Annotated in this window: 114 protein-coding genes, 2 tRNA genes, 1 pseudogene and 1 other annotated feature; of the genes and pseudogenes, 72 read left to right on the top strand and 45 right to left on the bottom strand. The window is 51.9% G+C overall.

What is annotated here, in order from left to right; all coding sequences use genetic code 11:
• Positions 1 to 106: 106 nt before the first annotated feature.
• Positions 107 to 733, bottom strand: coding sequence for an aldose epimerase family protein (locus KNP06_RS11265; protein ID WP_353048613.1), 627 nt, complete (start codon positions 731 to 733; stop codon positions 107 to 109).
• The gene (locus KNP06_RS15425; RefSeq protein ID WP_285801371.1) at positions 734 to 856 is read right to left on the bottom strand and encodes a hypothetical protein; all 123 of its coding nucleotides are present in this window, start codon (positions 854 to 856) and stop codon (positions 734 to 736) included.
• Between the two features lie 171 nt (positions 857 to 1,027).
• On the opposite strand from KNP06_RS15425, the gene KNP06_RS11270 reads away from it, so the two are divergent.
• Positions 1,028 to 1,579, top strand: a complete 552-nt coding sequence (locus KNP06_RS11270) for a TlpA family protein disulfide reductase (RefSeq protein WP_138859961.1) — start codon at positions 1,028 to 1,030, stop codon at positions 1,577 to 1,579.
• A 45-nt stretch (positions 1,580 to 1,624) separates the two neighbouring features.
• Here the strand turns inward: KNP06_RS11270 and KNP06_RS11275 are convergent, their stop codons facing one another.
• The 4 genes from KNP06_RS11275 to KNP06_RS11290 all read right to left on the bottom strand — a co-directional run bounded on the left by KNP06_RS11275 (position 1,625) and on the right by KNP06_RS11290 (position 3,372).
• Complete coding sequence (locus KNP06_RS11275) at positions 1,625 to 1,831, bottom strand: DUF3006 domain-containing protein (protein WP_016508383.1); 207 nt, start codon at positions 1,829 to 1,831, stop codon at positions 1,625 to 1,627.
• Between the two features lie 395 nt (positions 1,832 to 2,226).
• Positions 2,227 to 3,027, bottom strand: coding sequence for an MBL fold metallo-hydrolase (locus KNP06_RS11280; RefSeq protein ID WP_214789087.1), 801 nt, complete (start codon positions 3,025 to 3,027; stop codon positions 2,227 to 2,229).
• Positions 3,028 to 3,208: 181 nt separating this feature from the next.
• A tRNA-Gly gene (locus KNP06_RS11285) sits at positions 3,209 to 3,282 on the bottom strand.
• A gap of 16 nt (positions 3,283 to 3,298) precedes the next feature.
• Positions 3,299 to 3,372, bottom strand: a tRNA-Gly gene (locus KNP06_RS11290).
• Between the two features lie 128 nt (positions 3,373 to 3,500).
• On the opposite strand from KNP06_RS11290, the gene KNP06_RS11295 reads away from it, so the two are divergent.
• The 3 genes from KNP06_RS11295 to KNP06_RS11305 are packed head-to-tail and all read left to right on the top strand — an operon-like array spanning position 3,501 to position 4,827.
• Positions 3,501 to 3,860: a hypothetical protein gene (locus tag KNP06_RS11295; RefSeq protein ID WP_214789089.1), complete on the top strand. Its 360-nt coding sequence runs from the start codon at positions 3,501 to 3,503 to the stop codon at positions 3,858 to 3,860.
• A gap of 2 nt (positions 3,861 to 3,862) precedes the next feature.
• Positions 3,863 to 4,417, top strand: coding sequence for a hypothetical protein (locus KNP06_RS11300; RefSeq protein WP_214789091.1), 555 nt, complete (start codon positions 3,863 to 3,865; stop codon positions 4,415 to 4,417).
• Positions 4,414 to 4,827, top strand: a complete 414-nt coding sequence (locus KNP06_RS11305) for a hypothetical protein (RefSeq protein WP_214789094.1) — start codon at positions 4,414 to 4,416, stop codon at positions 4,825 to 4,827. The genes KNP06_RS11300 and KNP06_RS11305 overlap by 4 nt, the downstream gene beginning before the upstream one ends.
• Before the next feature lie 42 nt (positions 4,828 to 4,869).
• On the opposite strand, the gene KNP06_RS11310 is transcribed toward KNP06_RS11305, so the two are convergent.
• From KNP06_RS11310 to KNP06_RS11320, 4 genes and pseudogenes are all read right to left on the bottom strand, one after another.
• Positions 4,870 to 7,017: an SH3 domain-containing protein gene (locus KNP06_RS11310; RefSeq protein ID WP_251131587.1), complete on the bottom strand. Its 2,148-nt coding sequence runs from the start codon at positions 7,015 to 7,017 to the stop codon at positions 4,870 to 4,872.
• Positions 7,018 to 7,107: 90 nt separating this feature from the next.
• Positions 7,108 to 7,698 (bottom strand): annotated as a pseudogene (locus KNP06_RS15490) (SH3 domain-containing protein); the annotation flags it as partial.
• A 272-nt stretch (positions 7,699 to 7,970) separates the two neighbouring features.
• A complete protein-coding gene (locus KNP06_RS11315) occupies positions 7,971 to 8,897 on the bottom strand; it encodes an alpha/beta fold hydrolase (RefSeq protein WP_214789100.1) in 927 nt (308 codons plus the stop codon).
• Between the two features lie 19 nt (positions 8,898 to 8,916).
• The gene (locus KNP06_RS11320) at positions 8,917 to 10,602 is read right to left on the bottom strand and encodes a formate--tetrahydrofolate ligase (RefSeq protein WP_214789103.1); all 1,686 of its coding nucleotides are present in this window, start codon (positions 10,600 to 10,602) and stop codon (positions 8,917 to 8,919) included.
• 242 nt (positions 10,603 to 10,844) lie between these two features.
• Here KNP06_RS11320 and KNP06_RS11325 point away from each other — a divergent pair, with 242 nt between their 5' ends.
• From KNP06_RS11325 to KNP06_RS11445, 25 genes are all read left to right on the top strand, one after another.
• Positions 10,845 to 11,750 (top strand): carbohydrate ABC transporter permease, encoded by a 906-nt coding sequence (locus KNP06_RS11325; RefSeq protein WP_034781156.1) that lies wholly within the window; start codon positions 10,845 to 10,847, stop codon positions 11,748 to 11,750.
• Positions 11,747 to 12,652 (top strand): carbohydrate ABC transporter permease, encoded by a 906-nt coding sequence (locus tag KNP06_RS11330; RefSeq protein ID WP_084592978.1) that lies wholly within the window; start codon positions 11,747 to 11,749, stop codon positions 12,650 to 12,652. The genes KNP06_RS11325 and KNP06_RS11330 overlap by 4 nt, the downstream gene beginning before the upstream one ends.
• 106 nt (positions 12,653 to 12,758) lie before the next feature.
• Positions 12,759 to 13,000: a binding site (T-box leader), on the top strand.
• Positions 13,001 to 13,066: 66 nt separating this feature from the next.
• The gene (gene asnA / locus KNP06_RS11335; RefSeq protein ID WP_214789105.1) at positions 13,067 to 14,050 is read left to right on the top strand and encodes an aspartate--ammonia ligase; all 984 of its coding nucleotides are present in this window, start codon (positions 13,067 to 13,069) and stop codon (positions 14,048 to 14,050) included.
• A gap of 182 nt (positions 14,051 to 14,232) precedes the next feature.
• Entirely contained in the window at positions 14,233 to 15,528 is a 1,296-nt protein-coding gene (locus tag KNP06_RS11340) for an ABC transporter substrate-binding protein (protein WP_034781154.1), read from the top strand.
• 147 nt (positions 15,529 to 15,675) lie between these two features.
• Complete coding sequence (locus tag KNP06_RS11345; RefSeq protein WP_214712862.1) at positions 15,676 to 16,863, top strand: right-handed parallel beta-helix repeat-containing protein; 1,188 nt, start codon at positions 15,676 to 15,678, stop codon at positions 16,861 to 16,863.
• On the top strand, positions 16,850 to 17,395 hold the full coding sequence (locus tag KNP06_RS11350; RefSeq protein ID WP_214712860.1) for a nitrous oxide reductase accessory protein NosL: 546 nt from the start codon (positions 16,850 to 16,852) through the stop codon (positions 17,393 to 17,395). Before KNP06_RS11345 ends, KNP06_RS11350 begins: the two co-directional genes overlap by 14 nt.
• Entirely contained in the window at positions 17,396 to 18,199 is an 804-nt protein-coding gene (locus KNP06_RS11355) for an ABC transporter permease (RefSeq protein ID WP_251131588.1), read from the top strand.
• The gene (locus KNP06_RS11360; protein WP_214712855.1) at positions 18,186 to 18,905 is read left to right on the top strand and encodes an ABC transporter ATP-binding protein; all 720 of its coding nucleotides are present in this window, start codon (positions 18,186 to 18,188) and stop codon (positions 18,903 to 18,905) included. Before KNP06_RS11355 ends, KNP06_RS11360 begins: the two co-directional genes overlap by 14 nt.
• A 63-nt stretch (positions 18,906 to 18,968) precedes the next feature.
• Positions 18,969 to 20,429 carry an MDR family MFS transporter gene (locus KNP06_RS11365; protein WP_214712853.1) on the top strand — a complete coding sequence of 487 codons (1,461 nt, stop codon included), beginning with the start codon at positions 18,969 to 18,971 and terminating at the stop codon, positions 20,427 to 20,429.
• 35 nt (positions 20,430 to 20,464) lie between these two features.
• Positions 20,465 to 21,571 carry a PQQ-dependent sugar dehydrogenase gene (locus KNP06_RS11370; protein WP_251129780.1) on the top strand — a complete coding sequence of 369 codons (1,107 nt, stop codon included), beginning with the start codon at positions 20,465 to 20,467 and terminating at the stop codon, positions 21,569 to 21,571.
• 93 nt (positions 21,572 to 21,664) lie between these two features.
• Complete coding sequence (locus KNP06_RS11375; protein WP_214712851.1) at positions 21,665 to 22,864, top strand: M48 family metallopeptidase; 1,200 nt, start codon at positions 21,665 to 21,667, stop codon at positions 22,862 to 22,864.
• 107 nt (positions 22,865 to 22,971) lie between these two features.
• Complete coding sequence (locus KNP06_RS11380; protein WP_214789108.1) at positions 22,972 to 24,720, top strand: sensor histidine kinase; 1,749 nt, start codon at positions 22,972 to 22,974, stop codon at positions 24,718 to 24,720.
• Positions 24,717 to 25,424, top strand: a complete 708-nt coding sequence (locus KNP06_RS11385) for a response regulator transcription factor (protein WP_214789111.1) — start codon at positions 24,717 to 24,719, stop codon at positions 25,422 to 25,424. Before KNP06_RS11380 ends, KNP06_RS11385 begins: the two co-directional genes overlap by 4 nt.
• Before the next feature lie 15 nt (positions 25,425 to 25,439).
• The gene (gene deoD, locus KNP06_RS11390; RefSeq protein ID WP_114166460.1) at positions 25,440 to 26,153 is read left to right on the top strand and encodes a purine-nucleoside phosphorylase; all 714 of its coding nucleotides are present in this window, start codon (positions 25,440 to 25,442) and stop codon (positions 26,151 to 26,153) included.
• Positions 26,154 to 26,294: 141 nt separating this feature from the next.
• Positions 26,295 to 27,452, top strand: coding sequence for an MFS transporter (locus KNP06_RS11395; RefSeq protein WP_214789114.1), 1,158 nt, complete (start codon positions 26,295 to 26,297; stop codon positions 27,450 to 27,452).
• Positions 27,453 to 27,551: 99 nt separating this feature from the next.
• On the top strand, positions 27,552 to 28,937 hold the full coding sequence (locus KNP06_RS11400; protein ID WP_214789117.1) for an aldehyde dehydrogenase: 1,386 nt from the start codon (positions 27,552 to 27,554) through the stop codon (positions 28,935 to 28,937).
• Positions 28,938 to 29,109: 172 nt separating this feature from the next.
• Positions 29,110 to 29,820: a Crp/Fnr family transcriptional regulator gene (locus KNP06_RS11405; RefSeq protein WP_214789120.1), complete on the top strand. Its 711-nt coding sequence runs from the start codon at positions 29,110 to 29,112 to the stop codon at positions 29,818 to 29,820.
• Positions 29,821 to 30,064: 244 nt separating this feature from the next.
• Positions 30,065 to 30,184 (top strand): cytochrome c oxidase subunit 2A, encoded by a 120-nt coding sequence (locus KNP06_RS11410; RefSeq protein WP_232819585.1) that lies wholly within the window; start codon positions 30,065 to 30,067, stop codon positions 30,182 to 30,184.
• Between the two features lie 22 nt (positions 30,185 to 30,206).
• Positions 30,207 to 30,677, top strand: coding sequence for a cytochrome c oxidase subunit II (locus KNP06_RS11415; protein ID WP_034781134.1), 471 nt, complete (start codon positions 30,207 to 30,209; stop codon positions 30,675 to 30,677).
• Positions 30,678 to 32,363: a b(o/a)3-type cytochrome-c oxidase subunit 1 gene (locus tag KNP06_RS11420; protein ID WP_251131589.1), complete on the top strand. Its 1,686-nt coding sequence runs from the start codon at positions 30,678 to 30,680 to the stop codon at positions 32,361 to 32,363.
• A 55-nt stretch (positions 32,364 to 32,418) separates the two neighbouring features.
• The gene (locus tag KNP06_RS11425) at positions 32,419 to 33,024 is read left to right on the top strand and encodes a kinase (RefSeq protein WP_214789123.1); all 606 of its coding nucleotides are present in this window, start codon (positions 32,419 to 32,421) and stop codon (positions 33,022 to 33,024) included.
• Positions 33,025 to 33,148: 124 nt separating this feature from the next.
• Positions 33,149 to 33,541: a GntR family transcriptional regulator gene (locus tag KNP06_RS11430; RefSeq protein WP_214708735.1), complete on the top strand. Its 393-nt coding sequence runs from the start codon at positions 33,149 to 33,151 to the stop codon at positions 33,539 to 33,541.
• On the top strand, positions 33,519 to 34,199 hold the full coding sequence (locus KNP06_RS11435; RefSeq protein ID WP_214789126.1) for an ABC transporter ATP-binding protein: 681 nt from the start codon (positions 33,519 to 33,521) through the stop codon (positions 34,197 to 34,199). The genes KNP06_RS11430 and KNP06_RS11435 overlap by 23 nt, the downstream gene beginning before the upstream one ends.
• Positions 34,196 to 35,002 carry a hypothetical protein gene (locus KNP06_RS11440; protein WP_214789129.1) on the top strand — a complete coding sequence of 269 codons (807 nt, stop codon included), beginning with the start codon at positions 34,196 to 34,198 and terminating at the stop codon, positions 35,000 to 35,002. Before KNP06_RS11435 ends, KNP06_RS11440 begins: the two co-directional genes overlap by 4 nt.
• A gap of 9 nt (positions 35,003 to 35,011) precedes the next feature.
• Positions 35,012 to 36,115, top strand: coding sequence for a hypothetical protein (locus tag KNP06_RS11445; RefSeq protein WP_214789132.1), 1,104 nt, complete (start codon positions 35,012 to 35,014; stop codon positions 36,113 to 36,115).
• 29 nt (positions 36,116 to 36,144) lie between these two features.
• Here the strand turns inward: KNP06_RS11445 and KNP06_RS11450 are convergent, their stop codons facing one another.
• From KNP06_RS11450 to KNP06_RS11460, 3 genes are read right to left on the bottom strand one after another with little or no spacing between them, the layout of a single operon-like run.
• Positions 36,145 to 36,786 (bottom strand): hypothetical protein, encoded by a 642-nt coding sequence (locus KNP06_RS11450; RefSeq protein ID WP_138859941.1) that lies wholly within the window; start codon positions 36,784 to 36,786, stop codon positions 36,145 to 36,147.
• Positions 36,783 to 37,949 carry a DEAD/DEAH box helicase gene (locus KNP06_RS11455; protein ID WP_034781120.1) on the bottom strand — a complete coding sequence of 389 codons (1,167 nt, stop codon included), beginning with the start codon at positions 37,947 to 37,949 and terminating at the stop codon, positions 36,783 to 36,785. Before KNP06_RS11455 ends, KNP06_RS11450 begins: the two co-directional genes overlap by 4 nt.
• Positions 37,950 to 38,003: 54 nt before the next feature.
• Positions 38,004 to 38,426 carry a hypothetical protein gene (locus KNP06_RS11460; RefSeq protein ID WP_034781118.1) on the bottom strand — a complete coding sequence of 141 codons (423 nt, stop codon included), beginning with the start codon at positions 38,424 to 38,426 and terminating at the stop codon, positions 38,004 to 38,006.
• A 360-nt stretch (positions 38,427 to 38,786) separates the two neighbouring features.
• On the opposite strand from KNP06_RS11460, the gene pflB reads away from it, so the two are divergent.
• Positions 38,787 to 41,033, top strand: a complete 2,247-nt coding sequence (gene pflB, locus KNP06_RS11465; RefSeq protein WP_214789135.1) for a formate C-acetyltransferase — start codon at positions 38,787 to 38,789, stop codon at positions 41,031 to 41,033.
• Between the two features lie 59 nt (positions 41,034 to 41,092).
• Positions 41,093 to 41,809 carry a pyruvate formate-lyase-activating protein gene (gene pflA, locus KNP06_RS11470; protein WP_021067805.1) on the top strand — a complete coding sequence of 239 codons (717 nt, stop codon included), beginning with the start codon at positions 41,093 to 41,095 and terminating at the stop codon, positions 41,807 to 41,809.
• Positions 41,810 to 41,848: 39 nt separating this feature from the next.
• On the opposite strand, the gene KNP06_RS11475 is transcribed toward pflA, so the two are convergent.
• Positions 41,849 to 43,075, bottom strand: coding sequence for an NAD(P)-dependent malic enzyme (locus KNP06_RS11475; RefSeq protein ID WP_214789138.1), 1,227 nt, complete (start codon positions 43,073 to 43,075; stop codon positions 41,849 to 41,851).
• A 209-nt stretch (positions 43,076 to 43,284) separates the two neighbouring features.
• On the bottom strand, positions 43,285 to 44,256 hold the full coding sequence (rsgA, locus tag KNP06_RS11480) for a ribosome small subunit-dependent GTPase A (RefSeq protein WP_214789141.1): 972 nt from the start codon (positions 44,254 to 44,256) through the stop codon (positions 43,285 to 43,287).
• Between the two features lie 245 nt (positions 44,257 to 44,501).
• Here rsgA and KNP06_RS11485 point away from each other — a divergent pair, with 245 nt between their 5' ends.
• From KNP06_RS11485 to KNP06_RS11505, 5 genes are all read left to right on the top strand, one after another.
• Positions 44,502 to 44,885, top strand: coding sequence for a lmo0954 family membrane protein (locus KNP06_RS11485; protein ID WP_034781108.1), 384 nt, complete (start codon positions 44,502 to 44,504; stop codon positions 44,883 to 44,885).
• Positions 44,886 to 44,907: 22 nt separating this feature from the next.
• Complete coding sequence (locus tag KNP06_RS11490; RefSeq protein WP_214789144.1) at positions 44,908 to 45,579, top strand: PspA/IM30 family protein; 672 nt, start codon at positions 44,908 to 44,910, stop codon at positions 45,577 to 45,579.
• Positions 45,580 to 45,665: 86 nt separating this feature from the next.
• Positions 45,666 to 46,358 carry a cell wall-active antibiotics response protein LiaF gene (gene liaF / locus KNP06_RS11495; RefSeq protein WP_034781097.1) on the top strand — a complete coding sequence of 231 codons (693 nt, stop codon included), beginning with the start codon at positions 45,666 to 45,668 and terminating at the stop codon, positions 46,356 to 46,358.
• Complete coding sequence (locus tag KNP06_RS11500; protein WP_214789147.1) at positions 46,355 to 47,383, top strand: sensor histidine kinase; 1,029 nt, start codon at positions 46,355 to 46,357, stop codon at positions 47,381 to 47,383. The genes liaF and KNP06_RS11500 overlap by 4 nt, the downstream gene beginning before the upstream one ends.
• On the top strand, positions 47,380 to 48,015 hold the full coding sequence (locus KNP06_RS11505) for a response regulator (RefSeq protein WP_034781089.1): 636 nt from the start codon (positions 47,380 to 47,382) through the stop codon (positions 48,013 to 48,015). The genes KNP06_RS11500 and KNP06_RS11505 overlap by 4 nt, the downstream gene beginning before the upstream one ends.
• Before the next feature lie 86 nt (positions 48,016 to 48,101).
• Here KNP06_RS11505 and KNP06_RS11510 read toward each other — a convergent pair whose 3' ends face one another.
• The 5 genes from KNP06_RS11510 to KNP06_RS11530 all read right to left on the bottom strand — a co-directional run bounded on the left by KNP06_RS11510 (position 48,102) and on the right by KNP06_RS11530 (position 51,653).
• Positions 48,102 to 49,994, bottom strand: coding sequence for an ABC-F family ATP-binding cassette domain-containing protein (locus KNP06_RS11510; protein ID WP_034781087.1), 1,893 nt, complete (start codon positions 49,992 to 49,994; stop codon positions 48,102 to 48,104).
• Positions 49,991 to 50,692 (bottom strand): lysophospholipid acyltransferase family protein, encoded by a 702-nt coding sequence (locus tag KNP06_RS11515; RefSeq protein ID WP_214789150.1) that lies wholly within the window; start codon positions 50,690 to 50,692, stop codon positions 49,991 to 49,993. Before KNP06_RS11515 ends, KNP06_RS11510 begins: the two co-directional genes overlap by 4 nt.
• A 94-nt stretch (positions 50,693 to 50,786) precedes the next feature.
• A complete protein-coding gene (locus tag KNP06_RS11520) occupies positions 50,787 to 51,047 on the bottom strand; it encodes a hypothetical protein (RefSeq protein ID WP_034781079.1) in 261 nt (86 codons plus the stop codon).
• An 85-nt stretch (positions 51,048 to 51,132) separates the two neighbouring features.
• A complete protein-coding gene (locus tag KNP06_RS11525; RefSeq protein WP_214789153.1) occupies positions 51,133 to 51,375 on the bottom strand; it encodes a hypothetical protein in 243 nt (80 codons plus the stop codon).
• Positions 51,376 to 51,503: 128 nt separating this feature from the next.
• Entirely contained in the window at positions 51,504 to 51,653 is a 150-nt protein-coding gene (locus tag KNP06_RS11530; protein WP_021067792.1) for a hypothetical protein, read from the bottom strand.
• Positions 51,654 to 51,941: 288 nt separating this feature from the next.
• On the opposite strand from KNP06_RS11530, the gene KNP06_RS11535 reads away from it, so the two are divergent.
• From KNP06_RS11535 to map, 5 genes are all read left to right on the top strand, one after another.
• Positions 51,942 to 52,793 (top strand): CvfB family protein, encoded by an 852-nt coding sequence (locus tag KNP06_RS11535; RefSeq protein WP_214708749.1) that lies wholly within the window; start codon positions 51,942 to 51,944, stop codon positions 52,791 to 52,793.
• A 163-nt stretch (positions 52,794 to 52,956) separates the two neighbouring features.
• Positions 52,957 to 54,459 (top strand): degradosome RNA helicase CshA, encoded by a 1,503-nt coding sequence (gene cshA / locus KNP06_RS11540; protein ID WP_214789156.1) that lies wholly within the window; start codon positions 52,957 to 52,959, stop codon positions 54,457 to 54,459.
• A gap of 101 nt (positions 54,460 to 54,560) precedes the next feature.
• Positions 54,561 to 54,812: a hypothetical protein gene (locus KNP06_RS11545; RefSeq protein WP_021067789.1), complete on the top strand. Its 252-nt coding sequence runs from the start codon at positions 54,561 to 54,563 to the stop codon at positions 54,810 to 54,812.
• Between the two features lie 44 nt (positions 54,813 to 54,856).
• The gene (locus KNP06_RS11550; protein WP_034781059.1) at positions 54,857 to 56,041 is read left to right on the top strand and encodes an EAL-associated domain-containing protein; all 1,185 of its coding nucleotides are present in this window, start codon (positions 54,857 to 54,859) and stop codon (positions 56,039 to 56,041) included.
• A gap of 12 nt (positions 56,042 to 56,053) precedes the next feature.
• Entirely contained in the window at positions 56,054 to 56,803 is a 750-nt protein-coding gene (gene map / locus KNP06_RS11555) for a type I methionyl aminopeptidase (RefSeq protein WP_214712413.1), read from the top strand.
• Between the two features lie 49 nt (positions 56,804 to 56,852).
• Here map and menC read toward each other — a convergent pair whose 3' ends face one another.
• From menC to KNP06_RS11585, 6 genes are read right to left on the bottom strand one after another with little or no spacing between them, the layout of a single operon-like run.
• Positions 56,853 to 57,920, bottom strand: coding sequence for an o-succinylbenzoate synthase (gene menC, locus KNP06_RS11560; RefSeq protein WP_214789159.1), 1,068 nt, complete (start codon positions 57,918 to 57,920; stop codon positions 56,853 to 56,855).
• Positions 57,904 to 59,274 (bottom strand): o-succinylbenzoate--CoA ligase, encoded by a 1,371-nt coding sequence (gene menE, locus KNP06_RS11565; RefSeq protein WP_214708760.1) that lies wholly within the window; start codon positions 59,272 to 59,274, stop codon positions 57,904 to 57,906. The genes menC and menE overlap by 17 nt, the downstream gene beginning before the upstream one ends.
• Positions 59,275 to 59,323: 49 nt before the next feature.
• A complete protein-coding gene (gene menB, locus KNP06_RS11570) occupies positions 59,324 to 60,148 on the bottom strand; it encodes a 1,4-dihydroxy-2-naphthoyl-CoA synthase (RefSeq protein WP_021067784.1) in 825 nt (274 codons plus the stop codon).
• Entirely contained in the window at positions 60,149 to 60,925 is a 777-nt protein-coding gene (locus KNP06_RS11575; RefSeq protein ID WP_214712443.1) for an alpha/beta fold hydrolase, read from the bottom strand.
• A complete protein-coding gene (gene menD / locus KNP06_RS11580; RefSeq protein ID WP_214712399.1) occupies positions 60,925 to 62,574 on the bottom strand; it encodes a 2-succinyl-5-enolpyruvyl-6-hydroxy-3-cyclohexene-1-carboxylic-acid synthase in 1,650 nt (549 codons plus the stop codon). Before menD ends, KNP06_RS11575 begins: the two co-directional genes overlap by 1 nt.
• Complete coding sequence (locus KNP06_RS11585) at positions 62,571 to 63,956, bottom strand: isochorismate synthase (RefSeq protein ID WP_214789163.1); 1,386 nt, start codon at positions 63,954 to 63,956, stop codon at positions 62,571 to 62,573. Before KNP06_RS11585 ends, menD begins: the two co-directional genes overlap by 4 nt.
• Before the next feature lie 166 nt (positions 63,957 to 64,122).
• Here KNP06_RS11585 and KNP06_RS11590 point away from each other — a divergent pair, with 166 nt between their 5' ends.
• Positions 64,123 to 65,022 (top strand): 1,4-dihydroxy-2-naphthoate polyprenyltransferase, encoded by a 900-nt coding sequence (locus KNP06_RS11590; protein WP_214789166.1) that lies wholly within the window; start codon positions 64,123 to 64,125, stop codon positions 65,020 to 65,022.
• A 19-nt stretch (positions 65,023 to 65,041) separates the two neighbouring features.
• Positions 65,042 to 65,593, top strand: coding sequence for a beta-class carbonic anhydrase (locus KNP06_RS11595; RefSeq protein ID WP_034781037.1), 552 nt, complete (start codon positions 65,042 to 65,044; stop codon positions 65,591 to 65,593).
• 41 nt (positions 65,594 to 65,634) lie between these two features.
• Here KNP06_RS11595 and KNP06_RS11600 read toward each other — a convergent pair whose 3' ends face one another.
• The 4 genes from KNP06_RS11600 to KNP06_RS11615 form a co-directional block, all read right to left on the bottom strand.
• Positions 65,635 to 66,582 carry a YihY/virulence factor BrkB family protein gene (locus tag KNP06_RS11600; RefSeq protein ID WP_214789169.1) on the bottom strand — a complete coding sequence of 316 codons (948 nt, stop codon included), beginning with the start codon at positions 66,580 to 66,582 and terminating at the stop codon, positions 65,635 to 65,637.
• Between the two features lie 68 nt (positions 66,583 to 66,650).
• On the bottom strand, positions 66,651 to 67,088 hold the full coding sequence (locus KNP06_RS11605; RefSeq protein ID WP_034781346.1) for an NUDIX domain-containing protein: 438 nt from the start codon (positions 67,086 to 67,088) through the stop codon (positions 66,651 to 66,653).
• 66 nt (positions 67,089 to 67,154) lie between these two features.
• The gene (locus KNP06_RS11610) at positions 67,155 to 68,081 is read right to left on the bottom strand and encodes a carbohydrate kinase family protein (protein WP_214789172.1); all 927 of its coding nucleotides are present in this window, start codon (positions 68,079 to 68,081) and stop codon (positions 67,155 to 67,157) included.
• A gap of 119 nt (positions 68,082 to 68,200) precedes the next feature.
• A complete protein-coding gene (locus KNP06_RS11615) occupies positions 68,201 to 70,108 on the bottom strand; it encodes a heavy metal translocating P-type ATPase (RefSeq protein ID WP_214708770.1) in 1,908 nt (635 codons plus the stop codon).
• Between the two features lie 199 nt (positions 70,109 to 70,307).
• Between KNP06_RS11615 and KNP06_RS11620 the strand changes: the two genes are divergently transcribed.
• Both KNP06_RS11620 and KNP06_RS11625 read left to right on the top strand, forming a co-directional pair.
• Entirely contained in the window at positions 70,308 to 71,243 is a 936-nt protein-coding gene (locus tag KNP06_RS11620) for a DMT family transporter (protein ID WP_214789175.1), read from the top strand.
• A 138-nt stretch (positions 71,244 to 71,381) separates the two neighbouring features.
• Positions 71,382 to 71,684, top strand: coding sequence for a hypothetical protein (locus tag KNP06_RS11625; RefSeq protein ID WP_128123764.1), 303 nt, complete (start codon positions 71,382 to 71,384; stop codon positions 71,682 to 71,684).
• Between the two features lie 41 nt (positions 71,685 to 71,725).
• On the opposite strand, the gene KNP06_RS11630 is transcribed toward KNP06_RS11625, so the two are convergent.
• The 3 genes from KNP06_RS11630 to yfkAB are packed head-to-tail and all read right to left on the bottom strand — an operon-like array spanning position 71,726 to position 74,264.
• Positions 71,726 to 72,868 (bottom strand): MFS transporter, encoded by a 1,143-nt coding sequence (locus KNP06_RS11630; protein WP_138859923.1) that lies wholly within the window; start codon positions 72,866 to 72,868, stop codon positions 71,726 to 71,728.
• A 41-nt stretch (positions 72,869 to 72,909) separates the two neighbouring features.
• Entirely contained in the window at positions 72,910 to 73,104 is a 195-nt protein-coding gene (locus tag KNP06_RS11635) for a hypothetical protein (protein ID WP_021067771.1), read from the bottom strand.
• Positions 73,105 to 73,157: 53 nt separating this feature from the next.
• Positions 73,158 to 74,264, bottom strand: a complete 1,107-nt coding sequence (yfkAB, locus tag KNP06_RS11640) for a radical SAM/CxCxxxxC motif protein YfkAB (RefSeq protein ID WP_214789178.1) — start codon at positions 74,262 to 74,264, stop codon at positions 73,158 to 73,160.
• A gap of 85 nt (positions 74,265 to 74,349) precedes the next feature.
• Here yfkAB and KNP06_RS11645 point away from each other — a divergent pair, with 85 nt between their 5' ends.
• From KNP06_RS11645 to KNP06_RS11655, 3 genes are all read left to right on the top strand, one after another.
• The gene (locus tag KNP06_RS11645; RefSeq protein ID WP_016510454.1) at positions 74,350 to 74,559 is read left to right on the top strand and encodes a hypothetical protein; all 210 of its coding nucleotides are present in this window, start codon (positions 74,350 to 74,352) and stop codon (positions 74,557 to 74,559) included.
• The gene (gene rlmD / locus KNP06_RS11650) at positions 74,556 to 75,932 is read left to right on the top strand and encodes a 23S rRNA (uracil(1939)-C(5))-methyltransferase RlmD (RefSeq protein ID WP_214789181.1); all 1,377 of its coding nucleotides are present in this window, start codon (positions 74,556 to 74,558) and stop codon (positions 75,930 to 75,932) included. Before KNP06_RS11645 ends, rlmD begins: the two co-directional genes overlap by 4 nt.
• Before the next feature lie 95 nt (positions 75,933 to 76,027).
• Positions 76,028 to 76,435: a cytidine deaminase gene (locus tag KNP06_RS11655; RefSeq protein ID WP_034781016.1), complete on the top strand. Its 408-nt coding sequence runs from the start codon at positions 76,028 to 76,030 to the stop codon at positions 76,433 to 76,435.
• Positions 76,436 to 76,462: 27 nt separating this feature from the next.
• Here the strand turns inward: KNP06_RS11655 and KNP06_RS11660 are convergent, their stop codons facing one another.
• Positions 76,463 to 76,672 (bottom strand): hypothetical protein, encoded by a 210-nt coding sequence (locus KNP06_RS11660; protein WP_034781015.1) that lies wholly within the window; start codon positions 76,670 to 76,672, stop codon positions 76,463 to 76,465.
• Between the two features lie 127 nt (positions 76,673 to 76,799).
• Between KNP06_RS11660 and KNP06_RS11665 the strand changes: the two genes are divergently transcribed.
• Complete coding sequence (locus tag KNP06_RS11665) at positions 76,800 to 77,087, top strand: hypothetical protein (RefSeq protein ID WP_034781013.1); 288 nt, start codon at positions 76,800 to 76,802, stop codon at positions 77,085 to 77,087.
• A gap of 24 nt (positions 77,088 to 77,111) precedes the next feature.
• On the opposite strand, the gene KNP06_RS11670 is transcribed toward KNP06_RS11665, so the two are convergent.
• The 5 genes from KNP06_RS11670 to KNP06_RS11690 all read right to left on the bottom strand — a co-directional run bounded on the left by KNP06_RS11670 (position 77,112) and on the right by KNP06_RS11690 (position 82,194).
• Positions 77,112 to 78,497: a sensor histidine kinase gene (locus KNP06_RS11670; protein WP_214789184.1), complete on the bottom strand. Its 1,386-nt coding sequence runs from the start codon at positions 78,495 to 78,497 to the stop codon at positions 77,112 to 77,114.
• Positions 78,494 to 79,183 carry a response regulator transcription factor gene (locus KNP06_RS11675; RefSeq protein ID WP_021067764.1) on the bottom strand — a complete coding sequence of 230 codons (690 nt, stop codon included), beginning with the start codon at positions 79,181 to 79,183 and terminating at the stop codon, positions 78,494 to 78,496. Before KNP06_RS11675 ends, KNP06_RS11670 begins: the two co-directional genes overlap by 4 nt.
• Positions 79,184 to 79,352: 169 nt before the next feature.
• Positions 79,353 to 79,919 (bottom strand): GNAT family N-acetyltransferase, encoded by a 567-nt coding sequence (locus tag KNP06_RS11680; protein ID WP_021067763.1) that lies wholly within the window; start codon positions 79,917 to 79,919, stop codon positions 79,353 to 79,355.
• 201 nt (positions 79,920 to 80,120) lie between these two features.
• Complete coding sequence (locus KNP06_RS11685) at positions 80,121 to 81,272, bottom strand: amidohydrolase (RefSeq protein WP_214712381.1); 1,152 nt, start codon at positions 81,270 to 81,272, stop codon at positions 80,121 to 80,123.
• 13 nt (positions 81,273 to 81,285) lie between these two features.
• A complete protein-coding gene (locus KNP06_RS11690) occupies positions 81,286 to 82,194 on the bottom strand; it encodes a TIGR01777 family oxidoreductase (protein WP_214789187.1) in 909 nt (302 codons plus the stop codon).
• A 156-nt stretch (positions 82,195 to 82,350) separates the two neighbouring features.
• Between KNP06_RS11690 and recX the strand changes: the two genes are divergently transcribed.
• From recX to KNP06_RS11750, 12 genes are all read left to right on the top strand, one after another.
• Entirely contained in the window at positions 82,351 to 83,163 is an 813-nt protein-coding gene (gene recX, locus KNP06_RS11695; RefSeq protein WP_114166538.1) for a recombination regulator RecX, read from the top strand.
• Positions 83,164 to 83,212: 49 nt separating this feature from the next.
• Entirely contained in the window at positions 83,213 to 84,850 is a 1,638-nt protein-coding gene (locus tag KNP06_RS11700) for an L-lactate permease (protein ID WP_114166540.1), read from the top strand.
• 316 nt (positions 84,851 to 85,166) lie between these two features.
• Positions 85,167 to 86,891 carry an ABC transporter ATP-binding protein gene (locus tag KNP06_RS11705; RefSeq protein ID WP_214789190.1) on the top strand — a complete coding sequence of 575 codons (1,725 nt, stop codon included), beginning with the start codon at positions 85,167 to 85,169 and terminating at the stop codon, positions 86,889 to 86,891.
• 22 nt (positions 86,892 to 86,913) lie between these two features.
• The gene (locus KNP06_RS11710; protein ID WP_214789193.1) at positions 86,914 to 88,959 is read left to right on the top strand and encodes an ABC transporter ATP-binding protein; all 2,046 of its coding nucleotides are present in this window, start codon (positions 86,914 to 86,916) and stop codon (positions 88,957 to 88,959) included.
• Positions 88,960 to 88,968: 9 nt separating this feature from the next.
• Positions 88,969 to 90,072 carry an RtcB family protein gene (locus KNP06_RS11715; RefSeq protein WP_214789196.1) on the top strand — a complete coding sequence of 368 codons (1,104 nt, stop codon included), beginning with the start codon at positions 88,969 to 88,971 and terminating at the stop codon, positions 90,070 to 90,072.
• Between the two features lie 70 nt (positions 90,073 to 90,142).
• Positions 90,143 to 90,457: a YfhH family protein gene (locus tag KNP06_RS11720; RefSeq protein WP_114166548.1), complete on the top strand. Its 315-nt coding sequence runs from the start codon at positions 90,143 to 90,145 to the stop codon at positions 90,455 to 90,457.
• Positions 90,454 to 90,723: a YfhJ family protein gene (locus tag KNP06_RS11725; protein WP_114166550.1), complete on the top strand. Its 270-nt coding sequence runs from the start codon at positions 90,454 to 90,456 to the stop codon at positions 90,721 to 90,723. The genes KNP06_RS11720 and KNP06_RS11725 overlap by 4 nt, the downstream gene beginning before the upstream one ends.
• Positions 90,724 to 90,885: 162 nt before the next feature.
• On the top strand, positions 90,886 to 91,425 hold the full coding sequence (locus KNP06_RS11730) for a helix-turn-helix domain-containing protein (protein ID WP_114166552.1): 540 nt from the start codon (positions 90,886 to 90,888) through the stop codon (positions 91,423 to 91,425).
• Between the two features lie 13 nt (positions 91,426 to 91,438).
• Positions 91,439 to 92,545, top strand: coding sequence for an ABC transporter ATP-binding protein (locus KNP06_RS11735; protein ID WP_214789199.1), 1,107 nt, complete (start codon positions 91,439 to 91,441; stop codon positions 92,543 to 92,545).
• A complete protein-coding gene (locus KNP06_RS11740; protein ID WP_034780994.1) occupies positions 92,532 to 93,353 on the top strand; it encodes an ABC transporter permease in 822 nt (273 codons plus the stop codon). The genes KNP06_RS11735 and KNP06_RS11740 overlap by 14 nt, the downstream gene beginning before the upstream one ends.
• The gene (locus tag KNP06_RS11745; RefSeq protein WP_214789202.1) at positions 93,350 to 94,150 is read left to right on the top strand and encodes an ABC transporter permease; all 801 of its coding nucleotides are present in this window, start codon (positions 93,350 to 93,352) and stop codon (positions 94,148 to 94,150) included. Before KNP06_RS11740 ends, KNP06_RS11745 begins: the two co-directional genes overlap by 4 nt.
• Positions 94,147 to 95,217: an ABC transporter substrate-binding protein gene (locus KNP06_RS11750; RefSeq protein ID WP_214789204.1), complete on the top strand. Its 1,071-nt coding sequence runs from the start codon at positions 94,147 to 94,149 to the stop codon at positions 95,215 to 95,217. Before KNP06_RS11745 ends, KNP06_RS11750 begins: the two co-directional genes overlap by 4 nt.
• A gap of 54 nt (positions 95,218 to 95,271) precedes the next feature.
• Here KNP06_RS11750 and KNP06_RS11755 read toward each other — a convergent pair whose 3' ends face one another.
• Entirely contained in the window at positions 95,272 to 95,598 is a 327-nt protein-coding gene (locus tag KNP06_RS11755) for a hypothetical protein (RefSeq protein ID WP_214789208.1), read from the bottom strand.
• 186 nt (positions 95,599 to 95,784) lie between these two features.
• On the opposite strand from KNP06_RS11755, the gene KNP06_RS11760 reads away from it, so the two are divergent.
• Positions 95,785 to 96,921, top strand: a complete 1,137-nt coding sequence (locus tag KNP06_RS11760) for an RNA-guided endonuclease TnpB family protein (RefSeq protein WP_214789210.1) — start codon at positions 95,785 to 95,787, stop codon at positions 96,919 to 96,921.
• Positions 96,922 to 97,262: 341 nt separating this feature from the next.
• A complete protein-coding gene (locus tag KNP06_RS11765) occupies positions 97,263 to 97,796 on the top strand; it encodes a YceI family protein (protein WP_034780985.1) in 534 nt (177 codons plus the stop codon).
• Between the two features lie 26 nt (positions 97,797 to 97,822).
• Here KNP06_RS11765 and KNP06_RS11770 read toward each other — a convergent pair whose 3' ends face one another.
• Positions 97,823 to 98,806, bottom strand: a complete 984-nt coding sequence (locus KNP06_RS11770; protein WP_214789213.1) for a metal-dependent hydrolase — start codon at positions 98,804 to 98,806, stop codon at positions 97,823 to 97,825.
• Positions 98,807 to 98,892: 86 nt separating this feature from the next.
• On the opposite strand from KNP06_RS11770, the gene mutY reads away from it, so the two are divergent.
• The 5 genes from mutY (at position 98,893) to KNP06_RS11795 (ending at position 103,995) form a co-directional block, all read left to right on the top strand.
• Positions 98,893 to 99,915 carry an A/G-specific adenine glycosylase gene (mutY, locus tag KNP06_RS11775; protein WP_214789216.1) on the top strand — a complete coding sequence of 341 codons (1,023 nt, stop codon included), beginning with the start codon at positions 98,893 to 98,895 and terminating at the stop codon, positions 99,913 to 99,915.
• Entirely contained in the window at positions 99,912 to 100,343 is a 432-nt protein-coding gene (locus KNP06_RS11780; RefSeq protein WP_214789219.1) for an SRPBCC family protein, read from the top strand. The genes mutY and KNP06_RS11780 overlap by 4 nt, the downstream gene beginning before the upstream one ends.
• 83 nt (positions 100,344 to 100,426) lie before the next feature.
• A complete protein-coding gene (gene ntdP / locus KNP06_RS11785; RefSeq protein WP_021067741.1) occupies positions 100,427 to 100,969 on the top strand; it encodes a nucleoside tri-diphosphate phosphatase in 543 nt (180 codons plus the stop codon).
• Between the two features lie 37 nt (positions 100,970 to 101,006).
• Positions 101,007 to 102,755, top strand: a complete 1,749-nt coding sequence (locus tag KNP06_RS11790) for an ABC transporter ATP-binding protein (protein ID WP_114167432.1) — start codon at positions 101,007 to 101,009, stop codon at positions 102,753 to 102,755.
• A 91-nt stretch (positions 102,756 to 102,846) separates the two neighbouring features.
• Positions 102,847 to 103,995: a DUF3238 domain-containing protein gene (locus KNP06_RS11795; RefSeq protein ID WP_214712345.1), complete on the top strand. Its 1,149-nt coding sequence runs from the start codon at positions 102,847 to 102,849 to the stop codon at positions 103,993 to 103,995.
• Positions 103,996 to 104,011: 16 nt separating this feature from the next.
• Here the strand turns inward: KNP06_RS11795 and KNP06_RS11800 are convergent, their stop codons facing one another.
• Positions 104,012 to 104,428, bottom strand: coding sequence for a thiol-disulfide oxidoreductase DCC family protein (locus tag KNP06_RS11800; protein WP_214710252.1), 417 nt, complete (start codon positions 104,426 to 104,428; stop codon positions 104,012 to 104,014).
• Positions 104,429 to 104,481: 53 nt separating this feature from the next.
• On the bottom strand, positions 104,482 to 105,714 hold the full coding sequence (locus tag KNP06_RS11805; protein WP_214712344.1) for an MFS transporter: 1,233 nt from the start codon (positions 105,712 to 105,714) through the stop codon (positions 104,482 to 104,484).
• A 92-nt stretch (positions 105,715 to 105,806) separates the two neighbouring features.
• Between KNP06_RS11805 and KNP06_RS11810 the strand changes: the two genes are divergently transcribed.
• Positions 105,807 to 107,444, top strand: a complete 1,638-nt coding sequence (locus tag KNP06_RS11810) for an ABC transporter substrate-binding protein (RefSeq protein ID WP_214712343.1) — start codon at positions 105,807 to 105,809, stop codon at positions 107,442 to 107,444.
• Between the two features lie 33 nt (positions 107,445 to 107,477).
• Here KNP06_RS11810 and KNP06_RS11815 read toward each other — a convergent pair whose 3' ends face one another.
• A complete protein-coding gene (locus tag KNP06_RS11815; RefSeq protein WP_214712341.1) occupies positions 107,478 to 108,776 on the bottom strand; it encodes a glutamate-1-semialdehyde 2,1-aminomutase in 1,299 nt (432 codons plus the stop codon).
• A 191-nt stretch (positions 108,777 to 108,967) separates the two neighbouring features.
• Here KNP06_RS11815 and perR point away from each other — a divergent pair, with 191 nt between their 5' ends.
• Complete coding sequence (gene perR / locus KNP06_RS11820; RefSeq protein WP_029596002.1) at positions 108,968 to 109,399, top strand: peroxide-responsive transcriptional repressor PerR; 432 nt, start codon at positions 108,968 to 108,970, stop codon at positions 109,397 to 109,399.
• Between the two features lie 28 nt (positions 109,400 to 109,427).
• Here the strand turns inward: perR and KNP06_RS11825 are convergent, their stop codons facing one another.
• The gene (locus tag KNP06_RS11825; RefSeq protein ID WP_214712340.1) at positions 109,428 to 109,787 is read right to left on the bottom strand and encodes a YgzB family protein; all 360 of its coding nucleotides are present in this window, start codon (positions 109,785 to 109,787) and stop codon (positions 109,428 to 109,430) included.
• 168 nt (positions 109,788 to 109,955) lie between these two features.
• Between KNP06_RS11825 and KNP06_RS11830 the strand changes: the two genes are divergently transcribed.
• Complete coding sequence (locus tag KNP06_RS11830; protein WP_214712442.1) at positions 109,956 to 110,822, top strand: nucleotidyltransferase-like protein; 867 nt, start codon at positions 109,956 to 109,958, stop codon at positions 110,820 to 110,822.
• A gap of 117 nt (positions 110,823 to 110,939) precedes the next feature.
• Entirely contained in the window at positions 110,940 to 112,040 is a 1,101-nt protein-coding gene (locus KNP06_RS11835) for a PstS family phosphate ABC transporter substrate-binding protein (protein ID WP_251129740.1), read from the top strand.
• Positions 112,041 to 112,360 lie beyond the last annotated feature (320 nt).

Genomic DNA, 112,360 nt, shown 5'->3' on the forward strand with positions numbered 1-112,360 from the left:
AAAAGATGACTCCCGTACAGTACAGGAATCATCTCCTTGAATCAGCATAAGTTTTTTTATTAATGTCCTTTACAAGGGGTACAGATTACATCGGTCAGCTCGTTTTTTATTCGGTATAGAGCGTGTAAGTCGCCTCGAACGACTCACCAGGGTCAAGCAATTGCATATCTTCTTTATGGCGGATGTCCTTCCGATGACCTTTGTAGTCAGCGTGTCCGAACCAAGGTTCGAGACAGACGAACGGGGCGTCGGAGTGTGGAGGCGACCAGATGCCGAAATGGGTGAAGTGAGGGGATTCCATGACGATGGCCCGACCGCTCGGTTGATGTCGAAGCGCTGCGTACTCGATTTGTTCAAAGATGAGGGCATCTTGGTCGAACAAGTGATGAGTCAGCGGGATGTAACGGCGTTCCCCGAGAGGTTGATAGGCACCCGTCAAGTAAGGTCCTTCGAGCAATAGACGGTCGAGTGTTCGCGTCTCCCCAAAGTCAATCGTATAGTCTTCAAACGTCCCCTCGGCAAATGGGATATTAAAGGCCGGGTGCCCGACGATGCTGAACGGGAGGACGGTATCATCTCGGTTGACGACACGATACGTCACGCTCAACTCTTCGCCGATGAGACGATAGATGACATTCAGTTCGAATGAAAATGGATAGTGTTTGCGCGTCTCGACAGAATCGCGCAGGATAAAGCGGACGTGTGTGTCTGTTGCCTCGGCGACCTCGAACAGTTAGTCGCGCGCAAATCCGTGTTGGCTCATCGTGTACGTCATTCCGTCATATAAGTAACGGTCGTCGAGCAGGCGTCCGACGAACGGAAAAAGGGTCGGGGCGGCCCCAATACGTTGGGTCACCTTGCCAGAGGAGCTCCGTCCCGTCGACGTTCCAACTGGTCATTTCGGCACCGTGTGCTTTTAGTGTGACGCTAACTTTCTCGTTGTAAAGTTGCAAGATAGTTACTCTCCTTTGAATGATATGATAAGTTAAGTTTAGGAGTGAACAGTACACAGGACAAGGGGTAAATCATGCGATTTCATAAACTAGCGATTGGATTGATCATGGCTGGCCTCGTGGCCGGTTTAGGCTATAAAGGATATGACGAGTTTAATAGTCAGGCGAAGGAACCGGCGGTCAGCATCGCCACGGACGATAGCGTACTTGGCGGTCTCGAGGTCGGTCAACGCGCGCCGGCCCTTGAACTGGAGACGGTCGAAGGGGAACGCCTATCGCTCGCCGATTACAATGGACAGCCGGTTGTAGTGAACTTCTGGGCGACGTGGTGTCCTCCGTGCCGTGAAGAACTACCTGAACTGATTAAATTTAGCGATGAGACGGGCGTCCCTGTGCTAGGCGTGAACATCACGAATAATGAACGTCGCGGCCGACGAGATGTCGATGCATTTTTAGAAGAAGTGCCGCTCAGTTTCCCGGTCCTGTTAGACGAAGACGGCGAGGCTGTAAAAACGTATCGCATTGTGGCCATGCCGACGACCTATGTCATCGGATCAGACGGTGTGATCACCGCCAAACAAGTCGGACCGGTCGATTTCGATTGGTTGCGAGACAAAACAAAGTAAATGAACGGACAAAGACAGACTGGGAGTGAACCGGTCTGTCTTTGTCTACTTTTTATAATGTTGTTTGATGAGCGCATCAAAATTCGGTGTCATGTCTTCCTCGAGATAATAGTGATGATTGTCTCGAATGATTGTATCGCCAACACGTGCTTCTGATGGCAAGAATCGTCTTGGGATGAAACTCGAGCCGTTGTTCCAACGTAACACGGCATACTTCCCTTCGACCCGCACCAATGTGCCGTACTTAATCATGCCTCTTCCTCCTCAACGAACAGCTTTCTGTCTCTTTATTCTTATAGAGTGTATTCCCACATTCCATAAAAGCTACACATATTTGCGCAAGGCTGGACAAGCAAATGGGAACTCAAAGAGGTGATAAAATTGTGAAGAAAGTTAGAAGAAAACGCTTTCTTTTTTGTTTGTTTTCTTCTATAATGAAGGCACGGGGTGATTTTGACGAATTTGTGAACAATGGGGGTATGGTCAATGTTTTCATCAGCTATGATTGGATTGCTCGCCTTAACCGGCGTGACCATTTATGGGATTGACCGTATGTTCACGGTCCGTTCAGAGCGCATCACAAAAAAATAGGTCTACATAATAGGGGGGATCGCAACGTCTTGGGGAGACGTTGCGATTTTTTTGTGTCAATAATCTTGCTGCCGTGACTCGCGATCTTTCGCTTTTTGTTCGACGTGCTTACGGTTCCGTTCATGGACGCGTTGGAAAAAGGCGTGCTCGGGCCAATGGGGAGACCAAACGCGTTCTTCTGGCAAGGCGAGGATATATTCTTCGGCGGCGCTCAGTCGCTCCATCATTTTGCTACGGTCGTCACACAAGTCACCGTGGCCAGGAATGAGCCACCGAATCTCATACTCGTAAATGGCAGCTTGAAGTTTCTGCAACGACGTCAAATACGCCTCGGCATCGTGTTCGATGAACGGGGGCTCGATATTGGAGGCATAATCGCCACATACGAGCAGACGTAACGGCTCGACGATTAAAGACATGTGGGTCGACTCGTGTCCTGGCGTCAATAAAAACGTGATGGGGGTAGAGCCGAGTGCGAGCGTCCCGTCCTCGGAGATCATGATGTCGACGGCCGGTTTGACGATGGGGCGATCGATATAATACTGCTCATAAAACGACTGGATCTCGTCTAACTGCGAGCGCGCATCCGTCTCGACGAACGCCTGAGATGCGATGACGGTCGCATCGGGAAACGCATAGGCACCGATAATATGGTCGTAATGCTGGTGCGTATAGATGACATACAGCTTTTTGCCTTGTCGACGCAGTTCGACGTCTCGGCGGGTGGTGGCAATCTCTTCAGGCAGCCAGTTCGGATCGATGACGATTAAGCTCTCATTCGTCTCAATCAACGTCGAAGTCGTTCGCATGAGTGCACTTTCGTAAACAGTGAACGGGTAAAGACGTACTTGAATCACGGGAATCCCTCCTTCTTGTCTTCCATCCTTTTCCCGAATCGTCATCATTTAAGCGTCGCCGGTATGACTGCTATTATCGTAAAAAACAAAAAAAAGCAGAACGTCGAATGACGTCCTGCTTCATGCACGGTGTACCGTGCGGTTATGTGTGCGAGCAAATTCTCGCGTATATGTCGGTAATTGGAGCGGGTGAAGAGAATCGAACTCTCGTCATCAGCTTGGAAGGCTGAGGTTTTACCATTAAACTACACCCGCATATGAAATTTTAAAATGGAGCGGGTGAAGAGAATCGAACTCTCGTCATCAGCTTGGAAGGCTGAGGTTTTACCATTAAACTACACCCGCGAAACGCTTAACGTTACGGTAATATAATAGCACAAGATTTTAGCTTTGCAAACCCTTTTTTGAAAAAACATTGGTTGTTGCGGCTAGGTCGTCTTGCTAAGATAATAGGAGAGAGGAGTGGATGGGGCATGAGTGAGCGTAAATCCTATTTACAGATGATGAGCGAGGGCTTTCGGATGATGAAAGAAGTCAAACAAATTAATCATGAGACGAAGCTGCGCCAATGGACATTCTCAATCAGCCGTGAGGCGAATTGGCATGTGATTCTCCGGACAGAGCGCTTGAAATGGGTCAGTCCGGCGACCGATCAGTTCATCATTGAACCGTTATTCGTCCAAATCGGGACGTTACAGCTCACGCGTCATCTCGAAACGAACGAAGTACGTTTGACTATCGATGAAGAATGGGGAATTGAAAGTAAGGTCGTCTGTGACGACCAGGAGTGGGAACGATTCGTCGCGTCGCTCAAACAATTGAAGGGGGAGTAGTCGTGAGTCGAGAAAGGCTATATCGGATTGAAGCGGAAGCTCGGGGCAGTGCCTGGCGAGCCCGTGTATTGACCGGCATCCAACGATTCCGCTTTTTTAAAGGGGAATTGCTCGCACCGACTGAACGTCCTTACGTCGTCTTGAGTATCTTTCAAGACAAGCAGGCGCTTCCCGATTTGATTGAGACGGATATGGGCGTTTTGCTCATCCACGAACGGATTAGCCCGATTTTTATGAACTTATGCCCATACGATATTCAACTCGTTCGCGTCGAGTTACACACGAGCACCGGGAAAACGGATCAATACTGTGCACTCAATGTGTTACGCCGCTTTGAGATTGAACATCTCGAGGACTCTGGTGAGTATCGTCCACTAGACCCGGACCGGCTCTACTTTTTATCACGACAAACCGTGAGATTGAATTTATTCGGGCATATGATTGCCCAAGATCGAAACAGCCAACGCCTTTACGTGACGGAGCGTCTCAAATATGCGCTTCAAGCAAAAATGGTGACTGGACTAGCATTCAAGAAGACGAAGGAGCAAACAGCATGAAGGAATACGAGATTGACGGATGGATCCGTCTATCCTACCCAGAACACTTTGAATATAACGAAGAAGAAGACCACGTCAGTTTTTACTCGGTCGAGGCAGACGCACAAGGGACGCTTCAAATGTCCATCTATGAAGCGGAGGAAGCGCAAGCCCCGAGTGACGCCGCGCTTCAAGAGTTGAACACGTTCTTAGGCGAGTTCCCGATCGACGTCAAAGTCGCCCCAAGCGTCACGTCGGAGGCCGGTGGTATGACGACGGCCTATGCGAGCGGAATTGAAGACGGCATGCATCTCGACGTCTGGTCACTCACAGACGGGAAACGACTTTTATTTTTGACGTACGTCGCCGATGAAGTGACGAATGAAAAAGTAGAGATTGAAGCAATCGTCGACTCAATCGAATGGACATAACAAGAGACACGCGCCATCGTCGGCTGCGTGTCTCTTTGTGTCTCACTGGAATTTTGGAACGTCGAAGTAAAGTGTGTAGGATTCGAGATCTTGATACATGTTGTAGATGTTAGTGGTCTGCTTAGTCGCCCAAGCGATATCTGAGGCGTATTGATTCGTTCCTGGATTGCTTGGGTTGAACCGCATCTTATAGAGCGTGTTTTGTTTGAGATCCAGGTCGTTGATATATTTATCTCCGATAAATTTAGCGCCGCCGATGATGGCGGATTCCGGTGTGAACCAACCTTCTTTATAAGCGCGTTCAGCACCTTTGACATGGGCGTTCCCATCAATCGCACCGATGCCGTACATGTTGTAGACGGTTTTCGGTGTGACGGCCTTGCCGTCGACGCTTGAGACGAGTATCCCGGTGGCGAGGGCGGACGTCCCGTGCCCGGTTTCAAGCAATGCGTGCGACAACAGGTAAATCTCGTTGACGTTGTGCGTGCGAGAGGCGTCGATGAACGCTTGACCGCGTCCTTCTAAAATCCCTTTACCGACGAGTGACTTGTTCAAGACAGGCGCCGTCAAATCGGCTCCCTTCGACAAATCGAGGAACTGGAAATATTCCCGTGATGTCGTGGCGAACGAAGATGGTGACACGTGACGTGTGATCTCTTCGTTTGTCGCCCGGCGCCAAGAGCGATCATACACACGAATATCATAACCGCTTGGGCGATAATAAGTGATTGTGTAGTACTGGTCCGTCTCCCCTGTGATGGCGACTTCTTCACCCGGATTGATGACTCCGAATGAATGGGAAGTCATCGAGGCGTCCTTCAAGACGTTGGTGCTTCCAACGGCATAGATGGCGTTCATATAACCGGTATATACGCCGTATTTTACTTTATACCAAGTTTTCGAGCCGACCTTTTGTGTCCCCAAGTACTCAAGTTTGGTGTTGGTTGATACGCTCGTCACGTTTGTAGACGTTGACGATGCGGTCGCCTTCAAATATTGGAATCGAGTCGCGAACAGTTCGGTTGCTGAGACTTTTCCCGCCGGTGCGGTCGCGGTCGCCAAGACATAACCAGTAAGCGAACCATACTTAACTTTATACCATGTTACGGTCCCGACCTGCTGAGCACCGAGGTATGCGAGTTTCGCATGGTTTGGTAACGTGGCAAGCGTCGCGGCAGATGACGAAGCTGTCGATTTCAAGTATTGAAGTTTCGTCGTGAACAGTTCGCCCGTCTTACTCTTTGTAATCAATGATTTATGCACATATGCGTTCGTGTCCCGATAAGCATCCGATTGAGAGAATACATTGCGTTGCTTTGTCACCATCGATGCGAGCGTATATGGGTAGGCCGTCTCGGTGATGACCATTTCTTTACTGCCGGCGACAGGCGGTGTGTACGGTTTCGTATACGTGAGAGAGATATATCCTTTTACGAGCGAACCGTTAAGGAGGTACGAGATGAGTCCCCAGTCGCTGCCGACGATTGGTTTCACTTTGACGACTGTCCCGTTAGTTAGATGACCGATGACAGTTCCGTCTAATGGCTTGTTACGAACTCTTAATGTGTCATTGTTCGCGACTACGACTTGGACTTCCCGCTCGGTTCCGTATTGTTCTGTTACAGGAGGCGTTAACGCAAAGTTGCGAGATGCGACATAGCCTGTCTGATTCGCATAGCGAACTTTATACCACGACTTGTTTGTTCCATAGGTCTCAAGATGTTCGACTTTTGCCCCTGATGGAATTGTTTGAATCACTTTACTCGATGTCCATCTTGATGTATACATCAAGGCCTCTTGTTGAGCAAAATACGGAGTGATTGTTGCCACGACTTTTGTCTCAGCGAGATCTCGTTTCGGAATGTATCCGGTAATTGATCCTACAGACACTTTAATCCATGATCCCAAATCAGATAGTTGTTTAACCTCTGTATTCAGTGGGAGTTGTTTTAAGACAGTGCCAGCCGTCCATTTGGTTTTATAGACCGCAGTGTTGCGTTGTGTGTAAAGTGAAATCGTATTTTGCTTCTCAATCGACTGCAAGCTACGGTTTGGAATATATCCTGTCAACTTGTTATACGTGATTTTTGCCCAAGATCCAGTCGCTCCATGTAAGGAAATTAATGTGACGTGTGCCCCTGAAGGAATGCTTGTAAGTGTCTTTGCACTGCTGTATGTTCCTTGCTTCAAGCTAACAGCCTCTTTTGTCGTATGAGTTGATGACGAAGAAGGCGTAGAAGGAGTAGAACCGGAAGAAACTTTAGTGAAGTATGTCGCTGCGACATACCCGGTTTTTCCATTGTATTTAATCTTCATCCATGATCCTGACGCACCATGTGAAGAAATATAACTGACAATGCTTCCTTTTGGCACACTCCCAATAATCGAAGCTGTTGTCGAAGTACCTGAACGTAAATTAACCGTTGCTGTTGCTGCATAATTCACAGAGGTCGATTGCTGAACGACAGTAGAGGAATCTTTAATTGTAAAGTAACGTGCCGCTACATATCCGGTTTTTCCCTTGTAAGACACTTTTAACCATGAACCAGTAGCACCGTAGGATGCCAAATAAGTGACGGTTGACCCTTTAGGAATGGTCGTGATGATAGATGATGAAGTCGTCCGAGAAACTCTTACATTCACGTTTTCTTGAGCAATATATTCTTTAGATGGTTGAGCCGTCTCTTGATTAGAAGCCGATTTTAAAGACAGATAACTGGCAGAGACGTATCGCTTTTGGCCATTGAAGTCAATTTGAGCCCAATTATTGCTTGTTGAGTAGACAGTGACGACACTGCCCTTTGTAAGTTTTCCTACAATCGGTGAGGCTGTAGATGTTGAGGAGCGAACATTCAAAATTGACGTATTCACTGTTCCTTCGTACGTTGCTGCGTATGATTGAGTCGGCGCTTGTGTAATAAATAATGTACTAGAAAGCAGTACGGCTGTACTCAATCTTGTGATCGTTGGTTTCAATGTCTTACCCCTTTCGGTGAATACAAACTTGTGAATTAGTATTCGTATATGGCTTTGCGGTCTAAGTATATCTTATTTGAAAATTGGAAAGAAGGAGTGGAATTACAAAAAAGGTAAATGAATTAGAATGGATATGTATTATTTTGTAAATTAAAAAGAACCTCCATTTAATAGGAGGTTCTTTTTGTGATTTGTACGGTTTGACCCATCCAATCGCCGATATCGGTCCACACGTCTTGTCGTTGTCGTTCACGCAAAATCTCATGTCTGGCATTGTCATAGGTGAGAACGGTCAACTCGATATCGGCAACTTGGTGTTTATGAACGATTCCCGTGAGTCCTTCACCGTCATGGACGACTGGATCGTCGGCCCCGACAACGAACAACATCGGTAACGTTTTCGGATGTTCGTGGATTCGAGCGGTAGACGTCACATCGAGCGATGCGCGCGCTACTTCGTGCAAGTAACCGAGCGTCGGAATTCCGCCGCAATTCGGGTCATTTAAATAGGCGGATACTTCTTCAGGAACACTTGAAATCCAATCGCTCTCGGTCGTGGCCGGTAAGAATTTCAAGTTATACCGTCCAAATAGTAAGCGTTCGAAAAAGCGAGAGTTATAGTTGCTCCCTTTGAACCGGATGGCAAAATCGATCGCATACAGTCCGATCCGCCCGATCCATCCCGAATGTGGAGGCGGAGACACGGCGATGACGCCAGCCAGGCGATGACCTAACCGTTGCCCGAGGCGACGGGCGAGCAGTGAGCCGAAACTATGGCCGAGGACGACGGTCGGCAACTCGTCTTGATAGTGATCGAGGAGTGAGATAGCGTCATCAACCATTTGATCAAATCCTTCATGTGGAGACAAGTGGGCGTAAGTGGACTGATCCCGTGCCAAAGAACCGGCACCGCGGAGATCGCATAGGAATACGTTAAAACCAATTTCTGACAAAAAATCAGCGAATTCGACATATCGTCGGTGATGCTCGAGCATACCGTGAAAGATGAAGCAATTTCCAATTGGTTGTGAGGTGGGAATGTGTAGCACATGCGTCCGATACCCGTCCGCATACGTATGTTCCGTGACGTCCATCTGTATCCCTCCGTGTCGTTTAAAATAATCCGATCGCTTTACCGGTCTCGTCGATTCCCATATTCAAGGCGGCCGGTTGCTTGGGCAGACCCGGCATCGTCAAGACGTTTCCGGTCAAGGCGACGAGAAAGCCAGCGCCGACCGACGGTTTCAACTCTCTTACGGTCACAGTGAACCCGTGCTGGTAACCGAGTTTCGTCGGGTCGTCTGACAGCGAGACCGGTGTCTTTGCCATACAAATCGGTAAGTGTTGCCAGCCGTTCGCTTCGATTTGAGCCATTTGTTTTTTTGCGGTCGCGGTGAACGTGACGTCGGCCGCCCCATACACTTCACGGGCGATCGTCAAGATTTTTTGTTCGATTGAATCGGTCAACGCATAGAGCGGGGTGAATGCACTCTCATTCGACTCAATCGTCTCGATGACGGCCTCGGCGAGCGCGCGTCCGCCTTGGCCTCCGTTTGACCACACTTCACTGAGCGCGACACGTATGTGGTTCGCTTCACACCAGTCGAGGACGGCCGCCAACTCTTCGGTCGTGTCTGAATTGAATCGGTTGAGGGCGACGACGGTCGGCAAGCCAAGTTTCCCCATCGTCTCGACATGTTTGGCGAGAAGTTTTAATCCGTTCCCGACGGCTCCGACGTTCTCGACGTGGAGTTGGTCTTTGGCGACGCCGCCATGCATTTTCAAGGCACGGACTGTCGCCACGAGGACGACAGCGTCCGGATTTAATTTACCGATGCGTGACTTGATGTGACAGAACTTCTCGGCACCGAGGTCGGCTCCGAATCCCGCTTCGGTGACGACGTATTCACCGAGCTTGAGCGCAGTTTTTGTCGCAATCAACGAGTTGCAGCCGTGAGCGATGTTGGCGAACGGACCACCATGAACAAGCGCGGGCGTCTGTTCGAGTGTTTGCACCAAGTTCGGCTTGAACGCTTCTTTCAACAACAGTGTCGCGGCACCAGCCGCCCCGATTTGTTCGGCCGTGATCGGTTCGTTGTCTTGATCGTAGGCGACGACGATACGCTTGATGCGTGCCTCGAGGTCGGTCAACGAATCGGCGAGGCAGAGGATGGCCATGATTTCAGACGCCACGGTGATGTCAAATCCGTCTTCACGCGGTACCCCGTGGGCACTGCCGCCGAGTCCGATCGTCACGTGACGAAGTGCACGGTCATTCAAGTCGAGGACACGTTTCCAGACGATTTTACGGACGTCGATCCCGAGGTCATTCCCTTGATGAAGATGATTATCGAGCATGGCGCTGATCGTGTTATGAGCTGCGGTGATCGCATGCATGTCACCTGTGAAGTGAAGGTTGATGTCTTCCATCGGCAACACTTGGCTGAAACCGCCGCCGGCCGCACCGCCTTTTAAGCCCATCGTCGGACCGAGTGATGGTTCACGTAGACAAACGATTGCTTGTTTATCGAGTTGATTCAACGCCTGTCCAAGTCCGACGGTCACGGTCGACTTTCCTTCGCCGGCTGGAGTCGGATTGATCGCCGTGACGAGGATGAGTTTCCCGTCTTCTCGAGTCGCCATCCGATCGATGACATCGAATGATAACTTGGCTTTATATTTCCCGTATAGATCGAGGTCATCTTCTTGTAAACCGAGTTTTTCCGCAATCTCTTTGACAGGTAGCATCTCGGCTTGTTGGGCAATTGTTAGGTCGGATAACGGTTTAATCGTCGTCATGTATAAAATCCCTCCGCTTTCGAACATTATAACCTATTTAGTACATTTCATTCGTGAATCGACCCGGAATCAAGGTTTAATCTTTCGTTAGGGAAGACTCGTTCGTGTTGTCATTGAGTTTATCATAACCCATCGCTTCGTAGAATTCACCCATTGAGTGCAATATATTCCACCCTTTCCGTCAAATGTATCCGTTTTCATTTTTGGTCCAGGAAGGTAAGTTGATAGTGGAGGCGATGAACATGACAGAAACACCGAAACGAATCAAACGGAGACGAAATTGGAAGAAGCCGGCGAGTTTTATCGCATTCGTTGGTCCGGCCTTTTTGGCATTTGTGGCAATCGTGCTTATTCCATTTTTCAACGGGATTTATTACAGTTTCACAGATTGGAACGGTGTGACGGGGCAATTGAATATGGTCGGACTGGACAACTACCATCGGATTTTATTTGAAGATGAACAGTTCCGCGCTTCGTTCTGGATTACGACGAAATATACGCTCGTGGCCGTGGTGCTGACGAATATCGTCGGCTTCCTATTGGCTTTACTATTGACGATGAATATTAAGACGCGCAATATTCTGCGCACCGTCTTTTTCATGCCAAACTTGATTGGCGGGCTTATTCTCGGGTTCATTTGGCAGTTTATCTATGTGAAGGGCTTTGAATCAATTGGTGCATTGACCGGGTGGAGTCTGTTCGAACTGCCGTGGCTAGGTGACGCTCAGACGGCGTTCTGGGGCATCGTCATCGTCGCCATTTGGCAAGGTGGGGGCTATGTCATGGTCATTTACATTGCGGCGCTTCAAAATGTGCCGACAGATTTACTTGAAGCGGCTAAAATCGACGGGGCAAACCGGTTGAAGATGCTTCGTCATATCACCCTCCCCATGATCATGCCGTCGATCACGATTTGTCTGTTCTTGACCATCTCATGGTCGTTCAAAGTATTCGATACGAACTTATCACTGACGAACGGCGGGCCGTTCAAATCGACGGAGATGCTCGCTTTGAACATCTATACCGAATCGTTTGTGAATAATAACTACGGACTCGGCTCGGCGAAAGCAGTCATCTTCTTCCTCGTCGTCGCGGCGATTACCGTCACGCAAGTGTACTTGACGAAAAAGCGGGAGGTGGAGGCATGACGACGGAAAAAATTGAACGCATCGAAGCGAATATCGATCAGGCACCACGACAATTGTTGCCGCAAAAGCCGTTGCGGACGGGCGGATATACGGCGGGGCTCGGTCTCGTCGAGTTGGTGGCGATTTTACTCGGGCTCTTGTACCTCGTCCCGTTCTATTACGTCATCGTCAACTCGTTCAAATCAATCGCCGAGATTTACACGAATACGTCTGCCTTGCCGAACGTTTGGCTCGCCTCGAACTATTCAGAGGCATGGGAGGCGATGAACTACGGACGCGTCTTCTTGAACTCGCTCCTCATCACGGCCGGCGCGAACCTACTGATCGTGTTGTTCACATCGATGGCGGCCTGGAAGCTCGTCCGGACGAAACATTGGATTTCGACGGTCATCTTCTTCTTGTTCGTCGCGGCGATGGTCATCCCGTTCCAGTCAATCATGATTCCGCTCGTGAAAGTATCGAGCGTACTCGGGCTGTTAAATAGCCATTGGGGACTGATGGTCATGTATCTCGGGTTTGGGTCAGGCATCTCCGTGTTCTTATATCACGGGTTTATGAAGTCGATTCCGGAAGAAATCGAAGAAGCAGCCATCATTGACGGTTGCTCGACGTGGGGCGTCTTTTGGCGCATCGTGTTCCCGCTTTTAAAACCGATCACGGTGACAATCGTCATCTTGAACAGCCTTTGGATTTGGAACGACTTTCTGTTACCTTCACTTGTCCTCCGAGACATCGAACTGCGGACGATTCCGCTCGCGACGTTCTATTTCTTCGGACAATATACAAAACAATGGGATTTGGCACTCGCAGGTTTAGTCCTTGGGATCGTTCCGCTCCTCGTCTTTTTCTTCGGTATGCAAAAGCATATTATCAAAGGGATTACGAGCGGCTCGATCAAATAACCCTTCCCAAGGGATCTCCCCCGTCCGCTACACGGGGGAGAATTTTTTTTGAAAAAAGCTGTTGACATTTGTCGGAATATTTATAATAATTGGGTCAATTCAATTGTGAACGACATTGAAAGGACGAGTACACAGAAGACGTAAGCAAAGCGAGCCGGGGAAGGTGAGAGCCCGGACTGAAATCTCTGTCGAAGAACCTCCTGGAGTCGCTACCCGAACGCTTTGCAAGTAGACGTAGCCGGACTGTTCCCCGTTATCGGAACTACGAGATGTTCGTCTCGAAAAAGTGAGTAGATTCGTCTACTAATTTGGGTGGCACCGCGGAGCTTGAAGCCTTCCGTCCCATAGTCCATGGGATTGGAGGGCTTTTTTCTATTGCTCCATCCCGAAATCCCACAATTGGAGGAAGAAAACATGACAACAACAGCAATGAGCAAGATGAAAGCGAAACAACAGGCGATTACAGTAGTGAAGGCGACATTCGAAGACAAGTTCAGCACGGCGCTCGGACTCACACAAGTTCAGGCCCCACTGTTCGTCACATCGGCGAGCGGTGTCAACGACCACTTGAACGGTGTCGAACGCATCATCCAGTTCGATACGCAGTATCCGGGACACGAACTCGAAATCGTTCAGTCGCTCGCGAAGTGGAAACGTGAAGCGCTCGGCCGTTATGGATTCGAAGTCGGTGAAGGGTTGTACACACAGATGCGCGCCATCCGTCGGGATGAAGAACTCGACGCGACACACTCACTCCACGTCGATCAATGGGACTGGGAACGTGTCATCGCTCGGGAACACCGGACGACGGAGTACTTGAAGGCGACGGTCGAAACGATTTACGCGGCACTCCGCGAGACGGAACAGACGGTCGAAACGATGTACGGGATTGAGGCGATCTTGCCAGAGTCGATTCATTTCTTGACGAGCCAAGAGCTCGAAGACCTTTACCCGACGCTCACGCCAAAAGAACGTGAGCACGCGATTTGTAAAGCGTACGGTGCGGTCTTCCTCTCGCAAATCGGCGGCGCACTCGCCTCGGGCGATAAGCATGACGGTCGTGCGGCCGACTATGATGACTGGTCACTCAACGGCGACATCCTCGTCTGGCACCCGGAACTCGAATCGGCGTTCGAATTGTCGTCGATGGGGATCCGTGTCGACGAGACGGTACTCGCTGAGCAGTTGGCTACAGCCGGTGCCGAAGAGAAACGGAAGTACCCGTTCCACCAAGCCGTCCTCGAAGGACGCCTCCCGCTTACCATCGGAGGGGGCATCGGGCAATCCCGTGTCGCCATGTACTTGCTTCGTGCCCGCCATATCGGCGAAGTCCAATCTTCGGTTTGGCCGAGTGAGATGATCACCGCGTGTGAAGAAACCGGAATCAGCCTGTTGTAATTATATAGAAGAAACTAAAACCAGGACTTTCTTTTTCAATAAGAAAGTCCTGGTTTTCTGTGCAACATTTTCCACCCTACACGTCAATTTTGACACCTACATAATGGAAGCGTTTTCATCTAAAGTTAGGGTGTACCGATTGGAATCATGATTGTCGACTCTATACTTAGGGAGGAAGCGAAATGAAACGTAAATGGAGATTATCGACCGCCGTGATGACGGCTGGGATGGTATTGACTCTTGCGGCCTGTGGCGGCGGGTCGCTTACGGAAGATGAAGGATCGAACGATGCGAACGCGGATAGCGGGGACAAACAAGACGTCACGTTGAACGTCTTCCAGTTCAAGGCGGAAATCGCCAAAGACCTCGAGGCGATGGCGAAAGAATACGAAGAAGAGACGGGCGTCAAAGTGACCGTCCAAACGGTCGGAGGCGGAGCTGACTATGGGGCAGCGCTCAAGTCCCAGTTCGCGTCAGGCAATGAACCGGACATCTTCAATAACGGCGGGTTCACCGAAGCACAAACGTGGAAAGACAAGTTGGAAGACTTGTCGGACGAGAAATGGGTCGGTGACTTGACCGAAGTGGCCAAAGAACCGATGACGATGGATGACAAACTGTACGGGATGCCGATGAACTTGGAAGGCTATGGTTTCATCTATAATAAAGAGCTGTTCGATAAGGCGGGCATCAGCGAACTGCCGAAGACGTTGTCTGAGTTGACGGATGCGGCTGAGAAGTTGGATAAAGCAGGCATCACGCCGTTCTCGGTCGGTTATGCCGAATTCTGGATTCTCGGTATCCATTTGCTCAACATTCCGATGGCGCAGCAAGACGATCCGGATGCGTTTATCCAGGCGCTGAACGAGAATAAAGGAAAATTCGAGGACAACGAGCAATTCCAACAGTTCTTGAAACTGTTCGACCTCACGATCAAATATGGAAATAAAAATCCACTTACGACGGACTATAACACGCAAGTCACTCAGTTCGCTCAAGGTGAGACGGCGATGCTTCAACAAGGGAACTGGGCGCAACAGATGATTCTTGACGTGAACCCGGACATCGAGATGGGCTTCGTGCCAATTCCGATCAATGATGACAAAGAGAAGATGGACCGCCTCCCGGTCGGTGTCCCGAACAACTGGGTCGTCAACAAAAACTCCGAGTATAAGGAAGAAGCGAAGGATTTCCTCGAATGGATGGCGACGTCTGATACGGGTAAAGATTACATGGTCAACAAGTTCAAATTTATCCCAGCGTTCAAATCGATTGAAGCGAACGACCTTGGACCACTTGCAGACGATATCTTGGCCTATTCAAACGAAGGCAAGACGATCTCGTGGAACTGGTTCAAGTATCCGGATGGTGCGGTCAACGAGTATGGCGCACTGATGCAAGCATACGTTGGCGGTCAAAAGACAGGCGACGAGATGCTTCAAGACTTCACGAAAGTATGGGCCGATAAGGCGAAATGATAGCAACACAAGCGGCGAAATGACCCCTTCGCCACTTGTGTTTTTTTTATGAAAAAACTGTCACATGAATCCCATAAAAATGACACACATACCCCCCTGGGTTTTCGTACAATATGTTCTGTAAGCGATTGATCAAGAGGAGGGGTTATGAAACGACTAAGCGGGTTACTCGCGTTATGGTTCTTCTCACCGATCACTGTTCAAGCGAACGAGGAACCGGTGTCGCTCGAAGAACCGATTGTGATTCAATCGAACGAAACGTTTAACGGTGAAGGAAAGCGATTCAGTAGTTGTGAACATCCTGCGTTTCAACTCGAAGGGACCGGGGCCGTGCTCGAGAACGTCGAGATCGAACAGTGCGAACGGACGACCGTACCCGCGGTGCTCGTCGTGGGACTCGGCCATCAAGTCATCGACGTTACGATTGAGGCGACCGGGACCGGGATCGCCGTCGAGAACAGTTACGGGGTCAGGTTGATTCGACCGAACGTGACAGGGAAGGGTGAGGAGGAAGGAATCTCGATCGAGGATAGCGAGGCGACAGTCATCAAAGGAGCCATCGTCGACCACGTCCGTGACGGCATTTATATTGAAAACGGGACCGGACACGAGTTGACCCGGCCGCTCGTCACGAACTCACGATACGGCGTTCATCTTATGTTCCCGACGGACGTCTCGATTGTGTCCCCGAATCTGCACAACAATGAAACTGGCGCGATGGTGATGGGGACCGAGCGCGTCCGTATCGAGAATGGACAAATCTATGATCAAGTCGGTGCGACAGGAATGGGACTCATGCTGTTCGAAGCGGTTGAAACGAGCGTCCGTGCCAATGCGATTTATGGGAACCGCGTCGGCATTTATACCGAAAAATCGGAATGGACGACAATCCATGATAACGGTGTGAACGGAAATGATATCGGCCTAAGGATGAAACGGGCCAACGGGATGACGTTGACCGGGAACGATGTGACGAACAATCGCTATCCCGTCGTATCATTTGAAGCGGCCGATAACGTGATTGTCGGTAACGAATGGGGCGGGCAGACACTCGATTTGACCCAGGACGGGCAGAGCGAGATCCCGTATCGGGCCGACCCGTATTTGTTTTTGCTCGCTGATTCGTATGAAGCGTTTGAATTGCTGTACGGGGCTCCAGGGTTGACCGTACTCGAGCGTATCCTCAGGAGCCCCGATGAGGTCACGCTCACCGATGTTTCGCCGCGGGCGACGACGTTCGAGTTAAAGTGGCAGGGAACGGTTGGGGCAACCGTGTTAAGTGGATTATTGATTTTATTATGGCGATTTGGGAGGAAACAAGATGATTACTTATAAGAAGATGGCAGGATTACTTACCGTATCAGGATTGACGCTCGCATTGGGTGCGTGTTCAAGCGCGGCGGCGGAACCGTTTGACATCGAATGGGGCGAGACCGAATGCGAGGTATGTAACATGAAAATCATGGACGAACAGTTCGCTGCCGAGGCGATCATGGACAACGGAAAAGGCTATGCGTTCGATGACATCGGTTGTTTGATGCGGGACTGGTATCCGGAACAGACAGAAGAAGACATCGCAGCTATGTACGTCAAAGACTACAACACGAAAGAATGGGTCGACCTTGAAGAAGGAACATTCGTCTACGATAAGACGTCGAAGACACCGATGGCTTACAATATTGTCTCGTTTGCGAAGGAAGCGGATGCTGAGGCATACGTGGACGAGAACGGCGGCATGGTCATGGACCTCGACGACTTGAAAGACCATTCATGGGAGCGCGGGGAAATGAAACAGCATAAAAAGATGAACGCAGATGATGACAGCAAGATGAGTGAGAATGATTCCTCAGAAGGCCACGGACAGTAAATGATGTTGTGGCGGATCGAGTGGTCGCGCACGTTACGTCAAAAAGAGAGTTACGTCTTCCTGTTCACCTGGATGGTGACGCTCGTGCTGCTTGGCGGTCTCGGACAAGCGCTACCGGTGGCGACCGCCTACACGAACGTCAACGCGACATTACTCACCATCATCGGACTCGTCTTACCGTTTTTCGTCATGTTGACGACGGCGCTCCAGTGGGGAGGGGAGCGGGAATCGAAACGTTTGCGCCTCTTGACGACGTACCCGCTATCGATGTTTCGCCTCGTCTGGATGCGTTACACCGCATTTCTCGCGACGCAGGCTTTAATTGTCACGCTCGCTTATGCGCTCTCGTCATTCTTCGTATCGATGCCTCTCAAGACGTGGGTCGTCCTTTGGGCATATTCGCTCGGGCTCATCGCGTATGGGGCGGCGTTCGGGACATTCGTTGGCGTCATCGGTCGAAATCGGCTTCAAGCCGTCCTCATGTCTTTCCTCGTTTGGACGGTCTTGATTTTGTTATGGCCGACGGTGCTCGTCAGTGTCATTGCATGGATACCATACGGTGTTCAGGCGGAAGCGATGGTCGGCGCCTTGTTTTTGAACGGATTTGAGTTGTTGCGCGTCTGGGTGAGCGCAGTATTGGCGGCCCCCGATTTGTTCGGGGCCATCTATGAGACGTTTATTGGGTGGCTCGACGGCCCGGTCGGTACGGCTGTCGTCGGTGCGACGATCATCGGGGTCATTCTCAGTATGTTGGGCGCGGCGGCGTGGTGGTTACGACGGGAGGGTCGACATGATTCAACTTAATCAAGTGGGAAAACGATACGGCGAGTCATGGGCGCTCCATCCGCTTGACGGTGGGATTGACTCAGGCCAGGTCGTCGCTTTATGCGGCAGTAACGGGGCTGGGAAGTCGACGCTGTTGAATCTTATGAACGGCACGATTCCCCCAAGCGTCGGGAGCGTGTCCTTGAACGGTCGAACGATCGATGACGGGAAGGCGTACCATCGGACGTTTGGATACATGCCAGACGACTTTGCGTTCGATCCGTCTTGGACCGTCGGTGAGACGTACGCCTATTACACATTATGGCAAGGCGTGAAACCAGATTTAGCGCTGTTGGAGCGCGTCGGTCTCGATGGATTGAGAAACCGAGCCGTCGGGAAGTTGTCGAAAGGGATGCGTCAACGTCTCCTACTGGCGCAGGCGCTCGTGACGAAACCTGACATCTTGCTCCTCGATGAACCGACGAACGGACTCGATCCGACTTGGATGCGTCTGCTCGGTGGCTTGTTGCGGGAAGAAGCTGAGCGTGGTGCGACGATCGTCTGCTCGACACACCAGCTTGATGTGGCAGCGATGCTCGCTGATGAAGTATGGATGCTCAAGGACGGTCGGCTTGCAGGTCGCGTCCTCGTCACGGACGAAGCGGCGGCTTATGCTGAAATCAAACGTTTCTTTTTCGAATCGGAAGTTGAGGCTTGTCAAACCGGCGCGGCTCGCACAAAATAATAGACAGTTGAAGTGGTGCTCGGAACCTTCCGGCACCACTATTTTATTGGGGAGATGAAACAAATGAGAAAGAATGTTACGGTCGCGCTGTTGTTGGCGACTTTTTTAGCGGCGATTGAAGGGACGGTCGTCTCCGTCGCAACGCCGGTCATCGCGAGCGAATTGAATGGGGCTGCCCTCGTGAGCTGGGTGTTTGCCGCCTTCTTGCTGTTCACGGCGGTATCGACACCAATCTATGGGAAGGTGGCCGATTTGTTCGGCCGAAAGCGTGTCCTGTTATTTGGAATCGGGCTGTTCACGCTCGCCTCACTTCTTTGCGGACTTGCCACATCGATGGAACAACTGATTGTCTTCCGGGCGCTTCAAGGGCTCGGCGCCGGTGCGGTATTACCGATCTCGATGACGATTATCGGCGATTTGTATAAATACGAAGAGCGCGGCAAGATTCAAGGGATTTTGAGCGCGGTGTGGGGCGTATCGGGCGTTCTCGGTCCGGTCATCGGCGGGTTCTTGGTCGAGACGTTGTCTTGGCGTTACGTCTTCTTATTGAACGTACCGTTCGCACTTTTATCGTTCATCATGATCGTCACGTTCTATAAAGAGACCGTGACCGAGACGACGGAACGGATTGACGTCAAAGGAGCGTTGTTGTTCGCGTTCGGTACGACGGCGTTCTTGTATGGGCTGATCACGTTCAGCGAGACGAACGTCTGGACGGCCTCGGTCGTCGCCAGTGCCGTCTTCAGCGTCATCTTGCTCACCAGTTTCTTCTTATCGGAACGACGGGCGAAGACACCGTTGTTGCCACTCGAATTATTGAAACAACCAATCATCGCGTCGATCAATGGGGCCGTCTTCTTCGCGGCGTGGGTCCTCGTGTCAATGTCGGCCTATATCCCGATTTGGGCACAGGCCGTCCTTGGGAAATCAGCGACCGAAGCCGGATTCATGCTCATGCCACTCTCGGTCGCTTGGACATTCACGTCGATTATCGGCGGCCGGACGCTTGGGGCGGCGTCACCACGCCGCCGAGCCGTCACGGGAATGAGCCTGCTCTTGATTGGGACGATCATTTTGACGCTCATGAACCCGGCGAGCGCGGACGCGTGGGTCTATCTCGCTGTTGCCATCATCGGCGTCGGGTTCGGATTGTCGCAACCGATGTTCATCGTCGTCTTGCAGACCGTCGTATCTTACCGGCAACGCGGGACCGCGACGGCCGCGAACTCATTTTTGAGTACCGTCGGTCAGACGCTCGGTGTTGCCGTGTTCGGTGCAGTATTCAACTTTATCGTGCTCAGCGGCTTCCGTGACGAGGCGGGCTTGAGCGACGTATCACTCGAATCGTTCTTTAATCGAAGCGTCACCGAGACGTTAAATACGACGGTCCGGCTCCAAGGCGAGCAACTCATCGCCACGGGATTGAACACGGTCTTCATCGGTGCGGCACTTGCCGCATTCATCGCACTGTTGATTGCGCTGCGTTTACCGGTTAGCCCACCCGAATCTTCACGCGATAACTAACGACACGGTATGATGGTGAAAAGGAGGCGATCATGTTGAGACGATGGATGTTCATTTTGTCGCTCGTATTTGTTGCCGGTTGTGCCTCGGAATCGACCGAGGCGCCGGAACCTGAAAAGGCACCAGTCGAAGAGTCGACCGAAGAAGCACCGTCTGACACGGCACCTGATCCGGAACCAACTGAGCCAGAAGACGACGTGTCGACTGGTGCGACGGAATCGATTGTTGAACAGTTAGAGGCACCGTGGTCAATCGCAGAAACCGATGACGGATGGCTCATCTCGGAACGCGGCGGCACGATTGCCGTCATCGATGCGGACGGGAATCTCGACCGACAACCGGTCGTCCTCGAAGAAGATGTGCTCGAAATCGGTGAGGGCGGTTTACTCGGCCTGGCCTTGACGACAGATTTCACGACATCCCGACAAGTGTACGCCTATCATACGTACGGGACACCTGGGGACGTACGAAACCGGGTCGTCGAATTGACGTGGGACGGGGAGCGCTTTGAAGAGACGGCTGTCGTGCTCGATGAGATCCCAGGCGCCCAGTTCCACAACGGCGGACGGTTGTTGCTCGATGGTGACGTGCTTTGGGTCACGACCGGAGATGCGCTCGTGCCGGAACTGGCTCAAGACGAGACATCGATTGCCGGAAAAGTGTTACGGGTGCCATTATCCGGAGCGGGCAATCCGACCGATTGGATTTATTCGTCCGGACACCGCAATCCTCAAGGTTTGACGAAAATCGAGGATACGTTCTATGCGAGTGAACATGGGGCGTCCGGTCACGATGAAGTGAATATCATCGAAGAGGGTAACAACTACGGCTGGCCGCTCATCGAGGCAGACCAAGAACGAGATGGGCTCGAGACACCATGGTTCGAGGTCGGGGAGACGTCGTGGGCACCGTCGGGCATTGTTGCCGACGACCGTTACGTGTATATGGCGACGCTGCGCGGGAATCGCCTCGTTGCCATCGACCGGGAATCACGTGAGGTCATCCCGCTCGTCGAGGATAAAGGTCGCATCCGTGACGTCTGGTTGGAAGACGACGGACTTTACTACATCACAAACAATACGGACGGACGTGGCAACCCTGGAAGTGGGGACGACCAGCTGTATCGCCTCACGATCGAATAGAAACTGACATACGTGTCAGTTTCTATTTTTTGTTGAATACATCCATTTATCCGGTATAATGGACTTCATATGGAAAATGAAGGGGATTTTTACATGAAACAATCGCAATTGGTACATAAGAACGAAACATTGTATTTTGGACTGCTCGTCGCCGCCAGCGTGTTGACGGTGGTGCTAGGAATCGTCTTCACGATTGCCTCGCTCGGCATCTTTTTATGGGTGATCGGATCAATTTTAGCACTGTCTCTATTCACACACTGGCTCCAAATCGGATATATTCGCACGAACGGCGTCAAAGTCACGGAGCGTCAATTCGCCGACCTGTATCAGACGTATCAGCGTGTCGGGCAGGAAATGGGTATTCGCTTACTCCCAGACGTGTACATTCTTCAAGCCGGAGGCGTCTTGAACGCTTTTGCGACTCGTTTCTTCCAAAAGAACATGGTCATTCTGTATTCGGATGTCGTCGAGTTGTCACGTGACGGATATACGAAAGAAGTCGAATTTGTCATTGCCCATGAGTTGGCACATATTCGCCGAAATCATGTCCAAAAACAATGGGCGATGATGCTCGGCGGTTGGATTCCGTTTTTAGGGTCGGCTTATTCGCGTGCTTGTGAGTTTACGTGTGACCGTATGGCCGCCCATCATATTCAAGATCAGGCGGCATCGAAACGTGCCCTCACGATTCTTGCCATCGGTGGCAAATTGGCAAAAGAAGTGAGCGAGTTTGACTACTTATTTGAAGCGAGTCGTGAGAACGGATTTATCGCCAAGTTGAGCGAGTTGTTATCGACACATCCGCCACTCCCGAAACGAATTGCGGCCATCGCGACGAACGCCGGTGAGACGAACGTTCCGGTCTTCAAGACGGCAGGGTATGTCAAAGGGTCGATTATCGGGACGATTGTATTGAGTGTCATTGTCAATGTGGCCATTGTCGCCTGGTTGTTCACGAGCGACGGATTGACTGGCTTCTCAGAAGGGTTCGGCTCTCTTGATGCCATGGCAGAAGAGCCGATTCAAGAACTTGCCTACAACGCCGCAACGTACGAAGAGTTTGAGGCCTTACTGGCAGACGGGGCTGACGTCAACACGCAAGACTTGTACGGCGACACGCCGCTTCATAACTTGCTCTATAATGAAGGCGTGGACATCGATACGGTTGGGTTGTTGCTTGAGAACGGCGCCGACGTCTCGCTTGAGAACGAGGACGGGATGACCCCGGCTGAACTCGCTGCCGACTCCGGTCAACCAACAGGAATCATCGAATTGATTCAATCGTACGAGTGAACAGAGAGGTTTATGGCCATGCATGTGGCCATAAACCTTTTTAACAACAGCTGTTGCAAACGCTTGCATAAGCCGTGATATAATGACAGCGAGGAGGCGATACGTGGATGAGCATTCGGACGAAGCTGACGGGAATGATTGCCTTGACGATTATCTTTCCCGTCATTTTGGCGACGATCATTTCCTTTTGGTACGTCAAAGACCGGGAGCGGGAACGGGGGCTTCAGCTCACGGAATGGTCGCTTGAGCGAGGCACACTACAGATGGAACGGTATGTCTCGGACTTGAGCCGCTTGCCGACCAGTCTGTATGCGAATCGGGATGTGCTCGATATTCTCGAGTACGGCCCGGGACTGTCGCTCGAACAGACTGAACTCGAGGTACGACGGGCGCTGCTCGGGATGTACTTATCCCGTGAGGATGTGGCCCAGATTCAACTGCTCATGCTTGAGGATATGGATTCGTTCGCCGCCTATAAGATGAAAGTGTCCCCGCGCTCGAAACGGCAGCCAAGTGAGATTCAGCAACAACTATTGAAATATGAGGAGAGCCGCGTCCTGCTTGAGGCCTCGCATCCGCTCGTGCCCTATCATGATTTCGGGCCGCTCGTCTCGGAAGAGCAGGTCGTTACACTCCATTTCCGACTCGACAAAATCGAGACGGATCAGCCACTCGCGATATTGTCGATTGATATTCCGGAGGACATTTTCATCGGCCAACTCGCCTCACTACAGAACAATCCGAGCGAGAGCCTCTGGTTCGTCGGGGGAGGCAATCAAGTGTTCGCACAACTCGGTGACGGTGAAATCCCGCAAAATGTATCGACGAACTCGCTGTCGAGCGATGGAAAGCATCACCGTATCGTCAAAGCGTTCGAGTTTGAGAACCAGACGTTCTACGTCGGAAAATCGATACCGGATCGATTGTTGACCGAGCCGGCGTCGCGGACGTCGTTCATCATCTTTGTCGTCGGGATGGTGTCGCTCGTATTGGCATTGATTGGGGCGACCTATGCCTCGATGCGTTTGACGACTCCAATCAAGACGCTCACGTCGAACATTTGGCGAATCGAACAAGGGGACATGACGGTCTCATTCGATTCCCTCGGAAATGATGAGTTCGGTGTGCTCGGACGGCAATTCAAACGGATGATCGAACGCATTGACGATTTGATTCAACGAGAATATCGTCTAGCGCTCGAAAATCGGACGAATGAACTGAGAGCGCTCCAAGCCCAGACGAACCCACATTTTTTATTCAACGCCTTGCAGTCGATTGGGACGCTCGCGTTGAAAGGGGACGGTAAGACGGTGTACCGTCTGATTACCCAACTCTCGTCGATGATGCGTTACACGATGCATCCGGACGAATCGATGGTGACGCTTAGGCGAGAAGTCGACCACCTCACGTCTTACATTCGGCTGCAGCAAGTCCGTTTCCCGGATCAATTTGAGATTGAGGTCGATGTGCCGGAGCCGCTCCTCGATTTGATTGTGCCGAAGATGATTTTGCAGCCGCTCGCCGAGAACTTTTTCAAACACGGATTTGAGCGGGACGGGTCAACGGAGGCGAACCGATTCTCCCTGCACGTTCAGCAATCCGGGACAGACCTCGTCATCCGTTGCGAGAACAGTGGTCGGCCCATCCCCGTTCGAGAGCTCGATGCCCTACAAGAGCGAATCGACTTATCGACAGCGCCGGTTCATGGGGCAGAAGGTACCGGTTTAAAGAACATTCGCGATCGACTCATGTTAAACTATAATCGGGAGGCTCAGTTTATGTTGGCTACACCAGAGACAGGCGGATTTCGTATCGTCATGCGTTTCCCGGCCGTGAAGGAGGCGGATGCGTCATGACGAAAGTATTGATCGTCGACGATGAGTCGCCGGTACGGGAAGCAGTGAAACTGCTCGGGGAGTGGGAACGGCTCGGGGTCACGAAAGTGATTGAGGCACAGGACGGGGAAGAAGCGAAACGAATCATCGCCAAGGAACGGCCGGCGTTGATTTTATCGGACCTGCAGATGCCTCGCTGTAACGGCATCGAGTTGATGGAATGGGTTCATACGGAGGCGGAAGCTTCCAAACTCATCGTCTTGACGGGCTATGACGAATATTCGTACATGCGGCGCGCGATTCAGCTCGGTAGTTTCGACTATTTGTTGAAACCGATCGACCCGGACGTCTTGAACGAGACGCTGGCACGCGCCCTCGCGGATGTCACTCCTGCCGAAGAAGATTCGATTCTACAGATCGGTGCGTTCATCGAGCGCCATTATGCGGAAGAACTCAGCTTACAAGGGATGAGCGAACGCTTTTACTTGAGCCGCGAATACATATCGCGTCGTTTCAAACAGCAGTACGGCGTCAACTTATCCGAATACTTGCTGTCGATCCGGATGCTCGAGGCGAAACGTCTCCTTGAGACGAGTAGACAACGTATATATGAAGTCGCCCAAGCGGTCGGCTTTTCGGATGATAAATATTTCCGAAAAGTCTTCAAAAAACAGGTTGGCATCACCCCGAACGAATATCGGGAACAGTGTCAACGATTATCTTGAAGGAGGAATTTAATCATGAGTGTACACATTGGGGCAGAAGCAGGACAAATCGCAGAAACGGTATTATTGCCAGGAGATCCGCTTCGCGCGAAATATATCGCGGAAACTTTCCTCGAAGACGTCGAGTTATACAACGAAGTCCGTGGGATGTATGGCTTCACTGGAACGTATAAAGGGAAACGCATTTCCGTTCAAGGGACAGGGATGGGTGTTCCGTCGATGTCGATTTACGTGAACGAATTGATCATGTCATACGGCGCCAAAAACTTGATTCGTGTTGGTACGGCCGGCGGGATTCAAGAAGATGTCAAAGTACGTGACGTCGTCATCGCGATGAGCGCATCGAGTGAAATGGGCCAAAACCGGGTCCGCTTCGACGGCATGGACTATGCACCAACAGCGACGTTCGACCTCCTACATCGCGCCTATATGAATGCTGAAAAGGCTGGCATCCCGGTCAAGGTCGGTCAAATCTTCACAGCCGACCAGTTCTACCAAGATGATTTCCACCATTTCAAGAAGTGGGCCGACTTCGGTTGCCTCGCAATTGAGATGGAAGCGGCAGGTCTTTACACACTCGCTGCAAAACATAAAGTGAACGCATTGACGATCCTCACGATCTCGGACCACTTGTTGACAGGTGAAGAAACGACGTCGGAAGAGCGTCAATCGACGTTTGACGAGATGATCCGTGTCGCACTCGACACAGCGGTCGAAGTCACAAATTAATGAGCGCGCCTTACAGACAAGTGGTTTGTAAGGCGTTTTTGTGTCCGCGCGCCTTCCCGTGTATACAAAGTGAAACCGGCAAGCTAGACTGAAGCTGAAACGAACAGTTCGAAAATTGGGCTGTACGAAGGAGTTGTGTCCATGAATAGAGCATCCGCTTTTGTCATTTATAGTATCGTCTTTTTTGCTTTCTTTGATCTTTTTGCCCAACTTCCGGTCATGAGCACGTTCGCGACATCGGTCGGCGCGACACCGTTCATCGCCGGCCTCGTCATCGCCATCTATTCGTTGTCGAACACGTTCGGCAATATATTGTCCGGCATCTGGACCGACCGCATCGGTCCGATCGTCATCTTGCTCGTCGGTCTCGCGCTGTCGAGCCTCAGTCTCTTGTCGTACCACCTCGTCGACACATCGACGACGCTTCTCATCGTCCGCATCGTGCACGGGTTCGTCGCCGGCTTGATCGTACCGGCCGCATTCACGTTGTCTGCCAATCTGACCGCAGCGAACCGTCAAGGGAAGAAAGTGGCATTGACCGGCAGTTTTGTCGGGTTGGCGGCCATTATCGGGCCAGCGTTTAGTGGGATCATGGCGAGTCGAACGACTGTCCCCGTCGTTTTCACGTACGTCGCGTTTTATGGGATGATGGTCGCATTACTCGCGCTCATCTTTTTACGTCCGTCGAAACTGTCGCTCGGAACATCGAGCCGTCAAGAGGAAGGGAAATCACGGCTTGAACGTGACGTCGTGAAGGCGTATATCGGTGCCTTCCTTTTAATGTTCTCGCAAGGTGCGATCGCGTTTTTGCTACCACTTTATGTACAGTCGCTCGGCTATGACTCCCGCTTAAGCGGGACACTGCTTAGTACGTTCGGAATCATGGCGGTGCTCGTATTTGTGTTACCAACGAACCGTTTGTTCGATCAAATCGAACCAGCGAAACTTGCGGCACTCGGTGTCGGCATTCTTGGTGTGAGCCAACTGTTGATCGGCCGTGCCGAGACATCTAGTCTCTTATACGGGGTGCTCGCCTTGTATGGTGTCGGTTTCGCGATCTTATTCCCAGCCATCAACACGATGTTGATCAAAGCCACCAACCATGCCAACCGTGGCAAATCCTACGGATATTTTTATGCCTTCTTCTCGCTTGGGACGGTAACGGGCTCGGCTTTTTTAGGCTGGCTTTCCATCACGTTGACGCAAAAATTCACGGTGACCGGAGGCATCTTGCTCGCCGCCGGGTTGGTTCTCGTCATGATGCAACAAGCGAAAAAGCGGAACGTGCCCGTGAGATAAGGCAGACCGAGAGTGTGCGGAGCGAAGGTTCAAAATGGTCGATGGCCAAGAGAAAATGATAAGATGAAGCTAGCGCTATCATCTAAGGGAGGCAGATTTATGCTCGCACCAATCGAACAGTTGACCATCGAAGAGCTCATCCGTAAACAACGTCGCTTCTATCGGACACAAGCGACCAAATCGCTCGCATTCCGTCTCAGTATGCTGACGTTTTTAAAAGAATCGATCAAACATCATGAGGCCGAAATTCTCCAAGCGTTGGAGCAGGATTTGAACAAATCGGAACTCGACGCGTTCACGACGGAAATTGGTTTCGTCTACGATGAGATTACACGGACGACTCGTGAGTTGAAACGTTGGATGCGCCCGAAGCGAGTCCGCGGTGCTTCGATTCATCTCGGGACGAAAAGTGAGGTCATGTATGAACCTTATGGCACGGTACTGATTATCGCTCCATGGAACTACCCGTTTCAATTGGCAATGGCACCGCTCATCGGAGCGATTGCCGCAGGGAACACGGCCGTCGTGAAGCCTTCGGAATTGACACCGAACGTCGCCCAAATAATCACAAAAGTGCTCGAACGGGCGTTCACTGACCGCTACGTCGTCAGCGTTGAAGGAGATAAAGACGTGGCGACGGAACTGCTCGCAAAGAAGTGGGACCATATCTTCTTCACTGGGTCGACACCGGTCGGAAAAATTGTCATGGAGGCGGCGGCGAAACATTTGACGCCGGTCACGCTTGAGCTCGGCGGGAAATCGCCGGCCATCGTCCATGACGATGCCAATATCGAGATTGCGGCGAAACGGATCGCTTGGGGCAAATGGATGAACGCCGGGCAAACGTGCGTCGCTCCAGACTATGTCCTCGTCCATGAATCGAAACGAGGGGTATTCCTCGAAGCCATTAAACGTGAAGCGTTCACGATGTTCGGGAATGGCGTCGGGACGAAGCGGTTCACACGAATCGTCAATGAGACACATTTCGACCGTTTGACCGGATATTTGACGGAAGGCGACGTATTTTTCGGAGGTCAGACCGACCGAGATCAATTGAAGATCGCTCCGACTGTATTGACGGACATCGAAGAAGACGCAAACGTTATGAAGGATGAGATTTTTGGGCCGATTCTACCGGTACTCACGTATCGTCAACTCGATGAAGTGATTGATTTCGTTGCAGCGCGCCCACACCCGCTCGCGCTTTATTTGTTCACTGAGACGAAAGAGGTGGAGCAGAAGGTGATGAAGCATCTCACGTTTGGCGGAGGTTGTGTCAATGATGTCCTTATGCATTTGACGAACCCGAACCTGCCGTTCGGTGGCGTCGGTGAGAGCGGAATGGGCTCGTATCATGGTCGCTACAGCTTTGAGACGTTCAGCCATGCCAAATCGATTTTACGCAATACGACGAAATTTGATTTGCCGGTTCGTTATCCGAACTTCAAAGGAGCCGAGAAGTTGATTCGACTCGTCTACCGATGATCGGATTAGACTGCAGAGAGCCTGCAGTCTTTTTTTGTGAACGAAAAAATAAGAAGATTGTTTGAAATGTCACATACTTTTATGAAAATGCCCATTGCCCTCCTGTATAATAAAACCATATATCACGCACGAGGCCAGATTAGGCATGAGACCAGTGGAGGGAGCAGACAACATGACTATGAAATGTGGGACGACCCAACCGAACAGCTTCGTCTTCTCAGAAGAGACGAAACAGCTCTTATTCGAGATGATGACGTTTCAAGAATATTCAAAAGCGAGTATCGTTTGTTGGGAAGGCGAAAGATGCAGTAAGTTCTTTTATTTGAAGAGCGGTACCGTCAAATTCACGAAACTGACGAAAAAAGGGAGTTCGCTCATCATGTTCATATACGGCGCTGACGACTTCTTTGGAGAGTTCGACATCGACGATGTATTCCCGAGCTCCTATAGTATCGAGACGACCGAGGACAGTGTCATCGGCTGGATTTCAAAACAAGAGATGGACGAGCTCGTGCGTCAAGACGCACAGCTGGCCACGGAGGTGTTGCGTTGGACATCGATGATGCGCAAACAGTCCGAGATGAAGTTGCGTGACTTGTTGCTCTATGGGAAGCCAGGGGCGCTCGCCTCGACGTTGCTTCGCATGGCGGCAATGCACGGCGTAGAGGAGACAGAGGGGGTCACAGTTCCGACACATCCGTCTGACGGCGAACTCGGACAATTGATCGGTGCACCTCGCGAAACGGTCAATCGAATGATGAACCAGTGGCGGAAAGAAGGCGTGTTAACGACGACTCCGACATCGATGGTGTTGCATGACATCGATTTCCTAAAAGAGCTATGTTACTGCGAAGGCTGTCCCGCCGGTATTTGTCGGCTTTGACTTGCCGTTCATAAGCATTGAAAAACGTGCGGCGTCACAACATGAGAACATGAACAGGTGATTGGACCGACTGATGTCGGAGCAATCGCCTTTTTGTATGCCTTTTTTCCAAATGTGAACTTTATGTGTGGAAACTACGCAAATTTGATGTGATTGTCACTTTTGAAGTGACAAATGTCACATATTAATCAGTGCCCCTTTTCATACAATGAAAGTGGAAATCAAAGGGAAAGGGGTCCTTCACGTGGAGAAAAACGATGGACAAGAACCGAACTTAAAAGGCACGTTCACATCGGTCATGATTGTCGCTGGCGTCATCATTGCCATGTGGTCGTCGGTCTTTTACTTATTTGTGACACGATAACGAGCAAGAGGAGGGAAGCACGATGCATATTCATAAACTTGAGAAGTATTGGTTAGTATTCGGCATTATTCTATTAGGTGTCTTTTTGACAGTGCTCGGTATTTCTGCGTTTGCGGCAGGGAATCAGCCGGCTTCGGACGCCGATTTGATCGACCCGGCAAAAGTGCATCAAACTGCACCGTTCGACAAACCAGGGCTTCATAAAATCGGTGACAACGAGTATGAGCTCGTCATGGTCGCCCAAGCGTTCACATTCACACCGGGCAATGTGGAAATCCCAAAAGGGGCGAAAGTCACGTTTCTCGTCACGTCACCGGACGTCGTCCACGGGTTCCAATTGACAGGGACACCGGTCAATATGATGGTCGTGCCAGGTCACATCAACTCGCTCACGTATACGTTCGAAGAAGCAGGCGAATTCTTGATTCTATGTAACGAATACTGTGGAACCGGACATCACATGATGTCGACAAAAATTAAGGTGGTGGACTAAATGAATGACGTAGCCTCAAAATTAAAACAGTGGGAAATGGAACGCGGCGTACCGGTACCAAGTATCGGTGTTAAAGAAGCGCGCCTCGCCTATGCCCATATCGTCATTTCGGTCCTCGCCGTCTTAATCGGCGGTTTGGCAGGACTCATGCAGACGCTCATCCGAACCGGTGTCATCCCAGAAGTGTTCGGCTATTATCAACTGTTGACAGCACACGGCATCATGCTCGGTCTCGTTTTCACGACAATGTTTATTATCGGTCTGCTTTACGCGCTGCTCGCTAAGTCGTTCGGACGCTTTGAGTCATTTCCGACACGGGTTGCTTGGCTCGGGTTTTGGATGATTATCGCCGGTGCCGTGCTCGTCACAATCATGGTGCTTGCCAATAAAGCGACCGTTTTGTATACGTTCTACGCGCCACTCATGGCCGATCCAGTGTTCTATATCGGTCTCGTCTTGTTCGTCGTCGGGACATGGTTGTCGGCGTTCGCCATGTTCCGGATGTATGCGGACTATAAACGGGAAAATCCAGGCGTGCATCCGCCGCTTCCAGCGTATATGAGTATCATGACGATGCTCTTGTGGGTCATCGCCACGCTCGGTGTCGCCGGAACGATTTTATTCCAACTGCTCCCGCTCTCGCTCGGATGGAAAGACACGGTCGGAATCGAGTTATCACGGACGCTGTTCTGGTATTTCGGTCACCCACTCGTCTATTTCTGGCTCATGCCGGCCTATATCGTCTGGTATACGGTCGTGCCGAAAGTCATCGGCGGAAAGATTTTCTCAGATGCACTCGCCCGGATGGCGTTCCTCTTGTTCCTCCTGTTCTCGTTCCCGGTCGGTTTCCACCACCAATTGACAGAGCCGGGAATTGAGCCGTTTTGGAAGTTCGTTCAAGTCATCTTGACGTTCCTCGTCGTCATCCCGTCGTTTATGACGGCATTCTCGCTGTTTGCGACGTTCGAACTTCGCGGTCGTGCCCTCGGTGCTCGCGGGTTATTCGGTTGGGTCAAGAAGATGCCATATGGGGATGTCCGTTTCCTCGCGCCGTTCGTGGGCATGTTGTTCTTCATTCCAGCCGGAGCCGGCGGGATCATCAACGCATCGCACCAATTGAACGCGATGGTCCACAACACACTTTGGGTCACAGGTCACTTCCATATCACAGTCGGGACGGCCGTCGCCTTGACGTTCTTCGGAACGGCATATTGGCTCGTACCGGTATTGCGCGGTCGTACACTCACGAAAAAGATGAACCGACTCGGATTGATTCAAACGGGAACGTGGGCGTTTGGGATGTCAATCATGTCTTACGCAATGCACATCTCAGGACTCCAAGGTAACCCGCGTCGGACCGGTCCGGCGACGTACTTCTCCGACGCACTCACGCGCGAATGGATTCCATACCATATCGCCATGGCGATCGGCGGGACGATCCTGTTGATCTCGGTCCTCATCTTCGTCTATTCGATGTTCAACTTGTCGTTCCTCGCGCCGAAAGGAGAAGAAGAGTTTCCGCTCGCTGAGACGGAAGAGGCGGCGATGGAGACGCCACGTTTCTTCGAGAATTGGAAGTTATGGATCACTGTCACGTTCGTATTGATTGCGTTCGCCTATACGATCCCGATTTGGCACTTGATTGAAAGTGCGCCTCCGGGAGCGAAAGGCTGGGTGCTCTGGTAAACTGAAGTCAGCCCTTTAGCGGGGCTGACTTTTTTTGTGGGAAGGAGATGAGGGGATGGACACTTTACGGGAAACCATTCGTCGAGAACACGCCAAGCATCCGCAAGGCCGGCCGTTCATCATCGCCATCGATGGATTGAGCGGAGCTGGGAAGACGACGCTTGTTGATCAACTGCGCGGGACCTCACCGAAGGAAGTGATGCTACATATCGATGATTTTATCGTCGAGCGGCATCGGCGTTACGAGACGGGACAATCGGAAGCGATGGAATATTATGCGCTCCAATGGGACGTCGACTTACTTGTCCAGACGTTGTTCGAACCGTTGCGGCAAGGGGAGACAACGCTGACGTTACCGTACTATGCGCGCGACCGGGACGAAATCGTCATGCGAAAAATCGAGATTGCTCCGAACGCACTTGTCTTGATTGAAGGGATTTTTTTATTGCGGGACGAGTGGCGCCCTTATTTTGACTACGTCGTCTATCTCGACTGTCCGCGGGAGGTCCGGTATGAACGGGTCTTGAATCGTGATACGTATATCGGCGATTTGTCGGAGCGGATTGCCAAGTACGAGCTCCGGTACTGGCCCGGAGAAGTGCATTATTTGAAGACGGTTAATCCGAAAGCCAAGGCCAATCACATCGTTCAATCCAGTTGACGCATCCACTTATAGGAGGATGCGTTTTTATTTTGGAAAAAACTGTTGACTCCGTTAGTGTACTATGGTGATAATACAGTCAGGTAGTGTATTAGTCGCATCATACACTTAGAGAGGTGACCACATGATCATACAATTCAACACGAGAGCCCCGGTCTACATCCAAGTCGTCGACTACTTCAAAAAGAAAATGGCACTTGGCGAACTGAAAGCGGGCGAAGAGATGCCGTCGCGGCGTGAGTTAGCGAGCGAATTGAAAATTAACCCGAACACCGTCCAAAAGGCGTTCAAAGAAATGGAGGAACAACAATTGATTACGACCGAACGGAATCGCCCAAGTCGCGTAACGACGGATGAACATGTATTGAAACGGATCCGTACCGAACTCGTCGATGAAGCGGTCGCCGTCTTCGTCGAATCGATTCAAGAACTCGACGTCACGATGGATGAGCTCGTCGATAAAATCAAACGGCAATACGGGGAGGGGAATCTCGATGATCGAAGTATTGGGAGTTAAAAAACGTTACCGGAGAAAACAAGTTATCGAAGACGTGTCGTTCACGGCCCAAAAAGGAGAAATCACGTGCCTGATCGGCTTGAATGGGACCGGGAAGTCGACCATTCTCAAAGGGATCATGGGGCTGACGCGATTCGACCGGGGCACGGTGCTCGTCGACGGCAAACCGCTCGACTTGAATCGTGTCGCGTTCGTACCGGATCATTCGACGTTCCCCATCCATTTCACCATTGAACAGTGCGAGGCGTTCATGCGCGACTTTTATCCAAAGTTCGACCCGAAATTGTTTGCCCGTCTTGTCGATGAGTTCAAGCTGTTCCCCGAGGACAAGTTGAATGAACTCTCAAAAGGGACGCTCGCGAAAGTGAATTTGGCGCTCGGCATCGCCCAAGACCCGGACTATTTATTGCTCGACGAACCGTTCTCGGGCATCGACGTATTCTCGAAAGAACAAATCGTCGAGTTGTTCTCGAGTGACATCATGGAAGACCGCGGCGTCTTGATCACGACGCATGAGATTGAAGACATCGAATATTTGGTCGATAAGGCCGTCATGTTGAACAACGGTCGAATCGTCCGTGAGTTCGACGTCGAGGACGTCCGCTTCATTCATGGGAAGTCGATCGTCGACGTCATGAGAGAGGAGTATGGCGCATGAATCTATTGAAACTACTCGGATGGGAAGTCGAGCGGATGACGAAACCGTATCTCATCTTAATCACATTGCTCGTCGTCACGCAGTTCGCATGGCTCGGTATCTTCTTATGGAGCGAGACGAACATGTATGAAGAGATGCGTCGTACCGGAACGCCGGATTATGTCATGGCGTTCGGAAATTATATCGGCGGGACGCCTTTCATCTTGTCGATCGGCGTGGCCGTCGCCGCGATGTTGCTCTATAGTTTTTGGATTTGGTACCGCGACTTCCAAGGACGCGGGACGTTCATGATGCGGCTGTTGCTCATGCCGCAACAACGGATGCTCGTCTTCGGAGCGAAGCTCGCGACGATGATGTTGATGGTGCTCGGCCTCTTATCGGTCCAATGGATTGCGCTCAAACTCCAGTACATAGCGTTTTCGAGTTGGTTCGATTCGCAAATGGTTCCAATGCGTGGCTCCTTCGAACAAGCCATCGGCTACGATGGGGCGCTCTCGGTCATGTTCCCGGCGTCACTGTTCAACTTCTTCGTCCATCAATTGTTAATCGTCCTCGTCGTTCTGTTCATCTTCGCATTTGTGTTGATGGAACGGAGCCTATGGCAACGGACGGTGTGGTCGTCGATCATTGCGATGCTGATACTTGGAACGTTGATTGTCGTTCCTGTGACGGCACTTTTTTTCCTGGAGAACCGCTTGTTTATGGATGAGATGACGCTTGTGATTGGTCTCGGTCTAATGGCATGGATGATGGCAGCGGTGTGGATTAGTCGTCGTTACCTAATGAAGAAATTAAGTGTGTGAGGTGAGCGTATGAAACGAATGTGGAATGTGGTCGCACTCGGTGCGGTCGTCGTCATCGGTCTCGGGACGTTCGCTTTCGATATGCGGGACACGAAAGCGGAATGGGAGTTAGATGTCAAAACGAATCCTAGTGTGTGGAAGTCACAAACGGTTGGTCTATTTTACGGAACGGAAGAAGAAGGTACGACGGAACGATTCCAATTGACGACCGATCGTAGTCGTGTGATGAGCAATGTGAACTATATCGAAGAGGCGTTAAATTATCGGAGTGAGGTAGATCCGTCAGTTCGTGGTTTTTATCGAGAATTGTCTGGCTTAAGTTTTATGCAATCGATTCGAACAGCTGACGGCTATATTGGCGTCGGTCAGAACGGGAACAAAGAGATTGCGGTGTTCCGAATGAATGGACAAGAAGTCACCAAACAAGTCTTTGGGAATGAAGTTGATGGCGCTTCTGAATTGATGGACAGTCCTTGGGCCGGCCTCTTTGTTCATGACGGAAACGTGCATGTCATTTACCGAGATGGTTATGGAGAGAATCCAGAGACGAAAATTGCTAGGTTCGATGAGGCTGCCAAACAAATCGTGATTGAGAGCGTGGCGTTACAAGATGAATCCATTTCGACCGTGACTGGAACGTCGTGGGCTTTCCGACCGCACATGGCGACGATTGACGCGGATAATCGGTTCATCCCGGTTGGCATGACCGAGCAAACATCCATCACGGAAAATGGAGAAACTTATTTAAGTGAGCAAGAAAAGATTGGGATTTATGCGTATGATGCGGAAACGAAGCAAGTCGTTGAATTGATGCCAGACGGTGACATGTGGAACGCGACGGTGTACGAGGATCAATTGATTTCGTTACAGGAAGACGGGACCGAATTCGTCATCGATTTGAAGACTGGGAAGCAGTCGACACGTTCGGTCATCGATGGTTCGGTCGGCACGACCTCATACATCGGGGATCGACTGTACCATGCCCGTCCTACGAAAGACGGGGCCGTCATCGACGTCTATCGAGATGGAAAAGCCATCTCGAGCGCCACGGTGAAAGCGACGAACGACGAGGCGAAAGCATTGGTGACCAACACAGAATATTACGTGGAATAAAAAATAAGCGAGAGGCGCCCGCCTCTCGCTTATTTTGATGGTTTCGGGATGATAATCCCTTCTTCTAAATCAAGCAACATGTCGATCAGTTCCGCACAGAACTCCGGGAACTGGTCGAGGAACGCACCTGGACCGACCTCGTCGGTGAAATCGATATACAGGTCCGATACGTTACCGGCCATCTTCGCCGGGAGGGCGAGGAACGCCGATCCGAACCGCCAGTTGCCGCGGATATCGAGCAGTTTGCCGAGCATCACATCGCCCGGTTCACGAGCCTCCGGAAGCGTCACTTTGTAGATTTCTTTCGTCTCCCAATCGCGTAAACCGTCCTCGGTCACTTCGAAGACCGAGCAGCGCGGGACCGCCAAGCCCCGAAGCGCGTGATAGAGGGCGGGGGACATCTCGGTTTTGTGATCCGCCAAGTACCGACCATGCGGCGTCATCCCGTCTTCGTCCGTCTCGAAGAAGACGGCCCAATCGATGAACAAGTCGCGGAACAACTCCGCGTCTTTCAAGTGCCACGTGCCTTCCGAGGCGATCTCTTGTATATAGTTCGTCCATTGCGTGCTGCGCGCGAGCGCGGCCTGCTCATACATTTTTTTCAGCTCGGCCAGCAATTCGGACTCTTCTACGAGCAAAGGGAATGGAATTACTTTCCGGTCTTTTTTCATCGGCGTGGTCCTCGTTTATTCGCAGGACGCTTGACGACCGGCGGTTTATCCTCGATTCGCTTCTCGATGACGTCGCCACGGTAAATCTCGAGTTCTTTCAATTCAACGCCGAGTTGACGGGCGAACGATTTCAAATGGGTCAAATCCTCATCTGTCACGAGCGAGAGCACGGTCCCGGCCGCATTCCCGCGTGCCGTCCGGCCTGAGCGGTGAATAAAGTCATCGATTGATTCTGGCAAGTCGAAGTGGACGACGTGCGTCACTTCCTCGATATCGAGACCACGGGCTGCGAGGCCAGTCGTGATGAGGAGCGGGTAGTCACCCTTCCGGAACTCACGAAGTGTTTCGACACGTTCGCGCTTTCCTTTCAAGCTGTCGAGCATGCGATAGTTCACTTTCATCTTGTCGAGCTCACCTTTCAACGGTGGCAAGAACGACCGGTTGTTGATGAAAGCGAGCGCTTTGACGTTGTCGACGTGAGACAGGCGGCGGAGCAACTCTGGTTTATACCGGCGCGTCGTCAACATGTAGCCATAGGTGACTTGTGCGCTTACCGCCCGCTCGATTTTCACGTGGGCCGGTTCGTTCAAGAATGGGGCAGCCCAAGCTTGAAGCGTGTCTGTGAGTGTCGCCGAGACGAGGGCGATTTGATGTTCATGCGCCGTATGTTTGATGATCCGTTCGGCAGATTCTGTCAAACCGCTATCGATGATTTGATCGGCTTCGTCGAGGACGATCGTATGCGTCTCGTGAAGTTTCAACTTTTTCTTCTCAATGAGTTCGACGAGTCGGCCCGGTGTCCCGACGATTAAATGTGGTTTTTTCTTCAACCGGTCGATTTGACGTTTCAACTCGACGCCACCGATGAACGAAGCGATGCGGACGTCACCTTTCTCGGTGAAGCGTTGCGCGACCGTTTGAATCTGCATGACGAGTTCACGCGTCGGCGCGACGATGACGACTTGGATGCGGTCGTTCGAAGCGTCGATTTTTTCGATGGCGGGTAATAAGTAAGCAAGTGTCTTCCCGGTACCTGTCGGCGCTTCGATCGTGACGTCTTTTCCGTCAAGAAGAAGCGGGAAGGCTTCCGCTTGGACCGGCATTGGTTCAGTAAAGCCAAGGCGATCCCAGGCTTCGTTAATAAATGGTTTTGTAAAGTTCATATCAATTCTCCTTATCGTGGGGCAAAAACAAAGGAAGCATAAGCGCTCCCTGTCTTAGATATAGCGAACATGTTCAGTATCTTGGTCGAATGAAGAACGGAGTGTCTGTGTGAACGTCTGTCCGTCCTCGATGAGTTTGATGTGCACATCGATTTGGTCAGCCGACGCCTCGACGCCTTCGACGGTGAAGCCTTGATACACACGATACTGCAATTCTTTCGTCAACCGTTCGTATGAAGCGAGCTCTGGATACGTCGCTGCCACGTCAATCGGGCGCGAGATGAGAGCAACGAGCAAGTTATCGCGGTAGTCGATGAAATCCTCGTTTTCGATGTCGTCGTCAAACCGAATCCAAAAACCTGCGTCTTCAAATTCTGTGATGAATCCGTCACGTTGTTCACCGTTTTCCTCTACTTTAAGAGAGATGCGGTCACCGGTCTTTAAATCGTGAGCGGCTGTCAATAATTCGTACGTCATGGGAAGAACCCCTTCCTCTTCTACAATGTTCTGCCTTCATTGTGTCCGATATAAGGCAAAAATTCAAGTTCTATCCCCGAGGTGTGAGGTACATCACTACGAAAACTGTATAAATCGTCACATCCCATCTGAAATGATACAGAAATGAGTTGAATCCTGCCGTAACAAGACTTATCTGTTTCATAAGGAAGAGTGTTTGCATTATAACAGTATTTAAAGCGCTTACAAAAACGGCTTTATGCCAACGTTCATTAGATTGTTACAAATTTCACAAGAACGTAAAACAAAATGTTCACGTTTTCACGTACACTCAACTTATAGAAAGCACGCAGTTATCTCAACTATGAGGAGTGACCCACAATGGCAACCGAAATTAAATCAGCCTGGTCAGGATTTGTACCTGGGCAGTGGACGAACGAAGTGAACGTCGGTGAGTTTATCCGTTTGAACCGACACGAGTACACCGGGAACGATTCGTTCTTGGAGGGACCGACGGAAGCGACGAATCAGCTTTGGGCACAAGTGATGGAATTGACGAAAGAAGAGCGGGAACGCGGTGGTGTTTGGGCGGTCGATCAAAACAACCCATCGACAATCGTATCGCACGGACCGGGATACTTAAACAAAGAGCTCGAGAAAGTGGTCGGTGTTCAAACGGACGAGCCGTTCAAACGTTCGATTCATCCAAACGGCGGGATCCGGATGGTCGACGCTGCCCTTGAGTCATACGGTTTCGAGCCGAACCCTGAAATCACAAAGATTTATTCGGAAATTCGCAAAACGCATAACCAAGGTGTCTTCGATGCGTACACACCTGAGATGCGGGCGGCGCGGAAGTCAGGGATCATCACAGGTCTTCCTGACGCTTACGGCCGGGGACGGATTATCGGCGACTACCGTCGTGTTGCCTTGTACGGGTTAGACTTCTTGATTGCAGAACGTAAAAAAGACTTGGCGAACCGTGGCGGTTTCTTATCAGAGTCAGATATTCGGACACGGGAAGAAATGTCTGAGCAGCTCCGTGCCCTCCAAGAGTTGAAACAACTCGGTGCGGCGTACGGGTTTGACCTCGGCCGTCCGGCGGAAAATACACAAGAGGCGTACCAATGGGTATATCTTGCATATCTCGCAGCCGTCAAAGAACAGAACGGCGCCGCGATGTCACTTGGACGTGTCTCGACATTCCTCGATGTTTACGCAGAACGTGATATCGAAGCAGGTCGTTTGACCGAGTCAGACGTTCAAGAAATCGTCGACCACTTCATCATGAAGCTCCGGATCGTCAAATTCTTGCGCACGCCTGACTACAACGAATTGTTCTCGGGTGACCCAACGTGGGTGACCGAGTCAATCGGTGGGATGAGTGAGGATGGTCGCTCGAACGTGACGAAGAGCTCATTCCGCTTCTTGCACTCACTCTCAAACCTCGGGCCAGCACCAGAACCGAACTTGACGGTGCTTTGGTCGACGAAATTGCCAGAAGGATTTAAACAATATTGCGCGAAGATGTCGATTGAGACGTCCGCCATCCAATATGAGAACGACGACCTCATGCTTCCAGAGTTTGGCGACGACTACGGCATCGCCTGCTGTGTGTCACCGATGAAGATCGGGAAACAGATGCAGTTCTTCGGTGCCCGCGCCAACATGGCAAAAGCACTCCTTTACAGCATGAACGGAGGCCGCGATGAGAAGAGCGGCGACCAAATCGCACCGGTTTGGGAGATGAACACCGAAGACGTGCTCACGTACGACAAAGTGTATGCCGACTTCGATCGGACGCTCGATTGGCTCGCCGAGCTCTACGTCAACACGCTCAACGTCATCCACTTCATGCACGATAAATATGCGTACGAACGGATCGAGATGGCACTTCATGACCCAGAAATCCTACGGACGATGGCATGCGGAATCGCCGGTCTCTCGGTCACAGCAGATAGTCTGTCAGCCATCAAATATGCGACCGTGAAACCGGTCCGCAACGAGCAAGGCATTGCTGTCGACTTCGAGACAGAAGGCGACTTCCCTAAATTCGGAAACAACGATGACCGTGTCGATTCAATCGCCGTCGAACTCGTTGAGTCGTTCATGGAAAAAGTGCGTAAGCATAAAACATACCGCGACGCGCTCCATACGCAATCGGTCTTGACGATCACATCAAACGTCGTCTACGGCAAGAAAACAGGGAACACACCGGACGGACGCCGTGCCGGCGAACCGTTCGCCCCAGGTGCGAACCCGATGCATGGCCGCGATACGAAAGGTGCTGCCGCATCGCTCTCATCAGTTGCGAAACTTCCGTTCGAGCATGCGCAAGACGGGATCTCATACACGTTCTCGATCGTACCGAAAGCACTAGGCAAAGAAGAAGTAGCTCGTGAACTCAACTTGGCGGCACTTCTTGACGGCTATATGGGCGGCGAGCATAAAGGACATCACTTGAACGTCAACGTCTTCAACCGTGAAACGTTGCTCGATGCGATGGAGCATCCGGAAGAATATCCACAGCTCACCATCCGCGTCTCTGGCTATGCGGTCAACTTCATCAAGTTGACGCGCGAACAACAAATCGACGTCATCAACCGGACGTTCCACGGTTCATTGTAAGTAATCAAGGCTTGGCGGCCTTCTTCTGAAGGCCGCTCATTCGTTAGGAGGTCATTTCGATGACAATGGGATATGTACACTCGGTCGAATCGTTTGGAACCGTTGACGGCCCGGGAATTCGTTTTATCGTCTTTTTACAAGGTTGTGCGCTTCGTTGCTTGTATTGCCACAACGCTGACACGTGGGATTTCAAAAAGAATAACCATCGTTCGGCCGAGGACGTCATTCAAGAAGCGCTCAGCTATCGTCCGTTCATGGAAGCATCAAAAGGCGGTATCACGATTTCAGGGGGCGACCCGCTCGCGCAGCCAGAGTTTTTAGAAGCGCTCTTGCGTGAAGCGAAGAAACACGGGCTCCACACGACACTCGACACGTCGGGTGCACTTCGTCCCCCTAACCTGGACGCCATCTTAGATCATACGGATCTCGTCTTACTCGATATCAAACATATCGACGATGACATGTGTAAGAAACTGACGGGACGGAGCAACGTCAACACGCTCGCGCTTGCTGAACATTTATCCGAGCGCGGAACGAAAATGTGGATTCGCCACGTCCTCGTCCCAGAATGGACACTTGATGAAGGAGCGCTCCGCCGCACGGCCGCGTTCATTCAAAAGCTCGACCACGTCGAGAAAGTCGAAATTTTGCCGTACCATGAGATGGGTGTCTATAAATGGGAGGCACTCGGTCTCGACTATCCGCTCAAAGGGATTAAACCCCCGACGACGGAAGAAGTCGAATGGGCGGAAGGGATCTTACAAGGAACCGTTTAAAAAACTGCGCAGACCGTCATGGTCTGCGCAGTTTTTAGATTACAAATGTTTTTGACTGACGTGCTGACGGATGGCGGCCTCATCGAGTGGGCGCTTGGCGACGCCGGTCTCGACGGCGGCTTTGGCAACCGCGACCGCCACGGCCGGTGCGATTCGTTCATCGAATGGGCTTGGGATGACGACACCGTTCGCCAAATCTTCTTCGGTCAATAAATCGGCAATCGCGTGGACCGCCGCTTCCTTCATCTCTTCGTTGATCTCGGTGGCGCGAACGTCAAGCGCCCCGCGGAAAATACCAGGGAAGGCGAGGACGTTGTTCACTTGGTTGGCGAAGTCGGAACGACCGGTCGCGACGACACGCGCCCCGGCTTTTGTCGCGAGGTCCGGCATGATTTCCGGAATCGGGTTCGCGAGTGCGAAGATGACCGGGTCGACAGCCATCGAACGAACCATCTCTTCGGTGACGGCACCGGCCGCCGAGACGCCGATGAAGACATCGGCACCTTGAAGCACATCGGCGAGCGTCCCTTCATGTTGCTTCCGGTTTGTCGCTTTGGCGATTTGATCTTTGAACGGGTTCATCCCTTCGACGCGTCCTTCGTAAATTGCGCCTTTCGTGTCACAGATGACGAGGTCTTCGACGCCGAAACGCTTCAACAGTTTCGCGATGGCGATGCCGGCAGCCCCGGCACCGTTCATGACGACCCGAAGTTCAGGCATCGTCTTGTCGACGAGTCGCAGTGCGTTGACGAGACCTGCTAGGACAACGATGGCCGTCCCGTGTTGGTCGTCATGGAAGACGGGAATCGGGAGCGTCTGTTTCAGGCGCGCCTCGATCTCGAAACATTCGGGCGCCTTGATGTCTTCTAAGTTAACGGCACCGAATGTCGGCGCAAGTAATTCGACCGTCCGGACGATCTCGTCGACGTTATGCGTGTCGAGACAGATGGGGAACGCATCGACCCCGGCAAAGCTTTTGAACAAGACGGCTTTCCCTTCCATGACCGGGAGCGCGGCCTCTGGACCGATATTGCCGAGGCCGAGGACGGCACTTCCGTCCGAGACGACGGCGACCGTGTTGGCACGGAGGGTATAATCGTAAGACAATTCTTTATCTTCAGCGATGCGACGGGACGGTTCGGCGACACCCGGTGAGTAGGCGAGGCTGAGCGCTTCTTTCGTGTCGACGTCGACTTTCGGTGTCGTTTCCAATTTCCCGTGGTGCATGGCGTGCATCTCAAGTGCGCGTTCGTTCAATGTTTTCATAAGTCTCTCCCTGTGTGCTAGCGATTTTCATCTGTGCGAATACGAATCCATTGTAGCGGAGAAACCGCTTTCTTTCGAGGGTTTTGCCTGCATTTATGCGAACTATTTCTGAACGATTGTTCACAAATGTCGGATTGGTGATAAGACTTGGTGCTAGGGCAGGAAAGTCGAAAAAGGAGCCACAGTTTTTCTGTGACTCCTCTCTTAGATTAAGCTTTCGTTTTTCGTTTCTTCTTCTCAGCGAGACGTGCCGCCTCTGTTTGCCGTTTTTCCGCGTAGCGGAGCTCGCGCTCGAGCTTGACGAAGCTCTGATAGCGTTTCGCATCGAGTATACCGTTTTTGATGGCGGATCGGACGGCACAGCCCGGTTCGGTGCTGTGCGAACAGTCCCGGAACCGACACGTCTCGGCGAGTGCCTCGATATCCCGAAACGTGTCGTCGAGGTGATCGGCCCCGTCCCAAAGTCCGAACTCACGCATGCCCGGGGTGTCGATGACGAACAAATTGTCAATCCGGAACAGTTCACGATGTGTCGTCGTGTGCTTGCCGCGTTCATCGCTCTCGCGTACGGCTTGTGTCTCGGCGACGGTCTCACCGGCAAGCGCGTTCGTCAGTGACGATTTCCCGACGCCGGACGAACCGACGAGTACGATCGTGCTTTCGCTTGGCAGTGCGGCTCGCAACGCCTCGACGCCGTCGCCTGTGAGTGAACTGACAGGGAAGACATCGACCCCCGGAACCGTCAAAGCGAGCTCATCGACGAGCGCCTCGGCGTTGTCGACTTGGTCCGATTTCGTCAAGATGATGAGCGGTGTGGCTCCGGTTTCCCACGCGGCGAGCGAATAGCGCTCGAGCCGGCGCAGGTTGAAATCATGTCCGCACGCCATCGTGATCAAGATAAAATCGACGTTCGCGCAGATCAATTGTTCGCGCGTCTCGTTGCCGGCCGCTGCCCGTGACAGGACAGTGCGCCGCTCAAGGAGACGCCGAATCACGCCTTGACCATGCTCACGAACGGTGAACTCGACGAAGTCGCCGATGACCGGATAGTCGCGCTCGCTTTCGGCCTCATGTCGGAATTTCCCGGTGACACTGCACGTATAGTTCGCACTTTCAGTCGTGATGGTATACATATGTTGGAACTGTGCCGTGACACGTCCCGTTGTCGTTGTTTGATTCAAATAGAATCCTCCTTTTAGTTGTGGAGGACAGTCGCCCTCCTGTTGGCTGACAAAGTGTGTACTGCGAATTGTACGGTGCTCATAAAACATCATCCTTTCTGTTGTTCGATGCATCTAGTATAGCACACGATTTGAGAACGCTATCATCTCAGTCTACAGACCGAGGGAAAACAAGCCTTCCGCTCGTCGCACTATTGAAAATAACGTATTATGATAAGAGTGTACTTAACGAGGAGGGATAATCGATGAATCGCCAGGTGAAGCAAGTATTGTTCATTGTGGCCGCGATCTCTTTAGTTCTCGTTCTAATCGGCTTTTTACCGAACATGATCATGTTCGGTTTGGGGGCGCTCTTAGCACTGTGGGCTGGAGTCAGATTCATGGCCGTGACACATGTCGGCGCAAAAATCGGTTACGGCGCGCTTGCCGTGATCGGGATCATCACAATTTTATCGAATATTTGGGCGTTGATCGGGATTGTGGTGGCATGGGTATTGTTTAAAGGGTATATGATGTATGCCAACCAAAAACAAGACGTCGAGATTTTCAATGCGGACGGGTCGCGTGCGAGCCGCAGCAGTTTTCAATCGTTCGATCAAGTTTGGCAGAAGTTTGTAAACCGTCGCTAAGATTCAAAAGGAGGACATCAAGATGAAAACACCATTTGACCAGTTTCGTGATTTAGCTAACGAGTTGACGAAAGAACTATCGAAAGAGATGAAGAAGTTTCAAGATAAAGAGGGGCCACGTTCGGCTCCACGCTCAAGTGGGGAAGCCGAATTGAACCGCCATATCCGCGGTGCTGAAAAAGAGGCGCTGTCAGTCGAACGTCTCGTTGAGCGTCAAAAGTCATTGCTCGAGGAACTTGCTACAAAACGCGATGACGCCAAGCAGATGGCCGATAAGCGTTACGAGCAGACGGAACTCGCCAAACAAGCAGGCGAAGACAAGCTCGCCGAACGGGCAGCTCTCGAGTCGAAGCACTACGGCGAGCAGTATCGTTATTTTGAAGGTCTCCTCGACGAAGGAGCACGTGAACTCGATGCCCTCGAGCGCCGAGCTCTCGAGATGCGACTGAAACTCGATGAGATGCAAAACAAACGGTATGAGTTCGCAATGCGTGAGAACCTGGATTTATTGAAAGGTACGCTCGATCAAATCTTCGGGGCAGAGACGTCGAAGACACATCCATTCACGGAAGAAGAGAAAAAAGCAGAAGAGAAGAAACAAGAACCGGCCGCTGAAGAGAAGATCGATCCAGCGGACGAAGATGATTTCGAAGCAAAACTAAAAGAACTTGAGCGTCGTTTCAAACAAGATTGATGCAACGGTTCAGCGATGGTCCGACGAATGGTTGGGCCATCGCTTCTTTGCTTCATGTTACATACTGTTAGAGAGGGGGAAGCAATGTGGAACGTTGGAACACACGCCAAATCATCGGCTTTATGATTATTCTATTCGCCATTGGACTATTTATCGATATCGCGACGGGTGGTAACAGCGTCCTCTTCAGCATGGTCGTCCCGCTATTGTTGCTGTATATCGGGCGTCGTTTTAGCCGCAAAGGCAATCAGCCGGTCAGCTATATCTTTTACGGGATTGGCGGTATCATGCTCGTCGGGCTCATCTTCTCGTCGGCGGCGTTCGGTTTTGTATTGTCAGGTTTATTGCTCATGTTCGGCTATCGACTGTACAAGAATCGTCCGCTCGAATCGAGTCGGTTCAAGTCACATATCCGACAAGAACAGGCCTTTTCGTTCGGGACGAAAGAGAGCGGTCACTACGTGCTTCAAGACACAAATGAATTCTTCTTGTTGCGTGACGTCGAACTCGACTTGTCGCGCGCCATCATTCCGGAGGGAGAGACGTTCTTACTATTGAACGGACTCGCCGGGGACGTCCGAATTCTCATTCCGGCCGGCTACGATTACTCGATTGATGCATCAATCGGATTCGGCAAGATTCAAGTCGATGAGTCGAACTATTCACCGGTGTTCAACCGTCGCTTTTACACGGCTTCGGACGATTATCAAGCAGCAACACGGAAAGTCCGCATCCATATCGTGCTCATGAGCGGAAGTGTCGAGGTGATGACCGTATGAAGAAGGATTCGTATCCAAGGACGGTCGTCTGGCATCAGTTATTTAGCAGCCTACTGACGGCACTGTTCGTCACGATCGCATTTTTAATAGGTGACTCGACTTCACTCCGAGATTTGTTCACACGTGAAGAAGGGTTGCCTTTCGGTGTGTCTATCCTCGTCATCGCCGTCTTGATTGGTAGCATCTTCGGGGTCGGTTCGTATTTTTATTTGCGACGCGACTTCCGGGAAGTGGCGATTGCCTTGTGGAAGCTTGAGAATCAAAAAGAGATTACATTCCGTCCATTGTCGCCTTATCGAGATACACTCGAACGGATTGCCCGGATTTCTAAGCAACGCACGGAAATGATTGAGATGGCCAAACGGGTCGGGGACCGACCTGTCAGTGTCGAGGAAGCGCGCAGCGAAGCAGTCGTCGAAGAACGGCGCCGTGTCGCCCGTGAACTCCATGACTCGGTCAGTCAGCAACTGTACGCCATCTCGATGATGACGACGGCGGCCAAACAGACGATCACTTCAAAACCAGACGTGGCGGCCAAACAAATCGAGCAGGTCGAAGTGATGGCACAAACGGCTCAGGCGGAAATGCGCTCGCTTCTGTTGCAACTCCGTCCGGTCGAGCTCGAAGGAATGACGCTCAAGACGGGAATCGAGCGCCTGTTAGAAGAACTGTCACGCAAACAATCGACCGAGCTCGTATGGCGCCTCGAAGAAGTCGAATTGTCGCGACATACTGAGAATGAACTGTTCCGCATCGTCCAAGAAGCGATCAGCAACACGCTTCGCCATGCGAAAGCGAAACGACTTGAAATCGAAATGCGGACCGTGCAACGGACGGTCATCTTAAAAATAAACGACGACGGAATCGGCTTTAATGTCGATGATACACAAGTCGCCTCATATGGCTTACAATCGATAAGAGAGAGGACGGCTGAGGTCGGCGGGACGTTACGACTCGTCAGTGTGCCAGGCGTCGGTACTCAGATTGAAGTGCGTGTGAAACAACAAGTGGAGGGGTTAGAATGATTCGAGTCGTATTGATTGATGACCATGAGATGGTGCGGGCCGGCGTCTCGGCGTTTCTGTCGACGCAGCCTGACATCGAAGTCGTCGGAGAAGCATCGGATGGCGCGACAGGGGCCGAGCTTGCCATCGCCGAGAAGCCCGATGTCGTCTTGATGGATTTAGTGATGGAGCCTGTCGATGGGGTCGAGTCGACGAAGCGGATCAAAGCGAGTTGGAAAGAGGCCAAGATTTTGGTCGTGACGAGTTTCTTGGATGACGAGAAAGTGTATCCGGTCATCGAGGCCGGGGCGATGAGTTACGTCTTGAAAACGGCGAACGCCAACGAGATCGCCGATGCGATTCGTCAAACGGCAGCCGGCAATCCGGTCATGGCCGCCCAAGTGACGGGCAAGATGCTCGAACGGCTCCGACATCCGGAAAAGACGTTGCACGAGAGTCTGACGGCAAGGGAACGTGAGATTTTGCAATTGATGGCGGAAGGGAAATCGAACCAAGTCATCGCCGATGAACTATACATCTCGTTGAAGACGGTGAAGACACACGTCTCCAACATTTTGACGAAGCTTGACGTCTACGACCGGACGCAAGCCGTCGTTTATGCGTTTCAACATAATATCGTCAGTAAAGGATGAACAGGGTGCTTCCAAGCGCTGCACTCGAATTGTCCATACATGGCTACACGAAAAACAAGGATCACGCCGACGCGTGATCCTTGTTTTTAGTTCTTCTGTGCTTGAATTTGTTCATCAATCTCCGATAAATATTCCCATCGCTCCATCTTCGCATCGAGCGCTTCTTTCAACGCGGCAATGTCGGCGTACAGTTCATTCACTTTACCGAGGTCGCTACCCGCTGCGGCGAGCCGTGCCTCGGCTGCCTCGATCTCAGATTCGAGAGAGGCGATATCATCCTCGATCGTCTCCCATTCTTTCTGCTCTTTAAAAGTGAATTTGACGACATCGACTTTGACACGCTCTTTCTTCTCTTTCGATTCTTTTTTCACTTGTTGCTTCGTCTGTTCTTGGAGTGTGGCCAAATAGTCACTGTACTCCGCATGATAAACGTTGATCGTCCCGTCTTCGAACGCAATCAGCTGTTCGGCGATCCGATCTAAGAAATAGCGGTCGTGACTGACGGCGATGACCGTGCCTGGGAACGACTCCAAATAGTCCTCGAGGACGGACAATGTCTCCGTGTCGAGATCGTTCGTCGGTTCATCTAAAAATAGCACGTTCGGCTCGTCCATTAAAATCCGAAGCAAGACGAGGCGGCGTTTCTCTCCACCCGACAGTTTGGCAATCGGTTTGTATTGCGCGTCCGGGGTGAATAGGAAGCGTTCGAGCATCTGACTGGCCGTGATCGTTTCGCCGTCCGGCGTATAGATGACTTGGGCGATGCGCTCGATCTCGTCGATAACGCGTCGCGTTGTGTCTTCGAATTCGACTTGTTGCCCATAATATCCGAGATGGACGGTTTCCCCGTGGACGACCGTTCCGTTCGTCGGTTCGAGGCGGTGGGCAAGCAAGTTCATGAGTGTCGTTTTCCCACTCCCGTTCGGTCCGACGATGCCATACCGTTCCCGGCGTCCGAACAACCACGTGAAATCTTCAATGAGCAAGTGATCGTCATAACCGAAGGACAAGTTCTCCACCTCGATTACTTTTTTCCCGAGGCGGCGCGAACCGACGGATACTTCGAGCGCCTCATCCTCGGCAAGCGTCTCTTGATGCTTCAAGTCCTCGACGCGCTGGATGCGTGCCTTCTGTTTCGTCGTCCGCGCCTTGGCACCACGACGCAGCCAAGCGAGCTCACGACGCAAGATGTTTTGCCGCTTTTGCTCCATTGAATGCGACCGGGCTTTTCGTTCGGCACGCTTCTCAAGGAAGAGCTCATAGTTGCCGTCATAGAAGTAACTCGTGCCATCGGCGATTTCAAGGATATGATTCGTGACTCGGTTCAAGAAATAACGGTCATGGGTGATGAGCAGGATGGCCCCCCGGTAATCAGCGAGAATCGTCTCAAGCCAAGCAATCGTATCGGCGTCGAGTTCGTTCGTCGGCTCATCGAGTAATAACAAGTCAGCTTCGTCGAGTAGGGCTGCGGCCAAAGCGACCCGTTTCTGTTGTCCACCGGAAAGCGAGCTAATCTCTGCCGTCACGTCAGGAAGACCGAGCCGATTTAAAATCGATTTCAACTTCGCTTCAGTCTCCCATGCGTCGGCTGCATCGACCGCTTGCTGGGCTTTCATAAAGCGTTCCAACCATTGTTCGCTCGTCGGGTTCGCCTCGAGTGCTTGACGCGCGAGCTCATACTGTTTCAACGCTTGGACGGACGGGGTGTCACTCGTGAACAACGCGTCTAAAATCGTTTGCCCGGGGGCGAAGTCGACCGTTTGGGTCAAATAGCGAATCCGGTAATCGTTCGGGTGTTGCATCGAACCCCGGTCTGCGGTCTCGACGCCGGCGATGATTTTTAAGAACGTCGACTTTCCGGAGCCATTGACCCCGATGACCCCGATGCGATTACCTGGGTGAATCGTCATCGTGACGTCGTCGAACAAGACTTTATCTGCAAATTCTTTATGAATGCCTTCGATGGCTAATAAACTCATGATTCTTCTCCTTCAACGACGCGGCGAATCATCGTCTCTGCCAGCGCCGCAATTTCTTTATTCGGGACGTCTGCCGGATCGATGACCGGTAAAAACGTGACGTCGACCGTACCCGGTGTGATTCGGTTTGTCGTCTCGAGCAAATGGTGGCTTCCTTTAATGGCGACAGGGACGATTTTGGCACCGCTTGATGTGGCGAGCGTCAGGCTACCAGCTTTGAACGCTTTGATCGGTCCGCCTTTTGAGCGGGTGCCTTCCGGGAAGACGATAATCGACTGTCCCGATTGGATCGTCTCGACGCCGGAACGGATTGCTTTAATGGACTGGCGCCGGTCGCTGCGGTCGATGAAGATACAACCCATCAGTTCCATCCAGCGCGGAATGATTGGGAACTTTTGCACTTCGATTTTTGAGATAAACGCTTTTGGATGTTTCGTCGCTGTGATCATAATTGGGACATCAAAGTTCCCTTGGTGGTTCGCGACGTAGACGACCGGTTCATTCGGGATGTTCTCTTGGCCGTGAACACGGACGCGAGCGCCGGCGATTCGTAGTAGAAAGCTTGCCCACTTATAGGCGACGGTTTGGACGTATCCATAACGTTCCGGGGGCGTCAGTCGCTTCGCTTTCGGATAGAACGGAAGTGTCAGCGGTAAGACGGCGAAAAAGGCGATAAACCAGATGGCGGTGCGGATCATACATATTTCTCCTCTCGATCGTTCAGTAATGAGTCTGGACACGAAGAAAGAGTCTTCCTCTCTTGACGAGAATCCGACTCTTCGGCATGAATCTTTATTCCCAGAAGCGAGAATCGCTTTCCTCTTCTTCTTCCTCGAGTTCGAACGTGATTCGTTTATTCACCGGGTCCACAGCAAAGTAAGCCCCATCTTGTTCGATGCTCTTGAACTGCATGACTTGGTCACTGCCGATTTCAAGCGTGAGTCGAATGCGATTGTCATCGTCGACGAGCAAGATGCCGTCTTCTTTTAGCCATAGCTCCATGACAGGTGAATAACGCAATAGCCATTCGTTCGATAAAGGGATTTCGTTCATACGTGTTTGTGCCTCCTACGGGTTGAGTCCGTTTTGCTCTTCTTGTCTAGAATAGAATAACAAAAGTGGAGGGGGAAGACGAGCGTTATGTAGAACGTTTACGCGTAGTTGAATGCATGCGCGCCACGATGCGCTTGATCTTTTTTTGATTCCGGCGCTCGATGAGCAAGACGTTCATTTGTGCGACCAACTGTTTAAATGAAGATAAGCCCATAGCGAGCAATACGGCGAACAGGAATGTACCGATCGGGTCTTTGAAAAAACCGGTTTGGAGCGAGACGGACAAACCGACGACCGAAAGAATCGTGGTGAGAAAATAAAATAGCATGAGTGACTCTCCCTTCCCAGATGATTCAATAATAAAAGCCGAACGTTATGTTCGTTCGACAGATGCATAAAAAATCCCTTTTTTTGTCGGAACAAAACAAAAAAACGCCTTCTGTCAGGAGAGGGCGTTTACTCTTGGACCATCGTGACGGATGAGGATACGTTCGTATCGACTCCGTTTGAAAAAATGAAGCTAAGTGAAGCGAGTAGCGCGAAGAAAGCAATCAATAAGCCTTTCATGAAGCGCTTCGCGAATGATCGAGATTGTACATCAAACATTTTATATCCCCCGTTCGGCCATGGCTGAAACCTAAATCGTTAAACAACACTTCCTTAATAATAACGTTTTCAAAATGTGGATACTAGATGGAAAATGCACGTTCACAAAATTGTCACAAAATTTGAAATATAGAAGCTAGTATACGGACCCATTTAGCAAAACGGGGGGGCAATCTTGTTCACATTTTAGACACAATTGAACGGAGTAAGAAAATCGAACGTGATATGATTAGGAACGTGTGTAGGTAGGTATACTGACAGTAACAGATGAAAAAGGATGTGGATTGTATGGCATTACGTGCAGGAGAAGTAGTAGACTTGGTCGCGGAACGTTCAGCTGATTTTGGTGTGTTTATCGGAAACGGTCGCGAAGAGGTACTCCTTCATCGAAAAGAACAAACTGAAGAAGTCACAGTCGGACAGACGGTGCGGGTCTTCCTTTATCACGACTCAGAAGGACGTCTCGCTTCGACGATGACGATTCCGAGCGTCACGTTCGATGACTATGAGTGGTATGAAGTGACTGGAGTCCGGTATAACACCGGTGTGTTCGTCAATATCGGGATTCAAAAGGATGTACTCGTCTCATTAGATGATCTTCCTGAGAACCGGTCGTATTGGCCAAAAGAAGGGGACAAGCTTTGCATTCGTCTCAAGTACGATCAAAAGAGCCGTCTTCTCGGGGAACCGGCCCACTATGCGTACTTGAACTTGTTGGCGCGTCCCGCTAAAGAAGAATGGGGCAATCAAGATGTCCATGCGGTCGTCGTCAATCGACGCGACGTCGGTGTGAACGTCTGGGTCGAAAATGAATCACTCGGTTTCTTACATGAAGCAGAGATGACACGTTGGCCACGTCTCGGTGAGCAATTGACCGTGCGTGTGACGCAAGTGAAACAAGACGGGACGGTACTCGTCTCGATGAAACCACGGGCATATGAAGCGATCGACCCGGACGCGGAAAGTATCCGTGCTTATATAGAAGAACGCGGCGGCCAAATGCCTTATGGCGACAAGACGGCGCCGGACGTGATCGATCGTGAGTTCGGGATGAGTAAAGCGGCGTTCAAACGCGCACTCGGGAAACTGCTGAAAGAAAAGCAAGTTGAAAAACTCGACAACGGCTATAAATTGAAATAAGATAACTCATGTCCAGGTGGCTATGAAAAGTTTTAGAATGTATTTCTTTCATTTTAGAAACAAATACGTTATAGTTAGTAAAGTTGACTACGAGGAAACATTGGAAAAACGTCTGTAGAACAAAACCTCAGACGTTTTTTGTATGAAAAAAGGAGAATATAATTTGACAAAATTCCAAGATTTACAGTTAAGCGAAGCATTAGTAAAAGGTGTACTCAAGATGGGCTTCGAAGAAGCGACACCGATCCAAGCTGAGACAATTCCTGTCGCACTCACAGGAGTGGACGTATTAGGTCAAGCGCAAACAGGTACAGGGAAAACAGCAGCTTTCGGTATTCCGACAATTGAGCGAATCGATACAAAGGCACGTCAAGTCCAAGCACTTGTTCTTGCACCGACACGTGAACTTGCGATTCAAGTTGCAGAAGAATTGAATAAAATTGGTGAAACGAAGCGCGTTTACGCACTTCCAGTATACGGTGGCCAACAAATCGACCGCCAAATCCGTGGTTTGAAAAAGAACCCACAAATCGTCGTCGCAACACCAGGACGTCTTATGGACCACATGAAGCGTAAGACAATCAAACTCGACGAAATCCAAACAGTGATTTTGGACGAGGCAGATGAAATGCTCAACATGGGCTTCGTTGAAGATATTGAGATGATTTTGAAAGGCCTCCCGGTTGAACGTCAAACGCTTCTCTTCTCTGCAACGATGCCACCACAAATCAAGAAGATTGCTGAGCGCTTCATGAAGTCGCCAACAATTATCAAAGTCAAAGCGAAGGAAATGACAGTTGAGAACATCAACCAACAATTCCTCGAATTGCGCGAAGGTCAAAAATTCGATACGCTTTGCCGTTTAATCGACATCGACTCACCAGAACTGAGCATCATCTTCGCTCGTACGAAGAAACGTGTTGACGAAGTGACGGAAGCACTCATCAAACGTGGTTACACAGCTGATGGTCTTCATGGTGACTTGACACAATCAAAGCGTGACCAAGTCATCCGTCGTTTCAAAAACGGCACAATCGACATCTTGGTCGCGACAGACGTTGCGGCACGTGGTCTTGACATCTCAGGCGTTACACACGTTTACAACTTTGACGTCCCACAAGATCCGGAAAGCTATGTGCACCGTATCGGACGTACAGGCCGCGCTGGTAAAACAGGTACAGCCCTTACGTTTATCACGCCACGTGAATTCGGTCAAGTCAAAGCAATCGAGCGTGTGACGAACAAGAAGATGAACCGTCGTCACGTACCGACAATCGCTGAAGTACTTGAAGGCAACCAAAAGCAAGCAGCTGAAGAATTGATTGAGCGCGTTCAAGCGGGCGACTTCAAAGCTTACACGCAACTTGCGACGGAACTTCTTGAAGAGTACGAGGCAGTTGAAATTCTTGCAGCGGCACTTCGTGGATTGACGAAAGAGCCAGATTCAACTCCAGTTGAAATCTCATATGCAGAACCAGTTCGCGTGAAACGTCAAGGTGGACGCAACGACCGTGGTGGATACCGTGGCAACCGTGGCGGTGGAGACCGTCGTGGTGGCGATCGTGGTGGACGCAGCGGCGGCGGCGGTGGATACCGTGGCAAACGTACGGGTGGAGACGACCGTCGTCGTTCGGACGACCGTGGCCCACGCCGTCCGCGTGACTAATCAATAACCCAAAACCGCATCTCCCTAAGTGGATTTGCGGTTTTTTTTTTGGTGTCATGCTACACTAAACGAGTAGAGACAGAAAAATGAGGTGTCAACGGATGATTGAACTAGGTTTTGGTCTCGTCATACTATTGGCGTGCGTCCTGGCTTTGAAACCGATTATAACGCGGACCGAGCGTCCAAATTTCCGATATATCCCGGTCGCCACGCTCTTGTTCGGCGCGATGATTTGGCTGGTGATGGCCATCGGCGTCGGCGGGAAAATGGGAATCGGGTACGGTGTGATGAGTATCGTATATTTCATTGCTTGTTTCGGTGCCTATATGTATGTGCATACACGAGCGAGCTGAGCCCAGCTCGCTTTCGTGTTTAGAAAAAAGACGAGGTGATCAAGGTGGATGCAGTGGATGTGATGATGAACCCAGAGGAAGTCGAAGTGACATTTGAACCGATTCTCGGGGCTGCTACCTTTCAAGTAGAAGGGTATATGGTACATGGGCAGTTCAGGGGCGAGTCGCTCACCCCTTTCTTTTACGACGATGACGTCCCGCTCGAGTATCAGCTCGATATCGCTAAACGTATGGAGCGTCTGGCGGCCGAACAGTTAAGGGATGCGACGCAATTCGTCACGTTCCGATGTCGGTCAGAGTGGATTCTCGAACAAGGTGGCGAGGCGTTTTTGGCCCCGCTTCGAGAATTGAACTTCCCGCTCCATCGCATTTATGTGACGCTTCAAGGGACGGATCTCGTTGACGTGTCACGCTTGTCACGAGTCGTCCAATATTATCGTTCATCTGGTGTTAAAGTCGCGCTCGACTTCGCAGAATCAACGAGCATCGAAGACATCATGACGGTGGCGCCTGAGATGTTGCTCGTCGATTTGGCGACGATGGTCGAGAAGAAGACGTTATCGGTCACGTATCCGCAAATGCTTCAGACGATGGAATATATCGCTTCCCGTCTCGGGGCTCCGCTCCTCTATAAATCGATCGACCATCTCGGACAGTTGCGTTATGCGTGGCGTCATGGCGGACGTTATTATATGGGCAGTCTCCTCGGGCAAAGCGATGCGATGCCGCCGCGCGAAGCGAAAGGTATGAGCGTATTGACGCAAGAAGTACCGTCGTTCTTCTTACACGATCAAGAGCGATTAAAGCGATTATATGAATTGGAGTTCGAACTCCATAAACAAATCCACGATCTCGTCCAAAGCGGGAAGTGGTCGCGCGATAAGAAAGATGAATGGTTGCTCCATATTGCCCCGAAACTCGAAGGGACGTTCGTCCGTTACTATTTGACGGACCAAACCGGGTTCCAGACGAGCGCAAACGTCTATCAGGCACAGTCCGCTTGGACGGTCGATAACACGTATCGCGGCTATAATTGGAGTTTCCGTCCGTATTTTATTCGGACGATGGCAGCGATGGACGTGCGCGGACGGGGCTACTTGTCCGAGGATTATCGCGACTTCAGTTCGAACGAAGTGACGCGGACGTTCAGTTATCCGTTACCGGACGGCATGTTCTTGTTTGCGGACTTATCAGAAGAGTTCTTATATCAAAATCGATTATTAGATTGAGAGGGAAAACGAATGTTAGATTATGATTACGATGCATTGCGTGAGATTGGGCGAATCGTCGCCTTGGCGCGCGATGAGATGGCGAAAGCGGTCAAACCGGGCATGACGACGAAACAGTTGGATGAAATCGGGCAGCGTATTTTGGAAGCGGAAGGGGCCGCCTCGGCCCCGATCACGATGTATGAGTTCCCGGGTTATACGTGTATTTCCATCAATGACGTCGCAGCCCATGGGATTCCAGGTGACCTCGTCATCCAAGACGGCGACGTGGTCAACGTCGACGTATCCGCCGTGAAGGACGGCTACTATGCGGACACAGGACGTACGGTCATCGCGGGCACACCGAAATCGGCTAAACACGAGCGTTTGGTCGAAGTGTCATTGACATCGCTCGAAGCGGGTCTCAGCAAAGTGAAGGCCGGCGTCAAGGTCAACCAAATCGGGAAAGCGATTTATGCCGATGCCCGTAAGAACGGCTTCACGGTCATCCGTAACTTGGCGGGCCATGGCCTCGGTCGCACGCTTCACGGTGAGCCGGAGACGATTTCGAACTACTATAGCCGTGAAGAGAACGACATCTTGAAAGAAGGACAAGTCATTGCCGTCGAGACGTTCATCTCGACGAAAGATGAAATCGTCTATCAATCAGAAGAGGACGGTTGGTCGTTGTTCACCCCGAACAACAGCCTCGTCTCCCAGTTCGAGCACACGGTCGTCGTCACGAAAGACGGCTATGAAGTATTGACGGGCACATTCCGTTAACGATGAAAAGGCGGCAGACGCGAAGTCTGCCGCCTTTTTTGCGGAGTTTTTACAGGAGTCGAATCGTCTGTTCATTCAGTTGCTCGATCATCGTCCAATCCGGTGCGACCTGGTCGGGAAGCATCAATTGTCCGTTCTCGACCTCGAGCGGGGTATCGAGCAAATCGGTCTCGAAGTAAGCGCTCGTCCCGGCCATATCGGCCGGGTAGGCGGCTCCGCTCAATGAGGCGAATAAGAGCGTGTGATAACGGCCGATGGAGGACTCATACATCCCACCGACCCAGTAGGGGGTACCGCTATCGCGAATCGCCAGCGCCTCGCTCAAGCCGCCGACGCGGGCCGGTTTGATATTGACGATGCGGCCGGCTTGGAGCCGACGCATCGTCGCCACGTCTTGTGCTGAACTGATCGATTCATCGAGGCAAATCGGTGTGGTGAGACGTGCCTGTAAATTCGCTGTCTCGACCCAATGTGTGCTCGGACAAGGCTGTTCGATCATCAAGAGACGGTAGGTATCTAACGCCTCGAACCAGTCAAGCGGTTGCTCGGAGCCACTTCCATTCAAATCAATCATGAGCGGGGCGTCCGGAAAATTGCTTCGAATCTCATTGAGCGCGGGAAGTAGTTCATGCGGGGACGCTTTTAACTTGATCCGGTCGAATCCGGACGCGAGCGCAGCCTCGATGGCGTTCAACGTCTGACTGAGCAGACCGATGCCAATCGTCCGACCGCAGGCCACGACATCGCCGGCTTGGATGTATTGTTTTAATGTCTGATTCGCGCGGGCCGCTTCCACTTCCCATAGAGCGCTCTCCCACATCGCTTTCGCCATCGGTTGGCCGATGATCGAGCTGACATGGGTACCGAACGAGGCGGCAGACAACGTCATCCCTTTCAGGAGTTGGACAATTAAAGCGGACGTATCGATGACGGAGCGGACGGTCTCAGCCGTATACCATGGCGTCTCGAACGCGACACCTTCCCCGTAGCCGACAACACCGTCGACCGTCTCCAGCCGGAGAATGACCGTCCGTCTCGTCGTCAACACGGCGTGGGCGGTGACAATCGGATGTTTGAACGTGAGGGGGACAATATACAGTTCAGCGCGACGAATCATGGTCAGCCTCCTTTAAGCGATGACGCATCAATTTACCGTTGGCGTTACGAGGCAGCTCGTCGACGGCAATCCATGCTTTCGGATGTTTATAAGATGCCAGATGGTCGTGCAATAGCTGAATCGCCTCATCGAAATCGAACGTACCGACCGTGAAGGCGACGGGTACCGCTCCCCAAGTCGGGTCGGGACGACCGACGACCCCGACGTCTTGAATGCCCGGGCAACGCAATAACACGCTCTCGATTTCGGCCGGATAAATGTTCTCACCGCCGGAGATGATCAAATCACTGCGGCGGTCATGGACGTACAAGTAACCGTCTTTCATCGTGCCGAGGTCGCCCGTTTGCCAATAGCCGTCGGGCGTCCAAGCATCGGCCTCTGGCTGTTTATAGTAACCAGGGGTCACCGTCGGTCCGTTCACTTCAATCTCCCCATCCGCATTGATACGGAGTTGGGTCGGCGCGATTGCTTGACCGCTCGAACCGATGTGGGCGAGTGCCTCGGCTGGCAACAGCGTCGCGACTTGCGAACACGTCTCCGTCATCCCGTACGTCTGGGCGACCGGTAACTGCCGCCGCTCGGCTTCTTCGAGCAACGGACGCGGTACGGGACCGCCGCCGACGAGCAGAAGTTGCAACTGATGGCGGGAGAGACCTGCGTCGAGGAGCCGCTTAAGCATGACCGCAACGAGCGAGATGTGGGTGATTCTCGCCGTCTCAATCAACTCGAGTGTACGAGCGACATCGAACTTCGGTTCGACGTATAGTAGCGAACCGAAACGAGCGCTCCGATACACTTGCGCGAGTCCGCTCATATGGAAGAGCGGCGTCACGACGAGCATCCGGTCACTTGTCCCGTAACCGAGGCGCGTCTTGGCTGCCTCGGCGCTCGCGACGTGATTGCCGAACGTCTGCTTTACGGCCTTGGCCCGTCCAGTCGTGCCTGAGGTGAACATGAGCGACATGACTTCATCGTCTGCCCACTCGTGCGGTGTAGCGAGTGACGCCTCATCTCGTGACGTCAACGCGAATTGGGTGATCGACAGTTCAATCGGTTCATCGACGAGCAATACATCGATATCGGCCGTCTCGATTTGTCCTGCCAGTTCGCTCATCGTCAACCGTGTGTTGAGCGGAACGAGTACTTTTCCGAGTAACTGGATGGCGTGGACAGCGATGACATAATCAGCGCTGTTCACAGCGCGTAATCCGATATGCCGGGCTTCGGGCGCGACCCGTTCCAGGAAGTGGGCCAAACGGGAGCTTTCCGTGCTTAACTCGGCCCAAGTTAAACTGACGGACGCGGTGACGAGTGCCATGGCGTCGCGTCGATGTTGTGTCACATAACGATTCATCATCAGAACCTCCAAAAAAAGAGTAGCGAAGTCGCTACTCTTTGTCGATTTACGGGAAACGCGGGAACTGACCGAAGTCTGGATCGCGTTTTTCTTTGAAGGCGTCGCGGCCTTCTTTTGCTTCGTCTGTCGTGTAGTAGAGAAGCGTCGCGTCGCCGGCAAGCTGTTGAAGTCCTGCGAGTCCGTCCGTGTCGGCGTTCATCGCTGCTTTCAAGAAGCGAAGGGCCGTCGGAGAGTGTTGCAAGATCTCTTGGCACCATTGGATCGTCTCGGCTTCAAGTTGCTCGAGTGGAACGACCGTGTTGACGAGTCCCATGTCAAGCGCTTGCTGTGCGTCGTATTGACGGCAGAGGTACCAAATTTCGCGTGCTTTCTTGTGGCCGATGATGCGGGCCAAGTAACCTGAACCGTAACCGGCATCGAACGAGCCCACTTTTGGTCCAGTTTGACCGAAACGGGCGTTGTCGGCTGCAATCGTCAAGTCACAGACGACGTGCAAGACGTGTCCGCCACCAATCGCATAACCGGCTACCATGGCGATGACTGGTTTCGGGATGACGCGAATCAAACGTTGAAGGTCGAGGACGTTCAAGCGTGGAATCTCGTCGTCACCGACGTAGCCGCCGTGGCCGCGGACTTTTTGGTCGCCGCCTGAGCAGAAGGCTTGATCGCCTTCACCAGTCAAGATGATGGCACCGACTTCTTTATCGTCACGGGCGCGTGCGAACGCGTCGATGAGCTCGTTGACCGTGAGTGGACGGAACGCGTTCCGTACTTCCGGGCGGTTGATGGTAATTTTTGCGATGCCGTTCCACTTCTCGTACTTGATATCTTCGTACGTGCGGACCGATGTCCAGTTTGCTACTGATTCCATTTAAATTCCCCCTAAAATCAATTTCTCTATCATTGTACCAAATTGTTGGGCATTCTCGACATGTGGAGCATGAGATGCGTCCGAAATTTCATGAATTTCAATATCGGGACGAATCAACTGCATATTCCGAGCAATCTGTTGAAACTTCACATCGTGTTCCCCGACGATCAAATCGGTGCGAGGTAAACGGTCGAGTAGCGGCCAGAGCGACGGCATGCTACCCGTCCCGATGGCGCGGAGGCTGTCCGCGAGTGCGGCTGGACGTTGGGCCAACCGCTCAGGACGTAGGGCGGCGCGCATCTCGTCGGTTTGATGCCAGAGCGGAAGACGTTCCCAACGGTCAACGAACGCCTCAAGTCCTGCTCGCTCGATGAATTCGGCGAGTTTTTCGTCTTGAAGCCGGCGTTGTCGACGTTCAGCCGCTATGTTGAGCCCGGGCGTCGTGCTAATGCCGATGAAGTGGTTGACCCGATCATCATAGGCGGCGAGTGTCATCCCGATACGTCCGCCGAGCGAGTAACCGACGACCGTCCACGGACCTTCGTCCGTATCGAGTAGCGCCGACAAGTCTTTAATCTGTTGACTCATCTTGGCACGCCCGACCGCTTGCTGTCCGGTGCCGCCGTGTTGCAATAGCGACGGGGCGACGAGCCGGACGGGGAGCTCAGGGAACTGGGAGATCCAAGTCGCACTCCCGGTGAACCCATGAAGAAGCAAAACGGGACGGCCGCTCCCACGTTCGAGCAACTCATAAGAGACGCCACGCACGGAACGCATCACGATTCGTTCTCCGTCGTCAAACGGTCCGTGAGCGAAGCGGTCCAACGACGATGCTCGGCCACGTTCCTAGCGCGATCAGACGGAAATTCAATCAGCTGAACGCCTGCTTCAATCGCCGTCATGACATCTTCAGGCTGCTCGAGCAAGCGATAGCTGAGTCCGTATGTCTCGGCAAATCCGCGCAAGTTCAAGTGGAGCGGCGTCCCGAACAAGTCCTCGAACATTTGCGGTGCGATCGAAGCTTGTGGCAAGAAGGAGAAGATGCCGCCGCCATCATTGTTGACGACGACGATGGAGAACGTACCTGGGTGCGATTTGACGAGTTGCAGGGCGTTGCTGTCATGATAAAACGCCAAGTCGCCAATTAACAGGGCGGCCTTGTCCGTATCGTGACAGGCACCGAGCGCGCTCGAGATGATGCCGTCAATCCCGTTCGCCCCGCGATTGGCGAGGACGTCGATTGACTGACCGGCTGAAAGTGTTGTATCGATATCACGGATTGGCATGCTATTGCTGACGAAGATGCGATCAAGACGAGACGCCAGCAAATGACGCGTCAATGCGCTTTCTCCGCTCAAAGCAGGTTTTGCGGATTCGGCGACGCGTTCGAACAATGCGAAACGATCGAATAAGTCGGCGTCATAGTCTTTGTTGATGGTGGCGACATAATCAATCGCATCGCCGTACACGACCGTGGCGCTGTTCGACGGGTCGCGGAACGATCCCGGTTGCTCGATCAAGACGTATGGCACGTCGTGAAGCCACTGATTCAGCCGTTTCGAGACGGGGGCAGCCCCGAACCGGACGACCGCGTCAGGTGTCCATTCCGTGCGATGCTCGCTCGCGAGCCACGCGTCATAGTTCGTCAAGACATGGTCAAACCGGCGCATCCCGCTCAATGGGTCGGCAAAGACCGGAATACGATGGGCCAGCGCCGACGTGTAGAGAGGCTCAAGCCATGATGTCGGAGTACCTGGTCCGACGATGAAGGCGAGACGATTGACGTCAATCTCTTGTTTGAACCGTTTCAAGTCGAGACTTGTCGGTTTAAGATAGGTCGGCTCAGAGGATTCGGATTCACCGCCCAGGAGGGACGTCAAGCGCTCGATATCCGGCAACAACGGTTCACGGAACGGGATGTTCACATGGACCGGACCGAACGGCGCATGCATACTCGTCCGGACGAGCCGGGCGACTGTCTGTTCCATGTAGCGCTGGCTCGCTGCTTCAGGAACGGGTAGGTCGACGCTCGCTTTCACGTGTTCGCCGTACAGTCGGACTTGGTCGATCGCTTGAGGCGCCCCGACGTTCCGAAGTTCGTGCGGCCGATCGGTCGTCAACACAACGAGCGGCAGTTGTGAGATATTTGCCTCGGCCACCGCCGAAAAGTAGTTGGTGGCGGCAGTGCCGCTCGTGCAGATGAGCGCGACCGGGCGCAACGATGATTGCGAACGAGTCAACCCGAGTGCGAAAAAGGCGGCCGACCGTTCGTCGACGATGATATGATGTCGGACGCTCGGATGAAGATAGGCGGCCATGGCGAGCGGTGTCGAGCGAGAGCCGGGACTGATGACGACGTCCTCGACTCCTTGTTCGACGAGCCGGTTCATCATACCGGCGACCCACTCCGTTAACGGTTCATTCATGCTTCATTGCCTCCTGCGCGTACTTTGTCCAATCCGAGAGCTTGCTTGATTGGACTGAGCTTGATTTCTGTCTCGGCGAGCTCCGCTTCGAGTTCAGACTCTTGGACGATTCCACAGCCTGCGTATAGCGCCACGAATTGATGGTGGACAAGAGCCGACCGGATCGAGACGACGAACTCTCCTTCACCGTCCGTGTTCAGCCAACCGAGCGGTGACCCGTACCAGCCGCGGTCGAACCGTTCAATCTCGCGCAACAAGCGGACAGATGTCCGTTTCGGAGATCCACCGAGCGCCGGGGTCGGGTGGAGCGACTCGATGATCGACAGCAAGGATGCGTTCGTATCGAGCGTTGCTTGAATCGGTGTGTGCAGATGGAACACCGACCGGTTCTCCAAGATGCGCGGCGACTCCGGTGCCTTGATGGTAGCCGCGTATGGTGTGAGGGCGTTCTTGATGTCCTTCACGACGATTTGGTGTTCCTCGAGGTTTTTGGCGTCGTGGAGTAATGTCTGTTTGGCTACATCCGATTCGATCTCGGTGTCTGGTCGCTTGATGGTGCCGGCGATGGCGGCCGTTTCAATGTACGGTCCTTGTTTCTTGACGAGCCGTTCCGGCGTCGCTCCGAAAAATCCGATTTCCCGCTTCGGCTGATACAAGAACACGTAACTGCCCGTCTGATGTTCTGACAAGTGGCGCAGTGTCGTCGCGAACGGGAACGCCTCTTCCGAGGTCTGGTAGATTTCTTCCCGGGCGATGACGATCTTTTCGACTCGTTCTTCAGTGATGTTCAGTTTAGCTTGTTGGAAACTCGACTTGAAATGGTCGACGCCGTCTTTGACTTGCGAGTAAGTCGGTGTTTGTTCGTCGGGCGCATGTAGCGCGTTGAACTGGGCGAGTTGATCGGCCAATTGAATCAAATATTGTTCGACCGAACGTTTGGCCGAGACGAGCGTCGAAACGGTCAACGTGTGCTTGTCGCCCGAGCGGCGATATAGAAATTTCGGCACGACCAACGATGCTTCACCGAACGCTTCCCACATATTTTTTTGGGGCCGCACGAACGTGTCGAACGAAAAGCCCGAGAACGCATAAATGACCGCGTCGACGTCCCGGCGGTGCAGGCTCCAATCGTACTGTAGACGTTGGAAACGTTCGGGACCAGAAGCCGTCAACACGAGCGCATCGGCACATCCGAGCATCTCGAGGGAGCGGTCTGGCGTCGAAAAATAGTAGTGGGACGTTTCAGTGTTTTGAATAATATGGAACGCGTCGAACGAAGGGATTTCCCATGTGTACGAGGCAAGTACCGGTCGTTGCCAAGCACGTGCCCGTTTATGGGCTTGTTCGATTCGTTGTTTAATGTGTGTTTGAGTATCTGGCATGAAAGAAAAGCCTCCTCAATCCAATGGAATTCTCATTCTTTAGTGTATCATGACTTCACAACAGAACTGGCCGTCAAATGCTCGAGAAAGTGAAGGGAGCCGTCCGAGCGGCGGGCATTGACAGGTTTTTTCAAAGAGACGTAAACTAACGAAGGGAGGGAAGTGCATGAAGAAGAGAGAGAAAGGTGCGTATTGGCGCATGATTCGCCCGCATACGTTGACAGCGAGCTTTATACCGGTGCTGTTAGGGACGTTCATCGTCCTTGGGCAAGTCGAGTTGAAGTGGGGATTGTTCTTAGCGATGCTCATTGCCTCGGTCTTGATTCAAATCGCGACGAATTTATTTAATGAATATTATGATTACAATCGTGGACTCGACCACGAAGGTTCCATTGGAATCGGTGGCTCGATCGTACGTGATGGGTTCACACCCGGACAAGTGCTCGGGATCGCGCTCGGTATGTATGGGGTAGCGGCTGTGCTTGGGCTCTATATTGCGGCTTCAACGAGTTGGCATTTAATTTGGATCGGTGTGCTGTCGATGGTCGTCGGATTCCTGTACACGGGAGGTCCGCTCCCGATCGCCTACACGCCGTTCGGGGAAATCGTCGCTGGCCTATTCATGGGTTATGTCATCATCGGCATCTCGGGATATATCCAAATCGGGACGGTGACGACAGAACTGTTGCTCGTATCGTTTCCGATGGCGCTTTTGATCGGGGCGATCTTGCTCGCGAACAACATTCGTGATTTGGATAATGATAAAGTGAATGGGCGCAAAACAATCGCCTGTCTCGTCGGACACCGTCGTGCCGTTCTCGTCTTGGCCGGATTCTTTATCGCGGCATTGGTCGGCATCCTCGTCGCCGTATTCGGGTTTGGCGTGACGCCGTGGGTGCTGTTGTCATTGCTGACAATTCCAATCATGGTACGGGCAGTGAAGCGTTTTTGGGTCAAGCGTGAACCGGCTGAACTCATGCCGGCGATGGCGATGACCGCAAAAGTGAACACGTTGTTTGGCGCTTGGATGGTCATCGGGTTAATGGTCGCGCGGCTAATCGCGTGAATTAAGAGGAGGGAACCACATGTCAGTCGTTCAAGAAATGCTAGCGTTTAATGAAAAATTCGTAACAGAGAAACAATATGAGCAATTTGTCTCGGATAAGTTTCCCGATAAAAAAATCGTCATTTTAACGTGTATGGATACGCGTCTGACGGCGTTGTTGCCTCAAGCCCTCGGACTAAAAAACGGGGATGCCAAAATCATAAAAAATGCGGGAGCCGTATTGTCACATCCGTTCGGATCGGTTATGCGTTCGATCCTCGTCGCATTGTATGCGCTCGGGGCCGAAGAGGTCATCGTCATCGGTCATTATGATTGCGGCATGGCGGCGATCGATCCGAATGCGGTCATCGCAGAAATGGAACGTCGCGGCATTGAACCGCAGACACTTCAAACACTCAAGTCGTCAGGAATGGATTTGGAGAAGTGGTTGCACGGGTTTGACTCGGTCGAAGCGAACGTCGTCAACTCGGTCAACCTCGTCAAAAACCACCCGCTCTTGCCGCCGGGCACGAACGTCCATGGGTTCGTCATCGACCCTGCGACCGGTCGTCTTGACGTCGTCGAAGCATAATGCAAAAGGCGGTCTCTTCTGGAGAGACCGCCTTTCTTTCGTTACCCGTATGTGTTGACGGGGATATCTTTATAGTCGTCTTCGTCCGAATCTTTTGATTTGGATTTTTTGTTTTTCTTGTAGTTCTTCTCGTATTCGTGCTCGCTCGGCGTTTTAAAGAAACGCTGCCACGTGGCGTTAATCTCAGAACCGATCAAAATGATCATTCCGGTCAGTTGGAGCCAAAGCAACGTGACGATGATTCCTCCGAGTGAGCCATACGTCGAATCATAATTGCCGAAGTTCGAGACGTAAAGACTAAAACCGAAGGAGACGATTTGCCAGGCGATGACGCCGAAGATGGCGCCAGGAATCGTGCTCTTCCAGAATACGTGTTGCTGCGGGGCGATTTTATAGAAAATTGACAGCGTGAAAATCAAGATGACGGTCGTCAGCACGTAGCGGAACACGTTAATCAAGATGACGTCTGCCCCTGAAATGGGGATGTAACGGGCCACGAAATCGATGATTTGCGATCCGAACACGTTCGAGACGATGAGCAACAGCACGCCGATGCCGAGCAATAACGTCAATCCGAGGGCGATTCCTTTGCTGACGAAGAAATTTCGTTCGTTGTCTTCCCCGTATGCATGAATCGCCATGTTGACTAGGCGTTCGACCCCTTTAGCGGCCGACCAAATTGCTAAAATCGCACCGATTGAGAGGAGTCCGCCGCGCGGTTCGCCGATGGCGTCAAAGATGCCGGATAAAAATTCAGTCGCGGCCGCACCCGGGGCCAAGTTATTCAGTTGTTCTTGGAATGACGCCTGTGAGATGTCGAAGAACGACAACAACGCGAGAATGAAGATGAGTCCCGGGAAAATCGATAAGAACCAAAAAAAAGCGAGCGTCGCACCATAATCTTGAACATCATGTTCTTTGAAGCGACGAAGCAACTCTTTCCCGAAAGCGAACCAATTCTTTTCTTCTTTTACTTCTGTAGTATCCATATATGTGCCTCCTGAACGTTATCGTTAGAAACTTTCTTTCCCGAAATGTCAGGAGGCTACACATGAAATTAGTCTTCGGCCAGCGTTTTATTGAAAAATCGCTCGGCTTCGTTCGACAGCAAGTCGGCGAGTGACGGTGGTCGTACCGGTAAATGGCTGAGCGCGCTTCGCTTCACCCACATCGGCGTATACGATCCGTTCGTTTGCTCTGCTTGAAATTCTTCACCTGTCCCGGTGCCGAATTCGCCACCGGTCATCCGGGCCCAGTAGTATGGGTTCAACTCTCCATTGAAGGCGACATGTGCGGCTACGCCTTCAAGTTCGACGTGGACGCCGAGCTCTTCGAACGCTTCACGGACGGCCGTCTCTTCAGCCGTATGCCCGAATTCGACACCACCGCCCGGAAATACATAATACAAAAGGTTTTCTTTCTCTCGGCGAATGAGCGCGACTTCGTCATGTTCATTCACGAGGATGATGGCACTGCGTAATTTTGTTCTGACCAATGGAATCGTTCCTTTCGATTTCGTATCGTGAACAAAACGCATCGACTCGCGGCCGATGCGTTTTGGTTAATCTGTTGCTGGTTGTTCAAGTGAGGCGTACATGTCAGGTGTCAGGCCGTTATCGTGCGAGGCGATGACTTTCCCAGCGACGCGCATCCCGAGTCGGAGCGCATCTTCAATCGGGTGACGTTTCATCAACTCAGAGATGACAGCGGAGAAGAATGAGTCACCCGCACCGGTCGAGTCGGCAACTTTCACTTTCGTCGTCGGGACGTGACCTTGTTCATTCGTGCGTAAGTCGACATAGACGGCGCCGAGCTCACTCATCGTGACGATTGTGAGCGGAGCTCCTTTCATCGCGAGCACTTCGGCGACGCGTAACGCATCGTCCACTGTGACGATGGACATATCAGACAAAATCTCCGCTTCTTCGCGGCTACAGATGAAGCCGGTGAAACCTTGGAGTAAATGACGGTTCCGTTCAATCACCGACAGATGACCGCACACGCCATACAGCGGAAGCTTCATTTCGCGGCACAGTTCAATGGTCTCGTTCAATACATTGACCGACAAGTCGAGGTCAATCGCGACCGCCTCACTTTCAGCGAACACCGTATCGATGCGACGGAGGATACATTCTTCCATCGTCGCTTCGTCCGGTTGCTTCGAGATTGACGTTTGCAGGTCGCCGTTATTATCCATGACGGCAAGCCACATGCCCATCCCATTGTCATCGAGCAAATCGACGTGATCGACGTTGACGTTCAAACCGCGGAGTTCTTCGAGAACACCCATCCCGATTTGATCGTTCGTCACGGTCGACACGAAACGGACGTCATTCCCGAGAACACCTAAGTTTTGGGCGACGTTTCGGCCGGTCCCACCGTTCGAGAACGCGATGTCACCGACGTTCTTGGCATCTTTATGAAGCGGGGCGAACGAGGTTCCTTTAATATCGACAAACACCTTGCCGATTACTGCAATCGTATTCATATACTGTACCACCTTTAGCCAGTCTTCCTATTAGTTCCGGTCTCATTAGACACATTGTTTCAATTATAGCGAAATTACTAACGGCTTTCAACGACGGTTTGAATGAGTGTCGAATTTTGTCATTCCCACGAGGTGCTGAGCAAACGAAGCCCGTTCAAGATGACGAGGATGGTCGATCCTTCATGGCCGACGACCGCGAACGGCATGACGAGCAGTTCGAAGATGTTCGTCGCAATCAACACGAGGATGACACCTAGGGCAAACACGACGTTTTGGAGGACGACGCGATTCAATTTACGGGACTGTTTGATAGCCGAGCTCAACCGACGGAGGTCGTTTTTCATTAAGACGACGTCGGCCGTCTCGAGGGCGGCGTCTGTCCCTTCACCCATCGCGATCCCGACATCGGCTGTCGCGAGGGCGGGGGCGTCGTTGATGCCGTCGCCAATCATGCCGATGCTACCGTATTCTTGTTTTAATTGTTTAATCTGCTCGACCTTCTCTTCTGGGAGACATTCGGCGATGTAACGGGTCAACCCGGCCTCAGTGGCGATGGCGCGGGCTGTCGCCTCGTTATCGCCCGTGATCATGATCGTCGCGATACCGAGATGGTTGAGTCGTTCGATCGCTTGTTTGGCTTCTGGGCGCAGTGTGTCCCGGAGCGCGAACGCTCCAATCGTCTTCGCTTCATCGCTGACGAATACGAGCGTATGGCCGGCAGCTTTTAAACGTTCAACATCGTCGCGGAAGAAATCTCCGCTCGGATCGGCGAATTTTTGTTTGCCGACCCGATAGGCGACACCATCGATCGTCGCTTCAATCCCGGACCCGGTCACGTCTTTGAAGTGTTCCATCGTTCCTGTGTAGTTCCCTGTGAATTGGACGAGCGCTTCGGCGAGCGGGTGCATCGAATGTTCTTCAATCAAGCTGACGATGCGATAGACGTGCTCTTTCTCAACGGTTGGATGGATCAATGCCGATTGGACTTCTGGTTTACCAATGGTGAGCGTACCGGTCTTATCGAAGGCGATCGCTTTCAAACGGCCCATGTTCTCGATATGGACGCCACCTTTGAACAAAATCCCATGTTTGGCGGATGAAGCGATGGCGGCGAGTGCGGCCGGAGTGATGGCTGCGACGAGGGCGCACGGCGAAGCGACGACGAGTAAAATCATACCGCGGTAAATACTCGTCTCAAGCGACCACGGCGTCAACACAGGTCCGAGCAAGATGATTGCGGTGACGGAGACGAGCACGACTTGAACGTAGCGTCCCTCGTACCGGTCGATGAACTGGGCGGACGGTGATTTTTCCTCTTGCGCTTGCTGTACCATTTGAATGATTTTTTGGAACAACGTTTCCGTGGCGAGCTTTGTCACTTCTAACGTCAAGACACCGTTCAAGTTAACGCTTGAGCCGTATACCTCGTCGCCGACGTTTCGGTCGACCGGAATCGATTCACCGGTGATGGCGGCTTCCTCGATCGAGGCACTGCCTTTCAAAATCCGACCGTCGACCGGGATGCGTTCGCCGGGTCTTACGTAGATGTGGTCTCCGACGCGAAGGTCGTCGATATGGACGACCTCGAGGCCGTCCGAAGCGTTCAATCGCGTCGCTTGTTCAGGTTGCAGTTCCATTAATGACTCGAGGGCGCGTTCGTTTTTGTTCATCGTGTACGTCTCGAGTGCACCGGACAAAGCGAAAATGAAGATGAGGATGGCACCTTCCATCCAATAGCCGATGGCCGCGGCGCCGATGGCCGCGATGATCATGAGCAGTTCGACGTTCAACGAACGGGTTTCCCACGTATCGGTCAGACCTTCTTTCGCTTTGGCATATCCGCCGATTAAAAAGGCGGTCAAATAGAGGGTGACGTAGAGCGCAGGAGCTCCGTCTTGTCTTTCCGTGATATATGCGAGTACAATCAATACACCACTGATGAGCGCCATGATGAGCTCGATATGTTCGAACCAGTTGGCCCGTTTAAAGACGTGGCTTTTTTCCTGTGTGACGGTTGATGTGTTCATGTGAGCACCTCTTTCTAAATGAGAATATATATCAGTTAAATGATAATGATTGAGGATGATTATCATTATCTATTGTTGATATGATTGGATTTAATACTAGTTTCGGCTCATAACCTTATTTATAATTATTATCATGTAAGTCTATTTTAGCACCAATCGTAATAACTCACAAACTAAAAGATTAAGGAGTTTTTGTGTCATGCAAAATGTATTTCAACGCCCTTGGACGGTCACGTTCCTCGCGCTATTCAACACGTTTTTATGGGGGAGCGCGTTCCCGTTTATCAAACTGAGCTACGAGGCGCTTGATATTCAAGAGCACGAGTACGGCCAGCAGTTGTTTTTTGCCGGCGAACGCTTTTTATTGTCCGGACTGCTCTTGCTCGTGATTAGCCGCCTCGTCTTCAAACGGCCGATTCGATTAAACGCGGAAAAGTTGAAGGCGTATGCACATTTAGGGGCATTTTTGACATTCTTACAATATTTGTTCTTTTATATCGGGCTTTCCATCTCGACCGGGGTGCAAGGTTCGATTATCGCGGGATCGACCTCATTCTTCCAAATGGCGCTTGCCCATTTCCGTTATGAGGATGACCGTCTCAACCGGTTGAAGGGGATTGCCCTCACACTCGGTTTCTCTGGGATTGTCATCGCCAACTGGCCGACAGCGCACGCAGAGATAGGATTTGGGATTGGCGAGATCTTGCTCATTATGGCGATGATCTCAGGGGCGTTCGGGAACTTGATTGCGAAAGACTACTCACGCGCACATGATGTCGCCCCGATGACGGCTTGGGCGATGGTATTCGGCTCGCTCGGTCTTCTCGTCGTCGGCTATGTGCTCGCGCCAGGGGATGTGTTCCTTCCTTACACGATCACGACGCTTTTCTTCTTGCTGTATCTCGCGCTCTTGTCTGCAATCGGGTTCACGTTATGGAACACACTCATGAAATATAATCCGGTCAGCCGGGTATCACTTTATATGTTTTTTGTTCCCTTATTCGGTGTCGTCTTATCGAGCGTTTTACTCGGTGAAACGATCCCGTGGAACGCGCTTGTCGGATTATTGTTCGTCATCGCGGGCATCTATCTCTCGACTTATTTCCAGGGGCGAGTCAACCGTTCGGCCCGTTGATCAAACAAAGCTGACGCACGGTTGACGGAATCTTGTTCCCATGGCAAAATATATTAAAAATTCTGAATTCTTTCAGTTGAAAATCGGTCTTCGTTGTAAAGACTTGCGTACGAATCTGATAGAAGGGAGGATTGTGCCATGGCAAGAAATCCGATTGTCCGAAATATACTCATCTCGCGTCAACCACGGGACGAGTACGTCAAATACGTGATGAAGTGCGTAAGTCGCGGATTGAAGGAGCATCACGACCAAGTGGACGCGCGTGCAACGAGGCAAGGGGAGGACATCCAGACGAAGTGGCATATCAATGATCGCGTCATTGAAGTCACAATCAAGTCGGACGTGCTGGCCTCACTAGAGACAGAACCGTTCGCGCTCGATGAAGTGTTCATGCGCGCGTTCGAACGAAACGACGTTCGTCTCGGTCCAATCAAGGAATGAGTGATACGAAAAAGGGTGAGTCTCCGTTGAGACTCACCCTTTTATGCATCAATCGGCTTCGCTTTCGCTGTGAACAGACTCACAGCCAAGATGCCGAGAATAAGTGTGTACATCAAGAAATACACTTCTTTCGGTAACGCAATCCAAAACGCGCCAATCATTGGCCCGCTGATCGAACCGACGCTGAACGAGATGCTATAGAGCATATTGCCGGTCGGTAACAACGAACGTGGCAACACTTCTGTCATATGAGCCAAACCGAGAGAATACGTGGAGCCGAGACCGGCCCCGGCAAGAGCGAACAAGACGAGCAGCCAGGCGTAATGGTCGACGGCCAGGTTGGCGACGGCGAAGACGAGCGTTCCGAGCGTCAACACGATTTGCAGGATGCGTTTCTTCCCGAAGTGATCGGCGAGGCGGCCGAGCGGTAACTGGACGATAATCGAGGCGACGATGAACGTCGTGATGAGCGTACTCGTCTGTGTCAGCCCGATGTCGTTGCGGACCGTGAAAATCGGTAAGTTGGCATTCAAGCTCGCCTCAAGGAACCCGTATGTAAAAGCAGGTAAGAGCGTATATCCGCCGCCGATGAGGACGAGGCGGATGCGTCCTTTCGAGTCGGTCTTCACTTTCTCAGCCTCAGGGTACTCGTTGTCGACCTTGAAGATCAAGAACAAGGATGCGAGACAGAAGACGATCAAGACGAGGAACGGCAGCCAAAAGTGGAGGTCGACGAGCGGGGCGATGAGCGGGCCGACCGCGAATCCGAGGCTGAACGCCATCCCGTAATACGCCATCGCCCGGCCAAGACTTCGCTTCTCGCTCGCAGACGTGACCCACACTTGGGATCCGTAATGGAGCGCCGAATCCCCAAATCCGATGACGAAACGCATGAGTGCCCACATGAGCAGTGACGGCCAGAGCGGCAAAAAGAACGTGGCAAGCGCCGTCAAGACGATGCCGAGGACGATGGTCGGCCGAAACCCGTACTTGCGGACGAACCGTTCGAGTAGCGGCGCAGAGACGATGACGCCCAAGTAGAGCATCGTCGCATTCAACCCGTTCAACCAGGCCGGGTTGCCGTCCCGTTCGATGAGCGTCGACAAGAGCGGGATGAGCGCGCCTTGAATCAAACCAGAAATAAAGACGACGAGTAATAAAATCGAAAACCGAAATCGTTGCATAATTCACCTCATACTCAAATAGTAAAAAGCTGAGAAGGGTCTCAGCTTTTTGGTTCGTCAATCGGTTGAGGTACATGATTCAAGTGTAAGAGTTCATCATCCCAACTGCCTTGACTGAATACTTCATCACGGTCTACTTTGTCTGAAACGAATGCGGCTGTCAATAAGATGCTGAGCACACCACCGAAAATGATGATGGCCATGACGGTGATCATGAATACATAGATGGCTGTCATCTTTAAACACCTCGATTCAGTTTATATACTGAAAATTTCCCGAAACAAAACAATTAAAACGGCTCAGCGACACGTTCACGGAAGTCAACGTTCGGGTAATACGCTTGCTTGACGAGCGCGTTCGGCCCGAGACATTTGACGGCCGGGCAGTGGCATGACAGTGTGGCGTTCAGACTGCTGTTCGTCCACGTTTCGTATGCATCCTGGAACGAGGTATCATACAGTGTGCCGAGCGTGCCGAGCTCGTCTCCGAAGTCGGTGACGATAATCTGGCCATCGAAGATATTCGTGTTGAGGCGTGAGCGGCCATCTGGGTCGTTCCGAACGGTGACGTTCTTCGCCTCGTGGAGTCGTCTCAACAAAGCGCGGTCCTCTGGTGCGTCGGAGCAGGCATAAAACGGCAACGTCCCGAATAACATCCAGACGTTCTCGTTCCGGACATCGAGCAGGTCATGAATCGCCTGGCGGGTATCGGCAAGCGATGCCGACTCGAGCGCGCTAGCAAAGTCTGCGGGGTACATCGGGTGAACTTCGTGACGCTGACAGCCGAGTGCGACGATCTCTTCATGGATTTCTTTCAAGTGCGGGATCGTCCGTTTGTTGATCATCGTCTCGGCGGATACGATGATGCCTTCGGAGGTGAGCGCCCGGGCATTGTCTTTCATCGTCTGAAGCATCTTCAAACGTGCCTCGGCGCTCGGTTTTCGATCCATCATCGCGAAACCGCCCTCTAAGAAATCGGCGTCTGTGCCCCAGTTATGCGAAATGTGCAAAACGTCGAGGTAAGGGGTAATAAGATGGTAGCGAGAGAGTGGGAGCGTCAAGTTCGAGTTGATTTGTGTCCGGGCGCCACGCTCTTTCGCATAACGCAAGAGCGGGACGACATAGTTCCGCACCGACTTCATCGACAGCATCGGCTCGCCGCCCGTGATGGAGAACGCGCGCAAATGCTCGATCTCATCAAGGCGCGAAATCAATAGGTCGAGCGGGACTTCAGGTTCTTCCGTCTGATTAAGCATATTGCCGACCGCGCAATGTTCGCAGCGCATATTGCACAGCTTGGTCGTCGTCACTTCGACGTTCGAGAGGACGAGGCGACCGAACTCGGTTTGATCGAGGTAGGCTTCCCACGGATCAAACGTTGTCGAGATGTTTTGCATATCAATTCCACCTTTTCATCAAGTCACACGAAATAGTATGCTATAATAACAACTCTTTGTCACGAACCAAAGGAGCGATCACGAGATGGGTAAATCACGAACGGATACGGCAGGAAAAATGAACGTGTTAAAATCGAGAACGGAATTACTGTGCTTATCAGTCAATACGTTGGACGAATTCACGACGCCAGAGGATTTGCATCGATTGTTAGCTGATATTGATTCCTTACGTGCGAAAGTCGTACGTTACGCCAAAGATTTAGAACAAGTATCTCGAAAGGATGAAACACATTGAAACTGATCGTAGGAGAATACACTAGCGCCCAAGCCGAGCGGCTAGGCATTAACGGAGAGGGCATCGCGACGATTGATCGCATGGTCATCTTCATCCCAAACTTATTACCAGGCGAGAAGGCGAAAGTCGAAATTACGCGCGTCGAGCGGAACTACGCCGAGGCGCGCGTCATCAAGCGCGATAATGATTCACCGGACCGGGTCAAACCGCCGTGTCCGATTTATGACGAGTGTGGCGGTTGCCAGATTCAACATATGAGTCCGCGCCTGCAGATGGACTATAAAGAAGAAATCGTCCGCAACGCCTTCCGTCAAAAGACGAAATTGAACGTCGACAAATCGGATATCCGTGGTACGAAAGGGATGGACAACCCTTGGTATTACCGCAACAAGTCGCAATTCCCGCTCTCGACGCGTCGCGGCGAGATCGTGTCGGGTCTCTACAAACCGAACACGAACGAACTCGTGCCAATCGAGCATTGCATGGTACAGCAGCGCGACACGACGAACATTAACAACGCCATCGTCCGTATTTTGAACGAGCTCGACATCCCGGTATACGATGCGCGCCGTGACGTCGGTTTCGCCCGTACCGTCATCGTCCGCTCAGGCTACAAGACAGATGATGTCCAAGTCGTGCTCGTCGTCGGGAACGAGGACGTCCCGCGTTTAGATGAATTGAGCGATCGCATCATGGCGTTACCGAACGTCGTATCGTTCCACATTAATATCAACTCGAACCGTTCGGGTGTCATTTTCGGTTACCGCACGGTCCACATTGCCGGTCAAGACAAGATGGACGAGCAACTCGATGACGTCCATTATCATTTGTCACCGCGCGCTTTCTTCCAGCTCAACCCGGCTCAGACAGAGATTATGTATCGTGAAGTCGTCGAGGCGGCAGGGCTCACGGGCGAAGAGCGCGTCATCGATGCGTACGCCGGTGTCGGTTCGATCGGGCTATGGCTCGCGCCGCACACGAAAGAGATTCGCGGGATGGAAGTCGTCCCGGAAGCGGTCGAAGATGCGAATGCGCACATGCGTGAGAACGGCTTTAGCCATGCGACTTACGTCGAAGGCCGGGCCGAACATTGGATTCCGCGCTGGGTCAAGGACGGTTGGATTCCAGACGTCATCGTCGTCGACCCGCCGCGCACCGGGGTCGATCATCAACTGTTGAACGCGATGATTTCATCGAAAGCAAAACGGATCGTCTACGTGTCATGTAACCCGCAGACGCTCGCGCGTGACGCGGACCAGCTCATGAAAGCCGACTATAAAATCAACTATATTCAGCCGTACGATATGTTCCCGCAGACGGCACACGTCGAGTCAATCGTCGTCTTCGAGAAGAAGAAAAAGAAAAAGTATTGACGGGATTGTGAAAACGCTTGCAAGAACGACGTTTTTGCGTTATAGTTCAGATGTCAGACTTCTTTGATAAACATTAAGAAGCGGAGGAACATCAGATGATCCCACAAGAAAAAGTGAACGAGCTTGTCCATAAAGCGATTGATGCACGGTCGCGCGCCTATACTCCTTATTCGAAGTTTAATGTCGGGGCTGTCGTCATCGACGAGACCGGCAAAGAGATCTCGGGTTGCAACGTCGAGAACGCTTCGTACGGCTTGTCGATGTGTGCAGAACGGACTGCCATATTCAAAGCGGTATCGGAAGGCAGCAAGGCAATCGAGACTGTCGTCGTCGTCGGCGACACGGACGGACCAATCTCGCCATGTGGCGCTTGCCGTCAAGTTATCGCCGAGTTTGCCAGTGACGACTTTACATTGATTCTCGCGAACATGGCCGGGGAGACGAAAGTGATGACGAAAGAAGAGATGTTGCCTTACGGCTTCTCGCCAAGCGATTTAACATAAAAATGCGGACGAATTTCGTCCGCATTTTTATTTATTGCCCTCATATTTTTTCTCGCTGACCGAGTCATCCTTCGAGTGCCGCTTTTGTTTCTCATCTTTCACTTTCTGGTTCAGCTCTTCTACCGGGATCGGGTCGACCGTTTCCATCCCTTCCTGGTCGAAGATGCTCTCCTTGTCCGTATCGACGGCATCCGGATTATCAAACGGTCGCTTGGACGTATCTTTTGACTGTTTCATCTTCATCGCCTCCTTGTCTTGACTGTTATTCCACTTCCTGAATGGGTGTAAACGCTTTAGAAAATGGGTTTCGATTTCGCAGAACAGTGGAATTATCCGTACATAGTGACTAAGGAGGGGTATTCGGATGGATAAGAAAGTATTGATGGGAATCGTACTCGGGGTAGCTGGGGCCGCGCTCGTCGCACCAAAAGTGGCGGCACTCTTGACTCAGGACCGAGATGACGATACATGGAGCAAGATGGACAAGATGGAAAGTGTCGATTCGGATAAGGATGAGGCGGAGGAAGGCCTCACTCAACTCGATTCGAACTATCGGGCCGAGTGGCAAGCGAATGGTTATCCACAGACGCACGCCGAGCGGGAACGTCTCATGAATGAATCAGATGACGCCTATAAAGGCAAAGACATATAAAAAAGACAGCCGCGGCTGTCTTTTTTATATGTCTTCTTCCGGCAAGAGCGGCAATGTGAGCGTGACGGTCGTTCCGTTGCCAACTTCTGAAGTGAAGTGCATCGAGCCGCCGTGGCGTTCCATGATGTGTTTGGCGATGGCGAGGCCGAGCCCGGTCCCGCCATCTTCGCGTGTGCGTGACTTATTGACACGGTAAAATCGCTTCGTCAATTGATCGAGATCCTCTTTCGGGATCCCCCGACCTTCGTCCCGAATCTCGGTGACGGCATTGTCGGCGGTCGCATATGTCTTCACATGGATCGTTTTCCCGGCTTCGGTGTAGCGAAGGGCGTTGTCGAGCAAGTTTCCAACGACTTGCTCGAGCCGGTCGTGGTCCCCAAGAATGATCAAGTCGAAATCGAGGTCCATCTCGATCGTGACGCCTTTCGCCCCGGCAATCGGCTCGAAACGGTACAGCACATCTTCGAGCACTTGCGAATAGACGACCGGTTCTTTCGTCATCGGATATGAGTCGCGTTCGAGTTGGGCCAAGTCGAGCAAATCGTTGACGAGCCGTTGCAAGCGCTCCGTCTCATTCTCGATGATCTCGTAATATTGGTTTTTCGTTTTCTCGTCGAGCGACGGGTCTTGGAGCATTTCCGTATAGCCCCGAATATATGACAACGGTGTCCGCAATTCATGACTGACGTTCGCCAAAAATTCTTTCCGTTGCTCTTCGACGAGACCGAGTGACTCGGCCATCCGGTTCAGCGTCTCGGCGAGCTCGCCAATCTCGTCATCGTAATAAATCGGGATACGGTGCGAGAAGTCGCCTTTGGCATATACTTGCGAGGCTCGCTTCATTTGTATGAGTGGCTGAATGATCGTATCGATAATTTGCGTCCCGAAGATGAGCAAGTTCACGATCATCAAGATGAGCAAGAACGTGATCATGAGCCGAATCGGTTGGAACGGCTCACTGATTTTACTTAACTCCATATATAGGATGAGCGCATTATCGAGCTCGCCGTCCCGGATGAGCGGGAAGGCGGACATCAGGATATCCACATCCTCGGTCGGGTGTTTACGGGTGACGGAGATCGCGTAGCCGTCTTGCAGTTTGGCGAGGTCTTGTTCCCTTAAAAACGTCTTGCCTGAGCCGAGACTGTCTTCCCTGACCGACGAGAGGAACACTTTCGTCTCGGTCAGTTCGTTCGTGTACGTCATACTGTCCGAAAACGCGTCAGAGAAGCCGTCCGCCTTGTAGATGGTGACGAGCTTCTCTCCGCGGTTGATGAGCAGTTCTTCCTGCGTCTGAATATAGAACTTGTCGTATAAGTAAAACGTCATGATGATGAACACGAACGCGGAGAAGAGGCTAGCGGTCCAGATGGTGATCCAAATCCGCTTCCGGATCGTGTATTGCTTCATACGGTCGCCTCGAACTTGTAGCCGATCCCCCAGACGGTTTGAATGTAGCCACCTGCTTCACCGAGCTTGAGGCGAAGCGTCTTGATATGTGTGTCGACCGTCCGAAGGTTACCGTGGTACTCGGTGCCCCAAATTTGATCGAGCAACTGTTCACGTGAGAATACTTTCTCTTCATTCGTGATGAACAAGTAGAGCAAATCGAACTCTTTGCGGGTCAAGTTGACCGTTTTGCCTTTCACGCTGACCGCACGGCCATCGATATCGATGGACAAGACTCCGGTATCGAACGTCGCTTCTTGTTCTTTCGAGAAGTTATGCGTCCGACGAAGCGTTGCTTCGATGCGGGCAAGCAGCTCGCGCGGACTGAACGGCTTCGTGATATAGTCATCCGCGCCGATCTTCAAGCCATGGATGCGATCGAGTTCTTCTGACCGGGCCGTGAGCATGATAATCGGGACGTTCGAGAACTCGCGGATGCGCATGCATGCCGTGAGGCCGTCGAGTTCAGGCATCATCACGTCGAGCAGGACGAGGTGGAACGACTGTTCTTTCAATAAGTCGATTGCCTCGAGGCCGTTCGTGGCTGTGACGGTCTCATATCCTTCCTTCTCTAAATTTGAAACGAGTAAATCCCGCATTTGTTCTTCATCATCGGTCACTAAGATGCGAAACGTTGGTTCTGACATTGGGCATTCTCCTTTACAAAACGGTTAACGAGGCTGTGTGATAATTCCCTCATACCTCTATCATACCTATCTCTCCGAATTAGAACAGAAATATTCATTGCCGTAAAGTTGTCCTCATGAAATCCACACAAAAACGCCACAAAAAAGCCAATTCTTTGTCAGAATTGGCTTACGCTTCGAGCTGTGCTTCATAGGTATGGTCGAATTCAGGCGCATGGAGTGAGTGCAAGTAAAGCTGGAAACTCGATTTTGACACTTCATACAAGACATATTCGACGTCCCCTTGGTTGATTTCAGTCAATAGTTCAGACCGGATCTCGTTAGCGCAGAAAGCGTACGGTAGTTTCTCAGCCGCCGCGATCGAACGCTCATTCGATTGACGGATTTTTAAAAATACACTTTCTATGTCAAGCTCGAAGAAAAGTTCAGAGAAGAACGCTTCTTTCGCGACTTGATTGTAACCTTTGCCGTGATACGGTTTGCCAAGCCACGTCCCGAGGAATCCATAGCCCGATTCCACGTCGAACAAGCTGATTGTCCCAATCGGGGTACCAAACTCGTTCGTGATGGTACGTGAGATGATGTTTCCTTGCTCTTCTAGCTCGATGATTTGCTTCGTGCTAAATAAAAACTCGTCAAAGTGGACCGTCTTTTGACGGACATACGGAAAGACATCTGGGTGTTGCATCAGTTCGAACAACTCCGCGCAGTCGGTAAGCTCACGAAATTTGAGCACCTTTACATTCCTCCTCCTATTTCAGACCGCTGAAGAATAGTTGTAACGAAAGCATACTTCTGGCTTCGTTGTTCGAACTTGCCTTGGCTGCTCCCTTTTATGAAGTTACAAGATTATTTTATATAGTTTTTTTGAAAAAGCAAGTAAATAAAATGCAACTTCACAAAAAAATAATAAGAACGCTTTCATGACTGGCCTCACTCACATCTCATGATGTGTTTTCGATCGGTTCGTCGAGTAAACGATGTGGCCATCGACGATGGTCATAATCGGCTTTGACATGTAGTCGAGCGGGAAGTGACTCCAAAGGACAAGGTCGGCATCTTTGCCGATTTCGAGCGAGCCGATGCGGTCGTCTACTCCAAGCGATTCGGCCGGATGGATCGTGATGGCGCGGAGTGCGACGTCGACCGGAAGTCCTTCGCGGGCAGCAAGACCGGCGCAAAGATTTAAATATTGAACGGGCGTATAAGGATGGTCCGTCGTGATCGAGACAATCATATCGTGTTCATGTAAAATTCGGTACGTCTCCCATGTTTTGTTCTGGAGCTCAATTTTCGATTTACGTGTGAACGTCGGACCGACGGTGACATGTTTGACACCGAGTTCGCGTAACTTTTCAGCGACGAGATGTCCTTCCGTACAGTGCTCGATCCGATAATCGAGGTCGAACTCTTGCGCGAAGCGGACGACCGATAAAATATCGTCGGCGCGGTGGGCGTGGACCCGGATTGGCATCTTGCGGTCAAGGGCGAGTTGAATCATCTGGCTGCCAAACGTGCCGATCGTCTTCGTCGAGTCGACGGTCCGGAACGCTTCACGCAACAACCCCATGATCCCCATGCGGGTCAACTCACCAGATCTCCCCATACTGTGGACACGCTTCGGGTTCTCCCCGAGGGCGAGCTTGAGACCGGCATAACGCCGAAGTACCATGTCCTCGATGAAGCGGCCGTGCGTTTTAATGACACTCGTCACCCCGCCGATGACGTTCATACTGCCGGGCATGACTTGAACGGCAGTGACTCCGGCCATGAGCGCCTCTTGAAACCCTTCATCGAGCGGATAGACGCCGTCGATGGCCCGAGCGTGCGGCGTCATCGCCTCGACGGTCTCGTTTGCATCGTTTCCGACTGAACCTGTCCCTTCGTCATACAGTCCGAGGTGGGTATGGGCATCGATAAACCCTGGGAACAAGAAGTTGCCTTCGGCTTCGATGACCGTTTCTCCGTCGAGCGGGTCCAGCAAGTCTGCCATTTCAATGATTTTGCCGTCCTTGACGCGCAAATCTCCGTAAAAATGTGGGGCAGTGATTGGATAAATGTGGGCGTTACGAATTAACAAATTACTCACGTGCTAGCTCCTTTCAAATCAAATGAAGTAGTTGTTTCAAAGCGGGTTCTAACGTTTCGTAACGGAAGCGGAAACCGTGATTGAGTGCTTTCGTCGGGACGACTTTCGCCCCTTCAAGGACGATGACACTCTTCTCTCCGAGCGCGAGCTTGAGGAGCGGTGCTGGGGCAGGTGCCCAATGCGGGCGATGCATCACGCGTCCGAGCGTTTTTCCAAACTCATTCATCGTGACGGGCGTCGGTGCCGTGCCGTTGACGGGGCCTTCGATGGAAGTCGTCTCGATGATATGGACAAACAGGCGAACGAGGTCGTCCAAATGAATCCACGGTACCCATTGCTGTCCTGAGCCGAGCCGTCCTCCGACACCGAGCGTGTACGGCAGTTTCATGAGCGGGAAGGCGCCGCCGTCATTCGATAAGACGACACCGGTCCGCATCGTGACGAGGCGAATTCCCATGTCTTTGATCGGGGCCGCCTCTTTCTCCCACAACACACAGACGTTTCCTAAGAAGTTGGTCCGGTCCGGGAGTGGGGTCGCTTCGGAATACGTGATGGAACGGTCTTCCCCGTAAATCCCGATGGCGGATCCGCTGATGACGACGCTCGGCTTGCGTTTCATATTTTTAATGATCCGAACGACTTCTTTCGTCCCGTCGATTCGGCTTTGAAGAATGGCTTGTTTCTGTTTATGTGTCCAGCGTCCATCGTTGATGGAGGCACCAGCCAAATGGATGAAGGCGTCGACGTCTTGCAACTCGGACTCAGGATGACTGCCTGGTGTCATCCATTCGACGAACGAGATCCCTCCTTGCCGCGGGCGCGGGCGGCGTGTCAATACGACGACTTGATGTCCGGCTTCGGCGAGCGCGCGGACGAGTGGGCGACCGATTAGTCCGGTTCCGCCGGTTATTGCTATTTTCATAAGTCTCCCTCCAGTATATTGAAGCGATTTCAAAACGGGTATGAGTTTCATAAGAAAGCGGACCGTTCGTAGGTAAATACCCTTTCTTCTAACTTATCAAAAATCCTGCGCGAATGGGGAACGTGATATGTTAGAAGCAGGAAATGGAGGGATTTCGTGAAAATCGCCAAGTTTACGACCCAGAAGAAAAATAAAGACCGGCTCAACGTATACGTCGAGAAGGATGGGCGTGAGGAATTTGCGTTCGCCATCGACCTCGACGTCTTCATCAAATATGGATTGACGAAAGGGATGGAGCTCGAAGACGACTTCGTACGTGATGTCCTTCAAGCCGAAGAAGAACAAAAAGCATATAAAGCGGCCGTCAATTATTTGTCGTACCGAATGCGTGCCGTTTCAGAGGTACGCGACTACCTTTTGAAGAAAGAGATAGATGAGGCGGCCATCAAGCGCGTCATCGAACGATTGATCGAACAGCGTTACTTGAACGATGCTGAATTTGCCAAAGCCTACACTCAGACAAAGTTCAATACGAGTCCGAGCGGACCGGTCAAAATCAAACGAGAACTTACCCAGCTTCGAATTGCCCCTGACATCATCGAAGACGTCATCGGTGCAATTTCGCGCGAAGACCAGCTTGAAAAGGCCGGAAAGTTCGTAAATAGGAAACAAATGGAAACAAATCGACGTTCTGCCACAGAAGTGCAACAAAGAATTCAACAAACCCTAATGCAAAGAGGATTTACGTTTGATATCATTTCAGAGGCGATTCTCACGTTTTGGGAGAACGAGGATGAGGACGTTGAACTTTCGGCTTGTTTGACACAGGCGGAAAAACTGAATCGGAAGTTCAGTGGGTATGCCCCATATGAGCGGAAACAGCGGATGAAGATGCAGCTTCGGCGCAAAGGTTTTCCATATGAGGTGATTGAGCGGGCTTTAGATCGACTCGCTGAACAAGAGTCATAACGGAAAAATGATTTACGGTAGGGGAAAATTTTGAAAAGGTGGGTCTACATTGACGATTTTTGAATGGATTACAGCACTCATGCCGATTGTGGCAGTGCTCGTATTATTGGTCATTATGCGTTTACCGGCGTCGGTCGCGATGCCGCTCTCGCTCGTATTGACGGCAGGACTTGCGTTCTTCGTCTGGCAGCTCGATGCGACACGAATTATGGCGGCGACGCTACAAGGACTCGTGATTGCCGTCACGACGGTCTGGATTGTGTACGGTGCGATCGGAATGATGAATACGATGAAAGAGGGCGGCGGAATGAACGCCATCCGCTCTGGATTCGTCAACATCACACCGGATCCCCGGATTCAAGTGCTCATCGTCGGCTGGTTGTTCGTCTCCTTCATCGAAGGTGCTTCGGGCTTCGGGACACCAGCTACGGTTGCGGCGCCCCTGTTGATTGCCCTCGGCTTCCCGCCGATTGCAGCGGTCGTCATCGCTTTATCGGCCGACGTCTCGGCGGTCACGTTCGGTGCGGTCGGCACACCAGCTTTAATCGGAATTGGGAACGGGCTGTCGCTTGACGTCAATCAACCGGAAACGATCGAATTTTTGACAAGCGTCGTCTTACAGACGGTGTTGATTGATATGTTCGTCGGTTTGTTGATTCCGTTTATCTTGATTTTGATGCTGACCCGATTCTTCAGTAAAGAGAAGTCAATCAAGCCGGCGCTCGAAGTGTTCCCGATTGCCATTATCGCGGCACTCGTTTACAGTATCCCGGCCTACATTTGGACACTCATCCTCGGATTTGAATTCGGGGGCATGCTCGGCGGGTTGACGGGTCTCGTCATCCTCGTCACAATGGCACGCAAAGGGATCCTCATGCCTAAACGGGTGTGGACGTTCGACGGTTATGCCGATGAGATCGAGCAGCCGCTTGAGAAGCCGTCTGTCGGTAAAGGCAAACGTGAACTTCCGCAGTGGAAAGCGTGGGCGCCATATTTGATTTTGACGATTTTCCTCGTGTTGACACGGACCGTGCCATTCTTGAATGAATTGACACGTAGCGTCCGCATTGACTTGCCAAACATCATCGGGGTCGAAGGAATCTCGACGTCGTGGGAACCGTTCTATTCGCCAGGATTCATGTTCATCTTGACGATGATCGCGACGTTCTTCCTCCACAACATGAGCTGGTCACAAGTGACGTCGGTGTTCAAAGCGACGACGCTCGGTGTGGTCGGGACGGCCATCACGCTCGCTGCGTCAGTGCCGATGGTTCGAATTTTCATTCACTCAGAAAATGGTGGAGCAGGTCTGGCTTCGATGCCAGTCGAACTCGCCACGGCTGCAGCCGATACGTTCGGCGGCGTCTGGCCGCTCGTCGCACCGTGGATTGGGGCGCTCGGCGCCTTCGTTTCCGGGTCGGCCACATTCTCGAACATGATGTTCTCGAGTTTGACGACGAACGTCGCTGAATCCGTCGGCTTGAACGAGACGCTCGCGTTATCCATGCAGATGGCAGGGGCGAACGCCGGTAACATGATTTGTGTCTTGAACGTCGTCGCGGTCGCTTCGGTCGCGGGTCTTCTCGGAAAAGAAGGGACGATCATTCGTTACACGCTCATGCCGATGATTTATTACGTGACGGCGACAGGTCTTGTCGGTTTGATGCTCGCCACGTTCTTCTTGTAAAAAAGTTACAAATTATTTACGACAATAATATTGACAATTTTCTGAACAGTCTGCTAAGGTTTTAGTAGATTTTCAAACTATGAACAGAGAGGAGCCAGCATGATGAAGTACATCTCAACACTACAACGCACACACACAACATCATATGGCTACTCGTATTTGACTGCGTAATTTGGCAGCTGGATAGGGGTAGTGTCCTTTCCCTGACCATGCAAAAGACTGAAGACTCAGAAGCGTACTTCATCCGATTGGTTGCACAATCAGGTGACGTGCGCTTTTTTTGCGTGCGCGGAAAGGACGGAAGGGGGAATCAGTCATGAAACTGATTAAACAACTAGATTGGTTTATTAAAAGACAGAAGCGGACGTATATCGTCGCCATCATCCTGCTCATCATCACCGGCGTCGTCGATATGCTGCCGCCATGGATTATCGGGCAGGCGATCGATGCCATCCGCGAAGGGAGCTTGACGACGGAACGTCTCGTCATGATCGTCGGATCATTGCTCAGTATCATGGTTTTATCATACGTCCTTTCGTATGTATGGATCGCCCGTCTGTTTGGGACGGCGTTCCTGCTCGAGAAAAAATTGCGGGCCCGTTTCTTCGGCCACCTGCTCCGGCAGACACCGCGCTTCTATCAACAGCACCGCACCGGGGATTTGATGGCGCTCGCGACGAACGATTTGAAGGCGGTGGAACGGACGGCCGGGTTCGGCGTCATGACGCTCGTCGACTCGTTCAATATGACGCTCATCGCCCTCACAATCATGGGCGTGTTCATCGATTGGAAGTTGACGCTCGCCGCACTCTTGCCGATGCCGCTTCTCGCCTGGTCGATGAATAAGCTCGGACGCCAAATCCATGCTCGCTTCACAGCGGCGCAGGACGCGTTCGGCGTGATGAACGACCAAGTCGTCGAATCGATTTCAGGCCTTCGGGTCGTCCGCTCGTTCGTGCAAGAAGACGCAGATACGAAAAAGTTCGACACGATCACAGACGACGTGATGGCGAAAAACATGCACGTCGCGAAAATCGACGTCTTGTTCGAACCGGTCATTAAACTGCTCGTCGGACTCAGTTACTTGATCGGATTGTCGTTCGGCACGTATCTTGTGTTCACGAATGACATCACGCTCGGGCAGCTCGTCTCGTTCAATATCTATCTCGGGATGCTCATTTGGCCGATGTACGCGTTCGGCGAACTAATCAACGTCGTGCAACGGGGAACGGCGAGCCTTGAGCGCATCGAGGCGACGATGAACGAGACACCGGACGTCATCTCAACGGGGACGGTCGAAGTCGACGTCCCGGAGAAAATCACGTTTAAATCACTGTCATTCCAATATCCGGGATCGACCCGAGCCTCGCTTGAAGACATCGTCTTGCACGTGTCGCGCGGTGAGACGATCGGCATCGTCGGACCGACCGGGGCCGGGAAGACGACGCTGTTGCGTCAATTGCTCCGCGAGTATCCGATTGATGACTCATTACTCGTCAACGGAATCCCGATTCACGACATCAAACTCGATATCGTGCGCGGTTGGAGCGGTTACGTCTCGCAAGAACATCTACTGTTTTCGAAGACGGTCCGCGACAACATCTTGTTCGGTTCAAACGATGCGACCGAACAAGACCTCGAGACGGCGATTCGGCTCGCGGCGTTCGACACCGATATCGAGCATTTGGAGAACCGTCTCGACACGGTCGTCGGGGAACAAGGGGTTATGCTCTCGGGCGGGCAGAAACAACGGCTGTCCATCGCCCGCGCGCTCTTGAAAGATCCAGAGATCCTCTTGCTCGACGATTCACTTTCAGCGGTCGATGCCAAGACGGAAGCGCGCATTATCGACTCAGTCCGGACGAGCCGGGCCGAACAGACGACGTTCATCGTCGCACATCGCCTGTCCGCTGTCGCCCATGCCGACCAGATTCTTGTGCTGCAAGACGGTCGCGTCACAGAACGGGGGACACATGACCAACTGATGGAACGACGCGGTTGGTATTACGAACAATACGTTCGACAAGGAGAGTCGGAGTAATCCGGGAAAGGGGGAATCTCTCATGATCGATCAATACGAATTAGATCCAGTCCGCAGGAAAAAAACGATCCGTTCACTCGTCGGCTATGCCAAACAAGTGAGACGCTCGATTTTCCTCGGTTTGACCTTACTATTTTTAGCGGTCGGGGCCGAACTAGCCGGACCGTATATCGCCAAAATTATCATTGACGACCATATCGTCGCCATCGAGCGCGATTGGGTTCAAGTCGAGTCAGGCGGGAGTGTCGATTTTGACGGCAACTCCTATGAAAAAGAGACACGTCTCGACGGGGAGACCGTCGTCCGTCCCGTCTCAATCGTTCAGACGACGGACGGCTACTATCTCGTCCCAGACGCTGTCATGAGTGGTGGAGTACGTGAAGTCGAAGACGGCGTCCTCACCATCACACGGAGCGAGGAATCAGCGACGTACGACAATATCGTGCCGCTCTCCTCGACCGACGTCTTCCAGTTTTATGAGACGGATCTTCGGGCCGTGCTTATGTTATCTGCCTTGTACGTCGTCTTACTTCTTATCGCGGCAGGTTTGAACTGGGGGCAACAGATGCTCCTCCAACGATCGGCCCATAAGATTGTCAAAACGATGCGACTCGACGTCATGCGACATTTGCAGACGATTCCGGTCCGCTACTTTGACCAGACACCGATCGGGAAAATCGTCAGCCGCGTCACGAATGACACTGAGACGATTCGCGACCTATATTTGGGCGTGCTCGCACGCGTCTTCCAAAGCGTCGTCATGATGATTGGTGTCCTGATCGCCATGTTCTTCTTGGACGTGCGCCTCGGTCTCGTCTCGCTCATCATCATCCCGGTCGTCATCGTCTGGATTAAGCTGTTCCAACGCCTGTCGACCCGAAACAACTTCCGTGTCCGTGCCCTCGTCGCCGATATGAACGCCCAATTGAATGAGAGCATCCAGACGATGCCGATCATTCAGTCGTACGTCAAAGAAGATCTCGTCTATGACGAGTTCAACGAGAAAAACAGCGACAACTTCCAAACGAGACGGAAACTGCTCAAACTGGATGCGCTCATGTCGCACAACTTGGTCAACTTCTTCCGCAACATGGCGCTCGCCTTACTCATCTGGGTCGTCGGTGCGCAGACGCTTGGAACGGGCAGCGTGCTCACGCTCGGGATTTTATACGCCTATATCGATTATGTGTCACGGATCTTTGAGCCGGTCACACAAATCATGAACCAACTGTCCCCGCTCCAACAAGCGCTCGTCTCGGCAGACCGGATGTTCCAGTTGCTCGACGAGAAAGGGGAAGACGTGTCCACGGAACGGATTGCACGCTTTAAAGGCGAGGTCGCCTTCGAGGACGTGTCGTTCAGCTATGAGGCCGGGAAACCGGTGCTGCAACACATCGATATCCATGCGGAACCGGGTGAGACGGTGGCGCTCGTCGGTCATACGGGGAGCGGCAAGAGTTCGATCATGAACCTGCTCATGCGTTTTTATGACCCGTCAGAAGGAACGCTCAACATTGATGGCATGGACGTGACGAAACTGCCGACGCAAGCCGTCCGCGCCCATCTCGGTATCGTGCTCCAAGACCCGTTCTTGTTCACGGGCTCGATTCGAACGAACGTGACGCTCGGTGACGAGACGATCTCGGACGAGCGGATTTGGCAAGCGTTGACGGCGGTCGGAGCCGATCGATTCGTCAAACAGTTGCCACACGGAATAGACGAGCCGGTCATCGAACGCGGCGCCTCGCTCTCAAGCGGAGAGCGCCAGTTGATCAGTTTCGCCCGTGCCCTCGTCTTCGACCCAGCCATCCTTGTCTTAGATGAGGCGACGGCAAGTGTCGATTCGGAGACAGAAGCGCTCATCCAAGACGCGCTCAAGACGCTCACATACGGGCGGACGACGTTCGTCATCGCGCACCGTCTCTCGACGATACGGGAAGCGGACCAAATCCTCGTCCTCGATCACGGTCACATCATCGAGCGAGGCAACCATCAATCACTCATCGCTGATGGCGGGGTCTACGCCCGGATGCATGAGTTGCAAAGTAAACAACAAGCCATCAGTTGAGGAGGTCTTATGGAGATTATCGGAAAGCATAACCGGGCCAAAGTGTTCAATGAACGGATTGACGATACGACGCGGGCCCAAATCCAAACACTTGTCGATCAACCGTTCACGCGAGGCGCCTCGATTCGAATCATGCCGGACATGCATGCCGGCAAAGGATCGGTCGTCGGGACGACGATGACGATTCACGACAAGGTCGTGCCGAACCTCGTCGGCGTCGACCTTGGGTGTGGCATGCTCTGTACGGAAATCAAGGTAAAGCGCATCGACTTTCAACGGCTCGACGACGTCATCCGCCAATTTGTACCGAGCGGGATGAACATCCGGGATACAGCACACTCTTACGCGTCTGAGCTCCCGCTCGAGGATGTGCGGGCGCCGTATAAGCTCGACCGGGCCCTCCGCTCGGTCGGCACGCTCGGTTCGGGCAATCATTTCATCGAAGTGAACCGGGACGAAGCCGGACGCACGTTTCTCGTCATCCACTCCGGTTCACGCCACCTCGGGGTGCAAATCGCCGAGCATTATCAAGGACTGGCCGTCGAACAGATGCTCGAGAGAGAGGGCGAGGCACAGAAACGTTTTCAGGACCTCGCTTACGTCGAAGGGGAAGCGATGGCCGATTACATGCACGACGTGCGTATCGCACAGCAATATGCGGCCGCTAACCGTCTTGCCATGACCGATGTCATCATTGAAGCGATGAACTGGAACGTCGTCGATCAATTCGATACGGTCCACAACTACATCGACCACGACGCGATGATGCTTCGGAAAGGGGCCATTTCGGCGCGTGACGGCGAGCGGGTCATCATCCCGATGAACATGCGCGACGGCTCGCTCATCTGTACCGGCAAGGGCAACCCGGACTGGAATTTCTCGGGACCACATGGCGCCGGACGGGTCATGTCACGCTCGGCAGCGCGGAAACGGGTTGACTTCAAAGAGTTCAAACGATCAATGGAAGGGGTTTGGTCGAGCTCGGTCCGGCCGTCGACGATTGACGAATCACCGTTCGTCTATAAGTCGATGAAAGAGATTGTTCGCTATATCGAACCGGCCGTCACGATTGATCAAGTTATCAAACCACTGTATAACTTCAAGGCGAACTGAAAGGGCGAATTCAGTTTCGCCTTTTTCTTTTCCACGAAAAATCTGATACGCTACAAGAGAGGTGAGCGAAATGGAAAAACGATTGAGTGATTTATCAACATATGAACTCGAACAAGAGATTCGGGCGCTCCATGAACGGAAGCGCAAAGCCGAACAGATGGGCATGGTCAGTGAGATCGAGGTAGTCTTGCGACGGATCGCGATTGCTGAGAGCTACTTGGTCGACCCGAAATCGTTCAAGCCCGGGGCGACGTATATCGTCAACTATAATGACCGGCCGTTCCGATTGAAGTTTGTGAATGGTGTCATGGGTTGGGGGACGTTCGAAGGGGAGACGACCGAGCATGCGATCCCGCTCTCGGAGCTGTCGGAGGTGAAGGCATGAACCGGACCGAACAATATGAGCGCTTGGCACACATCTTGAAACAGAAGAATGATGTCTTGAGCGATCTCGAGGCGTTGACGTGGGTTGAAGTCCTCTGGGAGGATTTCGAGACGACGCTCGCCCGGGCTGGTGAACCGTATCCGGGGGAAGCGAAATCATTCCAGTACGTCATTCAACAGATTGATGCGTACGGACCGCAACTCCACTTGTTCCAAACGAAAAACGAGAAGTTCAAGCACTTGATGTCAAAGCGCGACATCCATTAAAAACACGCCGATGCGGCGTGTTTTTTTGCTTGCAAACTGCACACAATCCGTTATAATAAAGGTCGCTATTAGTTCGCTTTATAGTTAAGTATTTATAAACTTTCTTTAGTTGAAATCATCTTTCACTAAACCTGATTTATAGAAGGAAGGAGGGATTAAGACTTGGACGTCGGTCAAAAAATCAAGCGGCTCCGCGTCAAGAAAGGGTTGACGCAAGAAGAGTTGGCCGAGCGCACGGATTTGAGTAAAGGCTATATCTCTCAAATCGAGCGTGATTTGAGTTCACCTTCGCTTGAGACATTATTCGACTTGTTGGAAGTGCTCGGTTGCTCGCCGAAAGAGTTCTTCGATGAAGAGATGTTTCAAAAAGTGATCTATACCGAGGACGATCGGACCGTCTACGTCGACGAGGAGCGGAAATATCGGACTGAATGGCTCATCCCGGAATCGAACGAAAAAGAGATGGAACCGATTTTGCTGACATTCTTCAAACATGGGGAATTTAAGCGTTATGAACCTTCCCGTTCCGAGACGTTCGTCTACGTCCTGTCAGGGCGGGTAGCCCTGAAGCTCGGCCATCACGCGTACTTCGCTAAAGCCGGAGAAACTTTATATTATGTCGCCTCTGATTCGCATCAGCTCGTCAATGACTACGACGGCGAGAGTGAATGTTTGATTGTCGCGACCCATTCATATTTATAAGGGAGGAACTGAAATGAACCCAGAAACGATTATTCGCTTTGACAATGTGTCGAAGCATTACGATGACACTGTCGTCTTAGAAAACATCAGCTTCGAGATTGAGAAAGGCAAGTTCTACACGTTGCTCGGGCCATCTGGATGCGGGAAGACGACGATTTTACGTTTGATCGCCGGTTTCACGGACGCGTCAGCAGGCGATATCGAGTTCAACGGGAAGCGCATCAACGACGTCCCAGCGAACAAACGTCAAGTGAACACCGTGTTCCAAGACTATGCGCTCTTCCCGCACTTGAACGTGTTCGAGAACGTCGCGTTCGGTCTGCGCATCAAAAAGATGAAAGAAGCGGACGTGAAGACGAAAGTCGAGCAAGCGCTCAAATTCGTCAACCTGGAAGGTTACGAGTCACGTGAAATCGATGAGATGTCAGGCGGACAACGCCAACGTGTCGCCATCGCCCGTGCCATCGTCAACGAACCGGAAGTCATCTTGCTCGATGAACCGCTCTCAGCGCTCGATTTGAAACTCCGGACCGAGATGCAATATGAGCTTCGTGAATTGCAACAGCGTCTCGGCATCACGTTTATCTTTGTCACGCACGACCAAGAGGAAGCGCTCGCGATGTCGGATGAGATTTTCGTCATGAATAACGGGAAAATCGTCCAAAGCGGGACCCCGACCGATATTTACGATGAGCCGATCAACCGTTTCGTCGCCGATTTCATCGGTGAATCGAATATCGTCCCGGGCGTTATGCCAGAAGATAACATTGTCACGTTCGCCGGGAAGACGTTCGATTGTGTCGACCAAGGGTTTGACCGCAACGAGAAAGTCGAAGTCATCATCCGTCCGGAAGATTTAGAGATGACATCGGTCGAATCGGCGAAACTCGTCGTCGACGTCGACTCGCAACTGTTCCGAGGCGTCCACTATGAGATTTGCTGCTATGACCAAGAAGGCAACGAATGGCTCGTCCATTCGACGAAAAAATCGGTCGTCGGTTCGAAAATCGGCCTCACGTTCGATGACGAGGCGATTCACGTCATGCGCTTAGGAGAGACGGAGGAAGAGTTCGACCGTCGTCTCGAGTCCTATGAGGAGGTCGCTCATGAATCAAACTAGTCAAACCGCGAAGACGGTCTATTTGACGACCTACTGGTTATGGATCGCGCTGTTCGTCATCGCGCCGCTCCTGCTCGTCGTCTACTACTCGTTTTTTGATATCGAAGGGAACTTGAGTTTAGAGAACTATCAGATGTTCTTCACGTCGACGTATTTGACGATGACGTTGTCGTCCTTCTGGTATGCGTTCTTGATCACGTTCTTCTCACTCTTGATTGGGTATCCGACCGCCTATTTATTGACGAAGACGAAGCATAAGCAACTTTGGCTTTTGCTCATCATCTTGCCATCATGGATCAACTTATTGCTCAAAGCCTATGCGTTTCTCGGTATCTTCGGGACGTACGGCATCACGAACCAGTTTTTAGAGGCGATCGGTATCGGGACGCAACAGATCTTATTCACGGACTTCAGTTTCGTGTTCGTGTCAGTATACATTTTCATCCCGTTCATGATTTTACCGATTTATAACGCCATCGAGAAGCTCCCACCGTCGCTCGTCTATGCGTCGCGTGATCTCGGGGCCTCGAACTGGACGACGTTCCGCCGGGTCATCTTCCCGCTCACGCTCGACGGTGTGAAGTCAGGGATTCAAATCGTCTTCATCCCGGCGTTGTCGCTCTTCATGATCACTCGACTGATTGCCGGTAACCGTGTCATCACGCTCGGGACGGCGATTGAACAACAATTCCTCGTCACGCAAAACTGGGGCATGGGCTCGACGATTGCCGTGTTCTTGATTTTGGCGATGGTCCTCGTCATGGTCATCACGCGTGACTGGGGCGCGAAAGGAGCGGTGCGTCGATGAAACCGAAAAAATTTAAATTAGCTAACCTGTATTTACTGGTCGTGTTCTTCATCCTCTACGCACCGATTCTCTATTTGATCGTCTACTCGTTCAACAGTGGCGGGACGATGAGCAATTTTGAAGGCTTCACGCTCGACTGGTACAAGTCACTCTTTACCGATACGCGCCTGCTCGTCATCGTCTTGAACACGATCGTCATCGCCTTGCTGTCGGCGACGATCTCGACCGTGCTCGGCGTCATCGGGGCGCTCGCTATCTATACGGCGCGACAACGCTTCACGAAGACGTCACTCTTATCACTCAACAACGTGTTGATTGTCAGCCCGGACGTCATCATCGGGGCGTCGTTCCTCATCTTGTTCACGATGCTCGGGATTCAGCTCGGTTTCTACTCGGTGCTATTGGCGCATATCGCCTTCTCGGTGCCGATTGTCGTCATCTTGGTCTTGCCGAAGCTGCAAGAGATGAGCCCGACGCTCATCGATGCGTCGCGTGACCTTGGGGCAAGTACGTGGGACGTATTGACGAAAGTCATTTTGCCATATATCACACCGGGTATCTTTGCCGGGTTCTTCACGGCACTCACGTATTCGCTCGATGACTTTGCCGTCACGTTCTTCGTGACCGGCAACGGCTTTACGACACTCGCCGTCGAAGTTTACTCACGGGCCCGTCAAGGCATCTCGCTCGAGATTAACGCCTTGTCAGCCATCTTGTTCTTGTTCACACTCATCCTCGTCCTTGGGTATTACGTGCTCGCCCAACGCGGTGCGAAAGCGAAGGAGGTAAGACGATGAAAAAATTGGTCATCATGTTGACGGTGCCGGTCCTCGTCAGTTTCGGCCTCTTGCTCTGGGTGTATCAAATCAATATGGCGCAAGGGTTTGGCGGCGATAACACGCTCGTCGTCTACAACTGGGGCGATTATATCGATGAAGATTTGATTGGAGAGTTCGAGGAAGAGACGGGCTTGAAGGTCATTTATCAGACATTCGACTCGAACGAGGCGATGCTCACGAAAATCGAGCAAGGCGGTACGGCGTTCGACATCGCCGTACCATCAGACTATGCCATCAGTAAAATGATTGAAGAAGACCTGCTCCTGCCGATCGACTATGACAAACTCGACAACTTTGATAACATCGACCCACGTTTTCTCGACAAGTCGTTCGACCCGGGCAACACGTACTCGGTCCCTTACTTCTGGGGGACGGTCGGCATCGTGTACAACCCTGAGCTCGTAGACGGCGAAATCACGTCGTGGAATGACCTATGGGACATGCCGCTCGAGAATGACATCTTGCTCGCAGACGGGACGCGTGAAGTGATGGGCTTCGGTCTCAACTCGCTCGGTTACTCGCTCAACACGACCGACAAAGACGAGTTGCTCGAGGCGGAGAAGAAGCTCGAGACACTTTGGCCGAACATTAAAGCAATCGTCGGCGATGAAATCAAGATGCTCATGGCCAATCGCGAAGCGGCCGCGGCCGTTGTCTGGTCAGGTGACGCCTCCGAGATCATGTATGAGAACGAAGAGTTGACGTATGTCATCCCAGAAGAAGGAACGAATCTCTGGTTCGACAACCTCGTCATCCCGAACACATCAAAAAACGTCGAAGGCGCGCACCAGTTCATCGACTTCATGCTCGACGCGGAAATCGCGGCCCGAAACACCGATTACGTCGGCTATTCGACGCCGAACGAAGCGGCACTTGAATTCTTGGATGAAGAAGTGACGTCAGACGAACGTTTTTATCCGTCGAAAGACGTGACGGATGAGCTCGAAGTGTATCAAAACTTAGGCAAGCGAATGAACGCCTACTACAATGAACTATACTTGCGCTTCAAAATGCAGAGTAAATGAAAGGAGTCCCGCTCACGGTGAGCGGGACTTTTTGTGTCGCCTGAGGCGGGAATATTAGCCGATGGGGGATTTTGTCTGTTGAATGGCATCGATGTGTGCTGCCTTGACTTCATCGCTAACGTGCATATAGGGACGAAGTTGTTCGTATAAGTTGATTCGTTCGGCCGCCGACAATCGAGACTCAACGGAGTCCGTCATTTGTTTGGCCCATGCTTTTCGATTCAACACCGGAACGTTCGACGACTCCACTCGTTTCAATGTGGAACGGTCACTGAAGACGATCCACGATTGCAAACAACTGCGGTCGAGACCGAGCAGTTGTTCGACCGCCCGCATATGGAGCTCGTTTTGTTTAACTAAACTTGGCGAGAATTCCCCCACCTCTAAACGTCTCGGGCGAAGCCCGGCGTAGGTGGGAGATGAATCGTCTGCTTGCGAACCCTTTGAATGTCCCTGTGACAAATACAACGAACAAAAGTTCGTGATTCCGTCAGATTTCCTCGCCCCCTCCGCGGGTATCGGAATGGGACGAGAGTCATCCGACCATATGGAGAAGGAGGGAAAGACGTGCTGAAAGGCTACAAATATCGGCTCCACCCCACGCCGGCACAGGCCGAGTTCCTGGTCAAGACGATCGGCTGCGCCCGCTTCGTCTACAACAAATTGCTCGAGGACCGCATCACCATCCACGAGGAGGCGAAGGCGAGCGGCGGGCCGAAACGGAAGCCGCCGACACCGGCCTCCTACAAGCCGCTGTTCCCGTTCCTGTGCGAGGCGGACAGCCTCGCGCTCGCGAACGCGAAGCTGCACCTCGACGCGGCGTTCGCGAAGTTCTTCGCCGGGACGGCCGGCTTCCCGGTGTTCAAGTCGAGACGGAAATCGCGCGCGTCCTACACGACGAACAACCAGCACGGCACGATCCGCATCGAGGCGGGAAAAGTCCGGCTCCCGAAGGTCGGGTTCATCCGGTTCACACAGCACCGCGGCTTCGACGGCGAGATCCGCTCGGCGACCGTGTCGATGACGAGAACGGGCAAATTCTTCGTGTCGCTCCTCGTCGAGCAGGACGACGAGCCGTGGGTCCCGGCAGAGCACACGGTCGGGATCGACCTCGGACTCGTGCACTTCGCCACCATGACGAACGACGATCTCGTCATGGAGAAGATCGCGAACCCGCGCAACCTGCGAAAGGCCGAGGCACGGCTCAAATGGGCGCAACGCGCGCTCTCCCGCAAGAAGCCCGGCAGCAGGAACCGCGAGAAGGCCCGGCTCCTCCTCGCGAAGAAGCATGAGCAGGTCAGGAACCGCCGGCACGACTTCCTCCACAAGCTGTCGCGACGCATCGTCGACGAGAACCAAGTCGTCGTGGTCGAGACGCTGAGACCGAGGGAGATGATGCAGGACCGCCGCCTGGCGAAAGCGATCGGGGACGCCGGGTGGGGCGAGTTCGTCCGCCAACTCGAATATAAATGTAAGTTCTATGGGCGGACGCTGATCAAGGCCGACCCGTGGTTCGCCTCGACCCAGGTCTGTTCGGCCTGCGGCGAGAACGGCGGCAGGAAGGGCCTGCATATCCGGGAGTGGACATGCGGCGCATGCGGCGCGCACCACGACCGCGACGTCAACGCGAGCCTCAAACTGTTGCGCCTCGCCGAGGATATCATGTCTTCAGGGCAGGGACTGCCCGACGAGCTTGGTCAATAATCGTAGCTAGTAAAAGTACGGTCTTCCCAAGAAACTCCCACTTCAGGCTGCGAAGCAAGCAAGTGGTGAGTAGTTCACAGTGAACTTTCGTGCCTGTCGAGTTTGGGACTTCATAAATCATGGTAGTTCCTCCCTTTTCCGAAAAGTATAGGGATTCTATGTATGCGCTTACATTTTATTGTAAGTCCACAGCTTCCTTTTTTCATCGTAACGGGTCGGTATGATAAAAGTCAAAATTTTTAGACAATAATTTGTCACATTTATTAAGATATGTTTTGAAGTCAAGATTTGTGGTAAACATCAATTAGCATCAATTTTAAATCGAAGGAGTGGACGTAATAATGGCAAAAACATATCAAGTCGACCCGGCACACAGTTCGATTACATTTACGGTCAAGCATATGATGATCTCGAAAGTAAAAGGGGAGTTCAAAGATTTTCACGTCGAAGCGAACGGACAACCGGACGATCTCGCGAACGCCCGCGTGAACGTGACCATCAAGGCGGCATCGATCGATACGAATAACAGCGATCGCGACAACCATTTACGGTCTGGCGACTTCTTCGATGTGGAGCAACACGAGGACATCGTGTTCGAGTCGACATCGTTCCGCTCAAAAGGCGGCGGTGAATTCGAACTGACCGGGAATTTGACAATTCGCGGGACGACCCGGGAAGAGACGTTCGAAGTCGAATATGAGGGAAGTGCAAAAGATCCATGGGGTAACATGAAGCACGCCTTCACCGGTGACGGGTCGATCAACCGGGAAGATTATGGATTGACGTGGAACCAGGCGCTCGAAGCGGGCGGCGTCCTCGTCGATAAAAAAGTGAAGTTTGACTTTGAGCTCCAGTTCACGGAGTCGGAGGCATAAAAAAAGTCGCTCTCGCGAGCGACTTTTTACTGTTCGTAGGCCAATTTCTTTTGTAAGCTCTCTTCGCTGAACACCCAGCCAGTGAATGAAGACAACACTTCATTCGATTCTTCGTCGACGATGACGACGGCGACGAACGGATAAATGTCTTTCGAAAAGTAGCGCAAGTTCGTGAAGCGATATTCAATCATGCCATTGTGGCGTGTGACCGTATACGTGTGAATCTTCGAAAACTCAAGGAACGATTGAAGATCCGCATTTTTACGGGCCTCCACGAAGTGAAGGTCGTCTTCCCCAGGCATCGGCTTGTCACGGAAACGACCACATTCGATGACTGTCCCTTTTTTCACTTTGACTGCTCCTAAACCGTTGCGGAATCGAACGGCGACGTGCCAGTCATCCCAGCCGATACCGGGCGAGATGAACAGTTCGTGGGCGCCGGCGAAGTGACGGGCGACCGTGGCGAGGGCGCGATTACGCAATTTGAACTGGATGGCGTAATAGCTGATGACGAGCGCAATGAGCAGTGCAAAAATCGGGACAGTCGCCCCTGTGATAAGCCATAATACATATGCGCCGTAATAGGCAGAGAACAAATACGGATCGAACGTCCCGATGACGCCCCAGCCAATCCATTTCTTCGAAAATGGTTGGAGGGCTTGCGTCCCGTAGGCGTTGAACAAGTCGACCGTGACGTGCAGCAACACGGCGATTTGTGCCATGACCCATAATGAGGCAGGGTTGACGCCAAGCGCGAGTCCGATGACGGCGCTGACGATGATCGGCCAGGCGAGGAGTGCGGTGATCCCATGTGAACGACCGCGGTGCTGGCGTAAATACGTGCTATTTCCTTTTAGTTTGAAGACCGTGTCAAAGTCCGGAGCGTGCGAGCCGACGAGAGCCGTCGCTGTCATGGCTAGAAACATTTGTGCGTCGCCTGACACCTCTGGGCTGAGGGTCGCGATTGCACTTAAACCAAGTCCCATCCCAATATGAGTAGCAGTATCCAATGTGCTTCAGCACCTCCATAAGTAGAAAAAACGGCGTTATTTGATCCATTTCATCATACAATATTTTTAAAACGAGGGGAAACGAAATGCTCGATGTTGATAAATTGTTCACAAATTATAATATTCAAGAATTTAACACAAATTTAGTGACGTGGTTCAATCGTGAAAAGCGTGATTTGCCGTGGCGTCATAAAAAGAATCCATATCGTGTCTGGGTGAGTGAGGTCATGCTCCAACAGACGCGCGTCGATACCGTCATCCCATACTATAACCGTTTCATGGAGCGCTTCCCGACGATTGAGGCATTGGCAGCGGCCGAACCCGATGAGGTCGTCAAATATTGGGAAGGACTCGGTTATTACTCACGGGTCCGAAACCTTCATCAAGCCGTCCGGGAAGTCGTTGCTGTGTACGACGGCATCGTCCCCGAAGAAAAAGAGCGGTTCGAAAAACTGAAAGGCGTCGGACCGTATACGACCGGGGCCGTGCTCTCGATCGCCTACAATCAGCCGGAACCAGCCGTCGATGGCAACGTCATGCGCGTCATGTCCCGTCAATTCGGGATTTATGACGACATCGCCATCCCAAAAACGCGGAAGTTGTTTGAGCAAGTCGTGCGTCGACTGATGGACCCGGCGCATGCCTCGGACTTTAACGAAGGCATCATGGAACTCGGGGCGACGGTATGTACGCCGAAAAAACCGATGTGTTCGCTTTGCCCCGTTCAAGACGATTGTTATGCTTATACCCATAACGTTCAAGATGAACTCCCGGTCAAGACGAAAAAAGGGGCGTCTCGGATTGAAATGTATGATGCGCTTTATTGTCGACAAGAGGGCCGCACGGCCTATATGAAGCGACCGGAAACAGGTCTTCTCGCTGGAATGTGGCAATATCCGCTTACAGACCGGGGAACGGGGGAACAGTTAAACGGAACCTATGTTGGACAAGTGAAACATGTGTTTTCCCACATCGTCTGGTACATCGACTTATATAAAGTCGAGACGTTACCGGCAGGGGAATGGACTTGGCTCGACGAAGAGGCACGTGACGTGGTGACGGTATCGGTCGCCCAACAAAAATTAGAGCAGATGGCAGGTGCGAAATGAGACAGTTTGACGTACGAACTCCATATGACACGTCCGTCGACACACTCTGGACGTTGCTTCAAGATGCTTCACTGTTATCCGAGCTGACATCGTTCCCGAAAGTGACGCTCCTTGGGGATGGGGCGTCGGTCGAGGGGAATGTCGTTCAGCTCCGCATCGAGGTCGGCCCGATTTCATTACCGTGGAACAGTGCCATCACGTTGACGGGGAATCACGCTTTTTGTGACCAAGGCGTGAAGTTGCCGTTCCCGTTCCGTCGCTTCAGCCACGTGCATCGGGTCGAACAAGTTGGCGGACAGGCTATCATGGTTGATGAGGTCACATTCGATAGCTACGTACCGGCCGTTCTCGTCGAATACTTCGTGCTTCGACCGATGTTCAAAGCGCGAGCCGAGGCGTTCCGAAAAACACTAAATTCCTGTAAATAAGAGATTTCCTTTTTCATTGGTTCTGAAAGTCGCTATAATTAAATATGAGAATTGTATAGCATCATAGCGGAAAGGAGGAGCTTATGAGCTTATTTCCCAAAGCAGGTAGCAAGATCGAGATACAGAGCTACAAGCACAACGGAACTTTGCATCGCGTTTGGGAAGAAACGCTCGTCCTTCAGTCGTCAAAAACGGATATGATCGGATTCAATGACCGCATCATGGTCAGTGAGTCAGACGGCCGGCAATGGAGAACACGTGAGCCGGCAATTTGCTACTTTTCATCTGAGTTTTGGTTCAATGTCATCTGCATGATTCGCGAAGATGGGATTTACTACTACTGTAATCTAGGTTCGCCGACAACGTTCGATGGGGCAGAACGTGCCATCAAGTACATCGATTACGATTTGGACATCAAGGTGTTCCCGGATATGTCGTACACGATTTTAGATGAGGATGAATATGAGCGGCATCGTCGCGAGATGAATTATCCGAAAGCGATTGATCGAATCTTGAAACAGAACGTTCAAGAACTTATTAACTGGATTCGAGGACGGAAAGGGCCGTTCAACCCAACATTCGTCGATGAATGGTATCGCGAATACGAAGCACGTTACCGGAGATGATCGCTCATCTCCGCTTTTTTTCTTGAAGGAGGAACTAATGGGTAGTATTAAACGTTATTTAAAGTTCGTTAAACCGTATAAGAAACAAATCGCGCTGACCATCTTCGTCGGGATTTTGAAATTCTCCATCCCGCTCGGGTTGCCGCTCCTTTACAAATATGTGATCGACAATTATTTGACCGACCCGGACCCGGCGAGGGATTATACCGAACTCGTCTGGCTGTTCGGAATCGTCTTCTTTGTCTTCCTTGTCTTGAAGCCACCGATTGAATACTTGCGACAATATTTGGCGCAATGGGCGGCAACACGAATTTTGTTCGACGTCCGGAACCGATTGTTCGACCACGTCCAAAAATTATCGCTCCGCTATTACTCGAACAATAAGACAGGACAGATCATCTCGCGCATCATCAACGATGTCGAGCAGACGAAAGACTTCGTCATCACCGGCCTGATGAACATCTGGCTCGATATGGTCACGATTTTAATCGCCATCGCCATCATGTATACGATCGATCCGCAACTGACGCTCATCGCCGTCTTGCCTCTTCCGTTCTATGCCATCGCCGTCCGCTACTTTTATGGACGGTTGCGCCGGCTCACGCGGGAACGGTCGGCTGCGCTCGCGGATTTGCAAGGTCATTTGACCGAACGTGTCAACGGGATGGCCGTCATTCGCAGTTTCGCCCTCGAACCGTATGAGAACAAGGCGTTCGAAGAGCAGAACGATGGATTCTTGAAAGCGGCGCTCCGCCATACCGGATGGAACGCGAAGACGTACGTCGTCGTCTCGACGATCACCGATATCGCCCCAATTTTGATTTTCACGACGGCCTCATGGCTCGTCTTACAATTGGACGTCTCGCTCGGGACGCTCGTCGCGTTTATCGCCTATATCGACCGTCTCTACGCACCGCTCGGTCGTCTCGTCAACTCGGCGACGACGCTCACGCAATCGGTCGCTTCGATGGACCGTGTCTTCGAATTCCTCGATGAGCCGTACGACATCGAAGAGAAGCATAGCGCCTTCGTACCTGTACAAACGGCTGGCGATATCGAGCTCGACCGGGTCAGCTTCGCTTATGAGAAAGACGGAGCCCAGGCTCTCCACGATGTCAGCTTGCACATCCGTTCTGGGGAGCGGGTCGCCTTCGTCGGTATGTCTGGTGGCGGCAAGTCGACGCTCGTCAGCTTGATTCCACGATTTTATGATGTCACGTCAGGTAGCATTAAAATCGATGGCACCGACGTCCGAGACTTCAAGTTGCGGGCGCTACGCAATCAAATCGGGATGGTCATGCAGGACTCGGTCCTCTTCAGTGAGTCGGTCGCGATGAATATCCGGATGGGGAATCCGGAAGCCAGTGACGAAGATGTCATCGCCGCCGCGAAAGCAGCGAACGCCCATGAGTTCATCTCGAACTTGCCGGACGGCTACGATACGCCGGTCGGAGAGAAAGGCGTCAAACTGTCAGGTGGGCAAAAGCAACGGCTCGCCATCGCCCGTGTCTTTTTGAAACATCCGCCGATCATCATTCTCGACGAAGCGACGAGTGCGCTTGACCTTGAGAGTGAGGCGATGATTCAGGACTCGCTCGCGCGATTAACGAAAGGCAGAACGACGCTCATCGTCGCGCACCGATTGTCGACCATCACCGACGCCGATAAGATTGTCGTCGTCGATAACGGACAAATCATGGAGACGGGCACGCATGAAGAATTGATGCGTCGCCGCGGCGCCTATTACGATTTGTATATGATTCAAGATTTAGCAGTCGTCGAATGAGACGGGACCTCGAGGAAACTCGAGGTCTTTTTGTTTTCCGTGACAGTGAGACGGGAATGAAGAAACGACATGCCAAAAGGGGGATGAACCAATGATGAACGGGGAAGGATTAATTACGGTAAAACCGCTAAAAGACGCGCTCGAGCTGACGTGGTCAGTCGAAGGGACGGTCCGGCTCACGCGGAACGGGAAGTATGTGTATGAAGGGACCGATCAACACTATGTCGATCACGAGACCGGTGTGGGAGAACAAGTCGCTTATCGCATCACGGACGAACAAGGGGAAGTGGCGAAAGTGTATACGGCCGCCGTCGACCCATCTGACGACTTGTACTGGAATCGTCATCTCACGTCGGCAGTCGTCGCCTCGAACGGCACCCATCTCCAATGGGACCCGATTGCTGACGTCGAAACGTATGCGATTTACCGGCAAGGACGACGCATTGCCGAAGTCGTCGGCCATGCTTATTTGGACGAGACGCCGCTCAATGAGCCGACAATGTATGAAGTGCGGGCGCTCCGCTCTGTGAAGCGAGATGAGAAACCGGGGACGAGTCTCATTCACGCCGTCGGCAAAGCGATGTCACTCGCCAAAGAATTGAAGACGGACACGAGACGGGACAAGGAATTGTACATCATGTATTTTCTCGTCAGTCCGATTCGACCTGATTTGGAGACGGTGGACCAGATTCAGCTTCGCGTCCAGACGTTCATCCGCCCGCCGATGATTAAAAACCCGAACTTGTTGTCGCCTAATCCGTATTTTGAAGGAGACGGTCGCCCTTATAACGTTCATGCGACCGACTATCGCACGCGGACGGAAGTGAAGGCCGAAGGGCTGAGTGATATTCCGATCGTCTCCATCAAAAAAGATGCGAATGTGACGCGTGGCTATACGAAACATCACCGTTTGACGGGTGAAGATATCGCATCTGTCGACCAAGTGTATCTTGAAGATGTCGATATCGACCGCGGGCGGGCGGCGTATCGGTTGCAACATTCCGTTGGCAACCCGCTCGTTATCGCGCCGGACATCAAATATACGATCGTCGCGCAATTAAAGGACAATGCTACGTTCAAGCTGTCCGGAAGTCATACGCAATCGCCACATCATGAAGTGTATCTTCAAGTCGGTGATGCCCCATGGACGACGATTCACCGGGCGGACGACCTCGGTGTCAGTTTCATGGGCAATCCGATGCCGGAGTGCCACTGGACGTACTTGACCTGTATGGACTAAAAAAAAAACCGTCGACTCATCGAGTCGGCGGTTTTGGTTGTTGGTCGAGAAATCGGCTCCGTTCTTCCGGCGTCGGCAGTTTGCACGTCTGTTTTTGTCCGAACCACTGATAACGATGTTTAGCGATCACATCATAGCCGAAATCACGAATCGATTTTGGGACGAACCTCACAAACCGGAGCCAACGCCACTTCCCATCCAATCCTTCCGCGATGCGGACCGCCGCATCGGATTTAATGTACGGGACACCATCGCGAATCAACACGATGCTGTCGACCGAGTCGTTGATACGATGACGTTTACGTAAAGCTTGACCGGCCTCGCCTTGAAGCGAGGCGAAATGAAAGTTCCCCGTCGCGTCACGGTTCAAGATGAACTGGACGCTCGCATCGCAAAAGTTACAGTCTCCATCAAATAATACAATGGCTGGCATACCACTCGCCTCCTTCACTCTTGCCTGTTTCCGTTCCGGTGTCACTTCAAACGTTATGCGGCGAGCTGGCGTACCGATTCCATCTTATATAGCGAGACGTAGTAGAGGTAGGCACCGAGCGCTCCGAACAAGAAGATGTAGCCACTCATGAACACGGGTCCGATGAATGCCCCGACGACAATCCCGGCCGCGGCCACGAGTTTGGCCCCGTGGAACGTGAGTCCACCGAAAGCAAGGTACGAGGCGCGACGCTCCGGGTCGAGCAAATCGACTTGTTTCACTTGGCGGATCGGCGAGTACAGCAATTCGCCGACTGTGAAGACAACGGCTAAGACGGCGAGAATCAGGAACGAGTTCATCGACGTAATGGCAGCGTACGCCGTGATGTATAACGACAAGCCGATGAAGAACACGTATTTCTCACGGTACCGTTTCACAAATGCAGTGACGGCGAACGTGATGGCGACGACGAGCAATGTGTTCTCGAGTTGCATGAATGCCATCATTCGGACACCATCGAACGGAACACCGACGATCGAGCGCTGTTGAAACGATTCCGCCAAATGAACACCGATATAGTTCGCCATATGGAACTCGGTGGAGAAGACGAGCATGCTGCCGAGCACGAACAACATCCAGCGTCGGTCATTGAGGGCGATCCGGTAGTTTTGAATCACGCCGACAATCGGATTGGCCGGCGTCGACCGATTGCCTTGATGAGAATCGACGAGATAGCGCTGTAAGAGGATCGTCGTAATCGTCAAAACGAGTGTCATCCCGACAAACAAGCCGAAGCGGTAGTCACGATAGAAGGCACCACCAAGCATGACGCCGCCAGCGATAGCCAAGTTGACGAGCCAATAGTCATATACATATATCGCTTTCCGATTCGATTCTTCCATCGAATCGATGACGATCGCCTCCAAGGCCGGATAGTTCAACCCGTTGGCGACCGCGTGACCGAAGTAGAGAATGGCCACGGCGAGTGCCCAATTGTTTGATGGGTGAATCGCCACCGTCATTCCGATGAAGCAAAGGATTTGAACGAGTTGGCCGATTTGTAAGACGTGCTTGCGATTGAATCGATCCGAGAAGTACCCACCGAACAAGCCGGTGACATACCCGACGATGACGAATGACGTCATGATGATCCCGGCAGCGATTTTGCCGAGTTCTTCTGAAAAGTATAAAGCCATGAATGGAAAGATGGCCGAGCCGACGATGCGGATGAAAAAGCCGCAGACGAGTCGAAGCCGAACGTTGGTTGGAAAATCTTTGAATTTCATGTGAGCACCTCCTTGTCACTACTTTAAACGTGGACTACACTTGGTAAAAAGAGACAAAATATTTGGACATGTCCACTTTTAGGGGGAAGGTCATGAATGCGAAACTAGTGGCGATTTATCGCCACACGATAGAGACGGGCAAAAGGGAAGTGACGTTGCGGGAAGCGGTTGAAGCAGTCGGCTATAGTGAGAAACAAGTGAAGCGTGATATCAAGGCGTGGCAAACGTTAGGCTGGGTGGAATATCAGGCCGGGAAAGGGCGGGGTCATGAATCGATACTCCGCTTTCAGTCGGGATTTGCTCGGACGCTGAACGACTGGGTCGAAACCTCATTCTCAACGGCCTCGATGGCGGACGCGGCCAAATGGTTGGAGTGGGAGTGGCCACCCGCGTTACGGGAATTGATTCAAGCCCGGATTTGGAGTCGATTCGGTTTCGAACAGACGGAAGAAGACCGATTCGTGTTTCCGCGTACCCGGACGCTTGAATCACTCGACCCGCTCGACATCCATATCGCGATGGAGGCGTCCTTGTCTCGGCATGTCTTCGATCGCCTCTTCGAATGGGATGGGGCGACGGTCCAAACGTCCCTTGCCCATCATATCGAAGAAGTGACATTCGGATTTCGGTGTTATATCCGAAAAGGCGTCACATTCCACAACGGGATGACGTTAGCCGCCAAAGATGTCGTTTACTCGTTGAATCGATTATTGGCTCGCGGAAAACAAGTTTGGTTGTTCGCGCCAATCGAACGGGTCGAATCGCCGGCGCCTTACGTCATTGACATCCATACGAAAGCGCACCGGGCCTACATCGAACGTTTACTTGCTCAAACGCCGGCATCCATTACGTATGAAGGGGCAGAAGGGATTGTCGGGACGGGACCGTTCAAATTGGAGAAACGTTCCGAAGAAGTCGTCCGGTTGCGGGCGTTCGAGCGTGGGCTTCGACCGCGTCCTTCATTAGATGTGGTCGAATTTGTCACGTTCTCAGAAACGGATTATGCCAAGTGGAGCGCCGGTGATGATCAGAGCATCGTCAAGTGGATCGCTGAGGCCGGGGCACGTTATCTCGTGTTCAACTTGCAGCACTCTTGGCTCAAAGATGATATGGACACACGACTTGCCATTCAACAGGCAATCCATAAAGAAGCGTTCGTCGACTTGGGAGGAGAGCGTCATCAAGTGGCCCATGGTTTTTTCCCGGAGGCGAGTCGACCGGTGGTGGCACCAAAAGCAACGGGAAGTTCGCGCCGTCCACTGCGTCTATTGCATTTGCCGTTCGACGTTGCGACAGAAGACGCGATGCTTGTCGCGGAACAGTTGCGCGTAGCCGGCTTTACCGTTGAGACCGAGACGTATACGATTGCCTCGTTACTACAAGAGGAGACGCTCCGGCGTGCTGATTTGATTTTATGCGGGGAGATGATGAGCGAAGATCTCGATTTGGCGTTTCTCGCGTTTTTGACGAGTGAATTGTCACTCGTCGGCAAGTTAATCGCGCATGAAACGGAGCTCCGGACGATGATGGACCGTTACCGTCAGACTGATATGAGTGCGTGGCCGTGGCTCCATCGTGACGTCGAGCGTTATTTGACAGAAGCAGCACTTGTTATTCCTCTGTATCACGTGGCCCGAGAGCGGCGATTCCCGAGCTTTCTAGGGGAAGTTCCAGTCGATGTGTTCGGCCACCTCCGCTACGACCAGCTGTGGATTCGGCCTTCGGTGTAAACGAAAAGGAGATGCCGCGGCATCTCCTTTTGCTTATAGTTGGGCGAAGGCGCGGTTTACCGCGGCAATCGTCTCTTCGATATCTTGTTCGGTATGCTCAGTCGTCAAGAACCAAGCCTCGTACTTCGAAGGGGCTAAATTGACACCGTTCTCGAGCATCAATTTGAAGAAACGTCCGAACACTTCACCGTCTGATTTTTCGGCGCCTTCGTAATCGGTCACAATCTCGTCCGTGAAGTAAACCGTAAGGGCACCTTTTAAACGGTTCAATGTGATGGTCACACCATGTGTTTCTGCGGCTTCACGAATCCCGGCCTCGAGCTCGGCACCGAGTGTGTCGAGCTTTTCGTAAACGCCGGGTTGCTCGAGAACCTCGAGACAAGCGAGACCCGTTGCCATCGACGCCGGGTTGCCGGCCATTGTTCCGGCCTGATAGGCTGGGCCGAGCGGAGCGACCGTCTCCATGATTTCAGCTTTACCGCCATAGGCACCAATCGGCAAGCCTCCGCCGATGATTTTCCCGAGTGCGGTCATATCCGGTTCAATCCCGTACACTTGCTGGGCGCTTCCGTACGTGAAACGGAAAGCCGTGATGACTTCGTCGTAAATGACGAGTGCACCATGTTCATGGGTGATGTCATTGACGGCCTGGAGGAAGCCTGGTTTCGGCTCGACGATCCCGAAGTTCCCGACAATCGGTTCGACGAGGACGCAGGCGATTTGACTTCCCCATTCGCTCATCATGTCGCGAAACGCTTCGACGTCATTGAACGGCACGGTGATGACTTCTTTCGCCGTAGCTCGTGTGACGCCGGCTGAGTCTGGTGAGCCGAGCGTGGCCGGTCCGCTGCCTGCCGCGATGAGCATCAAGTCCGAGTGGCCATGATAGCAACCGCTGAATTTGACGACGAGCTCACGACCGGTATAGGCGCGAGCGACACGAACGGTCGTCATGACCGCCTCGGTCCCTGAGTTGGTGAAACGGACTTTATCCATTGACGGGATGGCCGCCTTTAGTTTTTTCGCGAACTCGACTTCAAGCGCGTGCGGTGTCCCGTAAAGGAGCCCTTTAGACGACGCCTCAATCAACGCTTTATGGATATGCGGATGGGCGTGGCCTGTGATAATCGGTCCGTACGCCGCCAAATAGTCGATATAGCGATTGCCGTCGACGTCATAGAAATAAGCGCCGTCTCCTCGTTCCATATAGACGGGTGCACCGCCGCCGACTGCCTTGAATGAGCGGGAAGGGCTATTGACCCCGCCGACGATGTGCGTCAAGGCGTCGGTATACAAAACGTCTGAATTGTTGCGTGTAGATGGTGTTGCCATATGTATTGCCTCCTTTTACAAATTCGCACTTATTGTATCATAGCCGTCAACCGCATAAGCTCAACGTTTGACGACCGTTCAAGAAATCAGTACACTATTTATAAAGATTACTATGTAAGAAATAGGTTAATTCTAACTGACATTTCGCATGAATTTTATAGAAGAAATGAGGGATTGACGTGGGAAGCGAAATGCTTGACCATGCTGTTCAGTCGCTCCGAGAACATGGAGTCAGAATGACGCCTCAGCGCCAGGCCATTTTGGAGTACCTCGTCACGGAGCACAGTCACCCGACAGCGGATGACATTTATAAGGCACTTTCGGCGAGATTTCCGAACATGAGTGTCGCTACCGTCTACAATAACTTGCGCGTCTTTAAAGAAGTCGGACTCGTTCAAGAGATGAACTATGGGGACGCTTCGAGTCGCTTTGATTTTGTGACGTCGCGTCACTACCACATCATCTGTGATGCATGTGGGAAAGTCGTCGACTTCAACTATCCGGTCCTCGACGAGATCGAATCGGTCGCGTCTCAATTGACAGGGTTCAAAGTCGATCGTCACCGTCTTGAAGTATACGGGACGTGCCCAGCTTGCCAAGCTGAACAAGCGCATAAACATTAAAAAACATCCTCAGGCAGAGGATGTTTTTTTATTCGTGTGAATGGGTTTGACGCTTATTATATTTTTCATCGAACTCTTTACCTTCGAGCGATTGATCGATCGTGAGCGGTTCGTCGCAGTGCATACATAAGTCGACCCGGCCGAGCATCTTTGTCGGTTTCTCACAATTCGGGCAAGTGACGACGATGGCTTTCGTGGATGCCATCCCAATAATAAAGTAGAGCGCTGAACTCGATAACACCATCACGAAGCCGAGCAACATGAAAATAATCATCAGCCATGTCATGCTTTTCGCCAACAGGCCGAGATACATAACTCCGATTCCCGCAAAGACGAGCAACAACGCAAGGTTTCGAGCGCGGTTGATTTTATTCCCCCGTTTTTTCATTTCGTAATCCCTCCATGTCTGTCTTTACTATAGCTCATCTGCACGACCGTGAGAAGTTCATACAATCGCTGGCAGGAGAATTTTAAAAGAAGGCGAATCATTTTTGTATCAGATTATTGGGTGGACGATTGTGGTTCATCATTACAGAAAGAAGGTATCAAGGTGACTATGGAGTATGCGACGCGCACGATCTATTCGGAATATGCGGCCTTGAAGACAACGCTTGGCATCATTGAAGTGAAAAAGAAACGGCCGAGAGATCCTTTGACCGATCAATCGGACCGGCTGTTGATTGTGATTGAAGCGAAAGAAGAACCGTTCTGGACAGTGAAACATTATCAGGTTGGGCAAGAAAAAATTATTCTTCATCTCGTAAGTGACTCGATGATGGATCGTTGGATTTTAATGAACGAGAATCGCCGGGCCATTCATTGGATTGAAGATGGAATGGTCTTGTTTGAACGAAATACGTTTTTATTAGACTTGCGACAACGCCTTCGTAATTTTTCGAATGATGAGCAACGTCTTCAACTGTCCCTTGCTTTTGCGAAGTTGTTGCGACGCTTTGAAGATGGACGAAGCTTATTTTTACAAGAGGAGCATCAAGATGCTTTCACCCAAATCCATCACGCCTTGACTCATTTGGCGCGGTTGTCGGTGTTGGAGGCCGGAATTCATCCGGAAATCATATTGTGGAAGCAAGTGCGCACCCTCGATTTGGAAATATATAAGTTACACGAAGAACTGGTGAGCGGACAAGAATCGCTAGAACAGCGGATTCATTTGGTAATCATCGGCATTGAACATTTGATTCAATCGAAAGTGTTGCCCGGCACTCTTCTTCTATTACAAACGATGCAACAACGGGATGAACCGTGGTCGTTCTCAGAATTGATGGAGCATCCGAACTTGCAAGCATTGAAAGTCGACCTGGGGAGCATCGTCGGCTTCCTCGTTCGAAAAGGATATGTCCGGTCGGTCGCCCGGCCGACAAAAGGCGTCGGTGTCGAAGCAATCGCTTATGAAATCGCCTGACTACTATAGAAGCGAATGGAGTAGCTGATTTAGATGAAAATGATGAAGTTTATATTAGGCAGTGTGTTTATTGTGTTTGTGGCTTGGGTCATATCAGTTTTCATAGGATTGTTCATGATGGACGATCCGGTTGCCGGGGCACGTCCGATTGTATGGACGATTTGGTATGGAGTAGCGTTAGTGATTGTCATTATGGCGCTATATGACTTCTCACCGTTGAAAAAAGGTCATCTCAAGCGAATCGCTTTAATTGGAACGGTGCTCGGGGTCGTCTTCTTTGGTTCGGTGAAAGGCTATTATGTGTATACAGAAGGTTTACGGATTGAAGAACGGGGCGTCGAGTTGATGGACTATCAGCCTTTTAAGGAAAAATCGGATTTAGCGGAGCTGGACGGCGAATCTTCGTTTAAACTAGACTCGAAGTTGCCGCGTCTCGATGGCGCGACAGCCCTTTATCCACTTTATGCGTCTTTCGTCGAGGCGGTCTATCCATCAGGCGAATATAATCCATACGGCATCGAAGAATGGGATGAGAGCCCTGTCGTATCGACGACGACAGGTGAAGCCTATGATCGTTTGATTCGCGGGGAGCCAGATATCATCTTTGTTGCCGGACCATCGGATCTACAAGTGGCTGCGGCCGAGAAGGCTGGTGTGCAGTTCAACATGACGCCGATCGGGCGCGAAGCGTTTGTCTTCTTTGTACATGAAGACAATCCGGTTGACTCTCTCAAATTAGAAGAAATACAGCAAATTTATGCGGGAGATCTCGACGATTGGAGTGAGGTCGGAGGCGAGACTGATACGATTCGAGCATTTCAACGTCCAGAAGGGAGCGGGAGTCAGACTGCTCTTCAGCGGGTGATGGGGGAAGAGAAACTGATGGATGCCCCAGTAGAAGATGTCCCCGAAGGAATGGGTGGGATTATCAAGCAGACGGCAGCCTACCACAATCATAAGAATGCGATTGGCTTTTCTTTCCGTTATTACGCGACCGAGATGGTAGAGGACCATGACATTAAATTACTTCAAGTGAACGGGATTGCCCCGACGGTCGAGACGATCGCTGACGGGACGTATCCAATCACTTCTGAATTTTATGCCATCACGACAGAAGAAAATTATGAAACGTACAAGCCGTTTTTGGATTGGATGACGTCTGAAGAAGGACAAACGTTGGTAGAACGGACGGGTTACGTTCCGTTAGCGCAAGACTGAAGAGTTGAGCCTCGCTAAAGGGGCTCAACCTTTTTTTATTTTTTGTGATATTTCTATTGACGAAGTGGTAAATAGAGATTATAGTTATAAACGTTGTCACGGCGAAAGATTATTTCAGTAAAACAATTTGTGAAAAAAGTTGTTGACGCAGAGATAGACGACGTGATAAATTAATGAAGTCGCCAAGAGCGGCAGACGAACTTTGAAAACTGAACGATGAGGCAAAAATAAGTTTTACAATTTTTGAATGAAGCGCAAGCTTCGTCATTTTTAAAGAGCTATATCAAATTCTTTGGAGAGTTTGATCCTGGCTCAGGACG

The organism is Exiguobacterium sp. s21 (assembly GCF_018617975.1).
GTDB lineage: Bacteria > Bacillota > Bacilli > Exiguobacteriales > Exiguobacteriaceae > Exiguobacterium > Exiguobacterium mexicanum_A.

Coding starts and splice junctions, on each gene's coding strand:
- KNP06_RS11270 (WP_138859961.1), top strand. CDS start 1,028: ATGCGATTTCATAAACTAGCGATTGGATTGATCATGGCTGGCCTCGTG.
- KNP06_RS11275 (WP_016508383.1), bottom strand. CDS start 1,831: ATGATTAAGTACGGCACATTGGTGCGGGTCGAAGGGAAGTATGCCGTG.
- KNP06_RS11295 (WP_214789089.1), top strand. CDS start 3,501: ATGAGTGAGCGTAAATCCTATTTACAGATGATGAGCGAGGGCTTTCGG.
- KNP06_RS11305 (WP_214789094.1), top strand. CDS start 4,414: ATGAAGGAATACGAGATTGACGGATGGATCCGTCTATCCTACCCAGAA.
- KNP06_RS11315 (WP_214789100.1), bottom strand. CDS start 8,897: ATGGACGTCACGGAACATACGTATGCGGACGGGTATCGGACGCATGTG.
- KNP06_RS11320 (WP_214789103.1), bottom strand. CDS start 10,602: ATGACGACGATTAAACCGTTATCCGACCTAACAATTGCCCAACAAGCC.
- KNP06_RS11325 (WP_034781156.1), top strand. CDS start 10,845: ATGACAGAAACACCGAAACGAATCAAACGGAGACGAAATTGGAAGAAG.
- KNP06_RS11330 (WP_084592978.1), top strand. CDS start 11,747: ATGACGACGGAAAAAATTGAACGCATCGAAGCGAATATCGATCAGGCA.
- asnA (WP_214789105.1), top strand. CDS start 13,067: ATGACAACAACAGCAATGAGCAAGATGAAAGCGAAACAACAGGCGATT.
- KNP06_RS11340 (WP_034781154.1), top strand. CDS start 14,233: ATGAAACGTAAATGGAGATTATCGACCGCCGTGATGACGGCTGGGATG.
- KNP06_RS11345 (WP_214712862.1), top strand. CDS start 15,676: ATGAAACGACTAAGCGGGTTACTCGCGTTATGGTTCTTCTCACCGATC.
- KNP06_RS11350 (WP_214712860.1), top strand. CDS start 16,850: ATGATTACTTATAAGAAGATGGCAGGATTACTTACCGTATCAGGATTG.
- KNP06_RS11355 (WP_251131588.1), top strand. CDS start 17,396: ATGATGTTGTGGCGGATCGAGTGGTCGCGCACGTTACGTCAAAAAGAG.
- KNP06_RS11360 (WP_214712855.1), top strand. CDS start 18,186: ATGATTCAACTTAATCAAGTGGGAAAACGATACGGCGAGTCATGGGCG.
- KNP06_RS11365 (WP_214712853.1), top strand. CDS start 18,969: ATGAGAAAGAATGTTACGGTCGCGCTGTTGTTGGCGACTTTTTTAGCG.
- KNP06_RS11375 (WP_214712851.1), top strand. CDS start 21,665: ATGAAACAATCGCAATTGGTACATAAGAACGAAACATTGTATTTTGGA.
- KNP06_RS11380 (WP_214789108.1), top strand. CDS start 22,972: ATGAGCATTCGGACGAAGCTGACGGGAATGATTGCCTTGACGATTATC.
- KNP06_RS11385 (WP_214789111.1), top strand. CDS start 24,717: ATGACGAAAGTATTGATCGTCGACGATGAGTCGCCGGTACGGGAAGCA.
- deoD (WP_114166460.1), top strand. CDS start 25,440: ATGAGTGTACACATTGGGGCAGAAGCAGGACAAATCGCAGAAACGGTA.
- KNP06_RS11395 (WP_214789114.1), top strand. CDS start 26,295: ATGAATAGAGCATCCGCTTTTGTCATTTATAGTATCGTCTTTTTTGCT.
- KNP06_RS11400 (WP_214789117.1), top strand. CDS start 27,552: ATGCTCGCACCAATCGAACAGTTGACCATCGAAGAGCTCATCCGTAAA.
- KNP06_RS11405 (WP_214789120.1), top strand. CDS start 29,110: ATGACTATGAAATGTGGGACGACCCAACCGAACAGCTTCGTCTTCTCA.
- KNP06_RS11415 (WP_034781134.1), top strand. CDS start 30,207: ATGCATATTCATAAACTTGAGAAGTATTGGTTAGTATTCGGCATTATT.
- KNP06_RS11420 (WP_251131589.1), top strand. CDS start 30,678: ATGAATGACGTAGCCTCAAAATTAAAACAGTGGGAAATGGAACGCGGC.
- KNP06_RS11425 (WP_214789123.1), top strand. CDS start 32,419: ATGGACACTTTACGGGAAACCATTCGTCGAGAACACGCCAAGCATCCG.
- KNP06_RS11430 (WP_214708735.1), top strand. CDS start 33,149: ATGATCATACAATTCAACACGAGAGCCCCGGTCTACATCCAAGTCGTC.
- KNP06_RS11435 (WP_214789126.1), top strand. CDS start 33,519: ATGATCGAAGTATTGGGAGTTAAAAAACGTTACCGGAGAAAACAAGTT.
- KNP06_RS11440 (WP_214789129.1), top strand. CDS start 34,196: ATGAATCTATTGAAACTACTCGGATGGGAAGTCGAGCGGATGACGAAA.
- KNP06_RS11445 (WP_214789132.1), top strand. CDS start 35,012: ATGAAACGAATGTGGAATGTGGTCGCACTCGGTGCGGTCGTCGTCATC.
- KNP06_RS11450 (WP_138859941.1), bottom strand. CDS start 36,786: ATGAAAAAAGACCGGAAAGTAATTCCATTCCCTTTGCTCGTAGAAGAG.
- KNP06_RS11455 (WP_034781120.1), bottom strand. CDS start 37,949: ATGAACTTTACAAAACCATTTATTAACGAAGCCTGGGATCGCCTTGGC.
- KNP06_RS11460 (WP_034781118.1), bottom strand. CDS start 38,426: ATGACGTACGAATTATTGACAGCCGCTCACGATTTAAAGACCGGTGAC.
- pflB (WP_214789135.1), top strand. CDS start 38,787: ATGGCAACCGAAATTAAATCAGCCTGGTCAGGATTTGTACCTGGGCAG.
- pflA (WP_021067805.1), top strand. CDS start 41,093: ATGACAATGGGATATGTACACTCGGTCGAATCGTTTGGAACCGTTGAC.
- KNP06_RS11475 (WP_214789138.1), bottom strand. CDS start 43,075: ATGAAAACATTGAACGAACGCGCACTTGAGATGCACGCCATGCACCAC.
- KNP06_RS11485 (WP_034781108.1), top strand. CDS start 44,502: ATGAATCGCCAGGTGAAGCAAGTATTGTTCATTGTGGCCGCGATCTCT.
- KNP06_RS11490 (WP_214789144.1), top strand. CDS start 44,908: ATGAAAACACCATTTGACCAGTTTCGTGATTTAGCTAACGAGTTGACG.
- KNP06_RS11500 (WP_214789147.1), top strand. CDS start 46,355: ATGAAGAAGGATTCGTATCCAAGGACGGTCGTCTGGCATCAGTTATTT.
- KNP06_RS11505 (WP_034781089.1), top strand. CDS start 47,380: ATGATTCGAGTCGTATTGATTGATGACCATGAGATGGTGCGGGCCGGC.
- KNP06_RS11510 (WP_034781087.1), bottom strand. CDS start 49,994: ATGAGTTTATTAGCCATCGAAGGCATTCATAAAGAATTTGCAGATAAA.
- KNP06_RS11515 (WP_214789150.1), bottom strand. CDS start 50,692: ATGATCCGCACCGCCATCTGGTTTATCGCCTTTTTCGCCGTCTTACCG.
- KNP06_RS11520 (WP_034781079.1), bottom strand. CDS start 51,047: ATGAACGAAATCCCTTTATCGAACGAATGGCTATTGCGTTATTCACCT.
- KNP06_RS11525 (WP_214789153.1), bottom strand. CDS start 51,375: ATGCTATTTTATTTTCTCACCACGATTCTTTCGGTCGTCGGTTTGTCC.
- KNP06_RS11530 (WP_021067792.1), bottom strand. CDS start 51,653: ATGTTTGATGTACAATCTCGATCATTCGCGAAGCGCTTCATGAAAGGC.
- KNP06_RS11535 (WP_214708749.1), top strand. CDS start 51,942: ATGGCATTACGTGCAGGAGAAGTAGTAGACTTGGTCGCGGAACGTTCA.
- KNP06_RS11545 (WP_021067789.1), top strand. CDS start 54,561: ATGATTGAACTAGGTTTTGGTCTCGTCATACTATTGGCGTGCGTCCTG.
- map (WP_214712413.1), top strand. CDS start 56,054: ATGTTAGATTATGATTACGATGCATTGCGTGAGATTGGGCGAATCGTC.
- menC (WP_214789159.1), bottom strand. CDS start 57,920: ATGATTCGTCGCGCTGAACTGTATATTGTCCCCCTCACGTTCAAACAT.
- menE (WP_214708760.1), bottom strand. CDS start 59,274: ATGAATCGTTATGTGACACAACATCGACGCGACGCCATGGCACTCGTC.
- menB (WP_021067784.1), bottom strand. CDS start 60,148: ATGGAATCAGTAGCAAACTGGACATCGGTCCGCACGTACGAAGATATC.
- KNP06_RS11575 (WP_214712443.1), bottom strand. CDS start 60,925: ATGCGTTCCGTGCGTGGCGTCTCTTATGAGTTGCTCGAACGTGGGAGC.
- menD (WP_214712399.1), bottom strand. CDS start 62,574: ATGAATGAACCGTTAACGGAGTGGGTCGCCGGTATGATGAACCGGCTC.
- KNP06_RS11585 (WP_214789163.1), bottom strand. CDS start 63,956: ATGCCAGATACTCAAACACACATTAAACAACGAATCGAACAAGCCCAT.
- KNP06_RS11590 (WP_214789166.1), top strand. CDS start 64,123: ATGAAGAAGAGAGAGAAAGGTGCGTATTGGCGCATGATTCGCCCGCAT.
- KNP06_RS11595 (WP_034781037.1), top strand. CDS start 65,042: ATGTCAGTCGTTCAAGAAATGCTAGCGTTTAATGAAAAATTCGTAACA.
- KNP06_RS11600 (WP_214789169.1), bottom strand. CDS start 66,582: ATGGATACTACAGAAGTAAAAGAAGAAAAGAATTGGTTCGCTTTCGGG.
- KNP06_RS11610 (WP_214789172.1), bottom strand. CDS start 68,081: ATGAATACGATTGCAGTAATCGGCAAGGTGTTTGTCGATATTAAAGGA.
- KNP06_RS11615 (WP_214708770.1), bottom strand. CDS start 70,108: ATGAACACATCAACCGTCACACAGGAAAAAAGCCACGTCTTTAAACGG.
- KNP06_RS11620 (WP_214789175.1), top strand. CDS start 70,308: ATGCAAAATGTATTTCAACGCCCTTGGACGGTCACGTTCCTCGCGCTA.
- KNP06_RS11625 (WP_128123764.1), top strand. CDS start 71,382: ATGGCAAGAAATCCGATTGTCCGAAATATACTCATCTCGCGTCAACCA.
- KNP06_RS11630 (WP_138859923.1), bottom strand. CDS start 72,868: ATGCAACGATTTCGGTTTTCGATTTTATTACTCGTCGTCTTTATTTCT.
- KNP06_RS11635 (WP_021067771.1), bottom strand. CDS start 73,104: ATGACAGCCATCTATGTATTCATGATCACCGTCATGGCCATCATCATT.
- yfkAB (WP_214789178.1), bottom strand. CDS start 74,264: ATGCAAAACATCTCGACAACGTTTGATCCGTGGGAAGCCTACCTCGAT.
- KNP06_RS11645 (WP_016510454.1), top strand. CDS start 74,350: ATGGGTAAATCACGAACGGATACGGCAGGAAAAATGAACGTGTTAAAA.
- KNP06_RS11655 (WP_034781016.1), top strand. CDS start 76,028: ATGATCCCACAAGAAAAAGTGAACGAGCTTGTCCATAAAGCGATTGAT.
- KNP06_RS11660 (WP_034781015.1), bottom strand. CDS start 76,672: ATGAAACAGTCAAAAGATACGTCCAAGCGACCGTTTGATAATCCGGAT.
- KNP06_RS11665 (WP_034781013.1), top strand. CDS start 76,800: ATGGATAAGAAAGTATTGATGGGAATCGTACTCGGGGTAGCTGGGGCC.
- KNP06_RS11670 (WP_214789184.1), bottom strand. CDS start 78,497: ATGAAGCAATACACGATCCGGAAGCGGATTTGGATCACCATCTGGACC.
- KNP06_RS11675 (WP_021067764.1), bottom strand. CDS start 79,183: ATGTCAGAACCAACGTTTCGCATCTTAGTGACCGATGATGAAGAACAA.
- KNP06_RS11690 (WP_214789187.1), bottom strand. CDS start 82,194: ATGAAAATAGCAATAACCGGCGGAACCGGACTAATCGGTCGCCCACTC.
- KNP06_RS11705 (WP_214789190.1), top strand. CDS start 85,167: ATGAAACTGATTAAACAACTAGATTGGTTTATTAAAAGACAGAAGCGG.
- KNP06_RS11710 (WP_214789193.1), top strand. CDS start 86,914: ATGATCGATCAATACGAATTAGATCCAGTCCGCAGGAAAAAAACGATC.
- KNP06_RS11715 (WP_214789196.1), top strand. CDS start 88,969: ATGGAGATTATCGGAAAGCATAACCGGGCCAAAGTGTTCAATGAACGG.
- KNP06_RS11720 (WP_114166548.1), top strand. CDS start 90,143: ATGGAAAAACGATTGAGTGATTTATCAACATATGAACTCGAACAAGAG.
- KNP06_RS11725 (WP_114166550.1), top strand. CDS start 90,454: ATGAACCGGACCGAACAATATGAGCGCTTGGCACACATCTTGAAACAG.
- KNP06_RS11735 (WP_214789199.1), top strand. CDS start 91,439: ATGAACCCAGAAACGATTATTCGCTTTGACAATGTGTCGAAGCATTAC.
- KNP06_RS11740 (WP_034780994.1), top strand. CDS start 92,532: ATGAATCAAACTAGTCAAACCGCGAAGACGGTCTATTTGACGACCTAC.
- KNP06_RS11745 (WP_214789202.1), top strand. CDS start 93,350: ATGAAACCGAAAAAATTTAAATTAGCTAACCTGTATTTACTGGTCGTG.
- KNP06_RS11750 (WP_214789204.1), top strand. CDS start 94,147: ATGAAAAAATTGGTCATCATGTTGACGGTGCCGGTCCTCGTCAGTTTC.
- KNP06_RS11765 (WP_034780985.1), top strand. CDS start 97,263: ATGGCAAAAACATATCAAGTCGACCCGGCACACAGTTCGATTACATTT.
- mutY (WP_214789216.1), top strand. CDS start 98,893: ATGCTCGATGTTGATAAATTGTTCACAAATTATAATATTCAAGAATTT.
- KNP06_RS11780 (WP_214789219.1), top strand. CDS start 99,912: ATGAGACAGTTTGACGTACGAACTCCATATGACACGTCCGTCGACACA.
- ntdP (WP_021067741.1), top strand. CDS start 100,427: ATGAGCTTATTTCCCAAAGCAGGTAGCAAGATCGAGATACAGAGCTAC.
- KNP06_RS11790 (WP_114167432.1), top strand. CDS start 101,007: ATGGGTAGTATTAAACGTTATTTAAAGTTCGTTAAACCGTATAAGAAA.
- KNP06_RS11795 (WP_214712345.1), top strand. CDS start 102,847: ATGATGAACGGGGAAGGATTAATTACGGTAAAACCGCTAAAAGACGCG.
- KNP06_RS11800 (WP_214710252.1), bottom strand. CDS start 104,428: ATGCCAGCCATTGTATTATTTGATGGAGACTGTAACTTTTGCGATGCG.
- KNP06_RS11805 (WP_214712344.1), bottom strand. CDS start 105,714: ATGAAATTCAAAGATTTTCCAACCAACGTTCGGCTTCGACTCGTCTGC.
- KNP06_RS11810 (WP_214712343.1), top strand. CDS start 105,807: ATGAATGCGAAACTAGTGGCGATTTATCGCCACACGATAGAGACGGGC.
- KNP06_RS11815 (WP_214712341.1), bottom strand. CDS start 108,776: ATGGCAACACCATCTACACGCAACAATTCAGACGTTTTGTATACCGAC.
- perR (WP_029596002.1), top strand. CDS start 108,968: ATGCTTGACCATGCTGTTCAGTCGCTCCGAGAACATGGAGTCAGAATG.
- KNP06_RS11825 (WP_214712340.1), bottom strand. CDS start 109,787: ATGAAAAAACGGGGGAATAAAATCAACCGCGCTCGAAACCTTGCGTTG.
- KNP06_RS11830 (WP_214712442.1), top strand. CDS start 109,956: ATGGAGTATGCGACGCGCACGATCTATTCGGAATATGCGGCCTTGAAG.
- KNP06_RS11835 (WP_251129740.1), top strand. CDS start 110,940: ATGGACGATCCGGTTGCCGGGGCACGTCCGATTGTATGGACGATTTGG.